Annotated in this window: 96 protein-coding genes and 2 pseudogenes (2 of these 98 cut by a window edge); 25 read left to right on the top strand and 73 right to left on the bottom strand. The window is 40.1% G+C overall.

Annotated features, from left to right (window positions below):
- The 3 genes from Q4600_RS10245 to Q4600_RS10235 form a co-directional block, all read right to left on the bottom strand.
- Nucleotides 1-722 carry the 5' portion of a DUF2063 domain-containing protein gene (locus Q4600_RS10245; RefSeq protein ID WP_229368822.1) on the bottom strand. It extends 40 nt beyond the left edge of the window, so only the first 722 of its 762 coding nucleotides appear in the window; its start codon is at nucleotides 720-722; the stop codon falls past the left edge of the window.
- Entirely contained in the window at nucleotides 722-1,561 is an 840-nt protein-coding gene (locus Q4600_RS10240; protein WP_229368823.1) for a DUF692 domain-containing protein, read from the bottom strand. Before Q4600_RS10240 ends, Q4600_RS10245 begins: the two co-directional genes overlap by 1 nt.
- Nucleotides 1,562-1,702: 141 nt before the next feature.
- Nucleotides 1,703-2,164, bottom strand: coding sequence for a hypothetical protein (locus Q4600_RS10235; RefSeq protein ID WP_229368824.1), 462 nt, complete (start codon nucleotides 2,162-2,164; stop codon nucleotides 1,703-1,705).
- Nucleotides 2,165-2,478: 314 nt separating this feature from the next.
- Here Q4600_RS10235 and Q4600_RS10230 point away from each other — a divergent pair, with 314 nt between their 5' ends.
- Nucleotides 2,479-3,426: a tRNA-dihydrouridine synthase gene (locus Q4600_RS10230; RefSeq protein ID WP_303515958.1), complete on the top strand. Its 948-nt coding sequence runs from the start codon at nucleotides 2,479-2,481 to the stop codon at nucleotides 3,424-3,426.
- A 154-nt stretch (nucleotides 3,427-3,580) separates the two neighbouring features.
- Nucleotides 3,581-3,949 carry a TraR/DksA C4-type zinc finger protein gene (locus Q4600_RS10225; RefSeq protein WP_102529633.1) on the top strand — a complete coding sequence of 123 codons (369 nt, stop codon included), beginning with the start codon at nucleotides 3,581-3,583 and terminating at the stop codon, nucleotides 3,947-3,949.
- A 124-nt stretch (nucleotides 3,950-4,073) separates the two neighbouring features.
- On the opposite strand, the gene Q4600_RS10220 is transcribed toward Q4600_RS10225, so the two are convergent.
- The 16 genes from Q4600_RS10220 to trmJ all read right to left on the bottom strand — a co-directional run bounded on the left by Q4600_RS10220 (nucleotide 4,074) and on the right by trmJ (nucleotide 22,253).
- Nucleotides 4,074-6,788, bottom strand: a complete 2,715-nt coding sequence (locus Q4600_RS10220) for a TonB-dependent receptor (protein WP_303515956.1) — start codon at nucleotides 6,786-6,788, stop codon at nucleotides 4,074-4,076.
- 463 nt (nucleotides 6,789-7,251) lie between these two features.
- Nucleotides 7,252-10,005, bottom strand: coding sequence for a TonB-dependent receptor (locus tag Q4600_RS10215; protein ID WP_303515954.1), 2,754 nt, complete (start codon nucleotides 10,003-10,005; stop codon nucleotides 7,252-7,254).
- 741 nt (nucleotides 10,006-10,746) lie between these two features.
- The gene (ndk, locus tag Q4600_RS10210; protein ID WP_102526368.1) at nucleotides 10,747-11,178 is read right to left on the bottom strand and encodes a nucleoside-diphosphate kinase; all 432 of its coding nucleotides are present in this window, start codon (nucleotides 11,176-11,178) and stop codon (nucleotides 10,747-10,749) included.
- 212 nt (nucleotides 11,179-11,390) lie between these two features.
- The gene (locus Q4600_RS10205) at nucleotides 11,391-12,041 is read right to left on the bottom strand and encodes a TetR/AcrR family transcriptional regulator (protein WP_229368827.1); all 651 of its coding nucleotides are present in this window, start codon (nucleotides 12,039-12,041) and stop codon (nucleotides 11,391-11,393) included.
- A 125-nt stretch (nucleotides 12,042-12,166) separates the two neighbouring features.
- Complete coding sequence (locus tag Q4600_RS10200; RefSeq protein WP_102526366.1) at nucleotides 12,167-13,570, bottom strand: amidohydrolase family protein; 1,404 nt, start codon at nucleotides 13,568-13,570, stop codon at nucleotides 12,167-12,169.
- 92 nt (nucleotides 13,571-13,662) lie between these two features.
- The gene (locus Q4600_RS10195) at nucleotides 13,663-14,145 is read right to left on the bottom strand and encodes a Rid family detoxifying hydrolase (RefSeq protein ID WP_303515946.1); all 483 of its coding nucleotides are present in this window, start codon (nucleotides 14,143-14,145) and stop codon (nucleotides 13,663-13,665) included.
- Between the two features lie 15 nt (nucleotides 14,146-14,160).
- A complete protein-coding gene (locus Q4600_RS10190) occupies nucleotides 14,161-14,568 on the bottom strand; it encodes a GFA family protein (RefSeq protein WP_248954776.1) in 408 nt (135 codons plus the stop codon).
- 379 nt (nucleotides 14,569-14,947) lie between these two features.
- Nucleotides 14,948-15,286 (bottom strand): ISC system 2Fe-2S type ferredoxin, encoded by a 339-nt coding sequence (gene fdx / locus Q4600_RS10185; protein ID WP_102526364.1) that lies wholly within the window; start codon nucleotides 15,284-15,286, stop codon nucleotides 14,948-14,950.
- Nucleotides 15,287-15,294: 8 nt separating this feature from the next.
- Nucleotides 15,295-17,157, bottom strand: a complete 1,863-nt coding sequence (gene hscA / locus Q4600_RS10180; RefSeq protein ID WP_303515943.1) for a Fe-S protein assembly chaperone HscA — start codon at nucleotides 17,155-17,157, stop codon at nucleotides 15,295-15,297.
- A gap of 74 nt (nucleotides 17,158-17,231) precedes the next feature.
- Nucleotides 17,232-17,756, bottom strand: a complete 525-nt coding sequence (gene hscB, locus Q4600_RS10175) for a co-chaperone HscB (protein ID WP_303515941.1) — start codon at nucleotides 17,754-17,756, stop codon at nucleotides 17,232-17,234.
- A 48-nt stretch (nucleotides 17,757-17,804) separates the two neighbouring features.
- Nucleotides 17,805-18,128, bottom strand: a complete 324-nt coding sequence (gene iscA, locus Q4600_RS10170; protein WP_102526361.1) for an iron-sulfur cluster assembly protein IscA — start codon at nucleotides 18,126-18,128, stop codon at nucleotides 17,805-17,807.
- 13 nt (nucleotides 18,129-18,141) lie between these two features.
- Nucleotides 18,142-18,525, bottom strand: a complete 384-nt coding sequence (iscU, locus tag Q4600_RS10165) for a Fe-S cluster assembly scaffold IscU (RefSeq protein ID WP_102526360.1) — start codon at nucleotides 18,523-18,525, stop codon at nucleotides 18,142-18,144.
- 39 nt (nucleotides 18,526-18,564) lie between these two features.
- On the bottom strand, nucleotides 18,565-19,779 hold the full coding sequence (locus Q4600_RS10160) for an IscS subfamily cysteine desulfurase (protein ID WP_102526359.1): 1,215 nt from the start codon (nucleotides 19,777-19,779) through the stop codon (nucleotides 18,565-18,567).
- Nucleotides 19,780-19,858: 79 nt separating this feature from the next.
- A complete protein-coding gene (gene iscR, locus Q4600_RS10155; RefSeq protein ID WP_055024669.1) occupies nucleotides 19,859-20,320 on the bottom strand; it encodes a Fe-S cluster assembly transcriptional regulator IscR in 462 nt (153 codons plus the stop codon).
- Between the two features lie 312 nt (nucleotides 20,321-20,632).
- Nucleotides 20,633-21,454, bottom strand: a complete 822-nt coding sequence (gene cysE / locus Q4600_RS10150; RefSeq protein ID WP_102526358.1) for a serine O-acetyltransferase — start codon at nucleotides 21,452-21,454, stop codon at nucleotides 20,633-20,635.
- A 55-nt stretch (nucleotides 21,455-21,509) separates the two neighbouring features.
- Complete coding sequence (gene trmJ / locus Q4600_RS10145) at nucleotides 21,510-22,253, bottom strand: tRNA (cytosine(32)/uridine(32)-2'-O)-methyltransferase TrmJ (RefSeq protein ID WP_303515935.1); 744 nt, start codon at nucleotides 22,251-22,253, stop codon at nucleotides 21,510-21,512.
- 151 nt (nucleotides 22,254-22,404) lie between these two features.
- Here trmJ and suhB point away from each other — a divergent pair, with 151 nt between their 5' ends.
- The 8 genes from suhB to Q4600_RS10105 all read left to right on the top strand — a co-directional run bounded on the left by suhB (nucleotide 22,405) and on the right by Q4600_RS10105 (nucleotide 29,945).
- Complete coding sequence (gene suhB, locus Q4600_RS10140; RefSeq protein WP_229368835.1) at nucleotides 22,405-23,208, top strand: inositol-1-monophosphatase; 804 nt, start codon at nucleotides 22,405-22,407, stop codon at nucleotides 23,206-23,208.
- Nucleotides 23,209-23,430: 222 nt separating this feature from the next.
- A complete protein-coding gene (locus tag Q4600_RS10135; RefSeq protein ID WP_102526355.1) occupies nucleotides 23,431-23,841 on the top strand; it encodes a phosphate-starvation-inducible protein PsiE in 411 nt (136 codons plus the stop codon).
- A 155-nt stretch (nucleotides 23,842-23,996) separates the two neighbouring features.
- Entirely contained in the window at nucleotides 23,997-24,299 is a 303-nt protein-coding gene (locus tag Q4600_RS10130; protein WP_303515930.1) for a PilZ domain-containing protein, read from the top strand.
- Nucleotides 24,300-24,443: 144 nt separating this feature from the next.
- On the top strand, nucleotides 24,444-25,109 hold the full coding sequence (locus Q4600_RS10125) for an AAA family ATPase (protein ID WP_229368837.1): 666 nt from the start codon (nucleotides 24,444-24,446) through the stop codon (nucleotides 25,107-25,109).
- A gap of 187 nt (nucleotides 25,110-25,296) precedes the next feature.
- Nucleotides 25,297-26,976 (top strand): sensor histidine kinase, encoded by a 1,680-nt coding sequence (locus Q4600_RS10120; RefSeq protein WP_303515925.1) that lies wholly within the window; start codon nucleotides 25,297-25,299, stop codon nucleotides 26,974-26,976.
- The gene (gene btsR, locus Q4600_RS10115; RefSeq protein WP_303515923.1) at nucleotides 26,973-27,683 is read left to right on the top strand and encodes a two-component system response regulator BtsR; all 711 of its coding nucleotides are present in this window, start codon (nucleotides 26,973-26,975) and stop codon (nucleotides 27,681-27,683) included. Before Q4600_RS10120 ends, btsR begins: the two co-directional genes overlap by 4 nt.
- Nucleotides 27,684-27,888: 205 nt before the next feature.
- Complete coding sequence (locus tag Q4600_RS10110; protein ID WP_303515919.1) at nucleotides 27,889-29,358, top strand: carbon starvation protein A; 1,470 nt, start codon at nucleotides 27,889-27,891, stop codon at nucleotides 29,356-29,358.
- Nucleotides 29,359-29,612: 254 nt separating this feature from the next.
- On the top strand, nucleotides 29,613-29,945 hold the full coding sequence (locus tag Q4600_RS10105) for a VF530 family protein (protein WP_303515916.1): 333 nt from the start codon (nucleotides 29,613-29,615) through the stop codon (nucleotides 29,943-29,945).
- Nucleotides 29,946-30,082: 137 nt separating this feature from the next.
- On the opposite strand, the gene Q4600_RS10100 is transcribed toward Q4600_RS10105, so the two are convergent.
- The 6 genes from Q4600_RS10100 to rssA all read right to left on the bottom strand — a co-directional run bounded on the left by Q4600_RS10100 (nucleotide 30,083) and on the right by rssA (nucleotide 36,299).
- Nucleotides 30,083-30,934: a hypothetical protein gene (locus tag Q4600_RS10100; RefSeq protein WP_303515913.1), complete on the bottom strand. Its 852-nt coding sequence runs from the start codon at nucleotides 30,932-30,934 to the stop codon at nucleotides 30,083-30,085.
- 82 nt (nucleotides 30,935-31,016) lie between these two features.
- Entirely contained in the window at nucleotides 31,017-31,631 is a 615-nt protein-coding gene (gene ribA, locus Q4600_RS10095) for a GTP cyclohydrolase II (protein ID WP_102526349.1), read from the bottom strand.
- 85 nt (nucleotides 31,632-31,716) lie between these two features.
- Nucleotides 31,717-32,073 (bottom strand): YibL family ribosome-associated protein, encoded by a 357-nt coding sequence (locus tag Q4600_RS10090; RefSeq protein ID WP_248954768.1) that lies wholly within the window; start codon nucleotides 32,071-32,073, stop codon nucleotides 31,717-31,719.
- Nucleotides 32,074-32,441: 368 nt separating this feature from the next.
- Nucleotides 32,442-32,924, bottom strand: a complete 483-nt coding sequence (gene nrdG / locus Q4600_RS10085; RefSeq protein WP_303515909.1) for an anaerobic ribonucleoside-triphosphate reductase-activating protein — start codon at nucleotides 32,922-32,924, stop codon at nucleotides 32,442-32,444.
- A 72-nt stretch (nucleotides 32,925-32,996) separates the two neighbouring features.
- Entirely contained in the window at nucleotides 32,997-35,117 is a 2,121-nt protein-coding gene (gene nrdD / locus Q4600_RS10080) for an anaerobic ribonucleoside-triphosphate reductase (protein WP_303515906.1), read from the bottom strand.
- Nucleotides 35,118-35,327: 210 nt separating this feature from the next.
- Nucleotides 35,328-36,299: a patatin-like phospholipase RssA gene (rssA, locus tag Q4600_RS10075; RefSeq protein WP_303515904.1), complete on the bottom strand. Its 972-nt coding sequence runs from the start codon at nucleotides 36,297-36,299 to the stop codon at nucleotides 35,328-35,330.
- 130 nt (nucleotides 36,300-36,429) lie between these two features.
- On the opposite strand from rssA, the gene Q4600_RS10070 reads away from it, so the two are divergent.
- From Q4600_RS10070 to Q4600_RS10055, 4 genes are all read left to right on the top strand, one after another.
- Complete coding sequence (locus Q4600_RS10070) at nucleotides 36,430-37,815, top strand: DEAD/DEAH box helicase (protein WP_102526344.1); 1,386 nt, start codon at nucleotides 36,430-36,432, stop codon at nucleotides 37,813-37,815.
- Between the two features lie 69 nt (nucleotides 37,816-37,884).
- On the top strand, nucleotides 37,885-38,322 hold the full coding sequence (locus tag Q4600_RS10065; protein ID WP_229368847.1) for a DUF3010 family protein: 438 nt from the start codon (nucleotides 37,885-37,887) through the stop codon (nucleotides 38,320-38,322).
- 204 nt (nucleotides 38,323-38,526) lie between these two features.
- Nucleotides 38,527-39,126, top strand: a complete 600-nt coding sequence (locus tag Q4600_RS10060; RefSeq protein ID WP_303516031.1) for a M48 family metallopeptidase — start codon at nucleotides 38,527-38,529, stop codon at nucleotides 39,124-39,126.
- A 33-nt stretch (nucleotides 39,127-39,159) separates the two neighbouring features.
- Nucleotides 39,160-39,594 (top strand): HNH endonuclease, encoded by a 435-nt coding sequence (locus Q4600_RS10055; RefSeq protein WP_102526342.1) that lies wholly within the window; start codon nucleotides 39,160-39,162, stop codon nucleotides 39,592-39,594.
- Nucleotides 39,595-39,657: 63 nt separating this feature from the next.
- On the opposite strand, the gene Q4600_RS10050 is transcribed toward Q4600_RS10055, so the two are convergent.
- A complete protein-coding gene (locus tag Q4600_RS10050; protein ID WP_303516028.1) occupies nucleotides 39,658-40,911 on the bottom strand; it encodes a peptidoglycan DD-metalloendopeptidase family protein in 1,254 nt (417 codons plus the stop codon).
- 716 nt (nucleotides 40,912-41,627) lie between these two features.
- Between Q4600_RS10050 and Q4600_RS10045 the strand changes: the two genes are divergently transcribed.
- Nucleotides 41,628-42,068 (top strand): energy transducer TonB, encoded by a 441-nt coding sequence (locus tag Q4600_RS10045; RefSeq protein ID WP_303515897.1) that lies wholly within the window; start codon nucleotides 41,628-41,630, stop codon nucleotides 42,066-42,068.
- 302 nt (nucleotides 42,069-42,370) lie between these two features.
- Here Q4600_RS10045 and Q4600_RS10040 read toward each other — a convergent pair whose 3' ends face one another.
- The 4 genes from Q4600_RS10040 to Q4600_RS10025 form a co-directional block, all read right to left on the bottom strand.
- On the bottom strand, nucleotides 42,371-46,132 hold the full coding sequence (locus Q4600_RS10040) for an AAA family ATPase (RefSeq protein ID WP_303515895.1): 3,762 nt from the start codon (nucleotides 46,130-46,132) through the stop codon (nucleotides 42,371-42,373).
- Complete coding sequence (gene sbcD / locus Q4600_RS10035; RefSeq protein ID WP_303515893.1) at nucleotides 46,129-47,403, bottom strand: exonuclease subunit SbcD; 1,275 nt, start codon at nucleotides 47,401-47,403, stop codon at nucleotides 46,129-46,131. The genes Q4600_RS10040 and sbcD overlap by 4 nt, the downstream gene beginning before the upstream one ends.
- A 98-nt stretch (nucleotides 47,404-47,501) precedes the next feature.
- Nucleotides 47,502-48,263 carry a TSUP family transporter gene (locus tag Q4600_RS10030; protein ID WP_102526338.1) on the bottom strand — a complete coding sequence of 254 codons (762 nt, stop codon included), beginning with the start codon at nucleotides 48,261-48,263 and terminating at the stop codon, nucleotides 47,502-47,504.
- Between the two features lie 222 nt (nucleotides 48,264-48,485).
- Entirely contained in the window at nucleotides 48,486-49,865 is a 1,380-nt protein-coding gene (locus Q4600_RS10025; protein ID WP_102526337.1) for a DASS family sodium-coupled anion symporter, read from the bottom strand.
- A gap of 703 nt (nucleotides 49,866-50,568) precedes the next feature.
- On the opposite strand from Q4600_RS10025, the gene Q4600_RS10020 reads away from it, so the two are divergent.
- On the top strand, nucleotides 50,569-51,009 hold the full coding sequence (locus tag Q4600_RS10020) for a hypothetical protein (RefSeq protein WP_303515890.1): 441 nt from the start codon (nucleotides 50,569-50,571) through the stop codon (nucleotides 51,007-51,009).
- A 121-nt stretch (nucleotides 51,010-51,130) separates the two neighbouring features.
- Nucleotides 51,131-51,487: a hypothetical protein gene (locus Q4600_RS10015; protein WP_303515887.1), complete on the top strand. Its 357-nt coding sequence runs from the start codon at nucleotides 51,131-51,133 to the stop codon at nucleotides 51,485-51,487.
- A 134-nt stretch (nucleotides 51,488-51,621) separates the two neighbouring features.
- Here Q4600_RS10015 and Q4600_RS10010 read toward each other — a convergent pair whose 3' ends face one another.
- The 14 genes and pseudogenes from Q4600_RS10010 to smc all read right to left on the bottom strand — a co-directional run bounded on the left by Q4600_RS10010 (nucleotide 51,622) and on the right by smc (nucleotide 69,800).
- Entirely contained in the window at nucleotides 51,622-52,536 is a 915-nt protein-coding gene (locus Q4600_RS10010; protein WP_303515884.1) for a M14 family metallocarboxypeptidase, read from the bottom strand.
- A 107-nt stretch (nucleotides 52,537-52,643) separates the two neighbouring features.
- Nucleotides 52,644-53,108 (bottom strand): N-acetyltransferase, encoded by a 465-nt coding sequence (locus Q4600_RS10005; protein ID WP_102526335.1) that lies wholly within the window; start codon nucleotides 53,106-53,108, stop codon nucleotides 52,644-52,646.
- Between the two features lie 123 nt (nucleotides 53,109-53,231).
- Nucleotides 53,232-55,217 carry an NERD domain-containing protein kinase family protein gene (locus tag Q4600_RS10000; RefSeq protein ID WP_102526334.1) on the bottom strand — a complete coding sequence of 662 codons (1,986 nt, stop codon included), beginning with the start codon at nucleotides 55,215-55,217 and terminating at the stop codon, nucleotides 53,232-53,234.
- A 226-nt stretch (nucleotides 55,218-55,443) separates the two neighbouring features.
- Nucleotides 55,444-55,833, bottom strand: a complete 390-nt coding sequence (locus Q4600_RS09995) for a ribonuclease E inhibitor RraB (RefSeq protein WP_102526333.1) — start codon at nucleotides 55,831-55,833, stop codon at nucleotides 55,444-55,446.
- A 10-nt stretch (nucleotides 55,834-55,843) separates the two neighbouring features.
- Nucleotides 55,844-56,077: an RNA-binding S4 domain-containing protein gene (locus tag Q4600_RS09990; protein WP_102526378.1), complete on the bottom strand. Its 234-nt coding sequence runs from the start codon at nucleotides 56,075-56,077 to the stop codon at nucleotides 55,844-55,846.
- A gap of 105 nt (nucleotides 56,078-56,182) precedes the next feature.
- On the bottom strand, nucleotides 56,183-57,019 hold the full coding sequence (locus Q4600_RS09985) for an SDR family oxidoreductase (protein ID WP_303515875.1): 837 nt from the start codon (nucleotides 57,017-57,019) through the stop codon (nucleotides 56,183-56,185).
- Nucleotides 57,020-57,106: 87 nt separating this feature from the next.
- Nucleotides 57,107-58,300 (bottom strand): HD-GYP domain-containing protein, encoded by a 1,194-nt coding sequence (locus Q4600_RS09980; protein ID WP_303515873.1) that lies wholly within the window; start codon nucleotides 58,298-58,300, stop codon nucleotides 57,107-57,109.
- 326 nt (nucleotides 58,301-58,626) lie between these two features.
- Nucleotides 58,627-59,088: pseudogene (locus tag Q4600_RS09975) on the bottom strand (DUF2919 domain-containing protein); the annotation flags it as partial.
- Between the two features lie 384 nt (nucleotides 59,089-59,472).
- A complete protein-coding gene (locus Q4600_RS09970; RefSeq protein ID WP_303515870.1) occupies nucleotides 59,473-61,791 on the bottom strand; it encodes a DEAD/DEAH box helicase in 2,319 nt (772 codons plus the stop codon).
- A complete protein-coding gene (locus Q4600_RS09965; RefSeq protein ID WP_303515868.1) occupies nucleotides 61,784-62,488 on the bottom strand; it encodes a hypothetical protein in 705 nt (234 codons plus the stop codon). The genes Q4600_RS09970 and Q4600_RS09965 overlap by 8 nt, the downstream gene beginning before the upstream one ends.
- 297 nt (nucleotides 62,489-62,785) lie before the next feature.
- Nucleotides 62,786-64,726, bottom strand: a complete 1,941-nt coding sequence (locus tag Q4600_RS09960) for a BRCT domain-containing protein (RefSeq protein ID WP_303515866.1) — start codon at nucleotides 64,724-64,726, stop codon at nucleotides 62,786-62,788.
- A gap of 131 nt (nucleotides 64,727-64,857) precedes the next feature.
- Complete coding sequence (locus Q4600_RS09955) at nucleotides 64,858-65,064, bottom strand: hypothetical protein (RefSeq protein WP_303515863.1); 207 nt, start codon at nucleotides 65,062-65,064, stop codon at nucleotides 64,858-64,860.
- Nucleotides 65,065-65,136: 72 nt separating this feature from the next.
- Nucleotides 65,137-66,336 (bottom strand): cell division protein ZipA, encoded by a 1,200-nt coding sequence (gene zipA / locus Q4600_RS09950; protein WP_303515858.1) that lies wholly within the window; start codon nucleotides 66,334-66,336, stop codon nucleotides 65,137-65,139.
- Between the two features lie 20 nt (nucleotides 66,337-66,356).
- Nucleotides 66,357-69,800, bottom strand: coding sequence for a chromosome segregation protein SMC (smc, locus tag Q4600_RS09945; protein ID WP_303515855.1), 3,444 nt, complete (start codon nucleotides 69,798-69,800; stop codon nucleotides 66,357-66,359).
- A 185-nt stretch (nucleotides 69,801-69,985) separates the two neighbouring features.
- Between smc and cysZ the strand changes: the two genes are divergently transcribed.
- Together cysZ and Q4600_RS09935 are read left to right on the top strand one after the other, a co-directional pair.
- The gene (cysZ, locus tag Q4600_RS09940) at nucleotides 69,986-70,750 is read left to right on the top strand and encodes a sulfate transporter CysZ (RefSeq protein ID WP_102526327.1); all 765 of its coding nucleotides are present in this window, start codon (nucleotides 69,986-69,988) and stop codon (nucleotides 70,748-70,750) included.
- 256 nt (nucleotides 70,751-71,006) lie between these two features.
- Nucleotides 71,007-73,361, top strand: a complete 2,355-nt coding sequence (locus tag Q4600_RS09935; protein WP_303515852.1) for a carbohydrate binding family 9 domain-containing protein — start codon at nucleotides 71,007-71,009, stop codon at nucleotides 73,359-73,361.
- 115 nt (nucleotides 73,362-73,476) lie between these two features.
- Here the strand turns inward: Q4600_RS09935 and Q4600_RS09930 are convergent, their stop codons facing one another.
- Nucleotides 73,477-74,709, bottom strand: coding sequence for a response regulator (locus Q4600_RS09930; RefSeq protein WP_102526326.1), 1,233 nt, complete (start codon nucleotides 74,707-74,709; stop codon nucleotides 73,477-73,479).
- 19 nt (nucleotides 74,710-74,728) lie between these two features.
- Nucleotides 74,729-75,850, bottom strand: a complete 1,122-nt coding sequence (locus tag Q4600_RS09925) for a beta-ketoacyl-ACP synthase III (RefSeq protein ID WP_303515851.1) — start codon at nucleotides 75,848-75,850, stop codon at nucleotides 74,729-74,731.
- A gap of 377 nt (nucleotides 75,851-76,227) precedes the next feature.
- Here Q4600_RS09925 and cysK point away from each other — a divergent pair, with 377 nt between their 5' ends.
- Complete coding sequence (gene cysK, locus Q4600_RS09920) at nucleotides 76,228-77,193, top strand: cysteine synthase A (protein ID WP_102526324.1); 966 nt, start codon at nucleotides 76,228-76,230, stop codon at nucleotides 77,191-77,193.
- A gap of 175 nt (nucleotides 77,194-77,368) precedes the next feature.
- Here cysK and Q4600_RS09915 read toward each other — a convergent pair whose 3' ends face one another.
- Nucleotides 77,369-77,899 carry a GNAT family N-acetyltransferase gene (locus tag Q4600_RS09915; protein WP_303515845.1) on the bottom strand — a complete coding sequence of 177 codons (531 nt, stop codon included), beginning with the start codon at nucleotides 77,897-77,899 and terminating at the stop codon, nucleotides 77,369-77,371.
- A gap of 189 nt (nucleotides 77,900-78,088) precedes the next feature.
- On the opposite strand from Q4600_RS09915, the gene Q4600_RS09910 reads away from it, so the two are divergent.
- Nucleotides 78,089-79,165 (top strand): methyltransferase, encoded by a 1,077-nt coding sequence (locus Q4600_RS09910; protein ID WP_303515843.1) that lies wholly within the window; start codon nucleotides 78,089-78,091, stop codon nucleotides 79,163-79,165.
- A 562-nt stretch (nucleotides 79,166-79,727) separates the two neighbouring features.
- Nucleotides 79,728-82,400: a TonB-dependent siderophore receptor gene (locus Q4600_RS09905; protein WP_303515841.1), complete on the top strand. Its 2,673-nt coding sequence runs from the start codon at nucleotides 79,728-79,730 to the stop codon at nucleotides 82,398-82,400.
- A gap of 117 nt (nucleotides 82,401-82,517) precedes the next feature.
- Here Q4600_RS09905 and yfcC read toward each other — a convergent pair whose 3' ends face one another.
- The 23 genes from yfcC to Q4600_RS09785 all read right to left on the bottom strand — a co-directional run bounded on the left by yfcC (nucleotide 82,518) and on the right by Q4600_RS09785 (nucleotide 110,537).
- Nucleotides 82,518-84,053 carry a putative basic amino acid antiporter YfcC gene (gene yfcC, locus Q4600_RS09900; RefSeq protein WP_303515838.1) on the bottom strand — a complete coding sequence of 512 codons (1,536 nt, stop codon included), beginning with the start codon at nucleotides 84,051-84,053 and terminating at the stop codon, nucleotides 82,518-82,520.
- 175 nt (nucleotides 84,054-84,228) lie between these two features.
- A complete protein-coding gene (locus tag Q4600_RS09895; RefSeq protein ID WP_303515835.1) occupies nucleotides 84,229-84,708 on the bottom strand; it encodes an AAA family ATPase in 480 nt (159 codons plus the stop codon).
- Nucleotides 84,709-84,847: 139 nt separating this feature from the next.
- Complete coding sequence (locus Q4600_RS09890; protein WP_303515832.1) at nucleotides 84,848-86,032, bottom strand: BamA/TamA family outer membrane protein; 1,185 nt, start codon at nucleotides 86,030-86,032, stop codon at nucleotides 84,848-84,850.
- Nucleotides 86,029-87,348: a DUF4056 domain-containing protein gene (locus Q4600_RS09885; protein ID WP_229368866.1), complete on the bottom strand. Its 1,320-nt coding sequence runs from the start codon at nucleotides 87,346-87,348 to the stop codon at nucleotides 86,029-86,031. The genes Q4600_RS09890 and Q4600_RS09885 overlap by 4 nt, the downstream gene beginning before the upstream one ends.
- Entirely contained in the window at nucleotides 87,345-88,262 is a 918-nt protein-coding gene (locus tag Q4600_RS09880; RefSeq protein ID WP_303515829.1) for an alpha/beta fold hydrolase, read from the bottom strand. The genes Q4600_RS09885 and Q4600_RS09880 overlap by 4 nt, the downstream gene beginning before the upstream one ends.
- A gap of 2 nt (nucleotides 88,263-88,264) precedes the next feature.
- Complete coding sequence (locus Q4600_RS09875; protein ID WP_102526317.1) at nucleotides 88,265-89,128, bottom strand: virulence protein; 864 nt, start codon at nucleotides 89,126-89,128, stop codon at nucleotides 88,265-88,267.
- Between the two features lie 519 nt (nucleotides 89,129-89,647).
- Nucleotides 89,648-90,046 carry a hypothetical protein gene (locus Q4600_RS09870; protein ID WP_229368869.1) on the bottom strand — a complete coding sequence of 133 codons (399 nt, stop codon included), beginning with the start codon at nucleotides 90,044-90,046 and terminating at the stop codon, nucleotides 89,648-89,650.
- Nucleotides 90,046-90,822 carry a bifunctional 2-polyprenyl-6-hydroxyphenol methylase/3-demethylubiquinol 3-O-methyltransferase UbiG gene (locus tag Q4600_RS09865; RefSeq protein ID WP_229368870.1) on the bottom strand — a complete coding sequence of 259 codons (777 nt, stop codon included), beginning with the start codon at nucleotides 90,820-90,822 and terminating at the stop codon, nucleotides 90,046-90,048. The genes Q4600_RS09870 and Q4600_RS09865 overlap by 1 nt, the downstream gene beginning before the upstream one ends.
- Nucleotides 90,823-91,083: 261 nt before the next feature.
- Nucleotides 91,084-93,078: a methyl-accepting chemotaxis protein gene (locus tag Q4600_RS09860; RefSeq protein ID WP_303515821.1), complete on the bottom strand. Its 1,995-nt coding sequence runs from the start codon at nucleotides 93,076-93,078 to the stop codon at nucleotides 91,084-91,086.
- Between the two features lie 190 nt (nucleotides 93,079-93,268).
- A complete protein-coding gene (locus Q4600_RS09855; RefSeq protein ID WP_303515818.1) occupies nucleotides 93,269-94,864 on the bottom strand; it encodes an ABC-F family ATPase in 1,596 nt (531 codons plus the stop codon).
- A gap of 608 nt (nucleotides 94,865-95,472) precedes the next feature.
- Nucleotides 95,473-95,685, bottom strand: a complete 213-nt coding sequence (locus Q4600_RS09845) for a hypothetical protein (RefSeq protein WP_229368873.1) — start codon at nucleotides 95,683-95,685, stop codon at nucleotides 95,473-95,475.
- Between the two features lie 228 nt (nucleotides 95,686-95,913).
- A complete protein-coding gene (locus Q4600_RS09840) occupies nucleotides 95,914-96,672 on the bottom strand; it encodes an SDR family oxidoreductase (RefSeq protein WP_102526311.1) in 759 nt (252 codons plus the stop codon).
- Between the two features lie 66 nt (nucleotides 96,673-96,738).
- Entirely contained in the window at nucleotides 96,739-97,644 is a 906-nt protein-coding gene (gene mmsB / locus Q4600_RS09835; protein ID WP_303515813.1) for a 3-hydroxyisobutyrate dehydrogenase, read from the bottom strand.
- Between the two features lie 12 nt (nucleotides 97,645-97,656).
- Nucleotides 97,657-98,772 carry an enoyl-CoA hydratase/isomerase family protein gene (locus Q4600_RS09830; protein ID WP_303515811.1) on the bottom strand — a complete coding sequence of 372 codons (1,116 nt, stop codon included), beginning with the start codon at nucleotides 98,770-98,772 and terminating at the stop codon, nucleotides 97,657-97,659.
- On the bottom strand, nucleotides 98,772-99,545 hold the full coding sequence (locus tag Q4600_RS09825; RefSeq protein WP_303515809.1) for an enoyl-CoA hydratase: 774 nt from the start codon (nucleotides 99,543-99,545) through the stop codon (nucleotides 98,772-98,774). Before Q4600_RS09825 ends, Q4600_RS09830 begins: the two co-directional genes overlap by 1 nt.
- Nucleotides 99,546-99,566: 21 nt before the next feature.
- Nucleotides 99,567-100,724: an acyl-CoA dehydrogenase family protein gene (locus Q4600_RS09820; protein ID WP_102526308.1), complete on the bottom strand. Its 1,158-nt coding sequence runs from the start codon at nucleotides 100,722-100,724 to the stop codon at nucleotides 99,567-99,569.
- A 253-nt stretch (nucleotides 100,725-100,977) separates the two neighbouring features.
- Nucleotides 100,978-102,471 carry a CoA-acylating methylmalonate-semialdehyde dehydrogenase gene (locus Q4600_RS09815; protein ID WP_229368877.1) on the bottom strand — a complete coding sequence of 498 codons (1,494 nt, stop codon included), beginning with the start codon at nucleotides 102,469-102,471 and terminating at the stop codon, nucleotides 100,978-100,980.
- A 162-nt stretch (nucleotides 102,472-102,633) separates the two neighbouring features.
- The gene (locus Q4600_RS09810; RefSeq protein WP_303515806.1) at nucleotides 102,634-103,827 is read right to left on the bottom strand and encodes an acetyl-CoA C-acyltransferase; all 1,194 of its coding nucleotides are present in this window, start codon (nucleotides 103,825-103,827) and stop codon (nucleotides 102,634-102,636) included.
- Nucleotides 103,828-104,124: 297 nt separating this feature from the next.
- A complete protein-coding gene (locus Q4600_RS09805) occupies nucleotides 104,125-104,376 on the bottom strand; it encodes a GGDEF domain-containing protein (protein ID WP_303515804.1) in 252 nt (83 codons plus the stop codon).
- Nucleotides 104,345-106,096, bottom strand: a complete 1,752-nt coding sequence (locus Q4600_RS09800; protein WP_303515802.1) for a GGDEF domain-containing protein — start codon at nucleotides 106,094-106,096, stop codon at nucleotides 104,345-104,347. Before Q4600_RS09800 ends, Q4600_RS09805 begins: the two co-directional genes overlap by 32 nt.
- A gap of 373 nt (nucleotides 106,097-106,469) precedes the next feature.
- Complete coding sequence (locus tag Q4600_RS09795) at nucleotides 106,470-108,797, bottom strand: immune inhibitor A domain-containing protein (protein ID WP_303515800.1); 2,328 nt, start codon at nucleotides 108,795-108,797, stop codon at nucleotides 106,470-106,472.
- Between the two features lie 287 nt (nucleotides 108,798-109,084).
- Nucleotides 109,085-110,029 (bottom strand): homoserine O-succinyltransferase, encoded by a 945-nt coding sequence (gene metA, locus Q4600_RS09790; RefSeq protein WP_102526303.1) that lies wholly within the window; start codon nucleotides 110,027-110,029, stop codon nucleotides 109,085-109,087.
- 94 nt (nucleotides 110,030-110,123) lie between these two features.
- Nucleotides 110,124-110,537, bottom strand: coding sequence for a YbaY family lipoprotein (locus Q4600_RS09785; protein WP_229368882.1), 414 nt, complete (start codon nucleotides 110,535-110,537; stop codon nucleotides 110,124-110,126).
- Between the two features lie 126 nt (nucleotides 110,538-110,663).
- On the opposite strand from Q4600_RS09785, the gene Q4600_RS09780 reads away from it, so the two are divergent.
- On the top strand, nucleotides 110,664-111,404 hold the full coding sequence (locus Q4600_RS09780; RefSeq protein ID WP_248954729.1) for an SDR family oxidoreductase: 741 nt from the start codon (nucleotides 110,664-110,666) through the stop codon (nucleotides 111,402-111,404).
- 109 nt (nucleotides 111,405-111,513) lie between these two features.
- Here Q4600_RS09780 and ompW read toward each other — a convergent pair whose 3' ends face one another.
- Nucleotides 111,514-112,161 (bottom strand): outer membrane protein OmpW, encoded by a 648-nt coding sequence (ompW, locus tag Q4600_RS09775; RefSeq protein WP_303515795.1) that lies wholly within the window; start codon nucleotides 112,159-112,161, stop codon nucleotides 111,514-111,516.
- Nucleotides 112,162-112,586: 425 nt separating this feature from the next.
- Between ompW and Q4600_RS09770 the strand changes: the two genes are divergently transcribed.
- Nucleotides 112,587-113,729, top strand: a complete 1,143-nt coding sequence (locus tag Q4600_RS09770) for a hypothetical protein (protein WP_303515792.1) — start codon at nucleotides 112,587-112,589, stop codon at nucleotides 113,727-113,729.
- A 23-nt stretch (nucleotides 113,730-113,752) separates the two neighbouring features.
- Here Q4600_RS09770 and Q4600_RS09765 read toward each other — a convergent pair whose 3' ends face one another.
- A complete protein-coding gene (locus Q4600_RS09765; RefSeq protein WP_303515789.1) occupies nucleotides 113,753-114,304 on the bottom strand; it encodes a nucleotidyltransferase family protein in 552 nt (183 codons plus the stop codon).
- 218 nt (nucleotides 114,305-114,522) lie between these two features.
- Nucleotides 114,523-114,921, bottom strand: a pseudogene (maiA, locus tag Q4600_RS09760) (maleylacetoacetate isomerase); the annotation flags it as partial.
- Nucleotides 114,922-115,106: 185 nt separating this feature from the next.
- On the opposite strand from maiA, the gene Q4600_RS09755 reads away from it, so the two are divergent.
- A protein-coding gene (locus tag Q4600_RS09755) for an ABC transporter ATP-binding protein (protein WP_303515786.1) crosses the window boundary here: on the top strand, nucleotides 115,107-115,343 show its 5' end (the start). Its footprint extends 447 nt past the window's final position; 237 of the gene's 684 nt are visible here — the first part of the coding sequence; the start codon lies at nucleotides 115,107-115,109; its stop codon lies off the right edge, out of view.

The raw sequence follows: 115,343 nt of genomic DNA, 5'->3' as shown, positions 1-115,343 counted from the left end.
CCCTTTTCTGCCAATTGCTGCAGCATCTGCAAGCAACCATTTGATAAGGCTTCACTGCTCATTTGCGGGTAGGAAGTTTGTAACCAACCAATAATATCACTCAAATAGCAATTATCGGTTTGACTGATAAAACCGAGGACTTGGGCCGTAAGCGGGTTTAATTGTAAAAACACCACTTCATCATCAACATCTCGGTATACGCAAAAACTGTATGCTTGTTCACTGGGCTCTGTTGGTTGGTAATCAACACTAATATGCTGCACTTCATAGTGATACTGAGTCACAGTAGCCTTAGAAGATAAGCTTAGGGGCAACTCCGTTATCATTTCAGCTGATAGAGGCTGCTCGTTTTCATTATCAAATACGGTGGCAATGTATAACTCTAACCATTCATAATGCGCCAACTCCACCATAAAAGGTGGATCGTAATCTACCGTTTGATAACTGGTTTGTAGAAACGCAATAAACTCTTGAGATATTTCGATGAATATCGGTGTTTTACAATCAAAACTAACAAAAAATGCCTGTATAAGCTTACGCCATGCGTCATCAGTATAAAGTGACTTTAAAACTGGAAACGCACCAGAGACAAAGCCATCAACATTATTGAAAAAAAGTTCTCTGTATACTGTCATCCGCTCTAACGTCATCCCATCTGGTAATGGGTTACTAGGGTCGCGAATGTAATCCATAAAGGATTGTTGAGTGTCAATAAAGTTCATTATGCACTCCTGATCTTTGTTGCAGTTAACGCTTGCTGCTGATATTGATGGATTTGATTAATCTCAAGCAATAACTCTGGTGTTTTAGGGATGTTAAAGTCTCGCTCTAATAATGTCGGAAATACCCCATGCAACTGGTAACTTTGTTGTAAAAGGGCCCATACAGGATCGATAACATCTGCGCCGTGAGTATCCACCATCAATTCAGGTGTTTCTTCATAATGACCTGCAATGTGCATGTATTCGATACGATCAGTTGGCATTGACGCTAAAAATTGTGCAGCGTCATATTGGTGATTAATGGAGTTCACATAGATGTTATTGACATCGAGTAGTAATTTACAGTCCGCCTCAGTAAGCACCGCATTAACAAACTCTTGTTCATTCATCTGCGCACCAGGTGCTGCGTAAAAAGAAACATTTTCAAGAATAAAAGGCCGTTCTAAAATATCTTCAACTTGCTTAATTCTTTTGGCTACGTAACTGACCGCTTCTTCTGTAAACGGGATTGGCATCAAATCATACATATGGCCCGTACCAGAACAGTAGCTAAGATGTTCTGAGTAAATATTGATTTGATGTAAGTCGAGAAAGGCTTTGATGTTTTTAACGAAATCAGTATCAAGCTTTTCAGGGCTACCAATTGATAAAGAAAGTCCATGACAAAAAAACTCGTGCTGTTCAGTTAACTGCCTAAACTGTTTGCCAAATTTGCCACCTAGAGTCATCCAATTTTCAGGTGCGACTTCAAAGAAGTTGATTTCATCAGGTACTTGCTGACAAAACTCATCAAGCATCTCTCGGCGTAAACCCAGTCCCACTGTTGCTTGCTTTGCCATTACAACACTCCATTTATGACTTTTTATCAATTAAAAAGGCCTGCATAACAGGCCTTATCATGACGTACTTTACGCTGACAATAAACACTCAATGGGGTAAAAAAATGTTTATCCGCTAAAGTAAATAAATAAGCAAACTAATTACTTAGCACCGCCACATTTACCTTCACCACACTTACCTTCTTTAGCTTTACCTTCAGCAGCTTTTTTCATATCGCCGCCGCATTTACCTTCACCACATTTGCCTTCTTTGGCTTTTTTCATGTCGCCGCCGCACTTACCTTCACCGCATTTACCTTCTTTGGCTTTTTTCATGTCACCGCCGCACTTACCTTCACCGCATTTACCTTCTGCAGCTTTTTTCATATCGCCGCCACACTTACCTTCACCACATTTACCTTCTGTGGCTTTTTTCATGTCGCCGCCACATTTGCCTTCACCGCACTTACCTTCTTTAGATTTGCTTTCGCCACCATCAAGTTGGTAACCGGCATTCATTTGCTCAAAACCAAATGGGTTAGCTTCAACAGAAGTTGATACACCTGCAGTTAATACCACTGCGCCTAAAGCCATTGCTACTGTAGTTTGTTTTACTGAGTTCATAATAATCTTCCTTATATTCAAACTTTATAATGGTGACCAACAACTAACAGTGCTGGCTTACACTTTAATAGACCTACAACCGTTTACTTTTATTTCACAAAAATTGATCTAAATCATAATTATTTTCAAAAATTCTTGCTAGAAAGCCAAGGCTATTTGTAATCATAGTGTAAATTTATGATGTATCAACCTGATATTTAAGATTAATATTACTTTTTCAACTTATTTGTATTTTTTCACTGTATTGAAATGAATTTGTATAAAAAGCTAAAGTCGCTAGAATGGCGCTCCTTTAATTGACAACAGGTTGAACCGTGCGCGTAGTATTAGCTCCGATGGAAGGCGTCATTGATGATTTGATGCGAGAAATATTGTCTGAAATTAATCCTTATGACTTAGTGGTCACTGAGTTTGTGCGAGTAATCAGCCAATTGCTTCCTGAAAAAGTGTATTACAAACTTTGCCCTGAACTCCATAACGGCGGGTTTACCGCATCAGGTACCCCTGTTCGAATCCAATTATTGGGGCAACATCCAAGTGTAATGGCTGAAAATGCCCAACGAGCCGTTGAGTTAGGCTCACAAGGTGTTGATGCTAACTTTGGTTGCCCTGCAAAAATGGTCAACCGCAGTAATGGCGGCGCGGTATTACTGCAATACCCAGATACCATCCACGATATAGTAAAAGCCATGCGAGATGCTGTACCTGCTGAGCAACCTGTTACCGCAAAAATTCGTCTAGGCTTTGAAGATAAGTCTTTGTTTATGGAAAATGCGTTAGCTGTATATGAAGCTGGCGCCACAGAGTTAGCTATTCATGCACGCAGTAAAGTCGACGGTTACAAACCACCTGCTTATTGGGAATACATAACCGAAGTAGGTGAGCGCTTACCGATTCCAGTGATTGCTAATGGTGAGATTTGGAATGCTGATGATGCCAAGCGCTGTATGGAAGTGACAGGCTGTGACAACATCATGCTTGGTCGCGGGGCTATGTCGCTACCAAACTTAGCGGCAACCATTAAAGATGGTGTAGCACCTTATACCTGGTCACAAACCTTAAGTTTACTGCTGAGCTACACCCAAAAACAGCTTATTGGCAAAAAATCTGATTATTATCCAGCACGGGTGAAGCAATGGTTCACCTATCTTAATAAGCAATATCCAGAAGCAGACATATTGTTTAGAGAGTTAAGAGTGATGAAAACAACAGATGATATTGTGGCGATTTTAGAAAAAGCATACGAGCAAAATAATAAATAATGGAATTAGTTATTTGGTAACCTGCACTTTATATGAATAAAGCTTAATATTAGATGACATAAATGAAGCCTTGATTTGATCTCCATCATAACAATACTGCTGTATAGCGTTAGACTACATACCCAGTAAAATGATTAAGTAATTAGGCCCTTTTGTGAGTACTCAAGAGATACAACAAACATTAATGCAAAAAGAAGCACAGCTTAAATACGAGCTAGTGCATCACCTGAATCAGCAGGTTAATGTAAATAGTGCAGCTCAAATTCATTTTAATATGAGTTTGACAGAGCTGATTGAGTTAATGAGTAGCCAAAATTTGACAGACAGCCCCCTTTTCAGCCAACTGACTCGCCTTGATGCTGCTCTTTGCCAACTAGAATTAGGTCTGTATGGTTTGTGCTCTGATTGCGAATCTGAAATAGAACCAGATAGATTAGCAATCGATCCTACTGAGCAGCGCTGCGCTCATTGTGATGCAAAACACCGTCAAGAACACCGCCAAGAACTTCGTTTAAGTCACTAAATCTCACCTCAAAAATTCAGCTAAACAAACCGTTTATTACTGTTTTTATTTCTTTTTTAAGAGAATTTGGACCATAAAAAAACCTCCGAATCGCGGAGGTTTTTAGTTTTAAACTATAAAATCTTTAGAACTTTTGGTTGATTCTAAGGTAATAAGTACGCCCTAACACATCGTACAGACCCGTATTAACGTCACGGTAGTCAGCAAAGTCGTACCAAGTCGGTGCTTCTTCATCAAACAAATTGTTTACGCCTACTGTTACAGTGCCATTCCAGTCATGGGTGTAGCCAACTTGCAAGTTATGCTTAAAGTAATCAGGGGTATCAGTGATATAGCTATAACCTAAATCACGCCAGTAATCACCCGATTGGCTACCAATGTATACTGTTGTCCAAGCAGCACTGAAGTCGTTGTAATACCAAGCTGCGGCTAGATTACCACGCCACTCCGGATAATCTTGAATACCAGCAAGGTCGATAGCTTCAGACTCTGCACTAGCTTGCTCTTCAAATTCCAAAATATGAGTTAAATCAACTTTAAAGTTGAAATCACCAAAGCTAGTTTCTAGATTATAAGATGTAGCAAAATCGAATCCGCTTGTATTTAAAGAGGACATATTGATATAGCCACTCTCTAAGTAATCAATTTTACCGTCATCATTACGAGTGACTAAACTAGAGCCACCATTGATTTTTTCATCACGAATAACATCAGTCGCACTTACTGCTTCGATTTTATTATCGTACTTAATGTCATAGTAAGAAAGCTCAACACTCCAAGCATCCGTTACATTCCATACTCCGCCTAAGGTTAAAGAATTCCCCTCTTCTGCTTCTAAGTTCGGATTACCACCGAACCAAGTCTTGTGTTGATTATTATTAGCACAGTAACCAGGATCTAGGCTTGCGTTAGTTTCACACCACACAGAATCATAAGCCGTTTCAAAGCTTAAAGATTGAGAAGAAAACATTTCGCCCATGTTTGGCGCTCGGAAAGAATCACCATAACTAGCTCGTAAAAGTAAAGAATCGACTGGTCTCCAGCTCAAACCAAACTTAGGCACAACGGCATCAAAAGTAGAAGAGTTTACAATTTCGCCTGTCGCACCAGTAAGTGTTCCAGATTGCTCATACTTTTCATACCTAACAGCAACAGATAAGTCTACATTAGCTGGCAAACCTACTTGGATTTCAGTATATGCTGCAGTGCGGTCTCGTTCTGCATCAACATCATCACCACCAGAGCCACCAGAAATAATACCAGCAGCAGACTCAGGGTCAGACGTTTGTTTGAAGTTAATCATTTCATATTCAGCACCCACTAACATCGCCATTGAAACCATATCGTTTTCAAATAATAATGTTGATGCAAGACCATCTATTTGAGTGCTGTCGAATTTACCTTGATATACACCAGTATGATTAGCAGCACTATATAATGCTGTCATCTGGTTATTCCAATCCTCATAACTCATACCTGATGTATTAAAAATATCGTATTGATCGGTATCAAGTTCACTTTGAATGATGTTGTCATTAACCAAGTTATAGTTAAATGAGTTAGTTGTTGAGCCTGAATATTGCCCATTTATTTCCCAGTCGATCCCATTTCCAACATCAGAAAAACCAACAAACCCACCTAAAATATCGAAATTATTTGTTTCTGTTAATGTATCACGCTCGCCAATTTGTACAGAGCGCATATAAAGTGTCATGTCAGAATCAGTCGGGTTATATTGGCTATCTGCAGAAAGTACTGGATAGTTTGTAGAAACAGGTGTTCCTGCATAACGAGTATTTGTTTCACTTAAGGATGCAGAGCCACGTCCTCTAAATTGAATATCATCAGTGATGTTATAATTGAAGTTAGTCATGAATGAGTTTCGCGTCATATCACCAAATAACTTAGTTACTGCGCCATAATCATATCGGCATTGACCACTGTTATTATCATCAACTTTATCAACTGTATTTTCAGTTTGATCGCACAAATCTGAGTTGGAATAAAAATCATATACCCAAACTTCTTTACCATCTTCATCAAAAACTAAATTTCCATCGTCATCAACTTTCTGGATGTTTGTATTGTAATAGCCATTTGGCACTGAACTAAAAACACTATTAGCATCATAAGAAGGATCATTCACATTCCAAATATCACGATCCATAACAGCTTTAGTATCATAATATTCGTAGGTAAATGTCACATTACCTTGATCTGTATTAAAGCCAGTTGCAATGGAGAAGCGATTGGCATCGCCACCTTCTACCGAAGGTTGCTCTGTACTGAAGTCTAACTGAAAACCTTCAAATTCTTTCTTGGTAATAATGTTAATTACACCAGCGACTGCATCAGAGCCATATACAGCCGATGCACCGTCACGTAAAATTTCAATACGCTCTACTATCGCAATTGGTATTTGGGAAGTATCAGCTGTTGCTCCAGAACTTGAACTTGTGCCTGGCATGCGACGACCATCTAACAACACTAAAGTTGCTTGTGAGCCCAGACCGCGCATATTAACACTACTTGTCGCACTCGCACCTGAACCATAACCAGAAGTTCCACGCCATGATCCAAATGCATTAATAGATGAGTTATTTAAGACATCAGCAACGGTTTTTTCACCAGTAAGTGCTATATCTGCAGCACTTAGTACTGTAACTGGCGAAGATGTCTCCATATCGACTTGCTTAATACGTGAACCTGTTACTTCAATTCTTTCCACTTTCTCTGGTGCATCTTCAGCAAATGCAACACCTGAGAAAGCAACTGATGCTGCTGTCGCAGCTAGAATACTGCGACGAATCGCCTTAGCTGTTAACGTTAATGAACTCATGTAAATCTCCCTGGATGTTAGTTTTACTAACACATTGACTTTTTATTGTTTTATTTAGTTAAACCGAGGTTATAACCTCAGCTCGATACTGTTAAAACAACGTAAATCATTCAATGAGGGATACATTAATTTAACGAATTGGGTACAAATTGATACACGAAACAGTGAGCTAAATCACCATAGGTCAGCAAATAACCTTGAAAAACATGTGGTTGATTTTCACTAAGATATTAAACCTCAAAAGCTGAGGTAGGAGATACAAAAAGAAACACCTGATATATGGAAGTAAAAACAACTTAACACACTGATACAACTGTAAATAATAAGAATAAAATCGACAGATACACCTTACATATGTTTAGGGAAAGTTAACTGTTTATTTTGTTTTAAAAACAAAAAATCCCAGCCGATATCTCGACTGGGATTTTATTAACAAGATTTCTTAAAAATTAAGACTTCTTGATTAGAACTTCACGCTAGCACGAACGAAGAAGTAACGACCTAATACATCATAAGTGTACGGATCGGTATTCGAATCGTTATTACCTGTGTAGTAAGGAGGCTCTTCATCTAATACGTTATTCACACCACCTGACAATCTAACTGTTTCGTTGATGTCGTAAGATGCTGAGATATCGTGGTAAACAATTGAGTCAACAGAAGGCGCGTAACACTCACTTGGATCATCTTTACAAGCGAATGAATCCATACCGTCAATGTAACGAGCTTCATAAGTCGCTGACCAATCGTCACCTGATGCAGTTAAGTTAAAGTTAGTTTTTAACTCAGCATATGCACCTACACCACCAGTGATGTAGCCAGTGTAATCAACGGCATTGCCATCTTGGTCAAATTCTTCGTATGTATCTAAGATAGAAGTATCAAGACCTGCTTTCCAATCTAAACCTAAGCCTTCGAAAGTATAAGCAAGGTTGATATCAAAACCAGAAGTGTTGGTTTCACCAATGTTTTGCAAACCATTATCAAATGCAATACGACCTGTGTTATCAATCGAGATATTCGCTGACTGACAAAGAGCAGTACCTTCATTGATCTTATTACCATTAGCATCTAAACACTGGTTAGCAACATAGTTTGAATCAACTGAAGTAATTGTATTTGTAATAGCAATATCGTAGTAATCAACAGTTAACGATAAGCCTTCAACATAGCTTGGAGAATAAACTAAACCAAGAGTTGTGATATCAGCTTCTTCAGGAGTAAGGTTAGGATTACCACCTACTGTGACTTCTGCCTGAGTTTGCTCTGTAGCTGGATGAACAATTTGATCGAAAGATGGAGACTTACCACCGTATAATTCATCTACAGTTGGTGCACGGAAAGCGGTAGATTGAACACCACGAACCATCAAGTCATCAAATAAACGCCAAGTTAGACCTAATTTCCAAGTGCTGTCATCACCGAATGTGCTGTAATCGAAGTAACGAATTGCAGCGCTCATATCAACTTGTTGAGCTAGTGGTAAGTCACTTAATAAAGGAATCGCTAATTCAGCGTAAAACTCACTAACATCAAATGAACCCGATGTAGCTTCTACACGTGGGTCATTAGCAAGACCTTGAGCAGTTAATGAATCAGGAGTGAAGTATGCAGATTCTTTACGGAATTCATAACCCGCAGCAAAACCCATGGTACCAGCTGGTAAATCTACGATGTCGCCTGAAAGTGACAAAGCTGCGATATCCAGTTCACTACCACCTGCGTTAACTTCTGTATAAACAAATGGAGAGATACTATCACCCATCCAAGAAGACTGTAGGAATGGGTCAAAATCACCAGCTTGAACAGCATCATTGATAGAGCCGATGTTGTGTAGGTTTGCTAATGTGTCAACTGAATCATTCTTACCTTTGTTGTAAGAAGCATCCCAAGTCCAACCATTTTCGAACTCTCCTTCAAGGCCAACAACTAAACGAATAGTGTCAACAACCTGAGAAAAGTTACGAGTACCAGATTCAACCATACGACGACCATAGCTTACTTCTTCGCCAGCTTGAACCCAAGGTAATAAATCGTCAGTCATGAAACCGCCAGCTGACATTGGCTTGTATTCCCAAGCTGCTGCGTTCCAAATAGGCTGAGGTGCCATTTGTTGATCAGACCAACGCTTAGAGTACATCGCTTCAGAGAAGAACATAATGTTGTCTGACAGTTCGTAAGTACCTGCCATGCTTAGATTCAAACGCTCCATTGGCGTTGAAAGGAAGCTGTCTGCAGAATAGTTATAACGGTCATCATTTGTGAAGTCATGGTATTCACCATCACGACCACTTAAGTCAGCTGCTGATTTTCCATCAAAATACTGGAATTTAGCCTTGCCTTCACCATCATCAACATATTCACCGTAAAATCCAGAATCACCGATAGCATAAGCGCCATCAACACCAGTGCCTACGATGTTAAAGTTTTTATCACCCCAAACGTGTCCACCTTGTGAGTATGAAGAACCGGCACAATATAGGCCGTCAGCACCTTCAGCGATAGGACATTCTGAGAAATCACGATCTGCTTGGCTCGCGTCACCACGTTTGGTGTACTGCGCGTTGATGACAACGTTACCTTTATCGAAGGTATTACCCATAGTGAAATCAATGCTTGATTCGTCAGCGTCGCCTTGACCTGACATACCTGTTTGAACATTTAGTTCAAAACCATCAAAATCACGCTTTAAAATGACGTTAACAACACCAGCAATTGCATCAGTACCATAAACAGCTGAAGCGCCATCTTTAAGTACTTCTACACGTTGGATCATTGAAACAGGAATAGTGTTCAAATCAACTGAAGATGCAGCGCCTGTACCTGAAGCGATCATACGACGACCGTTAACAAGTACTAGAGTACGCTCCGCACCCAAACCACGTAGGTTTACGTTAGTGTTACCACCAGAACCATTGTTAATACCAGCATTTGTCATAGCGCCACCAGAAGAAGTCATCTTCTGTAATACATCATCAATAGATGTAGCGCCTGATGCTATAATTGCTGACGCATCGATCACTGTAACTGGGCTAGCCGTTTCCATATCGGTACGTTTAATACGTGAACCAGTTACCGCAATTCTTTCTACTTTTTCAGCTTGTGCTTCTTCAGCAATTACACTGCCTGAAAAAACTGAACCTGTTGCAACGGTTGTTGCTGCTATTGTCAAAAAGCCACGGCGGATTGCCTTAGCTGTCAAAGATAATGAACTCATTATTAAACTCCCTTCGTCATAATCAAACATAAAGTCACGACGTTATATTTTTTATTTTTAGGTTAATTATTTAATCAACCGAGAGCATTATTGTTAAATAAAATGACAATAGTCAACATCTATTACAAATTAATAACCAAGTATCATCACATTGATACAGACTCAATATTAACATGTGTTAAATTATTGTTAAATCACTATATAACAAGCACTTAGAGAATTTCAAGCTCACTAAGTTAAATATAATGTTGTTTTTTGTTAACCTTAAGTTATTAAAAAGATTAAATCAGATCAAATATTGAACAATTAAACTAACCCCAATATTAATAAGTTAAATTACAGATCTTAAAACTACGACTTAATTAACAAAAATTTAACTTAAGTAACAATTATTATTAAAAAAATAATTTTAAAATCACAATAAAATTTATAATTAGAAGTTTAATTTGCTTATTATTTAACAAATAAGCGACATTCAGCCAGATTAAAAAAGAGTAATTACTCAAGCTGATTAGAATAGGATTGCAGCAATTGAATTTTTAGCAGGTAGAAAAGCAATACTTATTCACATATTTGGCAATAAGAAAGCCTCGGTGTCGATTGGAAGCACAAAGAAAACCAATCTATAAATCACCTACAAGCTCGGAACTGGGGCTAGAGTAGAAGATCGAAAAGTTATCAGCAATTTTTAGACACAAAAAAGGAGCCATATGGCTCCTTTTAATCTAATTCAATTAAGAATTAACGAGTACGTGCACATAACTCTTCAGCACTGAAGAAGTAAGCAACTTCACGTTCAGCAGATGCTACAGAATCAGAACCGTGAGCAGCGTTCTCATCGATGCTTTCTGCGAAATCTGCACGGATAGTTCCTTCAGCAGCTTCAGCTGGGTTAGTAGCACCTAAGATTTCACGGTGAGCTAGAACAGCGTTTTCGCCTTCAAGCGTTTGAACCATGATAGGACCAGAAGTCATGAATGCAACTAAAGCACCAAAGAAAGGACGTTCGCTGTGCTCAGCGTAGAAGCCTTCAGCTTGTTCTTTGCTTAGGTGAACCATTTTAGAAGCGATGATTTTCAGGCCAGCAGTTTCAAAACGGTTGTAGATAGCGCCAATGTGGTTTTTTGCAACAGCATCAGGCTTAATGATAGAAAAAGTACGTTCGATAGCCATGAAAAGCTTCCTTCTTAATATAGGGTTTTTAAATTCGCGCGGATTATACGAAATTTACGCCTAGATGCATAGGGCTAATGGTGTCACATAATCAAAATGTCATCATGTGACTTAGCTTCTAGTCAAATTGTGATTCAACTCAAGCAAATCAACTATACAAAAGTAGCTGCAGCACCGCTTTATCGAAAACGAGGAAAACAGCAGATTAATCTTTAACCTGGATTAACAATTGGCTGTAAGTAGTTAAGTAACATCTTAGGTAATTGCTGCACGAATTGCATCTGTGTCATTGAGCAAGCGATTGCTGGTGTCAGGTTTGGATACAGAATTTTATCAAGCAGGCCATTGATCATCATATATATCGCCATATCTGCAGCTTGCTGCTTTATTGATGTAATATTAGCAGCCTCGTTACTATCAACAAATTGTAATAGCAAATGAGACAAGCGGCTATACGCTTCATTTCTGTCTAAAGTAGGATTTGCAAACATGGTGTCAGGATGTAACCGCGCATTTAGGTGAATGGTCCTAAATACACTTTTTCTATCGTCAAGGAATGTATAAGTGGACTCACATAGTGATATCACTCGATCCTCGAGCGTGTCGCACTCAATTGCTTCCATTTCCTCAATCCACTGCCCAAGCTCTTTTCCAAATGCATCATATAGAAGTGGTAGTAATGCTTCTTTGTTCTCAAATCGACGATAAAACGTCCCTACCGACACCCCTGCGCCTTCAGCTAATTCTTTAATACTGATATGTTCAAAGTACTTAACCTTTAATGCATCTTGTAAAGACTGCAGAAATTTATCATGAGTCACTTGGCTACGTTTTTGTTTTGGGCGTAAATCTATGGCTGACATGCATTTTTCCAGTTCGAATCAGGGAGGAAACCAAGGTAACAATTCCAGTGTATTGTCACCTTAAGCATCATACAATTTCTACTGGCTAAACTCTAATTCAACAGGTCATTTACTGCGCTGTTAAGTTAATGTAACCCTACTATCGCTTTATTATCAGCAACGATTTTTTTAGTGTCATAGCCAATGCCATTTTTAAATACCACTGGCATATCTTGAATTCGACTAATATCAACACTCAAATCACCATTTATTAATACTAGATCAGCATTCTTACCGACCTCAACTGAGCCAATAGTTTGCTGCTTATTAAGATAGTTTGCTGCATTCAAGGTGGCGATTTTAATCACTTCTTCTACACTAAAGCCTGCTTCATAAAGTAGCTCAATCATACGTTGATTTGAAAATCCAGCAACGACCCCGCCATAGCCGGTAGGATCCGTTCCGGCCATCAACAAGCCGCCAGCTGCAACAAACTTCTTTTCTAATTGCATCATTTTATTAAACACGACTGGCCAAGTAGCGTCTTCTTGCTGAGAAATAGTGAGCCAACGATTTTGATACTGCTCTCTAACTTGTGGAATGAGCGCTTCTAATGCTAAAGGGTAGGCTTGTGGTCGCCCTTTTGTGAACGTTTCATAAATAGTTAGCGTAGAAGTAATGGCGACTTTCTTTTCGACTAAATAGGCAATGAGATCATTGACCTCAGGTGAATCAATATCTAAATCAACTAATGACTGATGTGCCCCTTCTGGGCACATATCTTTCTGTTTGTCTTTAACAAAATCAGTAGCGGCAAAGAAACCATGTTCAAGGTTATCGATTCCCATCTCAGCGGCTTCTCGATAAGTTATAGAGCAAAGATGTGCTGTCACTTTATGATCCCGCAAATGCGCTTGCTCTATGACTGTTTCAAGCTCTTTTGTACGAATATTAATATAGGCTTTATATGACGTTACCCCTTCAGAAACCCAGTAATCTATCATTGCCTTAGCATTTTCTGCATCCCGAAGCGCTTTGAGTTTTAGAATTGGCAGCCCAGGACCATTTAAATACGGTGCAGTAACATCCATAGCAGGCCCAATAGTATCACCTGAGTTAATGGCATCTCTTACATTTAAATCCCCGTAAGGTGAAGTGGTGCCAGCAGTCCTTACCGTGGTTGCACCGCCAGCTAGGTATAGTTTGGGAAAGCTATGGAGCATTTCGGTGTAATGGGCTTTTCCGGTGGGATAAAACATATGCTCATGCATCATTATCAGGCCTGGAATTAAGGTTTTCCCCTTACCATCGATGATAGTGACGTCCTCTGCAATCGTTGTCGAAGCAGAAGCCATTATCGTTTTAATTTTCCCAGCCTCAATAACAACAGTTTGCGCTTCCTTAATTTTACTGCCAGTTCCATCGATGATATTGACATTGGTAATTGCAATTTTAGGTTGATCATAAGATATATAACCACTCGCCACAGCACTTAAAGAAATACTGTAAAGCAGCATACCTAGTGTGCAAAACAATTTAGATTGATTCATCCTTAACCTTATTCAAATATATTTTGAACAAGATGATATAGTGCAAACAGATTTATGTAAATCTAGATTCACATTAAGGGTGATTTTTAATGTTATTTTGCAGCAATACATTCAATTTCAATGCTGGCACCAAGAGCGAGACCTTTGACTGCCATAGTACTTCTTGCGGGATAAGGGGAACTAAAATGCTGCTTATATACCTGATTAAATGCTGAGAAATCTTCAATATCCGTAAGCATCACAGTGCACTTAACCACATCTTTCATTTCATAACCCATTCGACCTAAAGACCCTTTAATGCCTAATAATGTCGATTGAGTTTCCGCAACGATGCCACCTTTAACTAAGGTCTTAGTCTCAGGGTTAAATCCTATTTGACCAGATAAATAGACAGTCCCGCCGACTTTCACCCCTTCAGAAAATGGCAAGGTCATGTCACCTTCCTGGGTATTTAAAAAACTAACTTCACCCTCTGAATAGCTACCAAGATTTACTGGCAGCACTTTCTGTTCAGAACTCTGCACAGCATTAACATAAAAACTCGCTAAAATAGATAAACTGACGATCAATTTCATTGTCATCCCTTAATATTATGGTGTTGTTGAAAATGTGCTTATGCCATGTAAAGTATTCAACCAAGGTTGTGCTGAACGATGCCAGATTTGCATAACCGGCGTTAATTCATTTCTTTGATCCACAACGCCTAAACGAATTCCATACACCCTCGACTTATCACCAACGGAAGTGGCGTACATTGCAGAGCCACATTGCTGACAAAAACCTTGGGCTCGTTGATTGCCACTTTCGGCAATTTTGATGTATTCCTTTGGCGTGCCTTTGATAAAATTCATACCGTCAACTTCTGACATCACTACCGTCCTAAAGGCGCTGGCCGATAGTAATTGGCAATCAGTGCAATGACAGATGACAACTTTTTCTGGTAAAACCTTGGCAGTAAAAACTAACTCACCACAATGGCAATGTCCGGTGATGTTCATATAGTCCTCTAGATAAAATGAAGCTGACTTGATTTGCGAATACAAATTCACAAATAAGATAGTTACATTAATTCAACATTGCAACTTAAAATCGTGTCAATGAATCAATAAGTAAATTACTTGAAGATAAATAGAATACACAGCTTAAAAATAACGTTCGAAGGGGTTATGAATGAAGGGAGACTATGAATTAAGGTGGTTTTGAATGAAGGCGGTTTTGAATGAAGGCGGTTTTGAATGAAGGCGGTTATGAATAATGACGTAAAGAATAGTAAAAAATTTCCAAAAAAAAGCAACGACTATGAAAACACATACACCGTTGCTCAATGAAACTGTCCTATTGAATAACGATAGGACATTGCCAGTATCTGAAACTAGTCTAGTGCCCTTCTGACACCATGTTGACAGTGTACTTAGGGATATCAATCACTAAATCACAATCAACTACTTTAGCCTGACAAGAAAGACGGCTTTCAGGCTCTAAGCCCCATGCTTTATCTAGCATGTCATCTTCTAACTCATCACTTTCTTCAAGTTGGTCGAAGCCTTCACGCACAATACAGTGACAAGTAGTACATGCATTCGACTTTTCACATGCATGCTCAATGTGGATGCCATTTTTTAGCGCGACGTCTAAAATGGTTTCACCGACTTCGGCTTCAACAACTGCGCCATCTGGACACAGCTCTTCATGTGGTAAAAAAACTAACTGTGGCATTTCATCACCTATATATTTTCAACAGACTGACCTTTCAGTGCTGCTCGAATTGAATTATCCATACGACGATTAGCAAACTCTTGAGTTTGTGCATCTAATGCTTCAATCGCTTTTTCAATGGCGTCGGTATCATCACCTTGAGCAGTCAATTGTAACTGTTCAATTGCAGCGTTGATATCAGCAAGTTCTTGTGGGTTTAATAAATCAGCATCTTTAGCAAGTGCTGCACTTAAGGTTTCAACAACTCTTGAAGCCTCTACTTGCTGCTCAGCTAACATGCGACGAGTAATATCATCTTTCGCATGCTTCATTGAGTCTTTTAGCATTGTAGCAATTTCAGTATCAGATAAACCGAATGACGGTTTAACCTGAATCGTTGTTTTCACTTCAGTGGACTTTTCCATTGCTGTCACACTCAGTAACCCATCCGCATCGACCTGGAATGTGACTCGAATGTGCGCAGCGCCAGCCGCTAATGCAGGAATACCATTTAAGGTAAAGCGAGCTAATGAACGACAATCATCAACTAGCTCACGTTCGCCCTGCACTACATGAAATGCCATTGCCGTTTGGCCATCTTTAAATGTTGTGAACTCTTGCGCACGAGCCACAGGAATTGTGGTATTGCGCGTCACCACTTTTTCAATTAAGCCACCCATGGTTTCTATACCAAGGGAAAGTGGAATAACATCCAATAATAATAAATCTGACTCAGGCTTATTACCTACCAAAATATCAGCTTGGATTGCCGCGCCAATGGCAACGACACGATCAGGGTCAATTGACGTTAGTGGAGTCTTTTTAAAGAAGGTTTCTACTTGCTCACGCACTAATGGTACACGAGTCGAACCACCTACCATGACTGTCTCAATGATGTCATCTGCAGTCACATCGGCATCACGTAATGTACGGCGACAACTTGCAATCGTCTTTTTAACAAGCGATGCAATTAACGATTCAAATTCAGCTTTCGATACTTCCGCATTAACTGTATCGCCATTTTCTAGCGTAACAGATGCAATACAAGTATCTGCATTGGTTAACCGCTCTTTGACACGACGAGACTCAATTAAAAGCTGACGAGACAAAGAAGCTGAAAGCTCAGTCAGTCCAAAAGCTCGTTGTAAGTGCGCTTGCAACAGGTGGTCAAAATCATCACCGCCTAGCGCAGAGTCGCCACCTGTGGCTAATACTTCAAATACACCACGATTCAGACGTAAAATTGAAATATCAAACGTACCGCCACCTAAATCATAGATAGCAATCACACCTTCTTGTTTGGTGTCTAAGCCATAAGCAATCGCTGCTGCAGTAGGCTCATTTAATAAGCGTAATACTTTTACACCCAAAAGCTCTGCTGCATCTTTAGTACCTTGACGCTGAGCATCGTCAAAATAAGCCGGTACGGTAATGACAACCCCTTCTAAATCTCCGCCTAATGTTTTTTCAGCGCGGCTAATAAGAGGTCTAAGTATTTCAGCAGAAACTTGCACAGGGTTAACAGCGCCCTGAGCAGTATTAAAAATAGGTAGACCATTATCACTAGCAGTCAGCGAATATGGGAGTTGTTGCTCGCCAGATTGAATATCAGCAAGACTGCGCCCCATAAAGCGTTTAACAGAAACGATGGTATTTTGCGGATCTTTTACAGATAGTGCTTGAGCTGCTAAACCTGTTTCGATGCTGTCGACACTGTAATGTACAACTGAAGGTAAAGAATGTTGATTACTGTCATCAGGTAAAGTCAGTGCTTCACCACTTCTGACAGCCGCAACTAATGAATTTGTTGTACCTAGATCGATACCCACAGCAAGGCGGTGCTGATGAGGCGCGGCGCTTTGACCGGGCTCAGCGATTTGAAAGAGGGCCATAGTATTCCAATTATTTATTAGTCTGGACTCAATTAGAGACAATATAAAGGCGCTGTTATATTAACAGCGCGAAATTAATCTAATAATGAATCTTCGACTCTTGCGAGTTCATCCTGCAATTTTGCCATAAATTTTAGCTTTCTTATTTGATCCGCTGCAGATAAATTATTTTCATCTGATTCGGTTGCTAAAAATGTGGCAAGTAATTGCGAAAGTGTCTTTTCAAAGCCAGCAAATGACTGATATAAATCATCGATTAATTCATCAGCTTGTTGACTATCTTTAATATCTTCTAGGGATTCACGCCATTCCATTTGCTGCATCAAAAAAGCAGTATCTTTGACTGTCGTCGTTTCATGGCTTATATCAATGCCACGTAAACTTAACATGTGCTCTGCACGTCTTAATGGATTTTTTAGCGTTTGATAACCGTCATTTACCTGCGCAGTGCGTTGCACAGACAACAACTTTTGTTGTTCTGACTCGTTAGCAAATTTATCGGGATGAACCGCCCTTTGCAGCTCGCGGTAGCGCTCTGCAAGGTTGGCGGTGTCGATATCAAAGGAAGGTGTTATTTGAAATAATTCAAAGTAATTCATTGGCAGATATCATGCTCTTAGTTGGTAAATTAGAGTGAAGCTTCACAATTAAACAGTAAAGCTTTCACCACAACCACATTCACCTTTGGCATTAGGATTGTTAAATTGAAAACCTTCATTGAGGCCTTCTTTAACAAAATCTAATTCAATGCCTTGAAGATAGATAAAGCTTTTAGCATCAATGATGATATTAACGCCTTCAATCTCGAAAACGTCATCATCATCATTTGCTTCATCAACAAACTCAAGCACGTAAGCCATACCAGAACAGCCAGATGTTCTTAACCCTAGGCGTAAACCCAAGCCTTTTCCTCGATTAACTAGGAAAGATTTCACTCGTTCAGCCGCAGCTGGGGTCATTGTTATTGCCATCTTAACTCCGGTATTACTTGTCTTGCTTTGATTTGTACTCATCTAATGCTGCTTTAATAGCGTCTTCGGCTAAAATAGAGCAATGGATTTTAACTGGTGGTAATGCAAGCTCTTCAGCAATGTCAGCATTCTTAATCGTTGCTGCTTCATCAACACTTTTACCTTTAACCCACTCTGTTACCAGTGAGCTAGAAGCGATTGCGCTGCCACAACCATAAGTTTTGAATTTAGCATCTTCAATGATACCGTCTTCGCCAATTTTTAGTTGAAGCTTCATCACGTCACCACATGCTGGTGCGCCAACCATACCTGTTACCACTGAAGGGTCATTCTTATCAAATGAACCTACGTTACGTGGATTTTCATAATGTTCGATTACTTTTTCGCTGTAAGCCATAACAATTCTGCTCCGTTTATCGCTATCGATAATAATGTATTAGTGATGTGCCCACTGAACTTGGTCCAGATCGATACCATCTTTGAACATCTCCCAAAGTGGAGACATTTCACGTAACTTACCGATAGAATCATCAATTACTTTAATTGCATGCTCGATATCTTCATCAGTGGTAAAACGACCAATTGAGAAGCGAATTGAGCTGTGTGCCATTTCATCATTTAAGCCTAATGCACGAAGTACATAGCTAGGCTCTAAACTTGCAGAAGTACAAGCTGAACCTGATGATACGGCTAAATCTTTAAGGGCCATCATTAATGACTCACCTTCAACAAAATTGAAGCTCACATTAAAGATACCGCAGTAGCGTTGTTCCATATCGCCATTGATATAGGTTTCTTCGATATGCTTAATGCCAGCCCATAATTTGTCACGTAGACGAAGTATGCGAGCATTATCTTCAATCATATCTTGCTTAGCGATAGCAGCTGCTTCGCCTAAGCCAACAATTTGATGAGTTGCTAATGTACCACTACGCATACCACGTTCATGGCCACCACCGTGCATTTGCGACTCTAAACGAATACGTGGTTTACGACGCACGTATAATGCACCAATCCCTTTTGGTCCATACATTTTATGGCCAGAGATAGAAATCAGATCAACTTTAGTGGTTTTCACGTCAATCGGTAATTTACCTGCACTTTGTGCAGCATCCATATGGAAGAAAATACCTTTTGAGCGACATAACTCACCAATTGCATTAATGTCTTGAATAACACCAATTTCATTGTTCACATGCATGATGCTCACTAAAATTGTGTCATCGCGCATTGCACCTTCAATCACTGATAATGGAATAAGTCCATTGTCACTTGGTTCAAGGTAAGTCACTTCAAAGCCTTCACGCTCTAATTGGCGACAAGCATCAAGTGTGGCTTTATGTTCTGTCTTGCTCGTGATGACATGCTTGCCTTTCTTGTTATAGAAATGCGCAATACCTTTAATAGCAAGGTTGCTTGATTCAGTCGCACCCGATGTGAATACGATTTCGCGGTGATCCGCGTTGATTAAATCAGCCACTTGATTACGAGCAATATCAACTGCTTCTTCGGCTTGCCAACCATAACGGTGAGAACGAGATGCAGGGTTACCAAACACACCGTCCATTGTCATAAATTGGACCATTTTGTCGGCAACACGTTTGTCGACTGGGGTTGTTGCGGCATAATCTAAATAGATAGGAAGCTTCATCATACACTCCGTACTGAGCAGCCATCTTTGTGACCACTTACAACGTACATATAATTGTTATCGATACAACTACATAAAATTACAATGTAACTCTATGCTCGTTCTGCATTTCGTCTTGCTTTAACGAGATAAATTGAACATCTCTTTTATCCATTAATCCAGCAAGCGTAATGCCATCTAAAAATTCTGAAATTTGTTTACTTAAATCTCCCCATAATGAATGGGTGAGACAACGGGAGCCACTTTGGCAATTCCCTTTTCCCTGACAACGAGTCGCATCAACTGACTCGTCTACAGCATGCACGACCATGCCAACAGAGATGTCATTCGCTTCTTGTCCAAGACGATATCCGCCTCCAGGACCACGAACACTAGATACAAGACCATGTTTACGAAGCTTAGCGAAGAGTTGCTCAAGATAGGAAAGCGATATTCCCTGTCTTTCAGAGATATCCGCTAAGGGAACTGGCCCGGTGGCTGAGTGAATAGCAACGTCCAGCATAGCTGTCACTGCGTAGCGACCTTTTGATGTCAGTTTCATAACGTTATTTGCTCCCATATACTATAGGGCAATTTCACCATACCCGAGTAAATTAGTCAAGTATTTAACCTAGTAAATTACTCAAGTATTATATCTCGTTCGCTGCTAACAATTTAGGTCTACAATTTTGCACAGGTATTTAACCTTTTTATACTACAAGATTCAATGCTAGTACGGCATTAATTGAGCGAATATGTGATAAAACTGCAGTAAGTCAAAAAAAACAGGTTAATGAGAAAAGCTCACGACTCAAAAATAAAAAAGTCGATACCTTTAAGTGGGTATCGACTGGATATTTTTCAAGTCTAATGATTAAATTATCGGATCAAACTTATCAATTTCTTGAATTCGCTTTTCTGCAGCTTCTTGCTCAGCTTCATTAAAGTCACCCACATTCAACTCTGGTAACTTTTCAGTGCAAACTTCACCGCCCATAGTTTGTACAGCTTGGCAAATCTCTTGCACTTTAGAATCCATCAAATGCATATGATCAAGCATTTGACCAATCGCACTGGCAACTGGATCTGGATTATCAGGAGATACTGCATAAGCATCAAACCCATATTTCTTCGCCATCGCACTGCGACGTTCAGTTTGTTCTTTCGATTGCGCCGAAGGTTTAGCAACTACCCTTGCAGGAATACCCACAACAGTCGTTTCTTTGGCGACATCTTTAACCACAACAGAATTTGAACCGACTCTAGCACCATCATGCATGGTGATTGGACCAAGAATTTGAGCGCCTGCGCCAATAACCACATTATTTTCTAATGTTGGGTGACGCTTACCTGCTTGCCATGTTGTGCCACCTAAGGTCACGCCGTGGTAAAGAGTACAATCATCACCAATTTCAGCAGTTTCACCAATAACAATGCCCATGCCATGGTCGATAAAAAATCGGCGACCTATTGTAGCCCCTGGGTGGATCTCAACCCCAGTGAACCAACGAGAAAAAGTAGACAAACATCGCGCTAACAGATGCCATTTAGCATTCCAAAGCTTATTACTGATGCGATGAATCCAAATCGCATGCATGCCTGGATAATTGACTAAAATCTCAAAGCTACTATTCGCCGCAGGATCTCGGTGATAAATAGATTCAATATCTTCCTTTATTCGCGCTATCACGCCCATGTCACAGTCCTTCTTTCTACCACTATAAAATTATGACTTTTTACTAAAAAATAAGTTATGACTCTTTATCGTTGCTGCTTTCTTGTTTCGGCATTTTTTTATCTATTGAGGTCAAAATACCACGAAGAATATTCATTTCAGCCGTTTCAACACGAGCACGGCTAAATAAGCGTTTAAGCTTGGTCATGATCTGACCTGGGTGATTTTTAATAATGAAATTTGTCTTAGTTAGTGTCGACTCTAGATGCACATAAAAGCGTTGTAAGTCTTCTGAGAGTGGGTATTCTTCTTCAAAAGTCGCCTTTTCATCTAATGCTAAGTGCGCCATACGAGTTTCATAACAAATGATCTGCACCGCTTGCGCTAAATTAAGCGAGCTATATTCAGGGTTTGCAGGAATAGACACGTGATATGTACACTCTTGCAGCTCTTCATTACTTAAACCGTGGTTTTCACGACCAAATACAATAGCTACAGGCCCTTTAATACTTTCCAGAGCCAGCTTTTCGCCCGCTTCTTTCGGGACTAACATAGGCCAATCTAGTGTTCTGCTACGTGCACTCGTTGCAATCACTAAGCTACAGCCAGCAATCGCTTCTGAAAGTGAGTCAACAATCGTCACGTCTCTAATCAAATCGGCTGCACCTGCAGCAAGTGCAATAGACTGTCCATCAGGCTGCACTCTAGGTTCAGCAAGGTATAAGTTTGATAAGCCCATGGTTTTCATGGCTCTAGCGGTAGAACCGATATTTCCGGGATGCGATGTCCCAACTAAAACAACACGTATATTACTCAGCATGAAACTACTTTAATCGTCTAAAAATCTATTTGCGGATAGTAACACAAGCTGCAAATAATTCCTTATATGAAAATCTGCATTTGATAAACCTGTCAAAATGCGTATAATTACGCGGCTGATTTATTCGTTCTTTAACATCCAGGGGATTGCTATGCATCCGATGCTGACTATTGCCACGCGCGCTGCACGCGCTGCGGGCCAAACTATTATGCGCGCCTATACTGAACTCGACAAAGTTGAAGTTGATTCAAAAGGTCTAAATGACTTTGTTACAAGTGTAGACAAGGAAGCAGAAGCTACCATTACATACCAAATTCGTAAATCTTACCCAGATCATACGATTGTTGGCGAAGAAGACGGTGAGAACCGTGGTTCAAATAAAGATTATGTATGGATAGTCGATCCTTTGGATGGTACCAACAATTTCGTTCGTGGTATCCCTCATTTCGCAGTATCTATCGCAGTTCAATATAAAGGCAAAATTGAAGTTGCCGTTATTTACGATCCTGTTCGTGAAGAATTATTCTCTGCTGTTCGCGGTCAAGGTGCTAAAGTAAATGACTTCCGCCTACGTGTAACTGGTGTAAATGAACTCGCTCATACCATGATTGGTACTGGTTTCCCGTTCAAATCTCGTCAACACACTGAAACTTACATGAACATCTTAGGTGAAGTATTCCCTGTATGTGCTGACATACGTCGCGCAGGTTCAGCGGCACTTGACTTAGCTTATGTTGCTGCAGGCCGTTTAGACGGTTTCTTCGAAATCGGTCTTAAGCCTTGGGATATCGCAGCAGGCGACTTAATCTGTCGTGAAGCAGGCGGTACCGTAACAGATTTCACTGGTAACCATAATTACCTAACTTCAGGTAACGTTGTTGCTGGTTCGCCTAAAGTGACTTCAGAATTAGTTAAAATTATGCGTCCTTTACTCAATGATGGCCTTAAGCGCTAATCATTAATCTGACCAATAACGGTTAGAACAATTAAAACCGCCTGACTTAAACGTCATTGGCGGTTTTTTTATGCCTGAAATTCCTAAACCGTCTATTAAGGCGCTAGAAAGTGATGATATTAGAATAAATTTATAATTTTTGACCTAGATCACTCAGTAAAACACGACCTAGCAGAATATACTGAATTATCAATTAAATTAATAATAAGAGATGTAATAATCATGCCGCTTCCTATACTCCGTCAAATAGGTGTTAAAAGCCTAAAAAGCGTCGAACATGTCGTTTTATTCATTATTTCTCTTGCGACGGTCTTCGCCATTGGCGAGGAAGTGTTGCACATGTTTCACATCAAAACGGTAGAACTTGCTGATTTGCTATTACTGTTTATTTATCTCGAAGTCTTAGCCATGGTGGTCAATTACCTTGAGTCAGGTAAATTGCCCATCCGTATGCCTTTATATATCGCGATTGTGGCACTCGCCCGTTACTTAATTCTTGATATGAAGGATATGGATGATTGGCGCATACTGGCTATATCACTATCAACAATCGTGCTAGCAGCAACGGTCATTGTCATTCGATGGGGCCAACTAAAACTCCCATATCCAAAAAATAAAGATATGGAACATTAAAAATTGATGAGTAACTATTCTTAAGAATTGATATTTTAATTTGAATAATTAAGCGATAAGTGACTAACTTATCGCTTTTTTTATAGATGTTGATTAGTATGAATTAGCGGATAAATTATGCTCATTAATAAAAGTAAATACGGAGTAAGGCGGTTATGTCTAACGAACCCACAGGATTTGAAGAAAAAAGAAACTCATTACGAGTGGATATGGAAGCCGAGCGCATTTTATTGCATTGGATAGATTCATCAGGCGAGCCTTGTGAAGATTATGGGGTATGTATTGATTTGGCGCGCAAAGGTATCCTGATTGACTATAAGAGAGCGTTCAATCTTGGAGATTTAGTCGCTATCACTTTTAATCACAATACTGAAAAACAAAACACGATTAAAGGACAAGTCTGCCGCTGTACTGAAGCTAACCCGCAAAGCTTTCATATTGCCTTACAGCTTGTTTAATACCGTATAAATTCTCACACAGTAAACATATTTAATGGATAGCAGCCTTGAATAGAAATTGATTTCAAAACTTATGATTTAATGAGTTATTTTGAACTATGATTAATTTAAGGTGGTAGAAATCTCATAAAATAAGGTTGCGCTATGATAATACTGGTCGGTGGTGAAAAAGGTGGCAGTGGTAAAAGTTGTTTAGCTCAAAACCTTGCTGTATATGTTACCGAAACCTTCAAAGCCAATGTATTAATGGTGGACTGCGATCCACAACGCACCACATCTGATTGGATCCAAGCGCGCAATAACCAAACCAATCTAAAACCGATTAATTGCATCCAACTTTACGGTAAAATTCGTAATGACCTATTAAGTTTGGGTGAGCGCTTTGACTATGTCATTGTAGATTGTGGTGGTCAGGATAACTTAGCGATGCGCGCAGCGATGTCTGTTGCCAGTTACGTTGTTATTCCTTTAAGACCAAAACGCCGCGACTTAAAAACACTCCCCCACATGGAAGATATGCTCAGTACCTGTAAAATGGTGAATCCTAAAATGGTCGCTACTGTGGTTATCAGTCAATGCCCAGCCCTTCCCTCGCAATTTAAACGCATACTTGAAGCCAAAGATGTCGTCAAATCGTTTGGACTCACCGCTTTGAATGCTGTCACTTTTAATCGCAATATTTATGATGACAGTGAAGAAAGTGGTTCATCAGTACTAGAAATAGATCCTCAAGGTAAAGCCGCCCAAGAAATCACAAATATTGCTGAAGAGTTATTTGCGATACCGCCCGATGACAGTTTTGAATTTTAAACTCAAATTCATACTCGCATATTAGCAATAACGGCAATCAGTAACGCAAAATGTGATCATGACTCATAAATGAACTAAAAATCGTTGCCCAATTCAGTTTGGTGCGCCAAGATCACTGCAGCATTTAACCGTGCACTAAATTACCCTTCGCTGAGATAACAGCTCTTTATCCAATAGGTTAACCTCTATGGCACTAATCCTCCTCTTAACCCAACAGATGTGCCTTTACCTCGTCATCGTTTATCTGTTCAGCAAAACGCCCTTATTCAAAATGTTTGCCGAAACATCAACTCGCTTGCCTCATAAGGTTTTTATTTATGTGGTTTTTTCAGGTTTTTGCATTATGGCGACCTACTTTGGTGAACAAACCACAGGCGCCATTGCTAATACTCGAGCAATGGGAGCTGTACTTGGCGGATTGTTAGGTGGGCCAGTAACAGGATTCTTTATCGGATTAACGGGAGGGTTACACCGCTACAGTTTAGGTGGGTTTACTGATTTAGCTTGCGCCATTTCAACCACCCTAGAGGGGCTATCGGCGGGCATGGTCAGTTATTACCTCAAACGCAGCGGTAATCTAGAACTGATTTTTAATCCTTTACTGGTATTTTTAGTGACTTTTTGCGCCGAGTTAATGCAGATGAGCATCATCTTGCTAGTAGCAAAACCATTTGATCATTCCTTTGAATTAGTCTCAGAAATCGCTATGCCGATGCTATTGGTCAACGCCATTGGCGCTGCATTGTTTATGAGCATGATTCTGGATCAAAAAACCATGTTCGATAAACTTTCTTCCGCCTTCTCGACTAAAGCCCTCAAAATTGCAGAACGCAGTGTCGGGCTACTTTCCAAAGGGTTCAATCAACAATCCACCAGCAAAGTAGCGCAAATTATTATCGAAGAAACCCAGGTGGGCGCTGTGGCAATTACTGACAGAGAAAAGTTATTAGCTTTTATTGGTATAGGTGATGATCATCATATTCCAAATACACCTATTTCGTCGCAAATTACCTTAGATGCCATTGCTCAAAACAAAGTCATGTTTGCTGATGGTGTTGAAAGCAGTTATTGCTGCTCAATAGACCATAAAAACTGCCGCTTAGGTTCTAGTTTAGTGATACCGCTCCGCAGCGATAATGAAGTTATCGGTACGATTAAATTGTATGAGCCAAAAAACAAATTATTCCTCAATATCAATCGTACTTTAGGTGAAGGCATCGCAAAATTACTGTCAAATCAGATACTATTTGGCCGTTACGAGCAGCAACAAAACTTGCTCACTCAATCAGAACTTAAATTGCTGCAGGCTCAGGTAAACCCTCACTTTCTATTTAATGCGTTAAACACTATCAGTGCCATTATCAAACGCGACCCACAAATGGCTAAACAATTATTACAGCAGTTATCGCAATTTTTACGCATCAACTTAAAGCGCACCACAGGTCTTGTTAGTCTGAACGATGAACTAGAACATATCGAAGCTTACCTTTCTATTGAACGGGCAAGGTTCATAGATAAGTTAAAGCTGGATATCAATATCCCAGAAAACTTGCATCATTGCCGCTTACCCGCATTTACCCTTCAGCCTATTATTGAAAATGCGGTAAAACATGGAACCTCACATCTTATCGAGCAAGGGGTGATTACTGTCACTGCAGAAGTGATAGAGGAAGAGTTAATATTAAAGGTAGCTGATAACGCCGGCTTATATAACCCACCAAAGCACTCGGAAGGACTGGGGATGAACATAGTACATAAACGTATCCAAAATCAATTTGGCAATCATTATGGGGTCAAGGTTGACAGTGAAAAGGATCAATTTACCTGTATCTCTATTCATCTACCTTATTCTGGAGATCTGGCATGATTAACTGTTTAATCATTGATGATGAGCCTTTTGCTCGTCAACAATTAGCTGATCTTTTAAGCTCAGAAACCGACTTTATTGTTACTCAAGAATGCAGTAATGCTATCGATGCTCTGCATGCGATTAATAAACATCAACCTCAGGTGATCTTCCTTGATATTCAAATGCCAAGAATTACCGGTCTTGAGCTTATCAGTATGCTAAACCCTGAACACATGCCAAGAGTGGTGTTTGTCACAGCGTTTGATGAGTATGCAGTCAAGGCCTTTGATAATAATGCCTTTGATTACTTACTTAAACCAATTGAAGACAACCGATTTAAACGAACAATTGAAAAAGTCAGAAACGATTTAGCTCCACAAGCAATTGAAACCATTGCCCCAGAGCATATTGAGCATTTACCTTGTTATTGCGGCAATAAATTAAAAGTGGTGGCGACAGAAGATGTTGAATACATTTTTAGTGATGTAGGCGGAATACATGTTAATGCGACTAACAGCTACTGCCATACCCAGCTCACGCTAAAAGTTTTAGAAGAAAAAACCCCTCTCGTGCGCTGTCATAAACAATATCTACTTGCTCCTCGTGCGATTTCAGAAATTGAATTGCTCGACACAGGCGCTGAAGTGACCACCCATAGTGGTAAAAAAGTACCCGTTTCTCGTCGCTATCTTAAGCCATTAAAACAAGTCTTAGGCTTTCAATAGCCGTCTCCCAACGCTCGCGACACCTGCAACATTGAGTAATTAAGCCTCTTAAAGGTAAATCTGGTGAATACTGAGTGTTGAGCTAGCGCCGCTTAATCCCAGATATTACCGCTTACCCTCCTAAATCGACCTATCAGTCAGTTTAGGCTTTTTTAATGTCTTCAGCGCGATAAAGTCGCACCATTGAAAATGGGAGATGTTTAAAATGACTTGGTTTTTACTTTGTGTAGGCTTGCTAATTGGTGGCTACTTTATTTACGGTGCGTTTGTTGAAAAGGTATTTGGGATTAATGCCCAAAGACAAACCCCAGCATTCACTAAAACTGACGGCGTGGATTACGTGCCAATGTCTAAAGGTAAGGTGTACTTAATCCAGCTATTGAATATTGCTGGTGTCGGCCCTATCTTCGGTCCAATTTTAGGTGCCCTTTATGGTCCTGCTGCCATGCTATGGATTGTATTTGGGTGTATTTTTGCGGGTGCCGTCCACGATTATTTTTCTGGCATGTTATCAGTAAGAAATAACGGTCAATCAGTGCCTAACCTTGCCGGCAAATACTTAGGTAAACCTGCTAAACACTTTATGAATGTGTTTGCCATAGTCTTATTACTGTTAGTTGGTGTGGTATTCATTTCAGCCCCTGCAGGCTTATTAAGTAAGCTAACAGGCTACGACATGGCAATTTTTGTTGGCATCATCTTCAGCTACTATCTTATCGCAACATTGGTTCCTGTTGATAAAATCATCGGCCGCCTATACCCATTTTTTGGCGCGCTACTGATGTTCATGTCAGTTGGCTTAACCTTAGCGATTATTATATCAAGTGAGCACACTTTATTGCCTGGCTTTGAAGCTAAGGACTTCTTAACTAACTTGAATCCAAATGACATGCCATTATGGCCTGCCTTATTTATTACCATTGCATGTGGTGCGGTATCGGGTTTCCATGCAACACAATCACCACTTATGGCACGTTGTGTTGAAAATGAGTCAAATGGTCGCTTTGTATTTTTTGGCGCTATGATTGGTGAAGGTGTTATCGCCCTAATTTGGTGTGCTATCGCATTATCATTCTTTGGTGGTATCGAAGGTCTTAACGCAGGTATGGACGGCAACCCAGCTAATGTGGTTTATGCTGCTTCAAACGGTTTATTAGGTGCTGTAGGTGGTTTCTTAGCTATCTTAGGTGTGATTGTTTTACCGATTACATCTGGTGACACTGCATTTCGTTCTGCACGTTTAATCTTGTCAGAGTTTTTCAAGATGCCGCAAACTCAAATATCTAAACGCTTACTATTAGCGATTCCATTATTCGCTATTGGCGCAATATTGACTCAAGTTGATTTCGGTATTATCTGGCGCTATTTCGGCGTAGCCAACCAAACAACGGCTGTATTAATGTTATGGACGGCATCAGCTTATTTGCTACGTCATAATAAACTGCATTGGATTTGTACCCTACCAGCGATGTTTATGACCTGTGTTGTGATTAGCTTCTTACTCAGCTCGCCAACTTTAGGTGCAGGTTTGAACATGACGGTATCAACCATCGCAGGTCTGGTTTCTACTCTAGTGATTACCGCTTTGATTATGGTTAAAACTAAGGGTAAAGCAGTCGAAGATGAAGCTGAGTTAAATGTTGAATTAGCCAATAAAGCCTCTACTGAAGCTTAATCACTGGCATTGGTTGTATTTCAAAATGAAAACAATGTAGATAGAGCAAATAAATCAGAATATCCAAAGGCCGATAACCCTGTTATCGGCTTTTTTATGGGCCTTTTTATGGGCCTTTTTATGGGCAGAACAGCCTACTTTTAATCTCTCATCAAAAGGAAACTCAATGGAATACTTAATTCCGTTCTTTAGATTTCAGCTTTTCTGATAACATTTGTTATAATAACCGCAAATTAGTTAATCAAGCCTGAGTAATGACACAAGCAAACAACCCGCTACATGGTATAAAACTTGAAACCATCGTTAATGATCTCGTCGATAAGTATGGCTGGGAAGAGTTAGGTAGCCGTATTAATATTCGCTGTTTTAACGATAACCCTAGCGTTAAGTCGAGCTTAAAGTTTTTACGTAAAACCGAGTGGGCGAGAGACAAGGTCGAATACTTGTGGCTTAAAATGAATAAACTTCCCTTGCCTGCACCAAAGCCTTATGTTGAAAAAGAGCAAGAACCTTCAACGAGCAGCGCAAAGTCAGCCCACAGTAACAAAAGTACTGAAGGCGTCAACGCGAGTATTTGGGGAAAGTAAGCTTTAAAATTAAAGCTAAACAAAACAGGCATGAATATTCATGCCTTTTTTATTGATAAAATTTGATTCAACATCTTAGCAATGCATACTCGTTAATCAATGCTATATCCATCAATGTTTATAACCATCAGGGTTAATTACATTGGAAACTCAAATATCAAACGCCACACTTGCAGTTCACCATCAGTTTGATAACTCACCCCAAATCTATCGGTACTGAACCAGCCCCAACCTAATGGCTTGGATAAAGCTAAGGTTGCACCCACTTCATAAGTACTCGAAGTATGGATATCATCTTCTAACGGTGTAATAAACTTAAGCTTGTTAAAGTACCAACGCCCAGCCACAAACAATCTGGGTTCAATAGTATAATCGCCCCAATCCCACTGCTGGCCAACACCGAAATCAATGCCAGATTGCAGTACTGAATAGCTTTCTGAGCTGTCGTTTATACTGCTTTTATAACCTGCGTAGTAAACTCGATTAACCCAAATGGGTGTATATTTAGGTTGCGCTAACTCGTATAACGCAGAGATACCCGTAGAGACAATTCCCACGTTACTACTATTAGAAAAATTGTGACCGTAGCCTAAATCTAAATAGCTTTCAAAAGTCAGTTGTTCATCATAAAGCCATTTGTATTCAATTCCAGGTGTGATGGTCATAGTGCCAACATTATCTGGAATATCACCTTCTGGTAAGTCACTAAACGAGTAATCAAAGAAACCTAATGAAATGGGTAATCTTAAGGTGAGAATATGATCGTCTGACTCTTCAATATCAAACGCAAACGGAATGTTCACTACAGCAGCATTCTGCCCAGAGGTGCGATATATACCGCTGCCAATGTAATTTGCAAAAGCATAATGAGAGAGATCGGGATTTTTCGACTCACCAGCATAGCTTTGAGACGGGGTAAAAAAACTAACAAAAAGCGCTGCAAGAATAGTTGCAACGCTTTTAAGATGAATAAAGCGACACGCTTTCAATATTGATAACCCATATGTTTTAAGCAACTCTTATCATGTCTCTAATAAGCGACGAAAGAGGTCTAGGCTAAAGCATCAACCGTTATTTATCTTCTTCGATAAAATGATGTTCTGTCATCATATGACCTAACTGGGTTGATTTAGTTTTTAAATAATCTTCATTGTAACGGTTTTTACCCACTTGCAAAGGCACTCTTTCAGCAACTTCAATGCCCATCGATTGCATCGCTTTGACTTTACGTGGATTATTCGTCATAAGCTTAACCTTGCTTACGCTAATTTGCGCTAACATAGGCTCGACCATATCGTACTTACGCATGTCAGCTTCAAAGCCTAAACGCTCATTCGCTTCAACCGTGTTAGCACCTTGGTCTTGTAACTCATAAGCACGGATTTTGTTAAGTAACCCAATACCACGTCCTTCTTGACGTAGGTAAAGAATAAACCCTTGACCATTTTCAGCGATATTTTGCATTGCTGTTTGCAGTTGGAAACCACAATCGCAACGTAAACTAAATAAAGCATCACCAGTTAGACATTCTGAATGAATTCGGCCTAACATAGGCTCGGTGGCATTAAGCTCACCATAAGTTAACGCCACATGCTCTTTGCCAGTTTCTGTATCTTCAAAACCATGCATAGCAAATACGCCCCAAGGCGTAGGTAACTTAGAAGTGGCGATATATTTAATCGACATGGATAAACCTTTAAGACAACGCTCAATCCTTGAGACTTTTCATCCTTGAACTGACTTTTATGTCATGACTATTTCGAATACTGGACTAGAATTTTGCTGGAGCAAATCCTGTGACAACAGTGATATTCATTTCACGGCCCATAGCAGTCATTGGGTGAACAACTACAAGTCCTTTTACTGATTTTTTAAGCTTGCCCATATCAGCTTGTTCAGCTTTAGTCAGTGCACGGTTGAATTTTAAGCCTTTAACTTCTTGACCTTGCTTATTCAATTGACGTGATTGCTGATTTTTCAAGCTCGCAATACGTTTAGTGACTGTGGCAATTTCTTTCTTAAACTGCATGATAATGACTTTGTCTTCACGCGCTTCTGCGGCAGCAAGCTTACGACGAAACTTCTCTGCTTTATCATTTAATGCTTGCAGTTCTTCTTTTAAATTCATTTCTTTACCTTAAATTCTTTCATGTTATCGATAGCAATGAGTTGTTTTGATATCGAACAACACTTTTTCGAACGCAAATTATATACCTAAAGGGGTTAAATTAGCTAACTTGAAAACTTGTTACAGCGCATAAATTTATCATTTCATCACTGCTATGGGAGTTTCATTGTCTGATGGCTATAAATTGAACTTTGATTACTATACTGTTTTTATAACATTCAAGTTGAAGCGAGGCTAAAACAACAACGTAATTATTGGCGAGGACAACTCTGATTGTTCGTGTCGCAGTTATTGAAGTTGTTAAATAAGAGCATTAAAAATGAGTTTTAAAAGCTCGCTCATGACAATTAACAAGCCAATACCAAAAGTTAACCAACAGCAATAAGCGAACTCATGTCATGGATAACTTGGTTTGAACTACCCCGCCATTTAAGGCTTGGATCAGCTAAATCTTGTTCAAATTTTCCATCAACCAATACGTCAACATACGACAATATTTGTTGCTGTTTCAGTGACATCTCATCCAGTTTATAACCACTCCAAAGCCAAATATCTTTATCAGGGCATTCAGCTTTAACTCGTTTAACCAAAGACAAGATAGCGGTTAAGTTTGCAGGGAATAATGGGTCGCCGCCTGACAAAGATAATCCACGACGTTTGATTCTAGTGTCATTTAAATCAGCAATGATTTGATCTTCCATTGGCTTATCCACTTCATGACCTGAACGCGGATCCCAAGTCGATTGGTTATAACAACCGCGACATTGATGTTCGCAACCCGATACAAACAAAGTGCAGCGCGTTCCGGGACCGTTTATCACATCGACTGGATAATACTGATGAAAATTCATAACACTTACCTTTCAAATAAATAAGGCGCTAATCAGCGCCTTATTTGATTCTATGTTAACTCAATGACGCGACTAGATATGCTTAACGCGGCGCTTCACTTCTTCTTGTTTACCATAGTTAAACGGTCTTGCATCAGGGCTACCTAAATAACCACATACACGACGTGTTACAGATACACGGCTTGGTTCATGGTTGCCACATTTAGGACACACAAACCCTTTACTAGTACAGTTAAACTCGCCTACAAAACCACAGTCATAACACTCATCAATCGGTGTGTTAGTGCCGTAATATGGCACACGGCTATAGCTGTAATCCCAAACGTTCTCTAATGCTTCAATGTTGTGTTGCATGTTAGGGAACTCACCGTAACAAATAAAGCCACCGTTAGTGATTTCTGGGTACGGTAATTCAAAATCAATTTTATCGTATGGGTTAACTTTCTTTTCAACATCTAAATGGAAGCTATTGGTGTAATAACCTTTATCAGTCACACCTTCAACCACACCAAACTGTTTTGCATCTAACTGACAGAAACGGCTACACAAGTTCTCACTTGGTGTACTGTATAAGCTAAAGCCATAACCCGTTTCTGCTTTCCATGATTCTGTAGCACGCTTCATCACATTGATAATTTCAACAGCTTTAGTGCGTAAAAGCTCACTGTCGAATACATGCTCTTCTGTGCCATATAATGCATTAATCGTTTCATGAAGACCGATGTAGCCTAATGAAATAGACGCACGGCCATTTTTGAAAATTTCAGAAATATCATCATCCGCTTTTAAGCGAACACCACAAGCACCTTCCATATAAAGAATTGGCGCAACACGTGCTTTAACTCCAACAAGACGAGCAATGCGGGTATCTAATGCTTTACGAGCCAATGTCATTCTTTCATCAAGTAAGGCGAAGAATGCTTTTTCATCGCCTTTAGCTTCTATGGCAATTCTTGGTAGGTTAAGACTAACCACACCTAAGTTGTTACGGCCTTCATGGATAAGCTCGCCATTTTCTTCGTAAGTGCCTAAGAAAGAACGACAACCCATAGGAGTTTTGAATGAACCCGTAACACGCTCAACTTGTTCATAGTTAAGAATGTCTGGATACATGCGCATTGTTGCGCATTCTAAAGCCAGCTTCTTCACATCGTAATTACTATCAGTCGCTTTATGGTTAACACCATCACGAATGGCGAACACAAGCTTAGGGAATACAGCAGTTTTACGGTTTTTACCTAAACCTGCCATACGCACAGTAAGAATCGACTTTTGAATTAAACGTGATTCCCAGCTTGTGCCTAAACCAAATCCAAAAGTTACAAATGGCGTTTGACCATTTGCAGTATGCAATGTGTTCACTTCATACTCTAAAGACTGGAATGCGTCATGACATTCTTTTTCAGTTTGCGCCATGGCAAAAGCTTCAACATCGCTTACGCCCCACTCTTTACCAATCACTAATTGCTTTTGGTAACTTTTTTGCACAAACTCAGCTAACACTTCGTCAATGCGGTTAATCGTGGTGCCGCCATAGATGTGGCTAGCCACTTGAGCAATAATCTGCGCTGTCACAGCGGTCGCTGTTGAAATTGATTTTGGTGTATCAATCTCAGCATTACCCATTTTAAAGCCATGGGTCATCATGCCCGCTAAATCAATCAGCATGCAGTTAAACATTGGGAAAAAAGGTGCGTAATCTAAATCATGGTAATGCAGTTGGCCTGATTCATGAGCAGCCACAATATCTTTTGGTAATAGGTGCGATTTAGCATAATGCTTAGCCACAATACCGGCTAATAAGTCACGTTGTGTTGGAATCACTTTCGCGTCTTTATTGGCATTTTCATTTAGAATAGAGCTGTCGCTTTGTTCAACTAAACCACGAATTTCGCAGTTAAGTTTACTTTTTGCTTCACGACAAATATCGCGATCATGGCGATACTCAATATAATGACGAGCCACTTCTTTGTGAGGCCCTTCCATTAATAAGTTTTCTACCAGACCTTGTAGGTGGTGAATGTCAACTTCTTGCTTGTCTGAGACTTGATCTCTAATCACACAAGCAACAGTTTCAGCGTAATCACTATCAGCACTACCTGTAGCAGTTTCCATCGCAGCAACAATGGCATCCTTAATTCTAGACTCATCAAATAAAGTCCGACAACCGTCCCTTTTAATTACTACAGGCATTACTTTTACTCCATTTATGCACAGGATATAAACACTATATATCCACAACAAAAAACCAATAAACACTAGATATGGTGTATTAAGCAATAATGGAGACTAGAAATCTATGATCTAGATCATATTTAACTGACGAGGTGAGAAATGAAAAATATTACTGCCAAGCTCTGCACTGTTTAGACAGACAAAGCTTGACCATGGAATTGAAAACCGTTATCGGCCTAATGCAGAGTTGATTAAATGCGCAGTTTGACGAACAGATTGTCTGCCAGCTTCTATCGCTTCAGCTGCACGGTGAAACTCCATCGTACCGATATCTGCTAACTGTGGCACTAAACACACATCGGGGGGATCGCCCATTAACCGTGCGCGTTTATGGCGTTGTTCTAAAATGTCCATTGACTGAGACATCACAGCAATCATCCCAGGGTGTGATTTAGTCGACATAGAAAACTTTTCAGACAAACCTGCGATGTACTCTTTACCCTTACCTAAAATATCCATAAAAGCGGACTCTGGTTCAGCGCCTTCTTGCTGCTGCTTTTCTAGTGCAGTCGGAGCTCGGCTTTTCATCTGCTGTGGCAACATGTGCATGCTATTACGGCGGTGACCATTTAAATCAACGGCAATCACCACATCAACATCCATTGCACGGCACATTGATACAGGAACAGGATTCACCACAGCACCATCAACTAACCAACGATCTTGTAATTGCACTGGCGGTAAAAAGCCTGGCATTGAGCAAGAAGCTCTGACAGCATGGCGTAAATCACCTTCTTTAAACCAAATTTCTTGACCTGAATATAAATCAGTCGCTACCGCCGAAAAAGGTTTTTTCAGTTGCTCAATACTTAGCTCACCAATACGACCAGCCAAAACATCAAACACCTTCTCACCACTAATTAAACCGCCTTTGCGCCAGCTTAAATCCATTAGACCAAGTACATCCCAGCTTGAAAAACCTCGAACCCAACCTTCTAACTCATCGAGATGATCATTGGCGTACGCTGCACCGACCAATGCCCCTACTGAACAACCGGCCACTTTATCTGGATGCACACCCATTTCAGCAAGTTCTTTTAATACCCCAATGTGGGCCCAACCTTTAGCCGCACCACTGCCTAACGCTACACCAATTCGTAATTGTTTAGTGTTAGGCTGATCCTTGGGTACATCTGACATGTTTGTTTACATCCTTAAAAATACATTGAAATTAAAATGCTAATACTCAGCATAACTGAGGCTTAAGCTGTTGGCTATCTCAGGCTTACACGTTATAATATCTGGCTATCATTTTTTAGGGGATTTACCTTTGTTATTTACCGATTTTTCTTTAGACAAACGCTTACTTGAAAGTCTAAAGCATATGGGCATTTCTGAGCCAACTGAAATTCAGCAGCAAGCCCTGCCGATTGCCCTAGCGGGTAAAGATTTAATGGCATCTTCAAAAACCGGTTCAGGTAAAACCCTGGCATTTTTATTACCTGCTTTGCAGCGCGTAATATCAACAAAGGCCTTATCTAAAAAAGATCCGCGTGTGCTCATATTACTGCCGACTCGAGAACTTGCCCAACAAGTTTATGGTCAACTGCGTTTATTGGTGGCAAACACACAATATAAAGCAGTGAGCATTTTAGGCGGCGAAAACTTTAACGATCAAGCAAAGTCATTATCTCGTGACCCACATTTTATTGTGGCAACGCCTGGTCGTATTGCAGATCATCTAGCACAACGTCACCTGTACCTTAATGGACTAGAATTGCTAATTCTTGATGAAGCCGATCGCATGCTTGATTTAGGTTTTGCGCCGCAATTAAAAGCCATCAATGAAGCAGCCGACCACAAACGCAGACAAACACTGATGTTTTCAGCAACGCTTGATCACGATCATATCAATGATATCGCGGCAACCTTATTGAAAACACCAAGTCATGTCGCTATTGGTGCATCACATAACGAACATAAAGACATTAACCAGCGCGTGTTCTTGGTTGATCACTTAGATCATAAACAAGCGCTACTACAACATGTGTTGAAAAATGAACAACACAAGCAGGTGATAATTTTCACTGCGACCCGCTCTGATACCGATAGATTAGCTAAACTGCTTGCAGAAGAAGGTTTAGAAACGGCGGCATTAAGTGGTGACTTAAATCAATCTGCCCGTAATCAGATTATGGATAAATTCAGCCGTGGCCAACAAAAAATTTTGGTGACCACTGACGTTGCATCGCGCGGGTTAGATTTATTAAACGTGTCATTAGTGATTAACTTTGACATGCCAAAATTTGCCGAAGAGTATGTTCACCGCATTGGCCGAACTGGCCGAGCTGGCGCTAAAGGTGATGCGATCTCATTAGTTGGCCCTAAAGACTGGGAAAGCTTTAAAAAGATCCAAGTATTCTTACGTAAGAACTTTGACTTCTCGACCATTGAAGGTCTACAAGGCAAATTCAAAGGCTTAAAAGACAAGCCAAAAGCTGGCAGTAACAATGCGAAAACTGCCGATGTTAAAGCATCGAACAAAAAGCGTAGCACAGCGAATAAACCTAAAACAGCACCCAAACGCGATAAGCGTTTTATTACAGGTGTTGATATTGGTGACGCGCCAATGCGCCGTAAGGCAAAGCCAGCCAAAATTTTAGAAAACGATAACTCAATTGTTCAAGATGATGAACAAGAGCTTGGCGAAGATTAAACCCATTTAAGCCTAATGAAGCATATGCTCTGTTAGGCAAAACAAACTAGTTCAAAAGTAAGGTGAAACATGAAAATTTGTGGCGTGGAATTAAAAGGTGGCGAAGCCATCATTAGCTTATTAACTTACGAAGTTGAAACATTCAATGTACCTGAATGTCGTCAAATCTCTTTCAGCATTTCTAAATCTGCTGAAACAGAATCTATTCGTGAGTTTCACTTTGCTTTCCACAAGTTAATGGAAGACTACAAAGTTGACGAAATCGTCATCATTGAACGTGAACAAAAAGGTAAATTTGCAGGTTCTGCTACCAGCTTTAAATTAGAATCAGCGATTCAAATCACTGATTTACCAGTGAGCATTATTAGCCCTGTTATTATTAAAGAAGAGTTAAAACGTAACCCGCCTCAAGCGGATTTAGAAACTCTTGGTCTTAAGCGCGTGCAAATGGCTGCATTTGATGCTGCATACGCACAGCAAAACCGTCGTATGTACGGTAAAGTTTAAGTCAAATACCGACTTAAGCTTACGTAAACAATAAGCCTATCGATTTCCTTAATCATCAATTTGATGAAAACATTAAGATGAATTGGTAGGCTTAGTTTTATCCGCTAATTAACCATATTCCATTGGGCAAACTAACAAGCTATGAGCTCAAAAAAAGCACCCAAAAATCTAGCAGACAAACCCGCTCGTAAAGCGCCGCCTAAAATGGCTGTAAAAACCAGCTCGGCTAAAGTTGCAGCCGCAAAAGATACCTTAGCAGGCCTTGTAACCAGTAAAGATGTGCAAGCAAAGCAAAAACAGCAAGCCCAGTTAAAATACCTTAATGGTTATTCAGCCAGCACCATTGAACAAGTTAAACGTCATATTGAAAATGACACCCTCGAAAACCTGCTACTAAGTCGATATCCAACTATCCATGACATACGTACCGATAAAGCCTTATATGACTATGCTATGGAGTTTAAACAGCAATTTTTAAAGCAGTCTGACCCTATATCGAAAGTCATTTTTGATGAAAAAATTAGTTTAAGTCATCAAGCTTTGGGACTTCACACCTATGCAAATCGCGTTCAAGGTAACAAGGTTAAAGCCAAGAATGAAATACGAATTTCATCAAGACTTAAATATGTGCCAGAACCATTATTAAGAATGGTGGTGATACACGAGCTCGCTCACCTTAGAGAAAAGGACCACAACAAAGCCTTTTATCAATTGTGCACCTATATGACGGCTGATTATCACCAACTCGAGTTAGATTTACGCTTATTACTGACTTGTATTGAATTAGGTAAATCGCCGTATTAGTCTGAATGAATCATAAAGTATTGGAGCCTTATCATGTACGTAGCAACCTATAGAGGCGAAGGGCGTAGAACCAAACATTATAAATCAGAAAAAGCCGCTTTAAAGTCTATTCGCAATTGGCTAAAAGATAACCTAGATAAAGGTTACTCTGTAGGATTAATGGGGCCAGACATTCCTCCTACTGAATACAATGACTGGGAACTGATCCCATTTGAAGAGCCAAAAGCTGCTTCCTTCTACTCTAGTAAAGAATGGAGCAATTTAAAGGCTGAAGCATTTGAAAAGTATGGAAACAAGTGTGCATGTTGTGGGCGTAGTCCATTACATAATGTCATCATGCATGTTGATCATATTAAACCACGCTCAAAATACCCAGCACTCGCTTTAGACATTAACAACCTTCAAATCCTTTGCGATATTTGTAATATCGGTAAATCCGATAAGTTCGAAACACAATGGCGTGAATAAAAAACTCGTATAAACAAAAAAGCCACGTTTTAACAACGTGGCCTTGTTCAATATAATGGCTGGTTAACCCAAATCCATCATCATTTGTTTACTACTGACTAACTGTTTGAATTCTGCCATTTGCTTCTTAGGCAAAACGGAAGCCTCCACAATGCTAACTTTCATTGGGTTAGCTGGGCGACCATTTACATGGAATTCATAATGCAAATGCGGCCCTGTCACTCGGCCAGTATTGCCAGTTAAACCGATCACTTGACCACGCTTAACTCGCTGACCTTTTCGTACTAAGAATTTAGACAAGTGTAAGTAACGGGTTCTAATATTATTGTCATGCTCAATAACAATATATTTCCCTGCAAAGCGATGGTTAGTGATCATCGACACTACACCATCACCAGGTGCCACAACACGAGTACCAATTGGTGTCGCAAAGTCAGTGCCGTTATGGGGCGATACTCGACCTGTTACAGGGTGCTTACGATGAGGGTTAAAATGCGACGATAAGCGGAACTGACGTTCTAACGGAATACGTTGGAATGCACTGGCTAAGCCTTGGCCACGATCATCATAATAATTGCCATCAACATTTTGAAATGCATTGACGTTATTTCTACGGGAATTAATCCTAACGGCTTGTAGTTGCGAGATCCCAGTTGACTCACCTTCAATATATTGATCATTCATCAATACGTTAAAGGTATCACCAGCGCGTAAATCGCGAGAAAAATCTAATTTGCTCGAAAGTAGCGTTTCAATGGTTTGAATATTTGCCGCACTAAGACCAGCTCGTTGCGCCGATAAATAGAATGAACCATTAATCTCACCGCTAATAATACGATTTTGCCAAATGCCTTCGATATTAATTTCTTCAACGCCATAACTACCATCATCAAAGCGAGTAAAAATGACCTGATAAGCGGGGTTAAAGTACAATTCAAGTTTAGTGAGATTTTGTCGTTCGTCCTGGAAGAACTGAATTCTGTTACCCAAAGACAATGTATCTAATGCAAGCACGTTCAAATCAGCTTCAAGCACTTTATACATGGTTTGCTGACCAATACCCGCTAACTCGAATAAATGACCTAAGGTATCGCCATTTTGAATCACACGTTCAAAGTTAGGTTTTATAGGTTCTACAATTTCAAATGTTGAAGCACTCGTCCCATTGGGTAAAAAGGACTCAATGTCCAAAGCCACAGGGATGCGCTGCGATGAAAACTCTTGCGGCGTTGGCCATAGCAAAGCCGCAGCAACAACAAATACGCTGGCAAGTAATAATTTTCGATGTAATACAGGTAAGTTAGGCACTTTATTCAAGCGCGCTTGTAACTGACCCCTTTTAACTGAAAGCAATCTGGGTACCGCCATAAATACGTAAAAAAGTAATACCTTTTAGCTAAGTCGAGTCAACAATAAGATGACCTAAAGAATGCGTACTTAAGCACTAGAAGATATAGTAGCGACCCGTTATACCAAATAAATAGCCTAAAAAAAATATAATCTATCATTTGAACTGCATAAATTTGAACTCAGTATAAACCTATTGGTCACTCTAGCAGCACTCGATAACTGAACGTAATCAGCTTGAGTTAACTCTGTTATCAAGATTTAACGGTTCTATTTAGGGTTGTGTTTCTTTGGCACGTTTTAATTAAAACGTTAATCTGTTCAATGCAAAAGTACAAACCAGAAATTCTTGGCATGATTAATATTGGCAATCTCTCCATTGCAGTGTTCTCAAGCGGCTCTATTGTCTGCAGCAGGCATATGTGCAAGTACAATCGCAAGAGTAGATATAGTTACGATGATCTCACCACTTGTACTTATGTTCTCTGTATATCTTAATCAACTCCCTGAACTATTATCGCTTAAGTATTGATTTTAAGACTGAATTAGACCATTCTAAACTTGACTCACCTTATATTTACTAAGTACAGAAAAACGGATTTAAGTACATCACTTTTTCAGTCTCCTACAATTGAAAATGATATTAGTACCAGCTCAAAGCACACCAATAAAACAAAGGAATGTATATGAAATTTTTATTAGGCCTAGCAACATTAAGCATCATAAGTCTGTCTTTTAATAGCGAAGCAAAAAATATTTATGCAGATGTTCAGGTAACCAACATTAATCCAACAAACAACTTTATTTGGAAGCGTGAAAACACGAATACACCTCAATACCCGATAGAACTCGCTAGAGCAGGAATAAAAGGCTGTTCTGTTCTTTCTTTTGTTGTTTCCGAATCAGGTAAAGCTGAAGATGTTGAAATCATCAATTCAGTACCGAGTAAGCATATTGGTAAATATTCACGTAAAATGTTAAAAAAATGGAAATGGATACCAACTGCAAAAAGTTCAGAACCTGCTACAGAAAAAAGAACTCTACGGTTAGATTTCTGTTTTGGGGAAGAATCTGAAGCACAATCTCAGCTAGTATGTAAAGAACAAACAAAATTAAGATGTAATTGAATAAAGATTCATAATGGCATATGAGTCTAATGTACAATGCTATGAATTTATTAAGTTTCAAAATTACTAGAACAGAGAGGGAGAACAAACCCTCTTTTATTCTTTTAAAACAAATAATTAATACCGCTATAATGCTATATTATTTATTAAAAATCAGCATCGGTTAAACAGTGAAGATAAATGCGTTAGCCATTGAGAAAACGACTTACAATACAGTACACCCAGTTAAACAAAAAGTACTCTCGACATACAAGGGCGGGAAGTTTCACACTGAACCGCCCTTCTAAGCTGCAAATTTGATTTTACTCAGCAGCAGTCTCAACTTTGTATTCAGCTTGTAAACGGCTCACCCCAAGCCCGTTCATTTTATTCACTTTGATTTGCACGCTTATCCGCTCTTTCATCGCTTCAATATGACTAATGACGCCAATCATTTTACCTGATGCATTTAAGTTATCTAATGCATCTAACGCAGTGTCTAATGTTTGGCTATCTAAGGTGCCAAATCCTTCATCTAAGAATAATGAATCAATACTGGTTTTATGACTGACTAAATCCGATAGTGCCAGTGCTAAAGCTAAACTCACTAAAAAGCTTTCACCGCCTGATAAAGTCCGCGTGTCACGCACTGCATCGCCCTGCCAGGTATCTAAAACTTGTAACTCAAGCGCTTCCGATTGTTTTCTTTCCAGCAAATAACGACCTTGAAGCCTATCTAACTGACGATTCGCAAGGGTCACTAAATGATCTAATGTCAGTCCTTGAGCAAACTTTCTGAATTTATCGCCTTTTTGCGAGCCAATCAGCGAATGCAAATAAGCGATGTCATCATAATCTTGTTTTGCTTGGTTGAGCTGCTCAACCAGCTGTTGCTGACCTTGACGTTTACTTTCATCTTCTTTAAGCAAATGCGCAATTTGCCAAAGCTGTTGTTTCACTTCCGCCAATTCCGTTTCAGCTTGTTTGCTCAATTCACTGACTTCTGTAATTACCTGTTCACTATGACTTGCAATTGTTTGCTCAGTTAACTTCTCCGAGTCGTTTTGGCTAAAGCCGAGTTCCTTAGCTTGGATAATCAATTGCGCCAGTTGTGTTTTCGCTTGTTCAACTAAGGTGCTGGCTTTAACCATGCTTTGATCTAATTGCTGCTTGAGTTGCTTAAGTGCTTCTCGTTGCTCGCTTGGCATCACAGCTTGTTCAAACTCAGCTTGGCTGGTAAATGGACTGGTTGATAGCGCCTGTTTAAATGCGCTACCAGCCTCGTTTAACTCAATGGTTAATCGCTGAACTTGTTGCTCATTGGCTTGACGCTGCACAACTAACTTGTCCAGTTGCTGCTGCATATTGACTCGAACATCATTTGCTTGGTTTAACCTAAGTTCAGCTTGCTGCATTGACTGGTGACTGGCTTGTTTCTCTTGAGGACATTGTTTGTCGGCAAATAGCGCAAAACGCTGCTTGCTGGTGTTGTTCTGCTCAGCTGTCAATTGTTCGAGCTGAGAGTCAAGGACACTGTTTTTAGCAGTCATGTCTTGATGCTGGGTCATTAACGCTGCTATCTTTTGTGAGCATAACTGATGCTCTTGCTCTAACACCCCTTGCTGCTCAAACGCTTTTTGCCATTGGGTAATTTGAATGTCTAATTCAACCAACCACGACTCAAATAGGCTCATTTCAGGCATGGTTAAGCCTGCTTGAGAGACACTGGTTTGGCTATCACCCAATAAGTCAGCAATCTGCTGCTGAGTTTCAGCCTGATGTTGCTTAAGCTCTTGTAATTTTTGCATCTGAGTTTGCGATTGCTGCTTCGTTAACATCAGTTGATTTTGCAGCTGCTCAGCATGAGCCTGTGCTTGCTGGTATTGCTCAATACATTGCTGGTGCGAAGTAGAGTGCTGCCTAATAGTTGCAAGTTGCTGGTGTAATTGCTGTTGCTGCTGCGTTGCATGTTGAATAAATTCAGCTAGCGATAGCGCATCAATCTCGCCCTCGTTTGGTGCTAAATGCCCAATCAACAATTGCTCAGTAATCTGTTGATACTCTGATAAATATTGAGTAATTTGATGTTGGCTTTTTTCTTGCTGCGCAGTTAATAATTCGAGTTGATGCTGGCGCTGTTTCTTTTCAAGGCTTAACTGCTCACCTTGAGTTTTAATCAGCTGCAATGCGTCAGACTCGCTTTGAAAACGCACTTCAGTGTCACTCACATCAATGGCTTGATAATGGTCAACTAAAGGGTGCTCTTTAGCGCCGCATAAAGCACAAGGTTCACCCTGGATCAATTTAGCCCGCTCAGCGGTTAAGTTTACAATTTGCTGTTCTTGTTTAAGTAACGATTGTAAATCTTTAACCTGTTGGTTCTTTGATTGCCATTCCGTGCGCACTTGGTGAAGCTGCTGGTCAATTTGCCCTAGCTGCTCAGACAATTGCTGTGCCTGTTTTAGCTCATTATTCAGTTCTTGCTGACTTTCAAGATGCAGTTGTTGCAATTGCTGTAATCGGCTGCGAGAAACCTGCTGATCAATTAATTGTTGATACTGGGCCTGCAGTTGCCCTTCTGTGCTGCCAGCAAGTAATTGGGCAAGTTGATGCTCGCTAGCATTGAGCGCAGCTAATTTTTGCTGCACTTCAACTTGCTGCAATTCAACGCTTTTCTGGTACTGCTCAAGCTGCTCTGTATGCTGTATACCTTGCACCGATTGAGCTTCGATAGCCTTAACCAGCTCAGCATCTTTTTGACTTAACCTGGCATAGTTGCTTGCTTGTTGTTTCCACACGGCAATATGACTTTGGATCAACTGGCCTTGTGGGAAACGTTCAATTAACTGCTGGTTGGTTAACTTAGCTTGATTATTTTCAGTTAACTGTTGATTGAGTTGATGCTGCTCACGCTCTATTTGTTGTAATTGCGTTTGCTGTTGCTGCTTGGATTTTTGCTGCTCGGACAATTGAAAATTTAACTTTTCAATTTGCTTATCTAACGGTTCAACCTGCTGCTCGACTAACTCGATTAACTGTTGATGACTTTGCTTAAGTTGTAAATTTTCTTGTTGTTTATTCTCATGCTCAGCTACAGCATCATTAAAAGTCACTTGCGCATCTTGCCCAGCTTGTTTTAGCTCTTCTTGTTGCTTATCAAGCTGGCATTTCTGCAGTGTTAACTTATTAAGCGAAGTGAATAAAGGCGCAATGATTTGCGCAGGCTCGCTGGCATTTAATTTTGCTAATGCTGGGGCTTGTGCTGAAATATCAGCTTCAGCCTCCGCTAACGTTTGCTGGCTATCAATAAGTTGCTGGCTGGTTTTAACGCATTGCTGCGCCCAAGTTAAGTGCTGCTGAAATTGTTGCGTTTTAGCTTGTAATTGCGTCTCTTGCTGCTCTAATTGTAATGCTTCAGCACGCTTATCTACTATCGCTTCGTCCGTTAGCAGCTCAACACTGTCTGTTTTGGCCTCTAACAGTTTTAATGCTTGCTTGGCTTCACTAAAATTCAGATGGACTTGCTCTGAGATCAAACCATAAATTTCTGTACCTGTTAGTTCTTCGAGTAACTCTGCGCGATCATTGGCATCTGCATTTAAAAAAGCCGCGAATTGCCCTTGAGATAGCATCATTGATTTAGTAAAACGCGCAAAGTCTAGGCCAGTAACCGCTTCGGTTAACTCGGTTTTTTGTTTCACTTGGCTGGCGAGAATTTTACCTGAATCAAGTTCGGCAAGTTCTACTTGCGCATCTTGCAAATTGCCATCAATTTGACCCCGTGAGCGACGTTGGCTCCAAAAAGCGCGATAGCCTTTACCTTTTACTTCAAACTCAACTTCAGCCAAACAATCACTGGTGCCACGAGTCATTAACTCATTAGTGGTTTTCGAGATAACCTTTAATCGCGGCGTTCGATGATATAGGGCTAAACAAATGGCATCTAAGATGGTGGTTTTACCTGATCCTGTCGGGCCAGTAATCGCGAATAAACCATTTTCTTTAAACGGCGATTGGGTGAAATCGATTTTCCATTCATTTTTTAACGAGTTGATGTTTTTAAAACGTAAGCTGAGGATTTTCATGCTTTAGCCTCCTCAGTTGTACTTGTTTCAACTTGGGCACCTTGCTCAACAACCTGTTCAACGACTTGATTGAATTGCAGTTTGATCCTTTCTAGCCTTTGTTGCTGTGCGAGCTCTGAAAAATCCTCTTGGGCTAAACGCCGCTCAAACACATCATTAACAGAAAGCTCTGATAAAGTTTCATTATCAAGCTGCGCTATTTGTTGCTGACGTTGACTGCGAGCACGCTTAAGTTGCAACACCTCAACCGCTAAAGGTTCTGTGATATCAGCAATACGACTCTGTAAATCACTCAAAAAGTCTTGCTGTGCAACTTCAATACTAAGCCAAGTCGTTTCTGGCTCGGCATCAGCCGATTTCACTGTAAATTCAGCCAAGCTTGCTTCAATATCAACTAAACTGCCTTTTAAGCTTGCCATAGCCTGAAATCGAGGCACGTCAATAGCGTTTACTTCAGCTAATTTATCTTGCTTAAATTCAACCAAAAAAACACTTTTTTGCCCAGTTAATTCATCAAAGCTTAATGGGATTGGTGAACCGCTATAACGAATGTGCTCAGTCTTAGCGATTTTTTGCGGCCTGTGAATATGACCTAAGGCAATGTAGTTCGCTGCGGGAAACAGAGATGCATTAAATGCATCAAGACTGCCGATGTAAATATCCCTGACAGATTCACTGGTGCTAGCTCCAACCGTGGTTAAGTGCCCTGTAGCAATAATAGGTAATGGCTTATCCTGTTGCTGATTAAGCAGTTGTGCACGCTCAAAACATTGTTCATACAAAGAGGCGATTTCATTACCCAGCTTGCGTTGTTTATCAGTACTAGACTCACCAGATTGGCTTAGCACCAAATCCCTAGGGCGCAAATATGGCAATGCGCAGATAATGGCACAAGGTTGTTGATGTTTATCCTTTATCACTAATACATGCTCATCAACATTGTCGAGTGCCCCTGGTATAACAGTGGCATTAAGACATGCAAGCAATTGCTTGGACTCACCTAAGGTGGCTACAGAATCATGGTTTCCGCCCAATACGATGAGCTGACAACCTGTCTGTTGAATATCGACAATAAATTGATTGTAAAGGCTACGAGCATAACTTGGCGGCGTTCCAGTATCGAAAATATCACCCGCAACAATTAACGCATCAACATCATGTAATTTGATCTGCTCAAGCAACCACTGCATGAATAATTGATGTTCGTTGGCACGGTTTTTTCCGTAAAAATTCTGCCCTAAATGCCAATCTGATGTATGAATAATGCGCATAGCAACCTATAAAACTGAATGTGGTAGTTAACCTCAGCACAAATGAGCTGAGTTAATGTATTTGGACAACGCCAACCATACTAATTTTACCGTAATCGTTAACCGTATTGGGCCCATAATAATTTAAAGCTCATTAAAAACGACATTGTTACAACAAGAGGCTTAATAATCTTCACACCTTTTGACATCACTAAACGTGAACCTAACGTCGCGCCAATGGCTTGGCCAACCAGCATAATCAAACCTAAAACAATGAAGACTTGCCCGCCAATCAGAAAGAAAATCAATGACGATATGTTAGTGGCAAAATTCAGGATTTTTGCATGGGCCGTTGCTTTAGCAAGCCCGTATCCTGCTAGTGATACAAACGCTAATGCAAAAAAGCTTCCTGTACCTGGACCAAAGAAACCATCATAAAAACCTACCCCAAGCGCTGCGGTAAAAGCAAACATGGTAGGGGTTAATACTTGTTGTTTATCTTCTTCAGATATCTTTTTTGAAAATAAAAAGTAACAACCAATCGCTAATATCAGAAATGGCAAAACCAGCTGTAAAATACTGACATCAATCATTTGTACTATGATGGTGCCCACTGCAGCGCCAACGAATGCGCAAATGATAGATAGCTTTGCCTGTTTTAGATTAATCATCCCTTTGCGAATAAAATATAAACTGGCAAAAAAGCTGCCACCACAAGCTTGAAGCTTATTGGTTCCTAATGCTGCAGCCGGGGGCAATCCAGCCCACATCAATGCTGGGATGGTCAAAAGACCTCCACCACCAGCTATGGCATCAATAAAACCTGCAAGAATGGCAACAAAAAATAATATGATGGCGAGTTGTAGGGTCAGTTCGAACATGAGGTGTGTCTTTAATTATTATTTATAGGCCATTAGACCTGCTTTACATATAAATTTCAAAAGCTATCTAAAACAAATGTGTTTTTGTGTTTTGAAAGCTCGAACTTGTATAAAACCTTTAACGTTTATGCTGTTAAATTGTTCTTTTTCGATGAAAAAGATAATAAAAAAGGCAACCTAAGTTGCCTTTCTTGCTATCCGAGTATCTTGTGACTTACTCGTTTAAAAACCCCAAAAGAAGTTGGTTATTAAAAACAGTATCAACATACTAATAAAGTTAATAATCAAGCCTGCTCGCATCATTTCAGATTGTTTGATATAGCCAGAGCCGAAGACAATGGCATTTGGCGGTGTGGCAACCGGCAGCATAAACGCACACGATGCCGCGATACCAATCACCACAGAAATCATCACAGGGGATAAACCTAAAGGTTCAGCAATTGCGGCAAAAACGGGTACGAGTAATGCGGCACTCGCGGTATTACTTGCAAACTCAGTCAGCATCACGACAAAAGCAATCACGGCAATCACAAATAAAGCCATATGTGCGTTACCAAAAATGTCGGTAACAAAGTGAGCTAAAAATACACTGGTGCCAGTCGCTTTTAGTACTGCACTTAGTGTTAAGCCACCACCAAATAAGATGAGTACGCCCCAGTCTGTAGTTGATTCAATCTTCTTCCAATCAACTAACTTAAGGCCCGCAAGTACAACCACTGCGCCAAGTGCGACAATAGTATCAAACTTACTGATCCCGCCTAATGCCTGAGCTAGAGGTTTACTGAATATCCAGCAACATACTGTGGCTAAAAAGATGACTAAGGTCAGTTTGCCACTCAGAGACAGTGATTCTGTTTCAGCCTTTATTTCACATTTCGCAGATAAGTCTGGCTTTAAATACAAGTACAATGCAATCAACATGGCTGGCAACATTAACGCCACAGTAGGCAAACCAAACGCTAACCAGTCACTGAAAGTCAGTCCGACTTGCGCAGCTGCGATGGCATTGGGTGGACTACCGACTAATGTTCCTATGCCACCGATATTAGCCGAATAAGCGATACCCAGAAGCACAAACAAGTAAGTGGTTTTATGATCTTTAAATTCAAGTTGATGCAATATCCCTAAGGCAAGCGGCAACATCATTGCTGCGGTGGCAGTATTACTGATCCACATTGATAAGACGGCAGTTACTGCAAAAAGTAAAAAACACGCGATACTGAGCTTACCTTTAGAAAGTTGTAATACCTTCTGAGCAATCAATTTATCTATACCCTGATGATTTAGCGCTGCAGCTAAAACAAAGCCACCAAAAAATAAATAAATGATCGGGTTGGCAAAGTTACTCATTGCCGTTTGAGTATCAAACACCCCTAAAAAAACCGCGATAATAGGAATTAAAATCGCTGTAATACTGATATGAATGGCTTCGGTTAACCACAGAACTGCCGCAAAAATTAGCAGCGACAAGCCTGTATTGACCCCAGGTTCAAATGGTAAAAAGTGATAAAGCAAAGCGAATAATGCAATGTTGCTAAACAAGATAATAAAATCTTTTTTGTTCTTCGCTGTTGTTGATGACTTATTTGGTATGTTTTCCATTAAAGCGCCCTCCTTTTGTTTTTTATGGAGAACAATGTAAAGCACACCGATGACTAAGATAAAGTTCTGTTTTATGGTTGCTTTATTACACCCCAAAGAACCATTTGTGTGATACAAGCAACAAGCAACAACTCATTTGTGACTCAACCGTACAACCATATGACTAAATATGTGGTTATTAAGTGTCAAAACAGCAAATCTATTCATATAATGTGATTATTGTGAATGTTTATTAGCATCCAAATTTGTGATGTAGATCTAAATAGCCGCTAGAGAATTGGGTGTAGAGCAAAGTTAACAACATTTACGTGAACCCAAACAAGCTTAGAAAATTAGCATATCTCAGTTCAATTAGAGTTTTAGTTCTGTGGCGAAAGTCCACAACAGCAATATACCTACACAGAAATTACCTATTAATTCATTGAAAATATTGAATAAATTCCTAACACCGTTTCCTGAGTTAAACATTGGACAACATAATTGCTCATACTTACCTTTCATTCTCTCTTAACCTATTGAATTAAAATATAATTATGTTAGGTTATTGAAACTTTAATGAGTTGTTCACTAGAGTGCACATTCAATAAAGTACTAAGTCAATGCAGTACTAAATTAATGAAGTGCTTAATCAATGAAGTGCTTTTACAATGAACAGCTACTTGCAAGAAGTTCTAATCTAGTTAAAACCCGAAAAAGGATTTTCATGAAAACATCTTTACTTGCTCTATCGTTTGTTACCTTAATGTGCTCCCCAGGATTAAGTTCTGCAGGCGAATTTGAGCCCGCCGTTGGCTTAGGTCATCAATTTGGTGGTGTTTTAGGGGGACAATTTGCCTATAAAACCGCATCAACCAAATATTATGCTTCTGTAGGCTTAGTCGGCTTTGCTGCTGGCTTGCAAACCACTTTTAGTGAAAACTCAAAGCATACTTACGGAATTGTTGTAGGTAGAGAGGAATTACAAAGTGAAGATGGCTTTGCCTTCATCACCTATGATTACCATTTTGATGGCTTTGCACAAAAAGGCTTTGTCATTGGTACCGGTATTGGTGTTACACGAGAAGATGAAGGTGGCTTATATGCAGATAAAGGCGACACTGACACATCAACCTCTATTACATTAAATTTTGGCTATAAGTTTTAATAAACACAGAAATAAACTCTGATATGAAAATTGAGATATAAAGTCGCTAAACTCATGTAACATGTGCCCCATAAATAACGTCTCCATAGTGAGGCGTTTACCTCCTCCGGAGCTCAATTACATGCCTCATATAGAAATCAAATATTCAGATAATGTCGATATTGATACCGATAAGGTATTTGATGTCGTAGAGAAAATAATTAACGGCCATGATGCGAGTGCTGGCGTATGTAAGTCTAGGGCTTATCCCTGCTCACAGTATAAATACTCCCACATGCTGATAACCGTGTCTCTATTAACCAAACCTCACCGAGATAGTGCCTTTACGCATCAGCTCAGTGTCGACATTGAACAAGCCATTAAGGCTCATCTTAAGCAAAGCGTTTATTTCTCTTTAAATATTGAATATAGCTTGGCTTACTACACGACCAATACTCATATTGTCGAAGGTGATGAATTACTCGGATTATCAGATTAACGGTGCTAATGATAGAAAGAGCATTGTTAAGGATGGATATCGATTTAATAAAAAACCTGCCAAATGGCAGGTTTTATTTTAATCAGAAGTCAGTACCTAGCGCTTATGGCAACAAGGTTTACGTTTAGTCTAGGCTAAGCTTGAATCAAATATTCCAAGCCACTACAAATCGCTGCGACTTGCGCCAAAATACAGTTTTCAGCATCAGATAAAGGACTATCAGGGTATACTTCTGTCGTGGTTTTATACTGGGCTTGAGTTAAGCCTGCACATAGACCTAGTTCACCACATGGATAGTTTATTACTCCAAATTGAGCTAATTCAACGCCGATTAATTTGCCGTCATCGTCAGCGGGGGCGATATGAGTAACTTCCTCTACGCCTTTAATAATAGCTCGTTGAAACTCTGCTTGAGGGTTTTCAGTATCGCCCACTAAATAAAAACCATCAGGAATATTCCAGTTATGATTCACGATGCCATCTCTGGCAGCTAAAGCTGGTCTAAATTCTGAATTATCAGTGTCAGTAGTTTCATGCAAGTCAATATGAGCAAGCACATCGACATTGAGCTCTGCCATCACTTTGAGCAAGGCTGCGGACTCTTCTGCAGGACTATTAGTATAGAACGAGCGATTAGGATCGACTGCATTTGGGTTCCAGCGGTTAATGGTTTCGTATCCCCAAGGACTGACACAAGGTGCTACGATAATATTAAATTGCTCTGCATACTGCTTTGCTTTGGTTTCTACAAAGCGAATAGCGCCTTGAACGCCGCTGGTCTCGTAACCATGCACACCCCCTGTGATTAAAACCACTGGTTTACTCTCGTCCCATGCACTTCGGATCAAGAGTAAAGGATACTTGTTAGCATCATATGACAGTGCGCCATATTGAGAAACGCTAAATTGTTCACGCAAAGCATCAATCTTGTTGATGACCTCTTGCTGATAACTGCGTTTAACCTGTTGCTGTGACAACCATTGCTGCTTATGTTCATCAGACCATTTTTGGCCAGTGACACCAATGCTATAAGGCTCGTTAGTTTGCATATCCATCCTAGTATTGTTTTTATTTTGATGTAATTAACCGTTTTGCTAGTTTACCCTAGCTCATTAAACAAAGGCTTTATCACTTAACAAGCCCCTGTTACAAGAACTTAGGCAACGGGAGAATGATCCTTGACTGATAAGCTGTAAGAAAAAAAGCGCGTGTCTTTAACAAATCCTATTTTTTCATACACTGACTGAGCAGGAAAGTTAACTTTAGCAGTCCCTAAGTCCACCCGCACAGCACCTATACCTCTGGCAAGTTCAATTGAACATTCAATCAGTTTGTTCGCAACGCCTTGATTTCTTGAATCAACATCAACAAACAAATCATTTAGCACTAATACCTTTCCTAACTCTACTGAAGAAAACGTCTGATAATTAAGTACAAAGCCAACAACTTGGTTTTTATCGTTATAAGCTGCAAAGATGAATGCATCCTGATTTTTTAAACGATCTGATAAATAACCTACATACTCACTTTCTGGCGAATTAACACTGTAAAACGCCATATATTGGCTAAATAAAGGCAAAATATCATTAAAGTCGGTCAAAGTTATACGGTTAATAATCATCGTTTCCCTCGTTGATTGTTTTACGTTATTGCCTTTTGATTGTGGTTAGTATTTATCCTTAAGACTCTAACCACATCATTGTTTATCAGCCGCACTGAATAAGGCATGTTATAAATTTAAGTGTTATAAACCTGAGTTCTCTAGTTCTAATTCATCTAACCCTAACTGCTTGGCATAACTCATGTTAGGCACAATTCTGAGCTCAAATCTCAAAATCTTATGGCAAGCCTCATAAAACGCTTCACCAAGCCATTGCTTATCATATTGTTCCAGCGCCCTTAATATCGCATCAGCCCCAGAGCCTTGCTTAATCGAGTCTGGCGCCATAGCATCAATAAAACTTGCCACTAAACCATACAAATCTTTTTCTGCATCACCTTCCACCGACCATAAATTAGGATCCGCGTATTGAGCAGCATAATGGCTTGCAGCAATATCAGAACCAATACCAAAATTCACCAAAGTGGCTTTTTCATCACGGCAGATTATATTCTTAGGACAAATTGCTCCGTGGTGGATATCAAGACTGTGAAGGTACTGTAATGCCGTAAGTAGTTGTACGAACCACAAACGTGGTTGGCCAACTTCAATCGATGGTACTTCATCAAGACCGACACCTTGTACCCAATCCCTTGCAATAAATAAATCATCTGATTGCGGTAACTGTCCAAAAGCTAAAACACGCTCAACATGCGGGTGATAGATTTTAGCTAAACTGCGGTACATATTACTTAAAGTGTGCCATTGATTATCAACATCTTGGTAAACGCTCACACAACATGGATAATTACCTTGAAGGTGCATAGCACGCCAGAGTTGGCTTCGTGATGTTGCTGAAATGAATTTGTCTAAGCGGTAATGATGGTCAACCACTGCGCCTTGTTCAACGTCGATTTTTTGCGGCAAAGTATCACACACACCTAAATCAATTAGGGCAGATAAATCGCAACGAATTGCATCTAAATCGATTGTGCTGCCTTTGGCAGCTGCGCGATACCATTGATAAATACGTGGTTGGAGCGTTTTCTCGGCCAGTTCCAGAAATGCTTTGGCATAAGCTTTAATATCTTCACTGGTATTAAGAGAGTCTTTAATATCAATAAATTCTACATCTGCATCTTCTGAGATAAAAATACAGTTTTCAGCCCAACCACCAATGGTGTATCCACGGCGATGGATTTGCTGAAGTCCCGTGACACTGCGTCGTAAGATTTCTAATAATTGATAAGTGGTTTGTTGCTCAATATCGAAAATATTAAGTGGTACGCCTCGCGGCATTCTAATCGGTAGCACCACTTGCTCACCGTCTTGAATTAATGGCGCACAAAATGGCACACAGCTACAGCCTGACAACGACTGAATGCGCTTAAATTCATCACGCAATTTTTGCTCATGGGAGTTTGCTTCAATAGCATCTTCAAACTGGCTTGTTACTAATATCTTCAATAACCAGGGCGCAGTCCAACCACCTGGATTATATTCTGACTGCCAGACCTCTAAGCCTTGCTGTAAGAATAAACATTTGAGTTTAATAAAGTCCTGAATTTTATTATTTCGCTGCTCAACTAATGCCACCTGGCCTATGGTATCTAACACCATTTCTTTTTGGGTTTCGGTAACAGGATGAATATGAGGCGCTGTTAAGCCCCATTCTTTGGTTAGCGCAGCGATAATTTTTGCAGGGGTGTAAATACTCAGTTTACCAGTGTCTTTCTCTACAAGGATTTCTTCGCCTTTTCGGCCAGTGACAAATACCATGCCCTGACACCAAGGCGCATATACACCAACAGGAATTTTGTTCTTTAATTTTCCGGCTAAAACCCGTGCAACATAATTGGCTTTCGACAAGCTATTGTCCACATGGCGACCATCTAAAGACCACGCGTGAAGTCCGGCATTTAAGCGGCCAATATAGCCTTTCACATCGACAACATACACGCCAAATTCACCGACAACAAGCGCATCGACTTCCATAGCTTGACCGGTATGAGTAGGGATCTCTACATTGGTTAGGAGTAAATAATCTTCTGGGAGTTCGTCGGATAAAAGAGAAAATGCCCAACGTTCGGCGTCGTTGACTGGGGTACCAAAACTAATATGTCTTGCCATTGAGAATGCGACTCCATTAATAATTATTGTTATCTATCTTCTGCATATGGCTACATCCTATAATAGAAAGACACAAAAAAACCACCTAAAAGGTGGTTTTTGTTTTCATTAACTTAACAGTCATTAATTGGTTAAATGATGAATCAATTATCTAACTGAATAATCTTCATATTTCTTGCAGTATTTTCTGCAGAAAATGATATTACCATCTGTTAGTTTGACGATATTAATGAGTGTGTGAACAATGACCACTTTCATGATCATCGTCAGCAAACTCATCATCACCTTCTTGATGTTGCATTACGCCCCACCCGTCAGTCATGCCATCAAACTCTTGTGCAAACGTGTTTAGCTCTATTTCTTTTGCGACTAAATCATCATAAGTAGGCACCATGTTTAAACAAACAATCAGCTCCCACTTTTCGATTTCTTCACTGAAGTTGAGCTCAAGCTCACCGTTAACATCTTTTTGAGCTAACGCTTCAAGTGCAGACTCTGCATCGCGTTGGTCATCAAAAATAAGAAAGAAGTCAACATCCAAGGCTACCGATAAATCGATGCCAGACTCAGCCATTGCGGCTAACATTTTACCATTATCATCATCAGGGAATTGCATTATTCTGTCCTTATGCACTAGCAACAATTTTAATGAACTCGCCATTGAATTCAATGACATCGCCCACAACACATTTCTTACGCTTGCGAGTATCAACTTCGTTATTTACTTTAACGAAACCTTCAGAGATAACGTGCTTAGCTGCGCCGCCGCCATCTACTAAACCTTGTACTTTTAATACTTTATATAACTCTACAAACTCATCACCACTTAATAGTGGGAATTCTGCAACTTCGCTGCTCATTGGATATTGGCCTTTGCTCATAAATATGTCGGCTATTATACCTGAACATGAATTAATACCAATCTTAAAACCCACCGACTCATGTAAAGGCTAACTCAATTCCTATTAGCAGGCGTCGAGCATACTGACAGGATCTGGATGAATATAGTTGAAACCAAGCTGCTTGCAAATTAAATCGCCGATTATTGTTTTACTCGGTAATGTTTGTTGATTGAATTCAGGAGCGCTCAAACCTAAATGAATCGCTGCAGCCCGATAAAACTCCGCTCTTGTTGGGTGATGAGGTGCAGCTAAATTATAGATGCTCGCGACTGGTTTACCTTGCTCAGTTGCAGATAGAATGGCTTTAATAGCCTGAATACAATCATCAAGATGAACAAGGTTTACCGCTACATTCCCACCTGCAATATCTTGCCTTCCAGCAAAAAACTTACCAGGATGCCTTTTAGGGCCTATTAAACCTGAAAAGCGAATAATGCAGCTATTATTCATCGCAGTAAAATAAGACTCAGCCTTGAGCAAAACTGCACTTTTATCGTCATAAGCTTGAGCATCGTTTTCATGCATATGTTGATCGCTAGCAGGGTACACCCCCGTCGTACTGATAAATATTACCCGCTTATAATTTCGGCCATCAATGAGTTGATGTAGGCGCTCAATATGATTTAGGTATTGATTCTCACCTCGCCTAAGGCCTGGTGGAATATTCACAATCAGCACTTCTGCGTCCAATAAAGGGGTTAAGCGAATACAATTTTGAGCAAGAGTTTGTTGGTTAATCAGGCTCAAATCCAGTTCAAAAGGCGTAATGCCATTCTGGGAAAGTTCATCGCAACCCTCTGGGCTTCTTTTAGTACCAGCAACGGGTATTCCAGCACTCACTAACGTTTTAGCTAAAGGCAGACCAAACCAACCACAACCGACAATTGCAACTTTATTCATGATTTTTCCGTGTTTAAAATGGTGAGATGAGCGAGGCGATGAATTTAAAGTAAAAATATGTAGCGATTCAATAAACCATTAAATCGCTCACTCAATGATATGACTTGGATAAAAACACACAGGACTTTGCACTTGCAAGGTGCTAACAATTTTCTCTGACAAAGAGTCGGCTTTAACCGTTTCTACAACACTGACATCTTCATCAGTTAAACAACGAAACACGGCTTGGCTGCCGCGATCATTACAGCTATAAACATGAGGTTGTTTTGAATCTCTTGACGTCATCATGACTTTAGCAATAGAACCGTCTGATAATTTCACAATCGAACCCGGAGGGTAAATGCCCAACACTTTTACCAACACTTGAATAAGGTCTTTTCCATGCTTACCCACACGGGTTTTAAAGAGAGTACCAAGGGCAACTTGCGGCGAGCCTGTTTTAAGCAACAAGCCTGCATAGTCATTTGCCAGTGCCGCTATTTGAGTCAGTTTAGGAATCTTGACTTCATTCAGCTTATTCGGATAACCGCTGCCATCAAGACACTCGTGGTGATGCAATACAATGTCTAACATTGGCGCTGGAAATAGCCCACTTCTGTCTAGCATTTCATAACCAAGATTAGGGTGGGTTTTCATATAGTTTATTTCGACAGTGGTTAAATCCTTGCGTTTACGTCTAATTGCGTCTGGGATTTTGAGCTTGCCAATATCGTGGAACACGCAACCCAAGGCTAAATCACGAAGTTCACTGTGACTAAGACCAAGACTATTGGCCATCATCATAGATAGCACAGCCACTGACACACTGTGCTGAGTTAGGCTGGGCTCTTTATCCACACTGGTGACAAAAACAATTTCAGGTTGCTTGCTTTCCAAAAGATGGGTCATCAATTGCTCAACAACACTCGCCGATTCACGATAAGATAATTGTGGGTCGCTGACCACCTTACTGAAAGCCGGCCTGAGATCACTTGCAGCTTTATTAAACCTTTGCTGGCTCGAGTGAACGGATTTCTTTATTGCACCTTGGATATCAAATTCTGGAACAGCATCTTCTACAACAACGTCTTCTATCTCTTCATCATTAGCCAGTAAATGCATGCCATCAATCACGGTGACATATGTGATATCTAAACTGTTTATCAATTCGATTTCGGCTTGAGAGTTCACTGGGACTTTGTTTCTAAAGAAGGGGTTATTGAACCACGACAGTGGCAGTTTGACTGTTAAGCCAACCACTAGTTGTGACAAAGGTATGTTGATTGATTCCGTTTTTGACACTATTGCTTACCTTCGAAATATCCATTTAATCCATTGGGCAATTGCACTGAGTAGGTTTAGCGCCCTACTCTTTAAGCTTATTTACTATCAGTCTTCTCATCAGTACTTTCAATATTTGCTGTTAATGGCTGTGACGATTGCTGTGACGATGATTGTGCTAATGGTTGCGTTAACGCACTGCTGTTTCTTGGTCGATTATAATGTTTAATATGATGATCATCGACCGCTTGTTCTAACAGCTGTTTATCATTATCCGTATCAAGCGCAGAAGTTGGCTCTTGTGGTTGCTCTTGCTCTTTTAGGCTTTCTGCTTGTTGATAGTTTGTCTCTTGTTGCCAATCATTAAAATAATAGTTTAATCGTTTTGATTTAAGTAAATAAATACAAGACCAAAAGATAAATAACGCATCTAATGCAAAGCTCACTCGAAACAAAAAGTCATCATGCATAAGCCGTTGATTTAATATTATGGCATCGACGGCTAATAATAGCCAAAGTCCATATTTAATCTTATTAAATAATGGCCTAGCAAACTGAGGGGCTCGTTTTCTTTCTGCGATAACAAATGCATATATAATAACGGCACCGACACCTGCCACTAACGCCATTAAGAAATCGATTTTGTCAGGGTAAAATAATCTGACTAATCCTGTTCGGTCGTTGAACTGCGTTAACGACGCCGCAAAGACACACCAACCACGAGCAAGAAATATCAGTATCAAATACAGAAATATGGGCGGTTTAATGTGGCCTTTCTCATCTAGCCAAGTGATATTACTGAAATTCACTGAATACCTATTATTAGCGATTTAAATTTAAAAATCTGATGGTGGTGTAATACACATGAGGGCAAAACCTCATAAAACAAGCAAGATGCGAAATCTAAACAGTAATATCACTGTAAACTAAAAGTATAAGCCATGATTATACACAAACAAATATCGCCTTAACCCCTGATAAATAGATCAAAAGCAGATTTCAAAGGGCAAAAATTCGAGAATTTAGAAAAAATTAAGTGAGCCTCAGCAGTCTATCTTCAGAGTAGTAACCTGTTAAAGAAAACTGAACAAATTTGAATACGTCCAGTATTGTGAAACTTTATGCATTTCTACTGTTGAAGGGTTTGAAAAGTTAAAAGGTTTAGATAAATTTCTAATACAGAAAGATACTGATTAATACATATATCTTTCAATGGTATTCAGCTGCTCTTTATCTAGATCTTCTAAATCATCAACAAAAATAATCCCATTCTCATCGATGTGCTTAACATAGTCGCTGATCCACTCAGTATCTTCAGGATCAAAGCCATATTTAAGCAGCCATATCTCAACCTCATCGTTAGTTCCATAGCGAATAAAGTTTTTGAAAACTTTAGCTCTTTCATCTTCCGTTTGCTCGTAGTAAACGGTCAATGCTGCACAAAGAGGGTCTGCTAACGATAAACTAATAACTTTATCCAAATAGTCGTAAGTATCATAAACTAACAAGTCATAATCGAAGTCGTTTACTGAAGTGCTACGACCAAATAGAAGAACAGCTCTCACATCTATGTTGGGTATTCTTTCAGCTCGATAAGTACCTTTAATCTTTAAATTATCAAATTCAACATTAAACTCTTCTTGGGTAATAGATTTTTTTTTCAAATTCCTCTTTAACACTCGCCTTTGATCTCGATGAGTTAAATATGAATGCCTTAATGATAAAGTTTCGCTAAAAGATTTTCCTTGAACCCTCCATAACAACAATGGAATGGATGTACTTAAAATCGTCTGCTCTGCCCTAGTTAAAGAGGTTCTTTTAAGGTGAGTAATGTACACTTTCTTTAGCTTATCTTTAATCTTTGTCCGGTCAGATGGTTTAATTTCATAATACTGATTGCCACCAATAGCCTCATCACCGTCTATTAATTTATCAAGGATAAATCGTATATCTGACTTTAAATTTGACTCTTTCAACCGCTGAACCTGAGTCTCAGTAAGATGCAGTTCGTCGTTAAAAGTATCGGTTTTTATAGCAGTAACTAAGTCAGAAAAATCTTCAGGTATGTTTTTTAAGTCTTCATCAAGTTTTGACTCAGGCTTTAGCTCGGTTGGCGAACTTACTCTTGCTGAAAAAGTGTTAACATTTTCCCTGTTAATGATTGTATAGCCATAATCAAAATAGCCTTTTCGTGAAGTTGTTCTACCAGCTCGACCAATTAAGTTCTTGAGGGTTAGGTCACGCATGTTATGAAAATTATCAATCCACACACAATCAAACGGCATGTTTATTCCTTGGACTAAGGTCGCTGTTGCGAAACAAATCTTTGCATGTCCGTCACGTACAAACTGTTCAATCAAAAGTCTTGCTTTGAGTGGCATTGAACCATGATGCACCACTACACCACGCTCCATTAGGGTTAAGAAAGAAGATTGTTTTCCAAATTGACCTTCTGATGCCCCAATATACTTCTTTAATAGTTCGATTATTGTGAGTGCATTCTTATCTTCAACAAATGGGCATAATTCAATATATTTACCAAATCCCTCAATGTGACCACCTTTAAAAATTTTACTCTTTGATATGTAAATTAATGCAGAACCACCATCAATTAAAGTTTGACTAAGTACGTCAAATTCGCAATTGGCTGGATCTGATTCAAAGTTTGGAGAGAAATAGGCTAGAGTACCATCTTCATTTCTAGATAAATAAACTTTACCAACATTGCTTTGTTTAAAGTTCCTAGAATCAGAATTCTCGACAAAATTATGTTTTGAAAGCTGAGCTTCAGGGTTAGCAATAAATGGATGAGCAAAAACCTTTTTAGCGTCAGGAAAAGCTTTTTCAGTTCTTCTTACAAAGGCATCAAAAGAAATACCTCTTATTGGCTCTTCAGAAATTTGAGCTTCATCAAACAAGAACAGGCCAACATCAAATACGTTAGCATATTTAAATAGCTCCACGCCTCTTTCTGGAGTAATTATAAAAATTCTTCTCGCTGTATGATGCTGGTTAATATTTTCAACAAACTGCAAGACTAAGACTTCTTTACTAACAAGACCAATTACAGAAGAATAAAACTCAGCAATCAAAGCACGAGAAGGCACAACAATCACGATATCTCGCTCTACTTCACTAATTAAATCCCTGAATAAATGAGACTTCCCTGTACTAGTTGGAGCTGAAAACGAGTAAAAGCTCTTTGAAGATATAGACTGGAATGCACTTGCTTGCATAGGAGTAAAGGGCTTACCAAATTTATCCTCTATCGTGTCTCCTAAATTCTGATATATAGACTCTAGTAATGATTTCGGCTTTTCCAATTTATAAAACAAGCCCATTACACTTAGAATTTTTGATTCATATTCCGAAAAAATAACTGGATGATGAATTTTAATTAAACTCAACTTTTCTAGAACGGCTAAATCAGTTGGACCATGTTCATGGAACTCTTTAATTGACCGGTCTAAAATTTCTCGAATGCCGACTCCTTGAATGATCTTGCTAAGCACTAACCTTAACTCCTATCAAATACACTGCCTCATACTTCAATAGTGATTTAATACGAGGAGAATTTAAAGCATTATCCATGATTCTATTAATGTTATTCGAAGTTATAGAAAAGGCTGCGCTGTAAGACTTAGTACCCTTGACGGCATTTATAGCAGCAGCTTCTGTCACAAATTTCTGAAGATCGGGTAATTCCTGAGTGTCTTTTTCATCGACAATGAATTCATTAATTTGCTTAAGAGCACGACCATGAGCACTGCTAACGCCACTATACTTCGCTTCCCCAAAAGCAATTGTTGCTGAAGGACATTCTGTATGAAAATCAAAACCTGGATTTCCAGAAATTTTTTCTTTTATAAACTCAGCTAAAGGAAGACGCAGATGACTTAAATGTTCTTTAAGGGCCGTTTGCGCAGCATCGGAAACCATATACTCACCAAATTCTTCCGACATTTCGGAGCCGACATTTTTTAATATGTCGTTTGTTATTTTATCTATAGTCCTCTTAGACCTAGCTTTATATCCAGCTTTATCTATAACTCCTAAAGGATCCAGCCAACTTGTATCAAAAGCTATTTCCAACATATCTTCTACCCGCTTTTCTAAATCAGAAATTTCGAGTGCTAATGAATATATTTTTCCTGTTGCTGCCTGATCATAGTCAGACATATCTGTCTCTGTAAAAGATAATAAATTCAAAAATACATCCTGTTTTCAAAGACATTAACAAAGCTTCTTAACTTTTCAGATAATCTCAGTATTACGACTTTAAATCAGATGAATTATTGATCAACTCATCCAAAAATATTGCCATGCTGTATTATCATGAAACCTTTATTGAACAAAAAACACCCAACAAGCTTTAACAAAATAAATTAACAAGTTTGATCTAATTTATCTTATTAAATAGAGCAAAAATAAAGTTCGCACTACTACTGGTTTTTTTGTGGTTCACTACGAAGCTCAAATCACCATAAAGTAGACTTTAAGTCATTTTTACAAGCTGACTAAATCAATATACTCTTGTTCTGTAAGGACTTTAACACCTTTATCTTTAGCTGCGTTAATTTTTATCTCGCCAACCTTTTCACCTGTTACTAAATAGGTAGTTTTGACCGTTACAGATTTGGCAACTTTAGCACCTAAAGATTTAGCTTGCTTTTCCATATCTCCTCTAGTGCCTTGTTGCATCGAACCTGTAAATACAATAACTGAACCAGTAATTGGAGATGATGAGTTATTACCTTCTGCTTGCTTCTTCGTCTCAGTTAATCTAAAACCAAGTTCAAAAACCTTGAAGAATTCTTCCCTAATATTTTCCAGGCCCTCAACAATTGCTTCAGCACTTAGCTGGGCAAAACCGTCAATCTTAACTATCTCGTCTGAGGTTAATTCAAATAACTGAGTAATTGTATGGTGATGAAGTAACTTTTCACAATTACCACCGCCTAATCTACTCACTCCAAAAGCTGATAAGAATCGCCAATCTTCTATTTCAATTTCTCTACTCGCTTTGAGTTGCTCAAATAAGTTTTGAGATGTTTTATCTCCAAAGCCATAACCAGCAAATTGATGCGCTTTGATAAAATAAATTTGATGGATGTGTTTAATACCAAGATTACAGAGCTTTTCAATAACCTTAGGTCCAAAGCCATCATTATTCCCCAGTGTTTTAAAAAAGTGTATTAGCGTATTTTCTGTTTGAGCAGGGCAATCGCTTTTATTAGGGCAAATTAAATGATCTGACTCCCACAGCAAATGTGAATTACAACTAGGGCATGAATCTGGCAATTGAGGTTTAACCTTCTTAATTACTTTCTCAATTTTTGGAATAACCAAGCCACTCCTGACAAGCTGTACTACAGCCCCTTTACCTACTCCATTATTTTTTACCATACCATAGTGGTGAACAGTTACTCGGCTTATAGTCGCACCACTAAGCTTTGTAGGAACTAATTCAGCAACCGGAGTGATACGCCCTGTTCTGGAGGTTTGAGGTACTATTGTTAGAATTTCAACTTCAGCAGAATCTTCATTTACTTTGAAAGCAATCTGCCACCTATGGTTTTTTCTTGTAGCTCCCATATACTCTTTCAAAGTTGCATGAGTTGTCTCAAGAATGACTCCATCAATGTCGAAATCTACAGCCTTCCACATCTCTTCTACGATAGTCTCGAAGTTTGAAATAATTTCAGAAAAGTGTGCTGTGGTATTTTCTATTAATGCAAATGGATAAAATACACATGCACCATCATCTATAGCTTTCTGCACATTTTCATCAACTTTTTTCTCTGCAATTATTGCAGCTTGAATGTTTCGAGAGTTTTCAAAAATATTACTAAGTACTGTATCGAAATAACTTTTCTTAATTACAATTTCGCCAGGGCCTAAACCCCTATCACCATTTTCGGCAACTTTTAGCCCTCTTTCAAAGGCTCTTGTAATATCCTGCCCTCTGTATCCATCTCCTCGAGTATACAAAGTTGTACCATCATCGAATGCTGCATAACCATCAAGTTTAGGAGTTACCCTTAACTCAATTTCCTCTTCTGGTACATTGATCTCTTGAGCTGCTATCAGTATCCGCTTTAACCACTTTTCTATTTCTTCTTTCGAATAGGCTTTTTCTGTTGAAAGCATTCTTTGCGGTAATTCTACTGTTTTGGCCTCTGCAAGAACTTCAGGTTCTACTTGGTTAAGATATGGGTGAAGATGATTTATATCTCTTAATAAAGAAATATATAAGTCATACTGCTCATCTGATATGACTTGAATACCTGCTCGATAAAGAGCATTTGATGCTTTTAATACTTGAACTAACTCTTCTGAATCTAAGTTTGATTTACTAAAAGTATTAGTTAATTCATCTAAGTTAATTTCTTTATCTAACTTATTAAGGACTTTTAATTGCTCATCATTTAAATTGATTTCTAACATTTGACGATTCCTATCTGAGGTTCAGTAAACTACTTTAGTTCCTCATTGGTATTTAATTTGTACTTTGAAGTTACGTTTATTTAAGGTTGGTGTTTTTTGAAAGCCCACTAACAAGAAGGACATAATTTTGCTCAGTGGGGTTCATCGCCGCCTGCTCTTTGAGTCAGTGAATCACTACTTACAAGCTCTGGGTGAGCGGTTTCAATGGCGATTAAGCGCTGCATTAACCTATCGTATTCTGCATCTGGAATGCTTGTTGCGTCATCAACATAATAACGAATGTTATGACCATGAAGTTCACTGCTGATTTGCTGTAGTTCGTTTTTAATGTCTTGCATAAAATCACTCATCTAAAGACAAATAAGGCCGCAAGTGCGGCCTCATTTAAAAAGGTTAAATCTAATTAGGGGTTAAGATACTGCCCTAATTCTAGCTAAATATTGTTGTTTGTTGGTTTCAGTCCAGGCTAAACGTTTATCGTCCATCACTTCTGCGCCTAAATCATCAGCCAGTTGCTGTGCTGAATTAAGCATAATGGAGAAGTTCATTAATGGATCACCATGACAAGGAAGCGTCATAAATAACACCACACCTTGAGTGACAAACTGCTCCATATTATCAGGATCAAATACGCCCGGCTTTAGCATGTTCGCCATAGAAAATAGTACTTTACCATTGCCAGCGTTATCTAGATGACGATGGAATATGTCCATATCGCCGAACTTAAAGTTCAATGATAATAAGCAAGGTAATAGCTCTGCACCGTGAAGTTGCTCGCCATCACGTGCGATAACGTGTAGCACTAATACATCTTGTGGATCGCCTAATGACTCTTCTGTTTCGGCCACAGGTTGCGAAATAGCAGGCTCTACTGGGGCTGGCTGTGCAATAACTTGTTCTGCTTGAGGTTCGGCGCCAAAATCAGCCGAAGTTTCATCTACATAGGTATCTTCAACATAGGTATCTTCAACATAGGCGTTATCATGAGTTTGGTAATTTTCAGCGGTGAGATCAAGTTTAACGGTATTCTCTGTTGTCGTCTCTTTTGTCGTCACTTTTGTACTGGTTGAGGCACCAACAACTTGCTGTGCAGGTTCAAAGCTGTCTTCAGCAAATAACGCCTGTTGAGTTGGAACATGCGTTTCAACCTCTTGGGCTGCAGTTACATTGATTGTTTCAGCAGAAATTTGTGGCTCTACAGCGGCGGTTTTTAATACCGGTTCTTTGCGGCCAGGATTATAACTTGGTGCTTGAGCATTTACAGCCGATTGATTTTGTAACCCAATGCCCTTTTTAGAGCCCGCTTCATTGACTTCAACATCGTTATGCGAAGTCCCTGTTTGCATTAGTGGCGGAGTGATATTTGCAGTGTCGTTTGCAGTGAAAGTATCATCGTCATCGTCACTTTTAACACGTCTTACTTCACCAATACCATCGGCATCAAAACCTTGTGAGTCACGTTGCTGTGATTGATCTTTATAAAACCCAGTCATTGGGTTGTCTTTTAGTGTTTTAGGTTGTTGTTTACGAATTGACCAAAAACCATGAACTAGTACTGCGATAATTGCTATTGCACCTAGTACAAACAAAACCAGTTGAAAATCTTCCATTGGTGACCCTGTAATCCTGTTTATTCCGCGTCGGCTAGTGCCACCGCTTCATCGATATCTACTGCGACTATACGTGAAACGCCCGGTTCATGCATAGTGACACCTATTAATTGATCAGCCATTTCCATCGTTATTTTATTGTGGCTGATATAAATAAATTGCACACTTTGTGACATCTCTTTTAGTAAGCGACAAAAGCGCTCAACATTGGCATCATCTAAAGGTGCATCAACTTCATCCAACATGCAAAAAGGTGCTGGATTGAGTCTAAATATGGCGAATACTAATGATAAAGCGGTTAGCGCTTTTTCTCCACCACTAAGAAGGTGAATTGTACTATTCTTCTTACCTGGTGGTTGCGCCATAATGGTCACACCCGTTTCAAGTAAGTCATCATCAGTTAATGCAAGGTAAGCTTTACCGCCTCCAAACACTTTCGGGAACAATTTTGATAAGTCAGCATTAACCGCATCATAAGTCGTTTTAAATCGACTGCGGGTTTCCTTGTCTATTTTTCGAATAGCTTCTTCAAGGCTCGCTAAGCCTTTATTTAAATCATCATCCTGATTATCTAAATAGGCTTTACGCTCACTTTGCTGCTCAAATTCTTCAATAGCGGCAAGGTTAATTGCCCCTAAATGGCTAATTCTAGCTCTAACTTTATCTAGATCTTTCTGCCAAGCACTGACTTTAGCTGCTTCAGGGATCTGTTTTAGCACCGCCTGAATATTTATTTGTTGCTCTTCAAGCAATTGGTATTGGCCATTGGCCTGACCTTTTAAACCTTCACGACGTAACTTTAACCCGCTGAGAGTTTGAGTCAAGTTTTGAAGTCCACCAAGCTGTTGTTTTTGAATCAATACCGCACTATCTAGCCGAGATTGTAGCTCAGCCTGTTGAGTACGGTTTGAATTTAACAATTGTTGCTTTGATTGCTGAATATCAAGCTGCTGAGCAAGCTGTTGCTGAAGTTGTTCCAGCTGTTTATCACCTAAACTTTCACTGCTTTGCAGTTGAGTCAAGCTCAACTGGCTAGCTTGTTCTACCAATACATCACATTGCTGCTGCTGTTTAGTGAGCTGTGCTTGCGTCACCGCAGCTTGAGTTTGCAATTTTTGCAATTGCTGGCGCAAAAGCGAGACCTCTCGATCATGCTGGCTTCGTTTAGTTTTATACTCACGCAATTGATGACTTGTGGTTTGCCAGTCTTCATTAGCTTTTTGCTGTTCAGTCACCTGCTGTTGATGTAACTGGCTAAGTCGCTCAGTTTCTGCGGTTAACTGTTCTACATTGCGTTTACCAAGAGCAATTTGTTTGATGCAGTTTGCTACCTGTTCATCCAGGTTTGCTCGCCTACGTTGATTATCATGTTGCTGCTTAAGCAGGCTTTGACGTTGAGCATCAAACTTACTGCACTCAAGCTGCAACTGATGACATTTTGCTTGCGCCGCACTCATTTGAGCATGAACATCGGCAACTTGCTGTGTTAACTCACTCACAGACACTTGCTCATTGAATAATTGATCTTGTAATTGTTCAATTTGAGTCAACAGTTGCTGACGTTCATTTTTCAGTGCAAGCTCTGACTGTTTACCTTCAGATTTTGTGATAACAAAGCCATGACCAATTAGATAGCCATCTTTACTAGCGATTAATGCGTGTTCATTGGTTGCTTCACTCGTCGTCAATAATTGTTTCGCATGACCGATGCTGTCAGCCCAAATCACTTGTTCTAACCATGGGCTTAAATTAACTGGTGCGCTTAATTGCTCAGTTATATAGGCAGATTCACGTAGGTTAAAACCTAAATCATCTTTCACACCTGCGTCAGTATTTAATGACTCTTTTTGCACTGAAGCAGCAAGTACACCTTGAAGAACTAAATCAACCGCTTGCTCCCAACCTTGGGTCACCTCAACAACTTGCCATAGTGCTTGACGATCTTCGGGTTCATTATTGCTTAGCCACTGATCAATTAACTCATGACGGGCAACCACTGAGGTTAAATGTTGTTTGTTTTGCTGATACTGCTCACTGATCTGCTGTAAACTTGCTTGCTTAATCGCCAGCTCTTCAGAGAGCTGATGTTTTACTTCATCTTCTATTTCAAGCTGCTGGGTAAATGCTTTTATTTGCCTATCGAGTTCAGTTAACTCAGCTTGATTATTCTCATCATTATTGTGTTGCTGCTCTGTATTGAGCTCAATCAATTGCTGCTGTTGCTGAGATAAACTCAATTGCTGATGCTGTAATTTGTTTTGAGTCAGTGCAGCTTCCATTTTTGCATTAGATACCGTATCCGATAACACGCTTAAATGTTGTTGAAGATCAGAAGCTTTTTCATCAACATCTTGTAACTGCTCGTCAATGGTTTGCAATTCATTTTCGCCAAGCTCTAAAGCAGGCATCAGCTCTGCAACATGATGAGTAAGCTGCTTTTCTTGTACAGTCAGAGCCTGCAGCTCTTCTGCTGCAACCCCTTGTTGATTGATTATGTCTTGTAATTGTTTTTCAAGCTGAGAGTCTTGTTGCTGTTGATGCTTTAATTGCTGCTCAAGCTTAGCAAGCTCGGTTCCAGCTTGATAAAACTGCGCAACAAGGTTTTGCTCCGAATCTGATAAATCAGCTAACTGAGATGTTAATTGTGTAACGGTGAGTTCAGTGCTTTCGCCATCAGCATTGGCGGCTGCAATGCTAACATCAAGCTGCTGCATTTCTTTGGCTAAGCCATCGGTTTGATTTTGCAGTTCTTGATAACGCATGACTAACAGCTGAGCATGTAAGTCACGCTCTTGTTGTTTGAGCTCTCGATATTGTTTTGCAGCTTGTGCTTGCTGATCTAATTTTTCTAATTGGCTGCCAAGTTCTAGTCGTATATCGTTTAAACGCTCAAGGTTTTCACGGGTATGTCGAATGCGGTTTTCTGTTTCACGACGACGTTCTTTGTAACGAGATATTCCTGCCGCTTCTTCTATGAAGACTCTTAATTCTTGAGGTTTAGACTCAATCAGTCTTGAAATGGTCCCTTGCTCAATAATGGCATAGCTGCGCGGTCCAAGACCTGTTCCCATAAATAGATCAGTAATATCTTTACGACGACATTTTTGACCATTGAGAAAATAATTCGAATCGCCTTCACGACTCACTTGGCGCTTAACAGAGATTTCTTGATAACTGGCATATTGGCCCGACAATCTGCCATCTAGGTTTTCAAAACTGAGCTCGATACTGGCGACAGATACGGGTTTACGGGCACTGGAACCGTTAAAAATAACGTCCATCATTGAGTCGCCACGTAAATGTTTGGCACTGCTTTCCCCAAGTACCCAACGCACAGCATCAATCACATTGGACTTGCCACAGCCGTTCGGGCCAATAATCGCCGTGAGGGGTTGGTTAAAGGGAATTTTTGTTGGGTCAACAAACGACTTAAAGCCAGCAAGTTTTATTTGTTTTAATCGCATTGTGCTTGTTTGGTCGTCCGTAAGGATGAAAAGTATTATTTTATAAGAAAGACTTATATGACTAACTTTACCAATCGCGCTGCATTTTGTAACGATTTTTATGACTTAAACACACTTTAAGGCTTGTTTTCCGACCAATGCGTCACCACAATCAGTAATAAGCAGTTTTTTCAAGGACGTATTAGATGGCAATCCAACCCGTAAAAAGTGGCGTTAACTATTTTCTAGATGGCTTTAAGCTGATTAAACAGCCAGGTCTTCGTACATTTGTATTCATTCCATTAATGGTTAACTTAATCTTGTTTTCAACCGCGATCTATTTTGCCGTAGGTAAACTAGACGATCTTTTTGGCTGGATGAATAGCCAAATTCCTGAGTATCTTACTTGGCTCAACTTTTTCTTGTGGCCTCTAGCGATTATTAGTTTACTGGTGGTGATGTCATTTGTATTTAGCTCAGTGATGAACTGGATTGCTGCGCCATTTAATGGGTTGTTAGCTGAAAAAGTGGAAATGCACTTGACTGGTAAGTCATTAAACTCGGGTACTACAATTGATTTAATTAAAGATTTACCGCGTATTCTCGGACGCGAATGGATAAAACTTAAATACTATTTGCCACGAGCATTAATTTTTTTAGTTTTATTTATCGTTCCAGTGGTTGGCCAAACCGCTGCGCCAATTTTATGGTTTTTGTTTAGTGCTTGGATGATGGCCATTCAATATTGTGATTTTCCATTTGATAACCACAAAGTGCCATTTAACGATATGAAGTTCGCCCTCAGCCAAACCAAAGGAACCAGTTATACCTTTGGCGCTACAGTAACGTTATTCTCAATGATCCCTATTGTGAACTTTATCGTGATGCCTGTGGCAATATGCGGTGCAACCGCTATGTGGGTCGACAAATATCGAGAAGCATATAAGCACCCAGAAATAGCACCAGAATAAAGCTGAACTAATAAGGCTAAGTAACAAATACCTCAGTTTTAGAAGCTTTGTTTATCAAAAAAATAAATGAAAGCCTCAGCGCAATGTTGGGGCTTTTTAGTGTTTTTACTTCGAGTGATTTAAGCTTTTGATACGCCAACTATCTTTCTTTGTAAAGCGCTGCAACAATTTGAAACCATTAAGCTACAAATAATTAACGATATTTAACGGCGTTTTTGCGACAATTGCGCAAATTAATTTTAAATCAGCGTGACTTGTGAATAAAACCTTTACGATTCAGACTCTTTGTTATGCAATTTTATTGGCGAGTAGCGCCATATCAACACCTGCTTCGGCCGGTGATCCCAGCCAATTTACAGTTAACATTCCCACTTTATCTCAAGGTGTTGAGATTGATGGCGACTTATCAGAGCCTCAATGGCAACAAGCGGCAACAGTCCAGCTCAATTACGAAACCTCACCAGGTGAAAACATCCCTGCGCCAGTGAGCACTGATGCGAAAATTTTCGCCACTGAAACCAGCTTATTTGTTGCCTTTATAGCCCATGATGTTGACCCATCAAAAATAAGAGCCAATTTACGCGACCGAGATAACTCTTGGGGTGATGACCAAGTCGGGATCAAACTGGATACGTTTAATAACGCCCGCCTTGCCTATCAGTTTTTTATTAATCCTTATGGCGTACAAAATGACTCTATAGAAAATGAATTAACGGGTGAAGAAAGCGATGCATGGGATGGTATTTGGTACAGCAGCGGCAAGCTGACTGACCAAGGCTATCAAGTCGAAGTAGAATTGCCACTGCGACTGTTCAATTTTGATGACAATAAAGATATTCAAACTTGGGGAATAGAACTAGTACGTTTTTACCCTCGTAACGAAACCCATAGAATTTCAAGCCACAAGATTGACCGTAATGTATCTTGTCAGTTATGTCAGCTAGGTACCGCTACAGGTCTTGCTGGGGCCCAGCAAGGGCAAGATATTCAAATTACTCCTTCTGTTGTAGGCTCTCGTAATAGTCAGCGAGAGCTTAACCCTAATCAACCTTGGGAAGATGAAGATAACGTTGAAGTCGGCCTCGACTTACGTTGGGGAATTACGCCAACAACCTTATTAAATGCCACCATTAATCCAGACTTTTCACAGGTTGAAGCCGATTCGGGTCAGTTAGATGTAAATAATAATTTCGCTCTTTTTTACCCAGAAAAACGTGCTTTCTTCTTAGATAATAAAGACTATTTCGATACTCAGTTAAGTTTACTACACACCCGTAATATCAGCTCTCCTGATTACGGAGTAAAACTCACCAGCAAAACTGATGATCACACCCTTGCTGTGCTGGCTGCTAACGATGAGAAAACGCAGTTTTTAGTGCCTGGCAACTTAAGTTCTGATGTGGCCACCATTGATGAAGAAAGCTATAACCTTGCTGCTCGTTATCGTTTCGACCCCAGTAAAGAACTCTCATTTGGCGGCTTAGTCACGGCAAAGCAATCTGAGAATTATCATAACTATGTGGCCAGTCTTGATACTAAGTGGCAGCCAACCGACCAAGACACCTTTACCGCACAGTATGTGTTTTCAGATACTGAGTATCCTGATGATTTCTTTCAACAGTTTTGTAACGGTGATGATTGCTCAACTCCGCCACAGGACTGTGAGCTTGGTAATTGTGATTACAATGAGCGAGTACTGCGTACCAAAAAACAAGATAACTTTTCTGACAATATGTACCGTGTTAGCTATGAGCATGAAAAACGCAATTGGCGCGCTTTCTCTCGTTATGAATCAATTGGAGAGGACTTTAGAGCGGATTTAGGTTTTATTGAACGTATTGATGCAAGCAAGTTTGTCGCTGGCGGTAATTATTATTGGTACCCAACTGACAGTTTCTTTAACAAAATTGAATTTGGTGGTGATTGGGATATTACCCATAACCAAAACAATGAAAAAATTGAACAAGAAGCAGAAGCGGCCATCAGACTGAATGGCGGCTGGCAAAGTTATATCGCCAGTGGCTTTGTCCATAAAGACCGTGTTGGTCGTCGTCAAGACAGCTCATCATTAACCATTGACGATAACACCACAATGTATACGTTAGATTTAATGTGGTTTTATACCAACTTTGTGCCAATTGAATCACTTAAGCTCGAGTTTGATATGAACTACGGTGATGACATTGATTATGCCAACGATCGCCCTGCGACTTTAACCATGTTCAACCCAGGTGTTGAGTGGAAAATCACTGAATCAATCATCTTAGACGTTAATCACAAATACCAATCATTGGATGTAGATGAAGGCCGTTTATTTACCGCAAATTTAACTGACCTTCGCCTTAACTGGCAAATTACACTAAATAGTTTTTTACGTTTAACCAGTGTCTATACCGACATTGAACGTGATACTGATTTATATTTACATCAGTCGCCTAATGAACAATACCAAAATCTAGGTAATGAAATTTTATACGGTTATAAACTTAATCCACAAAGTGTGTTTTATTTGGGGTACTCAGACGGTTTAATTGCCAATGATGATATCGACTCTTTAACCCAAAAAGACAAAACCTACTTTATGAAAGTCAGCTACGCGTGGTTGCTTTAATCGATAAAATAATTAAATTATAAGTAGTAGACTGGAATGAAAAAACAAAAAAGGACTGCCATGGCAGTCCTTTTTATCTGTGTCTAATTCATGAATTAATCATCATTAATTCACACTAAAAAATCACTCTATTACGGCCCGCTTCTTTCGCTTCATATAAGCCTAAATCCGCACGATGAAGTAAAGTATCTAAGTTACTATCAGTGCTTTCAGCACTGGCAATACCGCAACTAAAATTAATCTTTAGCTCACCCGCATCAGTAATAAAAAGCTGCTCGTCAATTTGTTGTCTGAACTTATCCATGACAGTGAATGCGCGATCGCCATCTAAGCCCTTAAATGCAACAACAAACTCTTCACCACCAAATCGGGCTACGGTAAAATGTTGGCCAAAGGCATTTTTTAATCGCTTAGCGAACTCAAATAACACTTGATCGCCGACATCATGGCCATAGGTGTCATTCACATTTTTAAAGAAATCAATATCGATTAAACCTAAAGCAAACTGCCCTGCTTCATTGACATCTTTTTCATGTTGCTTGAAAAAATAACGACGCGTATACGCCTTAGTCAGATAATCTCGGTTGGCTTGCTCCCATAAACTGCGCAGCATATCGAGCGAGTCTAAGGTATTTAATACACGGCAATGAAACTCCTCATGCACAAATGGTTTTTGCAAAAAGTCATTGGCGCCATTTTTAATAAAACGTGCAGATAAACTTTCATCAGTATCATTCGACAAACCAATAATCGCCAAATCTTCACGGCTGAATTTTTCACGCACTTTAAGGATTAATTCAAAGCCATCAACATTCGGCATATTGTAGTCAGTAATAAGTAACTGAATATCTGGCGTGTCGTTCAGCACTTGAATCGCTTCTGCGCCATCGCAGGCCTCTAATACAGTAAATAATTGCTGTTCTAAAAGGACTTTAACGAATTTACGGCTCACGACTGAATCATCTGCTACCAGTACTTTTACATGCTGATTTTGATCTAATCTGGCCACCAGCTTCACCACATACTCATAGCTAAAGCGGTTTTCTTTTAATACATAATCCGCAATACCGAGCTTCAGTAATTTCTTACGCTGACGAGAATCAAGGTTAGATGACAAGACAATACAAGGGGTTTGATAAGACATCAGCACCAGTTGAGCAATTTCGCCATCTGGTGCATCTGGTAAGTTTAACTCTGCTACAACGACAAAGTATTTGTGCTGTTCTAATAAGGCATTCGCTGAAGCGACATCAGCGGCAACATCTACCTCACAATGCAGGTCTTGCATTAATAGATGCCGAAGTACCTTCGATACCGCTTCATTATCTTCAACAATCAGAATTCGCAATTAATTCACCCATTTACTATTAGGTCTTTTCTAAAATGATGCTCCCAATAGAGTAGCCAGCACCAAATGAACACAATAGCCCTAAGTCACCAGTTTTAAAGTCTTGATTATACTTATGAAAAGCAATAATAGACCCGGCAGAAGCAGTGTTAGCATATTCATCTAGCACCACAGGAGCTTTACTTTTTGTAACATTATCACCGAGAAGTTTACGAACTACAAACATATTCATATTTATATTCGCTTGATGCAACCATAATCGTTTAAATTCATTAGCTTGGATCTGCTCTTCCGACAACTGTTTATCTAAATGTTGATAAATCATTGGCAGTAATTCTTTAAACACTTTACGGCCTTGTTGATGAAACAACTTGTCACTATCGTTACTTGCTACTGAGTCACAGCGATTAAGGTGACCAAAGTTACTGCGAATATTATTTGAGTAATCGGTAAAACACTGACTCGATAGCACATTAAAAGCATGTTCTGATTGTGCAATGGATGCTTTCTCTACAACCACTGCTGTTGCCACATCACCAAAAATGAAGTGACTATCACGATCTCGGTAATTCACTTGTGGGGAGCAAATCTCAGGATTAATCACCAATACCCGTGATGCTGTACCAGATTGAACCGCATTAACCGCATTAACAATGGCAAAAGTCGCCGATGAACAAGCCACTAGCATGTCATAAGCAAAACCTTTTGTGCCCATGGCTTGCTGAATTTCAATCGCAATAGCAGGATAAGAACGCTGAGTATATGCACAGGCAACAATCACTAAATCAATATCTTCAGCATTCACTTTTGCTTGCGCTAATGCTTGCTTTGCTGCAGCAATGCCGATTTCAGCTTGCATTGATAACGCATCTGATGGCCTATCTTTAATTAATGGCATCATCACTTTAGGGTCTAAAATGCCCTCTTTGACCATCACGTAACGGCTTTTGATGCCAGATGCCTTTTCAATGAACTCTGCTGACGAGTGAGCTAATGCATCAACGTCACCAGCAGCAATCGCTGTTTCATGTAACTGATTATGTTCATTAACGTAAGTATTATAACTTTCAACCAACTCTTCATTACTGACACTGTGCGGCGGTGTATATAAACCACTTCCTGAAATAACCACTTTATTCATATTATGTCTGCCGTATCTATATGGTGGAAAACAACAACTTATCTAAAAACACTCAAAAAAATGAAGCTGATAACTCAATGATCAATAGGTACCTATAATCAATATAAGCCAGCAGGAATGAGGATAAATTGCGCTTTTGTAACCTCAGTCTATTACCTTCTAAACCAATCACTAAGCATTAATTACTGCTTTAACCGATGGTCAGACCATCAATGTTCATTAAGGGTGTATAACTAAGACACTGTTATATAAGAAAATGCTTTATTAATATATTTGGCTATAACCTAATAACTAAAAGGCATAACGAATAACAAACTATCACTGTTAAAGCACCTTAAACCGATTATCATTAGACAATGCAAACATAGGAGCAAACCATGAGCAACATCTACGAAGACAATTCATATACGCTAGGTAATACCCCACTAGTGCGCCTTAATCGAGTAAGCAATGGTAAAGTGTTAGCCAAAGTTGAAGCTCGCAACCCAAGTTTCAGTGTTAAGTGTCGTATCGGCGCAAATATGATTTGGGATGCTGAAAAGAAAGGCACCCTAACTAAAGAAGTAGAGCTAGTCGAGCCAACTTCAGGCAATACAGGTATTGCACTTGCGTATGTAGCAGCTGCTCGTGGTTATAAGCTAACCCTAACCATGCCTAATACTATGAGCCTTGAGCGTCGTAAACTGTTAAAAGCATTAGGTGCAAACCTCGTGTTAACTGAAGGCGCTAAAGGAATGAAAGGCGCGATTGATAAAGCTGAAGAGATCCGTCAATCAGATCCTGCTAAGTACCTTATCTTAGGTCAATTTAGCAACCCTGCAAATCCTGAAATCCACGAAAAAACTACCGGCCCAGAAATCTGGAATGATACTGATGGTGAAGTCGCTGCATTTGTTGCAGGTGTCGGTACGGGTGGGACGATTACTGGTGTGAGTCGTTATTTAAAAAGTAAAAACAAAGACCTTGTGTCTGTTGCAGTAGAGCCAGTTGACTCACCTGTTATTGCACAAGCTAAAGCAGGTCAGGAATTAACTCCTGGACCTCATAAAATTCAAGGTATTGGCGCAGGTTTCATCCCAGGTAACTTAGATTTAGATTTAGTTGACCTTGTTGAAGCGGTCAGCAATGACGATGCTATTGCCATGGCACGTCGTTTAATGGAAGAAGAAGGTATCTTAGTGGGTATTTCTTCTGGTGCTGCTGTCGTCGCTGCAAACCGTATTGCTGAGAAGCCAGAATTTGCGGGTAAAAACATCGTTGTCATTCTGCCATCTGCTGCAGAGCGTTACTTATCATCTGCGTTATTTGCGGGTGAGTTCGGTGATAGCGAAAACGTTCAATAAACGATTCACCATATAATCGTCTTTGACTGTTTTTGGTAAATGTAAGCCCAGCAATTGCTGGGCTTTTTTATAGTGCATAACTGTGCATGGCAATGCTTGGCATTAATCACAGATTGATTAAGCTAAATATCTCCCACTCATCTTTGATGAAAAATGAAGCTGTATATCCATCTCGTTAATCACTACTGATCTCAACAGAACTGAATTCGTGCGTGCTCATTAGTAATGTCGGTTCTTGCTCATCACCCCATAAGATTTGTTGCTGATACAGCAAACCAAGCTTTGTTAATAAGTTAATCGATGCGGTGTTTTGTAGGTTGGTTATAGCCCATATAGGCGAAAGAGATAAGGTTTCATTGGCATAATTCATGACAGCCCTCGCCGACTCATATCCGTAGCCCATCCCCATATATTGGGGTAAAAAGCCAAAACCGATATCAGTGTGCTCAAGCCCATCTCGATTCACTAAGCCACACATACCGACCAACGCCTTATCTTCATTGCGAATAACTGCGTATAAACCGTAACCGTGAAGCTGATAACTTGGAATGAGCTTAGTCGATAAAAAAGTCTTAGCATCATCTCGATTTTTGATATTTCTATCACCGATGAACTTGATATACAGTGGTGAATTCATTAGCTGATAAATGAATTCAGCATCTTCTAGCGTAAACTCTCTGAGTGTCAGTCTCTGCGTGGTAATCATTAACAATCCCTATTGCATTCCCTTTGAAAGAATAATCCTATTTACATGATTAAATCATGACAGAATGACAGAATGACAGAATGACAGAATGAGGTCTTATTTCAACACATGAGCTGGATCAATTTCTTATTTCATCGCGTTTGTTAACATCGCCACACTTAATTACAATGCAAGAAATTGACTCACTTTATGTCTTTTTACCAATCCCCTAAAAAAATCTCCGCTTTTGAGGCAAAATTTGAAGCACAAAAAATTGCTTTTGCCCCTGTCAGCTTTCAAGTTGCTCGTTGTCTTAGCCAGTTTGGCATTCTAAAACAAGTTGATGATGCGGGTGAAAATGGCATTTCGTTACCACAACTTATAGATTGTAATGAATTGTCAGAATATGCCATCCACGTATTACTGGATATGGGACTCAGCATGGGACTATTTTGGTGTAAAGATGACCATTATCACCTAGATAAAACGGGCCATTTTCTACTGCATGATGACATGGCATCTAAAAATTTAAATTTCATTCATGATGTCTGTTATCAAGGTTTGTTTGAGCTTGAAGCGTCCTTGAAACAAGGTAAAGCAGCCGGTTTGAAACACTTGGGTGATTGGGAAACCATTTACCCTGGATTAAGCCAATTGCCAGAGCAAATCAAGCGGAGTTGGTTTGAGTTTGATCATTATTATTCTGATCACGCTTTTGACAGTTTACTGCCAATGATTTTTAAATCTAAGCCTGAGCATATCGTTGATGTTGGCGGTAATACCGGCAAATGGGCATTTGCTTGTACCAGTTTTGACAGCAAAGTTAATGTCACCATTATGGATTTACCAGGGCAACTCGCCGTCGCAATGGAAAACGCGCGTAATAATAACGTTGCGGATCGTGTGTTGCCATTTGAAACTGACTTGTTAGATGAAACTAAACCTTTTTGTCAGCATGCAGACTTGTACTGGATGAGCCAATTTCTAGACTGTTTTTCTAAACCGCAAATCATCACAATATTAAAACGCACAGTGGCTGCAATGAAGTCCAATAGTGAACTGTGTATTTTAGAAACCTATTGGGATAGACAGCCTTATGAAGCTGGTGCTTATTGCGTTAATGCAACCTCGCTATATTTTACTGCTATTGCTAATGGCTACAGCCGAATGTATCACAGCAAAGATATGCTCAAAATGATCAATGAAGCTGGGCTTTACGTCGATGAGGATATCGACAATATTGGATTAGGCCATACATTACTGCGATGCAAAATAAAACCCATCTAAACTTTCTTTAACATGTTAACTTATCCAAAAGCCCTTCAAGGGCTTTTTTTAACATTTAATACCCACCATTTTTAAACAAGACTCCAGCTAACAGCCATTTCAACGGCGATGACAGCACATGTTAAATAGTGATTAACTTCACAAATCCAATTGCGCAACATTAAATTTCCAATGTAAAAATAATGCATATTGTAACAATTGATAGTTAGGTTATATTAAACCGGCCTCAGTCACACCACAAACAAATCAACAAACAGACAACCAATTAAACACATATTTATTAAGTTTGTTTACACAAATCTCTTAACTTATTCAGCAAAGTACCCCGTCAAGCCCAAAATCAATATCAGCACTCAAAATCACGTTAATCAAATGATCACAAAAAACAACCTAACACGTAACAATTACAACATCTAACACATGTAATCAGTCCGTTGTTTATGTTGAATAAGTATGGTTTTATCCGTTTTCCGCAAACTCCCGTTAACGCAATTCACAAGTTAGCAATGAGATCTACTAAATAAAAACGCGGTTTAAATAAAAGTTATAAGGAAGAGATGAGATGCAGCTTAATACAAGATTGGCCAACGCAATTCGCATTGCATTGGTAGGCGGTGCTTTTACCGCTGCCATTAGTTCGCCAGTAGTTCTTGCAGCTGAAGAAGGCGCTGATGTAGAACGAATTCAAATTACTGGTTCACGTATTAAAAGAACCGACCTAGAAACAGCAACGCCTGTCACGGTGTTGAGTGCTGATGATATGGCAAAGCAAGGCTTTACCACTATTCAAGATGCCCTTCAAAATCTCACCTCAACTACGGGTGCGATGACCACACAAGAAGTACATGGTTTTACCCCTGCAGCTTCATCAATCAGTTTACGTAATGCTGGTGCAAGTCGTACTCTGACGCTTATTGATGGTAAGCGTTTGAACCAGTACCCAAAACCAGCTGGCGGTACTGATAACTTCGTCGATACAGCAAACCTACCAATGGAAGCTGTAGAACGCATCGAAGTATTACAATCTGGCGGCTCAGCGATTTACGGTGCTGATGCAGTGGGTGGTGTGATTAACATCATCCTTAAAAAAGATTTTGATGGCGTCTCACTTAAATATCGTCATGGCGATACCACTGAAGGCGGCGGTATGAATGACCGCATCGCATTATCACTGGGCTCTTCAAACGATAAGGGCAATGTCTCAACCTTTATCGAATTCAGTAATAACGAAGCATTAAAAGCAACAGATCGTGAGAATTTTGGTCTCCATACCGATAAAGTGCCGCACAGTGATTACTCAGCGTATAGCTCATACGGCGCTAGAATTGCTGGTACTGGTACTGGCGCACGCCAATTAACTCCAGAGCAGTGTGATGCTCGTGGATTTCTATGGACAGGAAGTTTATGTGGGTTTGATCGTTCAGAATGGCGCGATCTAGAGCCTGAAAGCTACCGCTTTATCAGTACCACCAATTTTAATTACGAAATCGCAGACGATATTACCTTTTTAGGTCGTCTTGATTTTGCTAATGCCAAATCAACAACAAACTTTGAACCGATGGCCATTAATGACTACGATATCAAGGTTGCGGGTGATGACTTAACGGTCAGTTACGGCGATAGCATGAGCAAGACATTCAACAAATCAACAGGACTTGGCGGTGACTTTGCCAACGCTACTGATGGTGATTATTACTATGCTCGTCGTTTACACGAGTTCAGTAACCGAAGCGGTGAAACCAACACCAGTAACTACTTCTTCTCTGCGGGCCTTCAAGGCGTGTTAGTTGATGAGTATGACTGGGATATGTCAGTAAACTACGGCCGTACTAACGTCGATGTTTACCGTAGTGGTTTTGCCACTGTAGGCGGTATGTTCGATTACATCACAGCTGGTGAGAATGGTAATTCGTTACTTGAGAACATGTCAGATGCTGATGTAGAAGCTGCATCTTACTCTCCATTTGAACGCGCTCAATCTACTCAAAAGAACATCCAAGCTAACATCACTGGTATGGCGTTTGAAATGCCTGAAGGCGATGCCATGTTTGCATTTGGTGCTGAGTATACTGAACAGGATTATGAAACAGAGTCTGATACCGAAACCCAAAATGGATCAGTATTAACAACTGGTGGTTCATCTGGTGCCGGCGAACGTGACTTCTGGGCAACTTATGCTGAAATCAGTGTTCCGGTACTTGACGAGTTAACTGTTGCTGCAGCGCTACGTTACGATCATTACAGCGACTTTGGTGGTAACTTGTCACCACAAGTAACGGTAGAATACCGTCCAGTTGATGAGTTGTTGATTCGTGGTGCTTGGAGCAGTGTATTCCGTGCACCAGACATGCACCGCGTGTATGGTGATGCCACAAATGGTTTCACTCAAGTCATCGATTACAAGCAATGTCAGGCTATGGGCGGACAACCTGGTATTAAAACCGGTAATGAAACCCTTGATGAAATCTGTAATGAATTACACATTGATACGACCACAGGTGCCAACAAAGAACTTGAAGCTGAAACTGGTTATACCGCTAACATTGGTGCGGTTTGGGGCGGCGATAGCTTAGAAGCCTCTGTTGATTTATGGGAATGGAAACTTGACGACATGGTAAGCGATATTAGCGCTTCTACTGCCGCACAAGAATACGATACCTATGAAGATATGATTACCCGTGACGCAAGTGGCACTATTACCCACATCAATACAGTGGCACAAAATTTAGCATATCAAAAAGTACGTGGTATTGATTTAACAGCTGGTTATAGCTGGGATTTCAATGACATGGGTGAACTAAGAGTAAACTTCAACGGTACTTATATCCTACTATCTGAAGGTCAGTTAAACCCGACCTCAGATGTGGATGATGACATTGAAGATGGTGGTTTACCTCAGTACCGCGCTAATATGATCTTTAGCTATTTTATCAATGATTTTGAAACCACATTAGGTGCTTATCATACTGCCCGTATGCATGGTTCATCTTACAGTTCATTCATTGATGAAGACGGCTTTAATGAAGAAGATTTAGAAGTCGCCTCACAAACTAAGTGGAACCTAACAGGTGCGTACAACTTCTCTGACAACATGAAGTTAACTGCAGGTATTGTAAACCTATTTGATGCTGGTCCTAACTTTGACCCAACCAATACATCATGGCCTCACTACCCTCGTGGTGTTTATAACGCTCGTGGACAAGAGTGGTTTATTGAAGGTGAAGTGAAATTCTAATCAAACATTAGCTTCTGATTAGACAATTAAAAAAGCGGCATCTTTCGATGCCGCTTTTTATTAGAATAAATGTAATATCACAACTTGTCGCATAACTTTTGCCATTAACAAACTCGTTTAGCTAAACCCTAAGTAGTGCGCTAACACCACGATAATGCTCGAAATAACAAATAAACCCAGCATAAAGCGCCAGATAAACTTAAACCAATTTCCCCAATCAACACGGCACACACCTAATGTCGCCATTAATGAAGCTGATGTCGGTACTAATACGTTGGTAAAACCATCACCAAGTTGAAACGCTAATACCGCCACTTGGCGAGTCACACCGACAATGTCAGCCAAAGGTGCCATGAGTGGCATGGTTAACGCCGCTTGTCCTGAACCTGAAGTCACAAAAAAGTTGAACACTGATTGGAATAACAACATAAACCAAGCTGATAATGCCGTCGGCAATTGGCCAATCACATTACCGGCGCTGTGTAAGATGGTATTTAATACGCTCGGCTCTGTCGCCCCCGCACCACCAAGTAACAATAAAATACCTGAAGCACACCCTACTAAAACCGCTGGTTCTAACATGGTGCCTGCACCTTGCTTAAAGCTAACCGCGACTTTGTTCATGTCCATTTCATTAAGCTTAAATACCACCCCAATGATGCCAACAATGATCCCCATGGTAAAAAACTGACTGGCAATTTCAGGGATAAACCAAGCATGAGCAATCACGCCCCAAATAACCCAAGCAATAGTAGCTACAATGGTAAGCAGTACTAAAATATCGCCGAGATTAAAACGACTATCTTTGACATTACCTTGCTGATTATCGCGAAAGAATTGATCCGTTTGATAACTAAAGGATGCACTTGGATTACGTTGAATTTTACTCGCATAGCGCATGGTAAAACCAATACCTATTAAGGTAAAACCAAGCCACATAATAGAACGTACACCCGCACCTGAAAGCACTGGCACACCTGCAATACCTTGGGCAATAGCAACACTAAACGGGTTCATCCAAGAACTGGCAAAACCGATTTGGGTCGCGACATAAGTGACCATCACTGTACAAATAGAGTCATAACCTAATCGAATCATTAACGGACAAATGATAATGGCAAAGGCTATGGCTTCCTCCCCCATCCCAAATACCGCGCCACCCAACGAGAACAAACTGAATATGACTGGAATAAACAGTTTTTCATTGCCTTGAGTTTTATCTATTAAGCGTAATATGCCGTTATCAATCGTGCCCGTGGCCATGACGACGCCAAAAGAGCCGCCAATGACCAACATAAACATGATAACGCCAATCGCACTGCCCCATTTAGAGCCAGAAACCATCCCCTCAAAAGCAAAATTGAAAAAGCCGATTTCGCCATTTCCTTTAAATAATGAAATGGGATCAAGTTTTGGCTCACCCGCTTCATTCAAGGCATATTGAAAAGAGGTTGGGTCGATTACACTGCGCGTTTTCTCAACTCCATCGATAACATAATGCGCATCTTGGGTTGAAAATGAGCCTATGGGAACAACAAACGTTAATAATGCGGCAGCAAGAGCAACAAAGAAAATGATCACTAAGGTATCGGGCATTTGCCGCGCGGTGGCACTCGATTGTGCAGAAGAAGGGCTTGGGTGTGGAGAATTCATTAACAGTCCATTTATAAGTTATTGTTTTATGGATTGATGCCTAACGCCTTATGCGTATTGGCAGCCAATGGCATACTACAATAGCTAATGGAAAATTCCCATCACCCTAACTGTCTTATCTATCTAAATTAAGGTAGCAAGTAAGGTTAACTGACTGCTGTTGAGGGTAAAGATATTATCGATTCGAAGTGAGCATGGTTTTACTGCCTGCAAATTGCTCAAATAGTCTTTCATGCGCAACTTTAGAGTAGGTATCAATACGACTGTCATACTGCGCAATCCAACCGATTAGCATAGCTAAATTTTCATCTTGAGCTTGTTTACTAGCATATTTATGAGGTTCCCAAGGACGGTTTTTAGCATTTTCAATACACGCTGAAGTGGGTAAATTGAGAAAGATAACCTCATCGGTTTGTGGAAAGACTAATTCAAGCAAGTCGCTGTAACAGCCTTCAATAACCCATGATTGATTAAGGTTTAAAAACTTATCAATTAAAGTTTTTGAAACCGCTATTGGCATTCTTTGAGGAGGATTAACTGGCAACCAAGCAATAGTATCTAAATCTAGGTGTGCCAGCTTTTTGTTAGCTGCAAGTTGTTTTGCTAGTGTCGATTTACCCGAGCCTGAATTACCAAAAATGACCACTTTACTCACAATAACTCCTCACAAAAGCACCTCACAAGAGCACCTCACAAGAGCACCTCATAAAATCACTTAATTAAGCAACCTATCTCAACAGGTATTTTAGAGTAACATATTCAATTTGGCTGATTAACTTAATGCCAAGTGGAAATTAAAAGGCTTCATTTACGTTAAAGTAAAAGCCAGTATCACCGTCGCCAAAGGCTAAATCTAATCTTAGGTTTACGCGTGGTTTAACTTCGAATCTATAGCCTATACCTGTATTGGGTAGTACACTCGCCGAAGTCAGCTCACTGAATTTTTCCGAAATAACTCCTGCACCTACCCAGTAAACCATCCCATGACGACCAGATAAGTTCTGTCGATATTCCACTTGTGCTAACAACATTTGCTTGTCGCGGTAACGACCTGAAGTATACCCTCTAAGTAAATCTCCGCCACCCGCTTTTGACAGCTGATCCCAAGGCACATCACCATGAGTAAAACGGCCACGAATTTGCCACGCTAAAACATCATCATCTGCAACTTGATAATAGGTACTGTAGAGTGCATTAACAATTTCAAAGTCGCTCTTACTGCCTAATTCTTTGCGATATATCCCCGTATCAATTTGGGCAATTCTCCCTTGTTCAGGATTAAGTACATTATCTCGACTATCGTAGTTGATTAAAAAATTCACCCCGACACTGCGTGATGTCTCTAGCAAAGGGTTGATCTCGACATCTGAATTTAGCTTATCGATACTGCTGGCTTTAGCGTAATTAAAATCAAAGCCTGCACCAATAAAAACGTTGGATGATAATCGGTTCAAGAACATTGGGTTTACACGGACAGTTCGACCATTAAAATCAACTCGGTTATCGTCTTGATGGTTTTCATCATAGCCAACGCCATAGAACACATCAGGAATATCAAACATCTCTGCAGTTAGATAAAAACGCTGTTGATCTTCATTTAGGAAGGTTTTATTTTCAATTGATACACCAAGTGCACCATTAATGGAAGCTAAACCGTTAATCACTAATGACGATAATTGACTGACTTCATCAGTAGGATCCACTTGATATAAACCTACGGCTGAAATGCCTACACCTAAGTCCATTTCGGGATTATAAAAAGGCCCAGGAAGAAAACTAAAATCAATCAATTTATCAGCGTCAAACTCGCCATCTGCACCAAGCTTTTGTAAAAAGCTTTCCATCCAGCTCAACTCTTCATCAGAAGCTAGCGTCTCAGTTGTTTGCTCAACACTCGCTTTTTCTGAAGCAAATGACGCTGCACAAGCCAATAACCCTATCGAGAAAAAGCCGATTCTCATGCCGTGGAATAAGCTCATTTCAACTCACCTTGTGATGTTTGTTCTATCGCTAACGGTAAGTGAGAATGTTGAGATAAATGCTCACTCAATAATGTCTCATCCAATTTTTCGTTATATCGAGTTAACGTTAAAAATGATTGCTGAGTAAAACCATCACGCCATAAAGACTCAGGTACATGTTCAAAATGCGATTCAAATTTTGCATCTACATGTAACCATTGCTTAGCGACATTATCGATAGTAATTCCATGAACGTGATTGGCTAAACTTAAGTCGTGAGCGACGTTAGGTGTTTCATAAACACTTACAACATCGGACCAAGTATCACTGTTTTTCGCCATATCCATCGGCACTAAATAAGGTGATTGATGTTCGCCCAGATCGTAATGGCGTTTAAGTAACATAAATTTGTTAGGCATAGGTTCATTTGAGTCCCACCAATAGCCATCAATCACATCAAAAAGTGCATCCGTTTCTGCTGCAGTGACAGGCTCTAACCAATCTAATGTTGCGGCAATCCATGACGTCATATGATAATTATATTGCTGTCGAGTCATGGCCAAATTATTGGTCAGTACTGCAAGCGCAATTTTTGCACCTAGCATATTGGAGTAAAGATCTTCTGGTGAGTATGCCGAAACATCTTCGGTCCACGGTCCAAAACTACGATAACCGTGGTACTGAGCAATTTCATGAGCTTCAGCCATCGAATAGGCAAGACGCACAGCCATTGCCGCTGCCAACTCCCAACGTTGAGTTGCTGTTAAAAGCTTTACTTCAAAACGATCAATTTCAATCGTTCGAGGACCAATTTCAAATGGCAATGCAATGGATTGCTTTTCACCAAGGTTTGGGTGGATTTGGTAAAACAGCGCCACCGCGTTGTCTGCAGTGTCTCTTACATGAGCTAAATCTATAAAGCCGCCCTTTCTGGTATAAATAATACCGTTGTTCTCGCCACTTCGGCCTTCATCAGGTGCCGACTTTTGATGACTAAAACTGCCTGCTTCATAAGCATGAGCACCTAAATCTTCTAACGAGATAGTATTGGCATGACGATAAAAAGGGATGGTCATAGCACCAAGCTTTACCTTCTGACCATTACCAAATGCACAACATGGTCGAACACTTGTCGGTAAAGTCATAGCCGCTTGTTGAGGTAATGCAATATCACGTAAAAGAGCAGGATCGGGTTGATTATCTAACGCCGCAGATACAGCGGAGTCAGATGGGGTTGCACTCACCTGCCATTCGCTACTTGAGCATGCTGACACTAGCGAAACCATTAAACCTACACTCAATAAGATGACGCGTTTTTGAGAATGAAACATCATTGAATAAAGTCTCTTATCATTTGGCTAATTGACTCTGAAAAATCATTACTTAGGCCATGGGATGCATCAGGGATAATTATGATTGGAGCATTTAAAAACTCAGAAAATTCAATGCCTTTTTCAAGTGGGAACACAATGTCATTTTCGCCCCAAATTAATAATGAAGGCGGAAGCTTACCTTTAAATTCTGCAGGGTTAAGTTGATCTCGATATGCAGGTAAAGTGGTAATCAATGATTTTTTCTGTACATGAAAATCTGCAAAGTAGCTTTGATAGATTTGCTCATCGATAAAACTTGGGTACCAAGGGTGATCAACAAACGTATGCTCAAGTAAATGTCTTACACCTTCTTTATTCTCAGGCACAAACACAGCTTCTGGCACACTTTGTCCAAAACGTTGACTCATGGCATCCATGTCTTCATCGCCAAACACAATACCTGGGCTTGCCAACATAATAGCTTTATTGACGGTAGGTTCTTTGATCATTAGGTCAAACGTAATAAACCCGCCAAACGAAATACCCACCACATTGACATTTTCAAGCGCGAGCTCTTCAATCAAGTGTTGAATAGCTTGGGTTTCGCTACTGATAGTTGCTGGAGCGTTACTGAAAGATGCACCAAACCAAAGTAAATCAGGCACGATAACGTGATAATCAGACGCAAGATCTTGCATAATCTCATACCAGCTAGTTAAGCCCGTACCGCCAAAACCATGAAGCAAGATAACAGTGGGAGCACTCGTATCTCCACCTTGCCAGTAGTGCAATTCGCCTTGACTCTCTAGCGACAACTGTTGCCGTTCAAAACCCGCTTTCATTAATTGGTTTTGCTGATAATTATCCACCATAGAAACTGCTGAGCAGCCACCTAGGAAGAAAATAAATACACTAACAATCATTAGTCGCATCATGGTTAGAACCTATAGCCAATGCCAGCCATAAAGCTTGTGCGTGTGCCAAAACCACCTTCAAGTAACAAATCAAACCCCTTACCTAAGTTGATTTGACCACCAATCAAGCTATTCCACTTATCTTCGAGGTGTTGGGTAACTTCAAATTTACCATTACCTAAAGGAATGCCGATATCTTTAAGGTAACCACTAAAAGTTTGCTCAACATTTTGATACATAGCACCGACCCAGAACTGGCTTTCATGGCCATAAACAGTGGTGCGGTAACCTACACGCGGTGAAACAACAATTGAACTGATCTCACCATCAAGAATATCAAGATCAGTATTAGTGTAATTAACGTCTAATAAAGCAAACCAATTGCCTATGCCACCCACGATTGTGCCGCCCGCACCGTATGTAGTACCTTTAAAATTCAGCTCAAAATCAAATGGATCAGAAACCACTGGCGGCAAAGGCCATGGCATTTCTACTTCAACTTGAACATTAGCGACACTACTGCCTTTTGTTTGGCCAATCACGCCATAAAGGTTTAGAAATGGTAGTACCCACATATCAGCTCTTAAAGTAATGGTTTCTGAATCTTGCATCGCTTCACTACCATTAATACTCACTCTGTCATCAATAATATCGCCAAGACCTGAAAAGGTGACACCATCAACCACTAACGGTTGTTCCATCGACATATAGTTAACAGTAAAACCATATGGCTTAGGTAATTCATGGCCTAAATCCATCGCTTCTTGTGCCCAAATAGGAAATGCGCGTTGATATTTTTGCGATACTTCTATGGCTTCATCAGCCACTACAAACTGACTGTATAGAGTGAAAATAGATAACAGAATAACGGAGGAATTTCTTAGCATTCGAACAGGTAATCCTTATACAACTCAATAATAAGCTTTAAGTTGCTCTCAATATTATTTGCTCCGCATGTCATCAACTCTGAGGCAGTTTCTGTAACAAGGTTGTAGATAATTTAAACAGCGGAAATCTGGGAGGAAGGATAATAGAGATAGAATATTAATTTAAACTTAAAATAATTGAATATGAATTATTTCTAATGAGGCACATATGTTATCTGGTTAACCCGATAACAGACGTGGTTAAAGACTTAACACTCAACACGTGCGCTCACCTACGAGTAACAGCTGTATCCAAGGTGATACATAAAGCTGATAAAGCTACGAGCAGTTGAATAAACCACTGGGCTGTGATAATAAAGGTTTTTACTCTAGTACTTAAACTTTACCAGATTTGATTAGCCAAACATTTCAGTCAAAGTTGTAATCAAGGTGCCAAGGTGCAGTGTATTGGCTTAGCTTTATGATTTAATGACAAGCCAAAAACACCACGCTATTATGATTAAAAGGATAAAGCGAAGATTAAAATTGACAGCTAATTTCACCAATATCATTCAAAACAAGCACTACCCGCTTATTAATTTCAAAATTAGTGATATAACCACAAGTTCCTTCGAGTAAATCGCCACTATCAAGCAGCAAATGGTACTCATATTGTCCATCTAGCTGAGCTAAATCATAATAAATGGTATTGTCCTGTGATGTATGAATCTCGCCAAAATCAAGTCGACTCAAAGGCAAATTTATAATCGCTGACTCAATAACAAACTCTGAACGATTTTCAACCGTGACACTTGGGCTCGCATAAAAGTAACTTAAATACATCAACACTATGACTGCTGAGATACCTGCAGCGACTTTGATAAAAATACTGCCCCAACGATTGGTCACATCCAGTTTTTGTTGTGATTCAAATAGCATTAACACTTAGTTCCTTTGATGGAAAAAACCAATGGAATGGGTTGCCCCTTCACAATGGATTGAAATTGTTTAGGCTGTTTTTCTATTAGGTTTTCAAAGCAATTGTAAGGGCTGAATGGAAATTCGTTAACCGCATCAATTCGAATCCCCGCTTGAATTAATGCATTAATCACTTCGCTTAATGAATGCGCCCACGTCACCATAGTCTGCTCATGGTCTGAATTATTACCCGCTTGTGTATAACTCCCCTCAACGACCACATCAGGCTCAGCTTGATGAAAGTATGGGTAACCATCTAGGACGTCCTGAACTGGATGAAACTCAGCCATATAAAATGTACCGCCTTGGTTCAAGCTGTCACTAATGACCTGCGCCCACTTAGTTAAACAAGGTAACCAACAAATTGCGCCAAAAGACGTGAACACAATGTCGAAACTTTTCGAGCGCTTATTTGCAAATTCATAGACATCAGCACAAACGAACTCAGCCTCGATATTACACTGAGTCGCAAGTTCACGTGCCTTATCAATCGCTTCATCAGATAAATCAACACCAGTGACACTCGCGCCCAGCCTTGCCCATGACAAAGTATCTAAACCAAAGTGGCATTGAAGGTGCAGCAAAGACTTACCCGCTACATCGGTGAGTTCCGCGGTTTCAATTTCTGTTAATGAAGAATTACCTGCAAGAAAGCTCGGCACATCATAAAAAGATGAATCAAAATGTACTATTGCTCGTTCATTCCAAGCTTGTTTATTGATGTTGAGGTAATCCATTACTCGTCCTTTATTTATCGGCAATCGTTTATCGACAATAGTTTATCGACAATAGTTTATCGACAATTGTGTATCGACAATAGTTAATCGGTTTCTAATTTAGGCGTCATGTTAGCAAAGTATAATTAAGATTCACATTTTGTCGCATAAGTTTACTTTTTCTTGTCCATAAAAAAACCGACGTAAATCACGTCGGCTTTAAAATACTGATTAAAAATACTGATTAAAAATCAATTATTTCTATTTCATTTTTCTCATTGGTTAACGATTGCTCAATGTAAACTTCTGCACTTGCTCAGACATTGCTGCGGCATCTTCTAGTAAGCTGTCATTTAGTAGGCTCAGCGATTCGGCAATTTTTTGAGTTTGGCTATATATTTCACTGATCCTCATCGCGTTTTGATTCACTTCTTCAGCGACTGCAGCTTGCTCATGAGTTGCAGAGGCAATTTGCTGATTCATGTTGTCAATAATATCGACATCGGCAACAATCTGTTGTAACTCTTTACCAGCATGCTCTACTTCATTGACACTTTCTTCAGCACTGACCATGCCTCGTTGCATGGTTTTAACCGCCAACTGCGCACCTGACTTTAATCTTTCTGTCATGCGCTTAATGTCATCAGTTGAAGACTGAGTGCGTTGAGCAAGCGTTCTGACTTCATCAGCGACCACAGCAAATCCTCTACCTTGCTCGCCAGCCCTTGCCGCCTCAATGGCCGCATTTAATGCCAGTAAATTGGTTTGCTCTGAAATGGCACTGATCACATCTAAAATGGTGGCAATAGACTGCACATCTTGATCTAATGTTTCAATGGCATTTGACGCTTCATTAATTTCTGATGCAAGGTGCTTGATTGATACGGTGGTTTTTGACACCCCTTTGTTACCAATGTGCGCTTCTTTATTGGCTGAAGTTGAAGCGTCAGAAGCTTGTACTGCATTGGCTGCAATTTGCGTCACTGTCGCGCTCATTTCTGTCATTGCTGATGCAACTTGCTCAGCTTCAAGGTAACCGGTTTCAACATCTTTTTGCATAGTGTGAGCATGACCATTTACTTCTTCTACGACCTTAACCACCTGCGTTGCACTTTGACGAACCTGCAAGATAATGGTTTCAAAGTCATTCATCATGGCGTTAAATGCATCAGAAAGTTGCCCAAATTCATCTGCTGACTGATGTTCAATCCGGGTGCTTAAATCAAAGTTATTTCCCGCATGAGTGACCTTACTGAATAAATGACTCAGACTACGATTAAGGTATTTCGATACAGATAAGCTTAACCAACCTAATAATACAATTGATATGGTTAAGGTTAGCAAAGATAACCACATATGTTGGTTAGCTGAATTTAAACGTGTTTTGGTCAATAGAATTAAATCATCCACAAGAAAGTGCTCGAAATCTGTGAGTACGTTAATTCTCGCAGTCGAAGTTTTAAACCACTCTTCTGGGTTTTGCGCACTGATGTCACTGGCAACTTGCGCTAAAGCTATTTGACGCATCTGCTCGACTTCACTCACTTCCCGTGAGCGAGCCACTTGTGAAAATCGAGACAACCAGTCTGCTGTCGCTAAGGCATTAAAGCGCTCCGCATAGGTATTTTGCTCTGACATTAACGTAACAAAGCGCGCATACACGCCATCTTTAAAGCCTTCTTGTCCAAAGGTGGTACTTAACACTGCTCGCTCAATGCCTGCACGCTCTTTTAACTGTAAAAATGCGCCAAAGGATGCAAGCTTTAAAGATAATTCGCTATCAGGGCTTTGCATGGCTGCTTCATCAACCACAGACAATAAAGCCGTATTCAACCCCGTGTAATACTTCACTTCTTCAGCCACAGAAATGGTTAAGTTATCGACAGAACGTCTAATGGATTGTAATTGCTGTAACTGATTGTGAATTTGCTGCAAGGTTGAGCTGATTTGTACTGGGAAAGCATTGATATCAGGAATATTGTTAAACTGGCTGATTTGTCTATCGGCTGCAACTCTCTGATTAGGTAGCAAACTTGCAAACGATTTACCTTGTGAACCAATAAAGCCTGCACTCATACCACGCTCAATTTGTAATTCATGCACCAAGGCACTATTGATTACGGCCAGCTCGCTTAATGAAAGTACTGTGGTCAATTCCGATTTGGTTTCATATTTATTATGAACAAACATGCCACCATATATGAGGCAAATAACCAAGGGTGGAATAATCAGTAAAAGAAGTTTATGTAGCGTTTTGAGATCGGTAATCCATTTCATTATATCTTTACCCTTAGAGTAAGTGCTCCATGCAATTTTGCGATAAATTGCATGCTTTGATGCAAATAAGGCGACTTAATTCTAGATCAAAAAAAGTTGCTGAGTATCGTTCGCGCAAAAAAAAACCTGTATCAGCTAAATAACTAGCCTTACAGGTTTCTTATCGGCGATTAGAGAAAAAGCTTTAAGCTTATCCTTCAACACCTTTGCTTGCTAAGAACTCATCATAAGTTCCTTTGAAATCGTTAATGCCGTTTGGTGTCACTTCTAAAATACGTGTAGCAAGTGATGATACAAACGCACGGTCGTGAGAAACGAATAACAAAGTACCTTCATACATTTCTAAGGCATTGTTCAATGATTCAATTGATTCCATATCCATGTGGTTTGTTGGTTCATCAAGAAGTAGGATATTTGGCTTTTGCATAATCAGCTTACCAAAGTACATACGGCCTTTTTCACCACCAGAAAGGACTTTGACAGATTTTTTAATATCGTCAGAACCGAATAGCATACGCCCTAAAATACCACGAACAGATTGATCATCATCTTCTGGTTTGCGCCACTGGCTCATCCAATCAAATAACGTCATGTCGTTAGCAAAATCTGCTTCATGATCCTGAGCATAGTAACCAATGTTTGAATTTTCAGACCATTGGATAGTACCAGCATCTTGAGGCAAGTCATGTACTAAGGTACGTAATAGTGTCGTTTTACCCACACCGTTTTCACCTAAGATAGCAATACGCTCGCCTACTTCAGCCATCATATCGAAGTTGCTGAATAATGGTTTTTCATCAAAACCTTTAGCGAGTTGCTCAACCACTAATGCGTTACGGAACAATTTCTTTTCTTGTTCAAAACGAATGAATGGGTTAACACGGCTAGATGCTTTGATTTCTTCAATTTTAATCTTATCGATTTGCTTAGCACGTGACGTTGCTTGCTTTGCTTTAGACGCGTTAGCAGAGAAACGAGCCACGAAGCCTTGAAGTTCAGCAATTTGTGCTTTCTTCTTAGCATTGTCAGACTGCAGACGCTCACGAGACTGCTGCGCAGCCATCATGTATTCATCGTAGTTACCTGGGTAAACACGTAATTCAGCGTAATCGATATCAGCCATGTGAGTACAAACAGAGTTTAGGAAATATCTATCGTGCGAGATAATAACCATGGTGCTGTTACGCTGGTTCAACATTTCTTGTAACCAACGAATAGTGTCGATGTCCAAGTTGTTGGTTGGCTCATCAAGTAACAAAACATCTGGGTCCGAGAACAATGCTTGTGCAAGTAGTACACGTAACTTGAAACCTGGTGCGATTTCGCTCATCAGACCGAAGTGTTGGTCTACACCAATCCCGACGCCCATCAGTAAGTCACCTGCACGAGATTCGGCGGTGTAACCGTCCATTTCAGCAAATTCCATTTCAAGCTCAGAAACTTTGATACCGTCTTCTTCACTCATTTCTGGTAAAGAATAAATACGGTCACGTTCTTGCTTCACTTCCCATAGCTCTTTGTGACCCATGATCACAGTGTCTACGACAGAGAAGGCTTCATAAGCGAACTGATCTTGATTCAGCTTACCCATGCGCTCACCTGGATCAATCGACACATTACCGCTTGTCGGTTCAAGGTCGCCAGTTAAGATTTTCATGAAAGTGGATTTACCACAGCCATTGGCTCCGATAAGACCGTAGCGATTACCGCCACCGAATTTAACTGAGATATTTTCAAACAGTGGCTTTGAACCAAACTGCATGGTGATGTTAGCTGTAGTAATCAAAATGAGATTCCAAAATTCAAGTTATGACAAAAACAAAAAACCAGCGCTGACTTTATTAGCTGCTTTGTTAAACAAGTCAGTGTTCATTGACGAGTATAGCGGCTGTACGTAAATAGCACTGGTTTTAAACCACCCTTAAAACAATAAGCATGGTCACAATAATTAGGCGGCGTACTATAGCATTTCAGCTTATTTTTTCAACTTAACTTAGGGTCTGTTGAACTTTCAAGGTTGTTTTTGCAGCGAAGTGTGGGCCATTTGTGCAAGGCAGAGACTTTGTGGTGTAGTTATTCTACATAAAAAGTCAATAACGAAGTAAAAATGGCCAACAAACGCTGCCCGAAGGGTTCGCCTAAAAACGTTTTACTCTTTGTTGAATGCATCTTTGTGAATAAAAGGTGCTTAGATGACTAGGCATCAATTCATTCGCCTCAATTAAAACGTTTTTAACTCGAACAAAATTCAACCAGCAAAGTTCAATAGACCCTAACAGAAGTAGAGGATAATTCGAGGGAGATTTGATGAATTTAATGTGTCTGTTAACACCAAAGACAAAATAGCCAACACACTCGGCCATTTTTACAACAATGAACGGTAAGTACGGGGGGTTACTTTTTAGCTGTGAACTTTTTGAAGGAAAACTTTTTCGTGAACCACGCAAGCGTGTCGATTTGCTGTTGTTGGTTCAAGCCAAAATAAACACAAATCCAAGGTGACAGCAAAAAGTACCAAGGCATAGTCATCCCCAGTTGGTCATTGAATTGCAGATAGAAAAAACCAAAATAGATCACTGCGATGCCTGCAATTCCTACAGTCATCATCGTCATCCTCATTGCCTTTTCTAGCCTATCCATCTGTTATTCCTGTTTATCATGTCTTTTTATTAGTTTTATTGTGACGACTTTTACGAAAATATGCATCTTGGTTAATGCTGCCAAGATGGTAGCAATAAATCCACCAATAAAAAAGCCAACCTTTAACAGGTTGGCTTTCATTTAATAACAGAGAACTGACACTAGCATCAATCCACCATTATCATCGCCAGCAGATTACATGCTTAAGCCGCCATCAATTTCAAATACACGGCCATTTACGTAATCGTTTTCAACGATAAATTTAACTGTCGCAGCCACTTCTTGCGCTTCACCCAAACGGCCTACTGGCACCATTTTTTCTAGACGCTCTAGCGCTTCTGGTTTCATGCCTGCTGTCATTTCAGTAGCAATCACACCTGGCGCTACTGCTGCACTGCGAATATTGTAACGTGCAAGCTCTTTTGCCCAACCCACACTCATTGCTGCGACGCCTGCTTTAGATGCAGAATAGTTAGACTGCCCCATGTTACCGGCTTTAGCGATACTAGAGATATTGATAATCACACCCGCTTGTTGTGAGTGGATCATCGCTGCAGCGGCTTCACGACCACAAAGGAATGTGCCGGTTAAATTAACATTAATCACTGATTGGAATTGGTCATAAGACATGCGGTCAGTGACCTTGCCTTCTTTCGCTTTAACCATTAAACCGTCACGTAAAATACCAGCGTTGTTAATTAGCACGTTAACTTGACCAAAATCTTCCAAAATGTAGTTAAAGCCAGCAACCACATCTTCTTCGTCAGTAATATCCAGTGCATAGCCTTGTACTTCCGTTGAAGCGCCAAGATCTGCACAAGCACGTTCTAATTTTTCTTGGTCTACATCGATAAGCGCCAAACGAGCACCTTGGGCCGCAAAGTCTTGCGCCATCGCTAAACCTAACCCACCAGCACCGCCAGTAATGACCACAACCTTATCTTTAATTTCCATTAACTGGATCCTTAATACGCTAAATTAACCTGAGGTTTCTTAATCAAACCTCAGTATTCAAATTCTCTATTTTTTATCAGCAGGTGTAAATTGCTCAAATATGCTTGAGAAATCACGGCGACCATTGCCTTGACGAGCATGGTTTACATACATGCTGCGTGCTAACGAACCCATAGGTGTACTTGAATTCGATGCCACTGATGTTTGCTGTGATAATCCTAAATCTTTCACCATCAAGTCAACCATAAAGCCGCCTTGATAATCATTTGAAGAAGGCACATTTTCCATCACATCAGGACAGGGATTATATTTCTCTAAGGTCCAATTGCCGCCACTGCTGACTTTCATGATATCAGATAACACTTTAGGGTCTAAACCATTATCAATACCTAATTGTAATGACTCACTGGTGCCGACCATTAATACTGATAACAGCATATTATTACAAATTTTAGCGATTTGACCTGCACCAGCGGCGCCAGCATGAAAAATATTGGCTCCCATGACAGTTAACACGGTTTGGGCTTTCTCATAAGCATTATCACTGCCACCACAAATAAAGGTCAATGTACCTGCTGCTGCGCCAGCTGTGCCACCTGATACAGGTGCATCCATAAACTCGATGCCTTTAGCTTGTGCATGCTTACCAACCACTTGTGCAGACTCAGCATCAATGGTGGAGCAATCAATTAACACAGCTTCTTTTGATACAACATCCAACAGGCCTTTTGTATCGTCGTCACCCAAATATAAATGACGTACATGTTTACCTGCTGGCAGCATGGTTATGACAAAATCAGCTGAGGCCGCTGCACCACAAGCGGTTTTAGCACTCAACGCACCTTGAGCTGTTAACGCTTCAACCGCCGCAGGTACTAAATCAAAAACGGTGACTGTCATTCCCGCTTTAATCAAGTTAGCCGCCATCGGGCCGCCCATATTACCTAAACCAATAAATGCTACTGTGGCCATAATAAATTCCTTTTAGATGTCTTTTAAAGGGTGCTTATCAGCATCCCAAGGTGATGTCAGTAATTGGGTAACGGCTTGTGCAGTGACGTCACTTGCATGACTAAAATGCCATTGAGGCTGACGGTCTTTATCAATTAATAGTGCACGAACACCTTCACAAAAATCACCATGAGAACAACAATTAACGCTTACACCTAATTCCCATTTAAAAGATTCTGCCAGTGTTTTAGTCGTACCAAGATTGGCTTGAGCAAATATCAGGAACCAACTTAATGGACTGCCAGCCAGAGCTGTTTTTTGCGCGCGTTTAAGCCAATCAAGCTCTGTTTCTAAACTGGTAATTTGATGATGAACTTCTTCAATTTCACCTGTCATCAATTGATCAATTTGCGGCTGAAAATCAGACAATGGACTTTGACCTATTTCAGCGTTCGAGCTGGTTTGCATTTTATTAAGCAATAAACTCAATTGCTGATGATTTAATGCAGCGTAGTCACTCCAGCTCACTTCAGCAATGGCATCAAATAATGGTTCTTTGTCGTCACTTGCCATGAAATGATTACCGACATTGACAAACAATGCATCGGCCGCATTCATGTTATATGCAGTTAGCCCTAAAAATAAGCCGATTTTACCAGGCATTCGATTCAGGAAATAACTGCCACCCACATCAGGATATAACCCAATGGTGATTTCAGGCATAGCAATGCGGCTTCGCTCAGTTAATACCCGGTGACTGCCTCCAGCCATTAAACCTAAACCTCCGCCCATCACGATACCGTCGCCCCAGACTAAGACAGGTTTTTCGTATTGATGCAGCAAATAATCTAATTGATATTCTTGACTGAAAAAGTCGCACGCTTCTGCGGTCATGGTATTAGGGTTAGCAATTGAAGCATGATAAATTGCCCGAACATCACCACCGGCGCAAAATGCTTTATCTCCAGCGCCATCAAGCACCACAAAGGCAATATCATTATCGTCTTTCCAAGCCTGTAATTGCTTGGTCATGGCTTGCACCATATCAAGGTTTAATGCATTTAAGGCTTTTTCAATATTGAGCGTAACCACACCAATTGATTTACCGGATAATGTCCCTAAGGTTTGAAATATTACATCTTGAGTCATTAGCAATTCTTCCATTTAGCTGCACGTTTATCTAAAAAGGCATTAACCCCTTCAGCTTGATCTTCAGTATCAAATAAGCCGACAAATAATTCCCGTTCTAAAGGTAACGCTTGCGTGCGTGGTTGGCTACGGCCAGCTTGAATTAAGGTTTTGCACACACTCACACTGCTTGGAGATTGACGAGCCACTTTCTCAGCTAGCGCCATTGCAGTGACTAATCCTTGACCTAGTTCGACAACCTCTTCGACTAAGCCTATTTGCAGCGCTTTATCAGCTTTGATTCTTTCGCCACACAAAATCATCCGTTTTGCCCAACCTTCGCCAACCAATGCTGTTAAGTTTTGAGTACCACCCGCACAAGGGAGTAGACCAACAGTGGCTTCAGGTAATGCCATTTGAGCATGGGATTCTGCAATGCGTAAGTCACATGCCAGAGCCACTTCTAGCCCGCCCCCCATGGCATAACCATTAATCGCTGCTATCGACACACCACGAAAAGCACTTAGAGCTTCAAACGCTTCACCAAAGTGTTGTGCCATTAATGCTGCATTTTGTTTGTCACCATCTGCAAAAATATTTAAATCCGCGCCCGCTGAAAAAAACTTCTCGCCCGCTCCGGTAATCACTAAAGCATAAATGTCTTTATTGTCATTTAGGCGCAGCACTATGCTTTTTAATAATGAAAGGCTTTCTGCCGTCCATGTATGAGCAGGTGGGTTATTGAGGGTTAATACTGCAGTATTACCCTCAATGGTTTCAATGATAGCTGTCATAATTTTCCCTTTATGAAGTCGTTACAGAATCGCGTGAGCATTTTCATCTAATAAGCGACGCGCAATAATTAAACGCATGATTTCATTGGTGCCTTCAAGAATTTGATGCACTCTTACATCTCTGAAATGACGTTCAAGTGGGTATTCACGAATATAACCATAGCCACCATGAATTTGCAGCGCGCTATCACACACTTGAAAGCCAATATCTGTGGCAAATCGTTTCGCCATTGCGCAATATGCGGTAGCTTCAGGGTCGTTCTGGTCAAGTTTAAATGCCGCTAAACGCACCATTTGACGGGCAGCGACTAACTCAGTTGCCATATCGGCTAACTTGAACTGTAATCCTTGAAAAGCAGCAATAGGTTTGCCAAATTGCTTACGTTCATTCATGTATTCGGTTGCACGCTCTAAGGCTGCTTGAGCAGTGCCCACTGAACAAGTCGCGATATTGATTCGGCCGCCATCCAGTCCTTTCATTGCAAAAGTAAAGCCTTGGCCTTCTTCACCAAGTAAATTTGCTTGCGGTATACGGACATTTTCAAAACTAATTAAACGGGTCGGCTGCGCGTTCCAGCCCATCTTGTCTTCAGCTTTGCCGTAAGTAACCCCAGCAGCATCGGCAGGAATCGCAATAGCTGAAATACCTTTAGCCCCTGCTTCGCCTGTGCGGCACATTACGACTAGTAACTCAGTTTCACCCGCACCTGAAATAAACATTTTTGAACCATTAATGATGTAATCATCACCATCTTTAACGGCTTTGGTTTGCAATGATGCCGCATCACTGCCCGCACCTGGCTCGGTTAAACAGTAAGATGCCAATAATTGACCAGTAGTTAACCCCTCAGACCATTGCTGGCGTAAGGTTTCGGTGCCCCATGTTGTAACCATCCATGTGGCCATATTATGAATCGTTAACATCGCAGTTGTCGCTGTACAACCATGAGATAACTCTTCAAAAATGATTGATGCATCAAGGCGAGATAAGCCCATGCCACCTTCAGATTCTGGTGAGTACAATGAGCAGAAACCAAGCTCGCCTGCTTTTTTTAATACGTCTTTTGGAAAATGATGTTCTTCATCCCATTGAGCGGCAAAAGGCGCTAGCTCTTCTGCTGCAAATTGACGAGCAAGATCGGCGAATTGGCGTTGGTCTTCGTTGAAATTAAAATCCATGGTCTGAATCCTTTTTTACTATGACTCTTAGGTCATTTGGTGCGCTTAACATCCCGCGAAATTATTAGGTGGAGCTATACTGCTCGATGTGCGGTGATGCTATACGTGAATGGTTGTTGTCGCAGCGTCTTGCTGACTTGTTATTTACGTTGTAAAAGGCCTTCTCCCAAAAGAAGGCCTTGGTGAAACGATTTACGCTAAGCATGTTAAATCATGACTTAAGCATGATTTAGACATGATTACTTAAGCATGACTATTTAAGATCGATACTCATATTCGGGCCACTGACCACTTCGTCTGCAAACCAGCGTGAAGTAATGGTTTTTGTTTCAGTGTAAAAACGCACAGCTTGCTTACCATAAGCATGCTGATCGCCATAGAAACTGCCTTTCCAGCCAGTGAAAGAGAAAAATGGCAGTGGTACAGGAATAGGTACGTTAATCCCTACTTGTCCTACTTCGATATGATGTTGATACTTACGCGCCGCGCCGCCAGATGCAGTAAAGATTGACGTGCCATTGCCATAAGGGCTGTTATTAACCAGTTCAATTGCTTCATCTAAATCGTCAGCTTCCATACAACACAGTACTGGGCCAAAAATTTCTTCTTTGTAAATCGCCATATCAGTAGTGACATTACTGAACATTGTTGGTCCAATCCAATTACCCGACTCGTAACCTTCAACAGTAAAATCGCTGCCATCAAGTAAGCACTCAGCGCCTTCTTCTTTACCTTGAGCAATCAACTTAAGGACTCGATCTTTAGCTGCAGGGCTTATTACCGGGCCATAAGCTGCATTTTTATCATCCCATAAACCTGGACGTACTTTGGCTAATGCTTCTTTAAGCTCTGGGATCCATTCTTTTGCAGCGCCTACAAATACCGCCACAGAAATAGCCATACAACGTTGACCTGCAGCGCCAACCGATGCACCAACCATGTTGTTGATCACTTGCTGTTTATTGGCATCAGGCATAATCACACAGTGGTTTTTCGCACCTGCAAAGGCTTGAACGCGTTTTAGGTTATCTGTACCTGTTTTGTAAATGTATTGCCCTACACCGACAGAACCCACGAATGAAATAGCTTTGATGGCAGAATCATTTAATAAAATATCTACCGCAGCTTTGTCACCGTGAACAAGCTGCAACACACCTTTTGGCGCGCCAGCTTCAACAAACAACTCAACTAAGCGTTGCGGAGTCATTGGATCTTGTTCTGAAGGCTTGAGAATAAAGGTATTACCGCAAGCAATGGCGAGTGGGAACATCCACAATGGGATCATTGCAGGAAAGTTAAACGGTGTAATACCCGCACAAACACCTAATGGTTGAGTGTAGCTGTAGGTATCGATATTACGGGCAACATTTTCAACGGTTTCGCCCATCATCATAGAAGCGATATTACATGCATGCTCCGCCACTTCAATTCCGCGCCAAACATCACCTTTGGCATCTTCAAAGGTTTTACCTGTTTCTTGCGCTAGAATCGTAGCCAGCTCATCATGGTGTTCTTTTAAAAGGTGCTGGTAGCGAAGCATCACGCGCGCACGTTCAGAAACAGGTACTTCTTTCCATGTTGTAAATGCTTCTTTGGCACTATGAATTGCTTGATTCACTTCGTCAGCAGTAGCTGCATTGATGTTAGCAATGACCTGGTTATCTGCTGGATTAGTAACTGATATAACCTGTGAACCTACGCCTTCGGTAAATTCGCCATTAATATAATGTTTAACTTGAACCGTCATGTTGCTTCCTAAATCCCTGTTGAGCCCCAAAGCTCATTTAAAGTTAAGTACTGGCTGCTGTTTTATTGTGGCTATATAAATTGCCAAGCTAGTCCAGTACTTACGTCTTGTTGAATTTCTAATCTTTTACAACTGTACTTTTTGTCATTAAAAACGTTATGACTAGACTTCAATCGCCATCGCAGTGGCTTCGCCGCCACCGATACATAATGACGCCACACCTTTGGTTAATCCTTTCGCTTTAAGCGCATGGATTAACGTCACTAATACACGTGTACCAGAACAACCAATTGGATGACCTAAAGCGCAGGCACCGCCATTAATATTTACTTTTGATTCATCAAGTTGTAGCTCACTGATTGCAAGCATGGTCACCATTGCGAACGCTTCATTGATTTCAAATAAATCAACGTCAGCCTTAGACCAGTTCACTTTGTCGAATAATTTATTCATTGCGCCTACAGGCGCGGTGGTAAACATTGATGGTTCTTGCGAATGAGTTGTGTGGCCTTTAATTGTGGCCATCACATCAAGCCCTAACGACTCCGCTTTTTCGCGGCTCATTAACATAAGTGCAGCTGCACCATCTGAAATTGAGCTAGAGTTTGCCGCTGTAATCGTGCCGTCTTTAGCAAATGCAGGTCGCAGAGTTGGAATTTTTTCAGGACGGGCGTTACCCGGTTGCTCATCAGTATCGATAGTGACATCACCACGGCGACTTGAAATGGTCACAGGCACAACTTCTTGCTTAAACGCGCCTGAATTAATCGCAGCGTTGGCTTTTTCAAGTGAGTTTAGGGCGAATTGATCCATACCTTCGCGGGTTAAACCAAAGTCATCTGCCGTTTTTTGCGCGAAAGTACCCATTGCACCGCCAGTGTAAGCATCTTCGAGTCCATCAAGGAACATATGGTCTAACACTTTGCCATGCCCCATACGCATACCGCCACGCGCTTTATCAAGTAAGTATGGTGCTTGTGTCATGCTTTCCATGCCACCAGCAATCACCACTTCGCTCGAACCCGCTTTAATTAAATCATGCGCCATCATGACGGTTTTCATACCTGAGCCGCAGACTTTATTGACTGTGGTAGCACCAACACTTAATGGCAAATCAGCCCCTAAGGTTGCTTGACGTGCAGGCGCTTGGCCTAAACCTGCTGGTAACACACAGCCCATTAACACTTCATCAATTTGTTGAGTATCGATATTAGTTTGCGCCACTAAGCCTTTGATTGCTGTCGCGGCTAATGTAGGAGATGTAACGGCTGACAATGCGCCTTGAAAACCACCCATTGGGGTACGTTTTGCTGCAACGATAACGATATCTTGTGGTGATGAAAGTGTTGTACTCATAACTTCTCCGCTGTAAACCGGCTTAACATGGCCGAGATTAATACACAGTAAAATGTGATCTAGTTCAATAATCACACTCTGACGTTTACGCTAACGTAAAGCAAGAGAAATCAGTTAAATAAACATTAAGAATTTTAAATCGCTGTCATTGAAAATTTACAAACAGGATAAGCAATTGAAAAAATTACATTTTAAAGGAGGAGGAATGGCTTAGATCTCGTTTATCAATCTGACTACCAGGTCGTATGACTGCCAGCATTGTAGTTATTTGATCTTTATTTTTGTTTGGTTAGCTCATCATGCAGAAAACACCTGATTACGACCGCTGTTTTTCGCTTTATATAAGCCAGCATCGGCCGCTTTAATCATTTGAGCTAAGTTGTCAGAATCATCATGCTTAATACTCACCCCTAAGCTTATTGTAAACTCAAGGGTAATATCATTAAATTTGAATTGATGTTGTTCAATGCTGATACGTAATCGTTCAGCAACCTCAACGGCTTGGTCTAAGTCAGTGTTAGGCAAAATGAGTAAAAAACTCTTCGCCACCGATACGACCCAGAATATCCGATTTTTTAAACCAGTGTCTTGCTTTACTCGCGGTCGCTTTAATGGCTAAGTCACCTACGGCATGCCCATATGTGTCATTAATAATTTTGAACTTATCAATATCAAAAATGATAACAGCGAGTGGTTCATTGCGCTTTTTAGCCAGTGCAAATAATTTATTACCTTGTTCCATGGTATAGCGGCGATTGGAAATACCAGTCATATAATCAGTTTGAGAACGGCGTTTAAAAAAGCGTCGTGACTGCACTAAAAATGCCATCATCACCAATAAAACGGCAATGATTAACGCTGTTACCGTTAAGCTCAACTTAGAGATTTGCTGTTTATCTATTTCAGATTTTAATTTCAACAGATTAATCGACAGCTGGTTCTCGAGAATTTTAACCTCATACTCCGCAACTTTAGCACTGTGCTCTAACGAAGAATAAATCACATCTTTGTCCATAATCGACGCATAAGTTTTGCGTTCATTACCTAAGCTAGTGAGTAAAATATTAAAACTGTTTTGATAATCTTTTTGCGCAAATTTATCTAAAGCTAGGACCGATGTTTGCAAAAATTTGGGGCTTGATTGATAGCTATTGGAATGAATAAATTGTGACGCCATTTCAAATGCTTTATCCACTTCGTTTTGCTGCATATAACTTAAGGAAAGATAGCCGATGGTTATATCGATAAAAAATGTTTCATTGGTCTGCGCTTTAAGCTGCAAAGCACTGTGTAAATGCTCCACTGCTCGTTGAAAGTCTTGCTTAAAAAAATAGCTACGCCCCGCGTTATGATGAGCAAAAAACATAAAGTCATCGAATTCAGGGTGCTGCCTCGCCAAATCAAATAATCCAGCAACGGCTATTTCAGCCTGTTCCCAGTCAGACACTTTTATCGATTCACCCACCATATTGTGGAGCATATTAAACACATCTTGGTGGTCGTCGACTGAGCGCCATAAATTATATGCTTCACGAAAGTATTCGTAAGCGTATTTATGTAATCCGTTTGCGCGATAAATCGCTCCCGTGGAGTTATAAATCATTGCCTGTCGGTTAGCTGTAAATTGATGCTTCTTGGCTAACATCAAGGCTTCATCTAACCTTGATAAGCCTTCTTCAAAAATATCCACATCGGCATAGCAAAATGCGCTTTGGGTTAACGCTTTTACCAGAGTATCAGGTGAGTTTAATTGGCGAGCAAGCCCCAGCGCATGCTCTCTATCAGGGCAATAATTGGCTTTCACATTCGTTTGTAAATATTTGATAAAAGAACGCTCAATATACGCAATAACCAATAAGTCAGAAATGGGCTCTCTTTCTAGCATACTAACAATATGACTATAGCTATCGTAAGCACTATCAAGTTGACCAACAGCCTCTTGCTCTATTGCTAATAGCACATAAAATTCGGCTTGTTGATGGACGTCCCAATAGGCTATTTCGCTCTTTTTCTCCATAAGAAAAGCTAACTTTTCATCAGCCAGCTCAATAGAGGATAAAGTTAATTTTAGTTGGCTAATGTCAGTGGCGGATAGCTCTGTAGGTTTAGGTTTTGATATTTCTTTTTTAGAAACTGGACTAGCGTCTGGATTATTAGCTTCATTGGCTAATATAGGAAAACTGAATGACATGATGCATAGCAACATGCTCAAGATGACGATAGGTTTATTGCTCGCGTTTAATTTATTCATGAAGGAATGAATTAGCACCAAATTTCCTTTTTATCTGCGAAAACCATAATTAACCTACGACAATCATATTTAATCTACGACAACTATTTTTAACCTGCTATAACCATATCAGTATAACAATTTAGCGGCATAATAAGTTAACACTATACCAACATGGCTAGAATGTAATAAATACAACGATAAAACATATAGGTGTATACGCCAGTCTCTGCACCACTATTGAGTCGATAGGACTAAATTGAGGATAGTTAGCGTTTGAATTAACTAAAAAGAGTCAATTTCCCGCAGGTATCACCCAAATTGCTGTTTAATTAATTTTCTAAATTAAAATGTAAAAAAGCGCTGAAATCAGCGCTTTTGTTTAATTTAATCCAATTAAATTTGAGTAAATCTACTTGGTAATCATTACTGCACCAACACTTCTGTCTTCACTTTGGTTTATTAACCGAATAGTTAAACCATACTCAGGAATATTACGCCCAGCATCTAACAAGTCACCGCCGGTATAATCTCTTGAGTCTCTGAAGGTACGTTGAGCACGAGTGCGGTTGTCATACATAGTAATGCCGTATTGCTCAGACAAATCGATAAACATTTTCTCTGGTCTATCTATTCTGAACGTTGCGTCGTGAATTTGATAACGAGTCGTCGCAATATTGCCATTACTCCAAGACAAGGTATTTTGATCTGCATCGACCACACCTAAGAAACCATCGCCAGGATGCACTCCAACCCAGTTGTCAGAATATTGATTATCAACATACCAAATCAACATACCTTTCTCATAGGTCATTGGCTGTCCGGCAACATTAATATGCTCTAAGCCGCTATCAACGCCATGATGTGTACGCCACTCAACCAGATAGTAATGCTCTGTTTCCGATGAACCTGAAGACACCTCAAAACCATTTAACATCATCACTTCAGGTGATGAATCTGCATTCGCAGTAAAGGTCTCAACGTCATCAACGACTAGATTAATATCATCAACATACATACCTGGGTTCGTTACCGCGCCATCAGTTTGATACATCACGTAAAGATTAAATGCATTGCCTGCAAGCGAGGTTAAATCAAACTCTGCATTAATCCATCCAGCTGAAACTCCGGTAATACCGTTACCTAGGTTGGTATCATTTGGATTGGTTGTAGAGGTAATATTGCCCTCTAGCATCACTTGTCCAAACTCGCCTACAGCCATGACATAGGCGTAATCCCAGTCTGTTTCGATATCGTACCAAGCTTGAAATTGCAGTGAAGCCGTCGTTGCATCGCTAAGATCAACAGCAACGCCCATTAGATTTTCCAAGTTATCGCCTGAACCACTGAAGTAAGCATATTCGCCACTCGTAGGCTCGGTAATCACTTGAACTTTATTAGGAAGAGTAATCTTAATGACATCATGATTTGTTCCTTTACTAGATGCTTGATCAAGTAAACCCACCACTCCACGACGAGGAATATCATCGAAATTAACGATTGCACCGTGCTGCCAATTTCCGCCTAAAGTGGCTTGAAGATGCTCTTTAGCAAAGGGACTAAAGCCAACAGGCTCAGTACCACCTAACTCACCAGCCCAGCTTCCTGAAGACATGACTGACCACATGGACACTGGCTCGCCTTCACCAGTGTATTGGGTATCATATTCATCAGGTAATCCTAAATCATGACCGTACTCATGGCTTATCACACCCACTGCACTATCGATGGGTGCAATGGTGTAATCAAATGCTCCCATTAAACCGCCCCAATATGGTACATCAGTATTTGAGTCTGGAATGCCGTATACGCCACCGAGGTTCCAGCGATGTGACCAAATAGCATCTTCGCCTACTTGACCGCCACCAGCCTCTTCACCCACGGCAGAATGGAACACCATTACGTGATCCACTAATCCATCAGGTTCCCAATAATTACCATCACCATCAAGATCATAGCGATCTTCTATATCAAATTGGCTTAAATCTAAACTCGGATCTAATGAGGCAGCAGTCAGCGCTTCTCGAATTAGGCTGCGGGCATCACCATCAACATTGTTGCCGTAAAATGCTGCAGGCATCGTTGCCATATACCAACCTGCAACATCACCAGTTACTGTGTAGCTATCACCAGATTGTTTTTCATAGAATTGTCTAAATGAATTGGCATGATGACCATTCGGAGCAACCCAACCATCATCACCAAATAAGATTTGGCGGTAGTGGTCTTGATTGTAATCCTCATAATACATGCCTGACTCTTCTGGCAAAATTGAGTTATGAACAAAGTCTGGAAACTCCATTAAAATAGCCAAAACTCGCGCTTCTCGAGTTGATCCATCATAAAGTTCTTCTTGAACGTTTTCAGGTGCGTTTCGAATCGAGCGCCCCGTTAAACTGCCTTTCGACGCTTCATGGCGGCGTTCCATTTTAGTTTTACTTTTAATTTCACTGGTCATTGAATAATGGCTGGTGATATTTGCATCTTGAGCTGCAGCGTTCACTATCGCTTCAGCTTGACGCTTTTTAAGATAGCTTTTTAATGCCGACTCCGCTTCTTTCAAGCTAGCTGACTGTGGGATTTTTCCTGACTTCTTAAGCATTTGAATCAGTTTTTGCTCATCAGCAATCACCATATCAAATGCGCCAGTTTGTGGTATGGGAGCATGCTCTGCTGCTTGCAAGCTTCCTGAGAGCCCAGCAATAGCTAAGGCTAGTGGGATTAATTTGTTGTTATTCAATTGAATACCCTCATGTAAAATTCAGTTCCGTTTGAAATTTCTACTCAGAAAGACTCAGCTGCGCTAACTAAGTATTCAAAAACCCTAACTGAAGAACTGCTGAGACGAAATAGACACAAGGACATTTCATTCCCAAGTATGAACCCAAGCTTAATACCTCATTCTTATGGGTATTTTACTGGTTTCAACATATACAAAAAGAGCCATCTAGTAAGACTAAATGGCTCAAATATTAAAGACTGTTTGTATATGATTTTGATAAAGCTACAAGTTAAACCATAACGAAGTTAACTTTTTGACTCCCAAGGCGTTCGACCACTCATATCTGAAAGGTCATAAGGGGTAAGCTGATATACATAGTAGTTTAACCAGTTACTCACCAACAAACTGCCATGACTATGCCACCTAGCAATGGCCTCTTGACTCGGATCATCATTTCTAAAGTAATGAGTCGGCACTGATGGTTCAAGCCCTTGTTCAAGGTCACGTAAATATTCATCTTGCAAGGTCGATTTTTGATACTCAGGATGCCCCATCACAAACAAATTGCGACTATTACGGCTCAGTACAATGTAAGCGCCCGCTTGTTCTGATTCTGCAAGTACCTCAAGATCTGGATGTTGCTTAATGTCTGCTACATTCATTTCAGCAAAACGAGAATGTGGCGCAAAGAACTCATCATCGAAACCACGTAGCAGCGGATGTGGCTTTGTGCTGCGGCGGTGACAAAAAACCCCAGAACGTTTTTCATCTAACAATTTTCGATGTAAATCATAAAGATGAAATAAACCTGCATGTGCAGCCCAACAAAGAAAGAGTACCGAAGTGACATGTTGCTGTGACCAATCAATAATTTCTTTAATGTGCTCCCAGTAAACTACATCTTCAAAATCTAACTGACCGAGCGGTGCCCCTGTAATAATTAAGCCATCGTAGTTTTTACTTTTAACCGCTTCAAAATCACGATAAAAAGTATTCATATGGTCAATAGAGGTGTGTTTAGAGGCTTTATCATGAATGCGCAATAAGTCTACATCCACTTGCAGTGGCGTATTTCCTAGTAAGCGAAGTAACTGAGTTTCGGTTTCAATCTTATTAGGCATAAGATTTAAGACAAGTACCCGCATAGGACGAATATCTTGATTAGCTGCCCGGGTTTCGGACATCACAAAGATATTCTCTGATTCTAAAATTTCTGCAGCAGGTAAATTATCTGGAATTCTAACCGGCATTAAAAGCACCTTTTTTACTGAATATTCGGTGCCATTAGCCTGACTGCAAATAATCACAAGTATTGGTAATAACCTGTGATTTTTGAAGTTACGCTTATCCACCGACCTTATTAACAACAACATTAACGGGTTGCACCTCGTCAATATTGACAATGTAAGACTGAGTATTGATAAACCACAGCTCGCCATTGACTTCTATTCTTGCGCCGATCGCATAGGTGTGACCCTGCTGAAACTGATCTCTGGCAATTTGGAACTCAAATGAATATGGCGTCATTGCGTTCTCAGACATCATTTCAGCCAACACAATGGCTTTGGTATCTTGTAAAGACACATCTTTAAGCTGCACTTTAATGACAGCATCTGCTGGTAAAGCGATACGTTCTCGGTAAGTGACATCACCAGAAACCGTCACTAAGTCATTACTAGAAGCACAAGCTCCAAGACCGACAATGATAGCTACCGATATCAACATTTTGCTTAAAATTCGCTTCACTGCATTACTCATGTCACTCTCCTTTATCATACATTAAGACTTCTGGAAGTCTATACGTCTCACGTTGAATAATATTCTTGCTTGTTATCGAAAGCAGTTGTTTTTATCATAGGTCATCATTTCGAAGCCATAAAGCGTATGACACAAGCAAACGCAATAATAGTGGGCGCTAGCTCACACCTTAGTAAAGAAATCGCCACTCGATTAGCGCAACAAAACGTTTCATTGGTGTTGTTTGTTCAAAACCCTGAAGATATGCAAGAGTTTGCAGATCAATTACCCACTAAAGTTGAAGTTTTACCTTTAGATATTGAGAACCCAAGCGCAATTATTAGCCAATTAGAAAAGGTTTGGTTAAGCATAGATGGCGCACATTTGGTTTTAGTCAATACAGGGCTTAATGGTTATCATGAATCGCTACCTTGGCAATTAGAGCAAGATATCATTGATGTCAACGTCAGTGGTTTTACTGCGATTTGCAATACCACCTTCCGTTTAATGCGTGAACAAGGTTATGGCCAAATCGCTGCGATCAATTCAATCGCTGGATTACGTGGTGGCCCTAGTGTGGCTTACCATGCATCAAAAGCCTATGCACAAAACTACCTCGAAGGTTTGAGCATGCATGCGCAGCGATTAAAGCTTCCTATTACCATTACCGATATTCAATTAGGTTTATTGGATAAAGCAGCGATGCAGCAAAGTAAACTGTGGTTACCGCCTTTGCCTAAAGTGGCGGCGCAAATTATCAAAGCTATGCAAAAAGGTAAGCGAAAAGTATATGTCACCAAGCGCTGGCGCCTAATTGCTTGGATGACAATGTGTTTACCAGAGTTTATTTACAATACTCGCCATTGGAAAACAAAAAAGAAGAAATAAGTTGATATCTGGCATATGCGCTAATGCGCTAATGCCCCCATCATCTAAAACAAAAAACAGGAGCTTAGGCTCCTGTTTTAATTTAAGTAGCTTGTCTAAGAAAGACTGCTTAGAATGTATAACCTACACTGACCATATAAACCCATGGGTCAATATCAGTTTCGACCACGACATGATCAGGACCTAAATCAAACTCTACGTCTGTTGAGATCTGTGCATACCAAACTGATGCATTCACTAACCAGCTTTGATTGATTTGATAATCTAATCCCACCTGCGCCGCTAGGCCCCAAGAATTGCTTAAGCTTAGGTTATCAAGCCCTAAATCCTTAGCTTCATCAGTAAAATCATTGTCATAAAAGTTAGTAAAGTTAACTCCTATTCCAACATAAGGACGTAAGCTAGATTGTGCATTACCAAAATAGTATTGAGCGACTAAAGTTGGTGGTAAATGTTTTGTTTCAGCAATTTTTCCTAGTACACCTAATGAAACATCATGGCTAAAAGGTGTTGCCGCCAGTAATTCAAGCCCCCAATTATCAGTTAACATGTAACCAAAATTTAAACCGACTTGAGTATCATCATTGACTGAAAACTCTGCGATATCCGCAACAACAGGGCTAGATTCATTTGGTACAACTGCCGCTGCGCCCACTCGAAAGATGAAATCACCTGCTTGATGAGCAAAAGCTGAAGAAGAAATCCCAGCAGATAGTAAGCTAGCGGTAACGAGGCTAAGGGCTAATTTTTTATTCATTATGACGACTCCATGCATGCAACATAATTAGTGCTTTTACGTAAACACATTTAACAATTGGCGCTACACTGCCAGAAATCCCTCGTAACAATATTGATATAGATCAATAAAAAGCCTTACAACTAAATAGGTAGTTACCAGCGTTGATCAAGATCACAAAAACCAAGCTTACTTTGATAAAGATGCTTTATATTTAGATGTTTAAAGTGATTGTTCAGAGGTTTGATCTGCAAATTTCATTGATTATGCTTTTTGTATGTAATGCTTAAAGCCCGCTTAAAAATCACAATTTGTTAACACCAATCCCTGTAATTAATCATACAAACACTTTATTTACAGGAGCAATTGTTACTCTTAATCGATAGAGAAATGATACGATTGCGATACAAATGGAATTTACAGTAATAAGGCAGTGATCATTTTCAATGACATTACGATTGAACAGCCATTTATGGAAGATAATTTGCTCACTAGTGTTAACTGCTAGTCAAGCGGTTTCAGCAGCGCATACAGACCTCAGCCAATCAACAACCCTTGACCAAGCGTTGACAACAAGTACTGATAATAAAGTCAGCACAATTGCACGTGCTAGAGATGAAACAGCTCCTGAGGTCAATGAATCTGATGACATTAACTCTAATGACATTAGCTCTGATGACATTAGCTCTGATGACATTCACACTAGTGATAATGTGCTTGTTGAGACAGAGCACTCCCCCTGCTACGATCATGCGCAATCAGACACTCGATTAGACAAGACCTTCGCCTACTTAAATACCAAGTTCTGCGAACCCGCCATTTGGTTTGATAGTTTTTTTGTTGACGAGCGAATAACAGATGATGCAAGAGCTGGCACTATTGTTCGTTGGTATAATGACTTTTCCTATTTTGAAAAAGAAGGTTTCAAATACCGCTCTAACGTTAAAGCACATTTAAACCTGCCAGGTATGAGTAAAAAGCTTAAATTAATACTTGATTCAACAGGTGAGGACGACCCTTTTTCATTCATTAAAAGTCCAGATGATGACAATGAACGTGAAGTCGGTTTACGTTATGATTGGTATGCCAAAGAGCGAACCAGCTTTAATATTAAGGCAAGCTTTAAACCTAAAATTGAAGCGCGTTATCGTTATACCTACCCTATTTCTCAAAATACATTATGGCGATTTACACAAACGCTATATCAAGAAAAAAAAGTGACTGGCGAAACCTCAGAATTTGATTTCGAACATGCTTTTAATGAGTCATTTCTATTGCGATGGAATAGTGCTGCTCAATATGAGAACAAAAATAATGGTTGGGAATTAGGTACAGGATTACAACTTTATCAATATCTTAGCGATACTAAAGCAATCAGTTATCAAGCGAGGATCAATGGTGTAACTGAGCCTTACCATTATATTGAAACCGCCAGTATCGGCCTAACATATCGTCAAAACTACGCTAGAAAATGGTTATTTTTCGCAGTAACACCTGAATATACATGGACTAAAGAAGACGATACCGCTGAGCGGTTAAACCAAATGGTTATTACATTCACCATAGAAATCCTGTTTCAGAATGTCTAAGATTAATCAATTGAGGCCGTCACCTACAACTCTAACGATAATCTCGGGTAATGATTAAACCAAGGTTTGCTGGCTACACGCTTCATGAATGCTGACTCATCCGCTTTGGGGTTATAGTTAACCGTCAAGTTAAATACGCTTTCTAAACCAAATACAGACTCTACACATAGCTCACCGTATTCATCTAATTTAACGGCAATAGCGGTTTGCTTTTCAGGCCAATATGACATGGCGTTCATGCAAGATGTATAAGCTGGGTGGTTATTTTTCTTATGCATTCTCGCCTGATTTTTGACAGACCAAGGTAAATTCATTTGCTCTGTTAATGCCAACTCAATCAGTTTGTCTCGATAAATACTGGTTTCTTCATGGCACCAATAAATAACGTCAATATCGTTCAATTTAGACGCAGGAGCATCGTGTAATTTGTCCCAGACTAAATTACGAACAAAGCCTGCGGCAATGAACCAATCTTCGACTTCATTTTCAGCAAAAAACTGCGCAGTTAACTTAAGCGCAGACATTCTCATTGCATCACTTAACAACCAATCTTTTAATTGTGCTTCATAGTCCATAATCAGTACCGACATTATCAAATGAGCAAATGACCTAAAGTTGATAAAAGATAGTCTTATCAAGACATAGATAACACTCACTGAAAACCTAGATTTAGTCGGTAAAGCTAGCACATTATTTTTGATGGTTCACTGATTAAAATGCAAACATTAACGATTGCTAATACAAATAATTCAAACTGATTAATATTTACACCTGTGCTCATTATACTTTTAAGTTAACTGGCATCATGTTGTTGCTCAGGTGCGGCCTGTGCAAACGCTGGTAACTGATTACATTCGTTCCATATTCTAACAATGTTCGGATATTGTGATAAATCCACATTAAAGCGATAGGCATTATAAACCTGCGGTATTAAGCAAATGTCAGCCATTGTCGGGCTGTCACCAAAACAATATTTTCCTGCCGTTTTAGACAATTGAATTTCGAGCGCTTTAAAACCAAGATGGATCCAATGGTGGTACCATTTCATTTTATCTTCTTCACTTACGCCCATTTCTTTCACTAAAAATTGTAATACTCGCAAATTATCCAAAGGATGAATTTCACATGCAATGGATTGCGACATAGCACGAACAACGGCTCTGTCTTTAGCTGTGCTAGGCAAAATGATTGCACCCCATGCAAGCATACCCATTACTAATAAGCAAACATCCATATTAATGTAATCATTCATTTTTTTAGATAATGCTTACGAGCTAACTTACCCACCTCTTATTTGATGTGCTAATTCATTTCACATTCGTTTCACGAACTAAGCCATACAGTATCAAACATTATAAGCATTTAATGAGACTTACTATGAGCAATCACATCGCCTTAAAAAATGTTAGCCAATCATTCTCGGCAGAAGAAACCAAGGTCGAACTATTCAACAATCTCAACTTAACCATTAATCAAGGTCAGTCTTACGCCATCACTGGGCCTTCAGGAACGGGAAAGTCAAGCTTGTTAATGTTGATGTCTGGCTTAGAAAATCCCAGCTCAGGTAGTTGCACATACGTTGAAAACGGGCAAAAAAAATCGCTAACTTTACTG

The sequence above is a fragment of the Shewanella sp. 2_MG-2023 genome (assembly GCF_030548905.1).
GTDB lineage: Bacteria > Pseudomonadota > Gammaproteobacteria > Enterobacterales > Shewanellaceae > Shewanella > Shewanella electrodiphila.
Note: the sequence above shows the minus strand (reverse complement) of the source record. Positions and strands in the feature narration are given on the sequence as shown.

Bases quoted from the DNA above. Each gene is read 5' to 3' on its own strand.
- btsR (WP_303515923.1), top strand. From the start codon at position 26,973: ATGATTAACTGTTTAATCATTGATGATGAGCCTTTTGCTCGTCAACAA.
- Q4600_RS09840 (WP_102526311.1), bottom strand. From the start codon at position 96,672: ATGGAAATTAAAGATAAGGTTGTGGTCATTACTGGCGGTGCTGGTGGG.
- Q4600_RS10220 (WP_303515956.1), bottom strand. From the start codon at position 6,788: ATGAGTTCATTAACGTTAACAGCTAAGGCGATTCGTCGCAGTATTCTA.
- Q4600_RS10205 (WP_229368827.1), bottom strand. From the start codon at position 12,041: ATGTCAGCCATAGATTTACGCCCAAAACAAAAACGTAGCCAAGTGACT.
- Q4600_RS09990 (WP_102526378.1), bottom strand. From the start codon at position 56,077: ATGAGCAGCGAAGTTGCAGAATTCCCACTATTAAGTGGTGATGAGTTT.
- Q4600_RS10240 (WP_229368823.1), bottom strand. From the start codon at position 1,561: ATGGCAAAGCAAGCAACAGTGGGACTGGGTTTACGCCGAGAGATGCTT.
- Q4600_RS10215 (WP_303515954.1), bottom strand. From the start codon at position 10,005: ATGAGTTCATTATCTTTGACAGCTAAGGCAATCCGCCGTGGCTTTTTG.
- Q4600_RS09910 (WP_303515843.1), top strand. From the start codon at position 78,089: ATGTCTTTTTACCAATCCCCTAAAAAAATCTCCGCTTTTGAGGCAAAA.
- rssA (WP_303515904.1), bottom strand. From the start codon at position 36,299: ATGTCAGATGTACCCAAGGATCAGCCTAACACTAAACAATTACGAATT.
- hscA (WP_303515943.1), bottom strand. From the start codon at position 17,157: ATGGCCCTCTTTCAAATCGCTGAGCCCGGTCAAAGCGCCGCGCCTCAT.
- cysE (WP_102526358.1), bottom strand. From the start codon at position 21,454: ATGGGCGTGATAGCGCGAATAAAGGAAGATATTGAATCTATTTATCAC.
- Q4600_RS10105 (WP_303515916.1), top strand. From the start codon at position 29,613: ATGACACAAGCAAACAACCCGCTACATGGTATAAAACTTGAAACCATC.
- Q4600_RS09765 (WP_303515789.1), bottom strand. From the start codon at position 114,304: ATGGACTATGAAGCACAATTAAAAGATTGGTTGTTAAGTGATGCAATG.
- Q4600_RS10000 (WP_102526334.1), bottom strand. From the start codon at position 55,217: ATGGCAAGACATATTAGTTTTGGTACCCCAGTCAACGACGCCGAACGT.
- Q4600_RS09825 (WP_303515809.1), bottom strand. From the start codon at position 99,545: ATGACAGCTATCATTGAAACCATTGAGGGTAATACTGCAGTATTAACC.
- Q4600_RS10200 (WP_102526366.1), bottom strand. From the start codon at position 13,570: ATGAATCAATCTAAATTGTTTTGCACACTAGGTATGCTGCTTTACAGT.
- Q4600_RS09995 (WP_102526333.1), bottom strand. From the start codon at position 55,833: ATGCAATTCCCTGATGATGATAATGGTAAAATGTTAGCCGCAATGGCT.
- Q4600_RS09785 (WP_229368882.1), bottom strand. From the start codon at position 110,537: ATGAGTAATGCAGTGAAGCGAATTTTAAGCAAAATGTTGATATCGGTA.
- metA (WP_102526303.1), bottom strand. From the start codon at position 110,029: ATGCCGGTTAGAATTCCAGATAATTTACCTGCTGCAGAAATTTTAGAA.
- ndk (WP_102526368.1), bottom strand. From the start codon at position 11,178: ATGGCTATCGAACGTACTTTTTCTATCATTAAGCCTGATGCTGTTGCA.
- ompW (WP_303515795.1), bottom strand. From the start codon at position 112,161: ATGAATAAAAAATTAGCCCTTAGCCTCGTTACCGCTAGCTTACTATCT.
- hscB (WP_303515941.1), bottom strand. From the start codon at position 17,756: ATGAATTACTTTGAATTATTTCAAATAACACCTTCCTTTGATATCGAC.
- Q4600_RS10020 (WP_303515890.1), top strand. From the start codon at position 50,569: ATGAAAACATCTTTACTTGCTCTATCGTTTGTTACCTTAATGTGCTCC.
- Q4600_RS10160 (WP_102526359.1), bottom strand. From the start codon at position 19,779: ATGAAGCTTCCTATCTATTTAGATTATGCCGCAACAACCCCAGTCGAC.
- Q4600_RS09770 (WP_303515792.1), top strand. From the start codon at position 112,587: ATGACATTACGATTGAACAGCCATTTATGGAAGATAATTTGCTCACTA.
- Q4600_RS09905 (WP_303515841.1), top strand. From the start codon at position 79,728: ATGCAGCTTAATACAAGATTGGCCAACGCAATTCGCATTGCATTGGTA.
- Q4600_RS09810 (WP_303515806.1), bottom strand. From the start codon at position 103,827: ATGAGTACAACACTTTCATCACCACAAGATATCGTTATCGTTGCAGCA.
- mmsB (WP_303515813.1), bottom strand. From the start codon at position 97,644: ATGGCCACAGTAGCATTTATTGGTTTAGGTAATATGGGCGGCCCGATG.
- Q4600_RS10025 (WP_102526337.1), bottom strand. From the start codon at position 49,865: ATGGAAAACATACCAAATAAGTCATCAACAACAGCGAAGAACAAAAAA.
- Q4600_RS09925 (WP_303515851.1), bottom strand. From the start codon at position 75,850: ATGAATAAAGTGGTTATTTCAGGAAGTGGTTTATATACACCGCCGCAC.
- nrdG (WP_303515909.1), bottom strand. From the start codon at position 32,924: ATGAATTTTCATCAGTATTATCCAGTCGATGTGATAAACGGTCCCGGA.
- Q4600_RS09865 (WP_229368870.1), bottom strand. From the start codon at position 90,822: ATGGATTACCTCAACATCAATAAACAAGCTTGGAATGAACGAGCAATA.
- yfcC (WP_303515838.1), bottom strand. From the start codon at position 84,053: ATGAATTCTCCACACCCAAGCCCTTCTTCTGCACAATCGAGTGCCACC.
- zipA (WP_303515858.1), bottom strand. From the start codon at position 66,336: ATGGAAGATTTTCAACTGGTTTTGTTTGTACTAGGTGCAATAGCAATT.
- Q4600_RS10010 (WP_303515884.1), bottom strand. From the start codon at position 52,536: ATGCAAACTAACGAGCCTTATAGCATTGGTGTCACTGGCCAAAAATGG.
- suhB (WP_229368835.1), top strand. From the start codon at position 22,405: ATGCATCCGATGCTGACTATTGCCACGCGCGCTGCACGCGCTGCGGGC.
- Q4600_RS09860 (WP_303515821.1), bottom strand. From the start codon at position 93,078: ATGAAATGGATTACCGATCTCAAAACGCTACATAAACTTCTTTTACTG.
- Q4600_RS10130 (WP_303515930.1), top strand. From the start codon at position 23,997: ATGTCTAACGAACCCACAGGATTTGAAGAAAAAAGAAACTCATTACGA.
- Q4600_RS10005 (WP_102526335.1), bottom strand. From the start codon at position 53,108: ATGATTATTAACCGTATAACTTTGACCGACTTTAATGATATTTTGCCT.
- Q4600_RS09830 (WP_303515811.1), bottom strand. From the start codon at position 98,772: ATGACTCAAGATGTAATATTTCAAACCTTAGGGACATTATCCGGTAAA.
- Q4600_RS10090 (WP_248954768.1), bottom strand. From the start codon at position 32,073: ATGAATTTAAAAGAAGAACTGCAAGCATTAAATGATAAAGCAGAGAAG.
- Q4600_RS09780 (WP_248954729.1), top strand. From the start codon at position 110,664: ATGACACAAGCAAACGCAATAATAGTGGGCGCTAGCTCACACCTTAGT.
- Q4600_RS09880 (WP_303515829.1), bottom strand. From the start codon at position 88,262: ATGATGCGACTAATGATTGTTAGTGTATTTATTTTCTTCCTAGGTGGC.
- Q4600_RS09960 (WP_303515866.1), bottom strand. From the start codon at position 64,726: ATGTTAGAAATCAATTTAAATGATGAGCAATTAAAAGTCCTTAATAAG.
- Q4600_RS10125 (WP_229368837.1), top strand. From the start codon at position 24,444: ATGATAATACTGGTCGGTGGTGAAAAAGGTGGCAGTGGTAAAAGTTGT.
- Q4600_RS09875 (WP_102526317.1), bottom strand. From the start codon at position 89,128: ATGCTAAGAAATTCCTCCGTTATTCTGTTATCTATTTTCACTCTATAC.
- Q4600_RS09955 (WP_303515863.1), bottom strand. From the start codon at position 65,064: ATGCAAGACATTAAAAACGAACTACAGCAAATCAGCAGTGAACTTCAT.
- Q4600_RS09915 (WP_303515845.1), bottom strand. From the start codon at position 77,899: ATGATTACCACGCAGAGACTGACACTCAGAGAGTTTACGCTAGAAGAT.
- fdx (WP_102526364.1), bottom strand. From the start codon at position 15,286: ATGCCACAGTTAGTTTTTTTACCACATGAAGAGCTGTGTCCAGATGGC.
- Q4600_RS09820 (WP_102526308.1), bottom strand. From the start codon at position 100,724: ATGGATTTTAATTTCAACGAAGACCAACGCCAATTCGCCGATCTTGCT.
- Q4600_RS09890 (WP_303515832.1), bottom strand. From the start codon at position 86,032: ATGAGCTTATTCCACGGCATGAGAATCGGCTTTTTCTCGATAGGGTTA.
- Q4600_RS10015 (WP_303515887.1), top strand. From the start codon at position 51,131: ATGCCTCATATAGAAATCAAATATTCAGATAATGTCGATATTGATACC.
- Q4600_RS09985 (WP_303515875.1), bottom strand. From the start codon at position 57,019: ATGAATAAAGTTGCAATTGTCGGTTGTGGTTGGTTTGGTCTGCCTTTA.
- cysK (WP_102526324.1), top strand. From the start codon at position 76,228: ATGAGCAACATCTACGAAGACAATTCATATACGCTAGGTAATACCCCA.
- Q4600_RS10065 (WP_229368847.1), top strand. From the start codon at position 37,885: ATGAAAATTTGTGGCGTGGAATTAAAAGGTGGCGAAGCCATCATTAGC.
- Q4600_RS09870 (WP_229368869.1), bottom strand. From the start codon at position 90,046: ATGCTATTTGAATCACAACAAAAACTGGATGTGACCAATCGTTGGGGC.
- Q4600_RS10110 (WP_303515919.1), top strand. From the start codon at position 27,889: ATGACTTGGTTTTTACTTTGTGTAGGCTTGCTAATTGGTGGCTACTTT.
- Q4600_RS10190 (WP_248954776.1), bottom strand. From the start codon at position 14,568: ATGAACATCACCGGACATTGCCATTGTGGTGAGTTAGTTTTTACTGCC.
- Q4600_RS10060 (WP_303516031.1), top strand. From the start codon at position 38,527: ATGGCTGTAAAAACCAGCTCGGCTAAAGTTGCAGCCGCAAAAGATACC.
- Q4600_RS09885 (WP_229368866.1), bottom strand. From the start codon at position 87,348: ATGATGTTTCATTCTCAAAAACGCGTCATCTTATTGAGTGTAGGTTTA.
- ribA (WP_102526349.1), bottom strand. From the start codon at position 31,631: ATGTCGATTAAATATATCGCCACTTCTAAGTTACCTACGCCTTGGGGC.
- iscA (WP_102526361.1), bottom strand. From the start codon at position 18,128: ATGGCAATAACAATGACCCCAGCTGCGGCTGAACGAGTGAAATCTTTC.
- Q4600_RS09845 (WP_229368873.1), bottom strand. From the start codon at position 95,685: ATGATGACTGTAGGAATTGCAGGCATCGCAGTGATCTATTTTGGTTTT.
- Q4600_RS10055 (WP_102526342.1), top strand. From the start codon at position 39,160: ATGTACGTAGCAACCTATAGAGGCGAAGGGCGTAGAACCAAACATTAT.
- nrdD (WP_303515906.1), bottom strand. From the start codon at position 35,117: ATGCCTGTAGTAATTAAAAGGGACGGTTGTCGGACTTTATTTGATGAG.
- smc (WP_303515855.1), bottom strand. From the start codon at position 69,800: ATGCGATTAAAACAAATAAAACTTGCTGGCTTTAAGTCGTTTGTTGAC.
- Q4600_RS10030 (WP_102526338.1), bottom strand. From the start codon at position 48,263: ATGTTCGAACTGACCCTACAACTCGCCATCATATTATTTTTTGTTGCC.
- iscU (WP_102526360.1), bottom strand. From the start codon at position 18,525: ATGGCTTACAGCGAAAAAGTAATCGAACATTATGAAAATCCACGTAAC.
- Q4600_RS10040 (WP_303515895.1), bottom strand. From the start codon at position 46,132: ATGAAAATCCTCAGCTTACGTTTTAAAAACATCAACTCGTTAAAAAAT.
- Q4600_RS09815 (WP_229368877.1), bottom strand. From the start codon at position 102,471: ATGACGGTTCAAGTTAAACATTATATTAATGGCGAATTTACCGAAGGC.
- Q4600_RS10195 (WP_303515946.1), bottom strand. From the start codon at position 14,145: ATGAAATTGATCGTCAGTTTATCTATTTTAGCGAGTTTTTATGTTAAT.
- trmJ (WP_303515935.1), bottom strand. From the start codon at position 22,253: ATGCTGAGTAATATACGTGTTGTTTTAGTTGGGACATCGCATCCCGGA.
- Q4600_RS10135 (WP_102526355.1), top strand. From the start codon at position 23,431: ATGCCGCTTCCTATACTCCGTCAAATAGGTGTTAAAAGCCTAAAAAGC.
- Q4600_RS10045 (WP_303515897.1), top strand. From the start codon at position 41,628: ATGAAATTTTTATTAGGCCTAGCAACATTAAGCATCATAAGTCTGTCT.
- Q4600_RS10235 (WP_229368824.1), bottom strand. From the start codon at position 2,164: ATGAACTCAGTAAAACAAACTACAGTAGCAATGGCTTTAGGCGCAGTG.
- Q4600_RS10120 (WP_303515925.1), top strand. From the start codon at position 25,297: ATGGCACTAATCCTCCTCTTAACCCAACAGATGTGCCTTTACCTCGTC.
- cysZ (WP_102526327.1), top strand. From the start codon at position 69,986: ATGGCAATCCAACCCGTAAAAAGTGGCGTTAACTATTTTCTAGATGGC.
- sbcD (WP_303515893.1), bottom strand. From the start codon at position 47,403: ATGCGCATTATTCATACATCAGATTGGCATTTAGGGCAGAATTTTTAC.
- iscR (WP_055024669.1), bottom strand. From the start codon at position 20,320: ATGAAACTGACATCAAAAGGTCGCTACGCAGTGACAGCTATGCTGGAC.